Source organism: Pseudomonas sp. NBRC 111132, assembly GCF_001320565.1.
Classification (GTDB): Bacteria; Pseudomonadota; Gammaproteobacteria; order Pseudomonadales; family Pseudomonadaceae; genus Aquipseudomonas; species Aquipseudomonas putida_P.
The window spans coordinates 1-85,183 of the sequence record NZ_BCBI01000024.1 but is presented as its reverse complement, the minus strand read 5'-3'; the positions used below and the strand labels follow the sequence as shown (position 1 = coordinate 85,183).

General features: G+C 62.5%; 64 protein-coding genes and 2 pseudogenes. 32 read left to right on the top strand and 34 right to left on the bottom strand.

The genetic code is table 11. From position 1 onward, the window contains the following. Positions 1-46 precede the first annotated feature (46 nt). Entirely contained in the window at positions 47-4,147 is a 4,101-nt protein-coding gene (locus APH35_RS13860) for a DUF6543 domain-containing protein (RefSeq protein WP_256213765.1), read from the top strand. A 12-nt stretch (positions 4,148-4,159) separates the two neighbouring features. Here the strand turns inward: APH35_RS13860 and APH35_RS13855 are convergent, their stop codons facing one another. Next, positions 4,160-4,435, bottom strand: coding sequence for a polyhydroxyalkanoic acid system family protein (locus APH35_RS13855; RefSeq protein WP_012274567.1), 276 nt, complete (start codon positions 4,433-4,435; stop codon positions 4,160-4,162). A gap of 124 nt (positions 4,436-4,559) precedes the next feature. Here APH35_RS13855 and ubiE point away from each other — a divergent pair, with 124 nt between their 5' ends. The 13 genes and pseudogenes from ubiE (at position 4,560) to APH35_RS29735 (ending at position 14,666) form a co-directional block, all read left to right on the top strand. Then, the gene (ubiE, locus tag APH35_RS13850; protein ID WP_012274568.1) at positions 4,560-5,330 is read left to right on the top strand and encodes a bifunctional demethylmenaquinone methyltransferase/2-methoxy-6-polyprenyl-1,4-benzoquinol methylase UbiE; all 771 of its coding nucleotides are present in this window, start codon (positions 4,560-4,562) and stop codon (positions 5,328-5,330) included. Beyond that, positions 5,330-5,953: a ubiquinone biosynthesis accessory factor UbiJ gene (locus APH35_RS13845; protein WP_012274569.1), complete on the top strand. Its 624-nt coding sequence runs from the start codon at positions 5,330-5,332 to the stop codon at positions 5,951-5,953. The genes ubiE and APH35_RS13845 overlap by 1 nt, the downstream gene beginning before the upstream one ends. Continuing rightward, on the top strand, positions 5,950-7,572 hold the full coding sequence (gene ubiB, locus APH35_RS13840) for a ubiquinone biosynthesis regulatory protein kinase UbiB (protein ID WP_012274570.1): 1,623 nt from the start codon (positions 5,950-5,952) through the stop codon (positions 7,570-7,572). The genes APH35_RS13845 and ubiB overlap by 4 nt, the downstream gene beginning before the upstream one ends. A 72-nt stretch (positions 7,573-7,644) precedes the next feature. Beyond that, positions 7,645-8,037 carry a phosphoribosyl-AMP cyclohydrolase gene (gene hisI / locus APH35_RS13835; RefSeq protein ID WP_012274571.1) on the top strand — a complete coding sequence of 131 codons (393 nt, stop codon included), beginning with the start codon at positions 7,645-7,647 and terminating at the stop codon, positions 8,035-8,037. Position 8,038: 1 nt separating this feature from the next. Continuing rightward, complete coding sequence (locus APH35_RS13830) at positions 8,039-8,374, top strand: phosphoribosyl-ATP diphosphatase (RefSeq protein WP_012274572.1); 336 nt, start codon at positions 8,039-8,041, stop codon at positions 8,372-8,374. A 25-nt stretch (positions 8,375-8,399) separates the two neighbouring features. Next, entirely contained in the window at positions 8,400-8,672 is a 273-nt protein-coding gene (locus APH35_RS13825) for a twin-arginine translocase TatA/TatE family subunit (RefSeq protein ID WP_012274573.1), read from the top strand. Positions 8,673-8,675: 3 nt separating this feature from the next. Further along, the gene (tatB, locus tag APH35_RS13820; protein ID WP_012274574.1) at positions 8,676-9,053 is read left to right on the top strand and encodes a Sec-independent protein translocase protein TatB; all 378 of its coding nucleotides are present in this window, start codon (positions 8,676-8,678) and stop codon (positions 9,051-9,053) included. Then, complete coding sequence (tatC, locus tag APH35_RS13815; protein ID WP_012274575.1) at positions 9,050-9,838, top strand: twin-arginine translocase subunit TatC; 789 nt, start codon at positions 9,050-9,052, stop codon at positions 9,836-9,838. Before tatB ends, tatC begins: the two co-directional genes overlap by 4 nt. Further along, a complete protein-coding gene (locus APH35_RS13810) occupies positions 9,835-10,542 on the top strand; it encodes a 16S rRNA (uracil(1498)-N(3))-methyltransferase (RefSeq protein ID WP_012274576.1) in 708 nt (235 codons plus the stop codon). The genes tatC and APH35_RS13810 overlap by 4 nt, the downstream gene beginning before the upstream one ends. 101 nt (positions 10,543-10,643) lie before the next feature. Further along, positions 10,644-11,705 (top strand): annotated as a pseudogene (locus tag APH35_RS29750) (methyl-accepting chemotaxis protein); the annotation flags it as partial. Then, positions 11,688-12,560, top strand: coding sequence for a methyl-accepting chemotaxis protein (locus tag APH35_RS29745; RefSeq protein WP_371039675.1), 873 nt, complete (start codon positions 11,688-11,690; stop codon positions 12,558-12,560). The pseudogene APH35_RS29750 and the gene APH35_RS29745, both read left to right, overlap by 18 nt. Positions 12,561-12,722: 162 nt before the next feature. After that, a pseudogene (locus APH35_RS29740) lies at positions 12,723-13,811 on the top strand (methyl-accepting chemotaxis protein); the annotation flags it as partial. Further along, positions 13,794-14,666 (top strand): methyl-accepting chemotaxis protein, encoded by an 873-nt coding sequence (locus tag APH35_RS29735; protein ID WP_374701336.1) that lies wholly within the window; start codon positions 13,794-13,796, stop codon positions 14,664-14,666. The pseudogene APH35_RS29740 and the gene APH35_RS29735, both read left to right, overlap by 18 nt. Positions 14,667-14,700: 34 nt before the next feature. Here the strand turns inward: APH35_RS29735 and APH35_RS13795 are convergent, their stop codons facing one another. The 14 genes from APH35_RS13795 to hutC form a co-directional block, all read right to left on the bottom strand. Then, the gene (locus APH35_RS13795) at positions 14,701-15,435 is read right to left on the bottom strand and encodes an amino acid ABC transporter ATP-binding protein (RefSeq protein WP_003249271.1); all 735 of its coding nucleotides are present in this window, start codon (positions 15,433-15,435) and stop codon (positions 14,701-14,703) included. Continuing rightward, entirely contained in the window at positions 15,428-16,390 is a 963-nt protein-coding gene (locus APH35_RS13790; protein ID WP_012274579.1) for an amino acid ABC transporter permease, read from the bottom strand. Before APH35_RS13790 ends, APH35_RS13795 begins: the two co-directional genes overlap by 8 nt. Positions 16,391-16,469: 79 nt before the next feature. Then, positions 16,470-17,267, bottom strand: coding sequence for a transporter substrate-binding domain-containing protein (locus tag APH35_RS13785; RefSeq protein WP_025752328.1), 798 nt, complete (start codon positions 17,265-17,267; stop codon positions 16,470-16,472). Positions 17,268-17,519: 252 nt separating this feature from the next. Further along, positions 17,520-20,093: a glucans biosynthesis glucosyltransferase MdoH gene (mdoH, locus tag APH35_RS13780; RefSeq protein ID WP_012274581.1), complete on the bottom strand. Its 2,574-nt coding sequence runs from the start codon at positions 20,091-20,093 to the stop codon at positions 17,520-17,522. Next, positions 20,086-21,825 carry a glucan biosynthesis protein G gene (locus tag APH35_RS13775; protein ID WP_218187674.1) on the bottom strand — a complete coding sequence of 580 codons (1,740 nt, stop codon included), beginning with the start codon at positions 21,823-21,825 and terminating at the stop codon, positions 20,086-20,088. The genes mdoH and APH35_RS13775 overlap by 8 nt, the downstream gene beginning before the upstream one ends. 263 nt (positions 21,826-22,088) lie before the next feature. Further along, entirely contained in the window at positions 22,089-22,526 is a 438-nt protein-coding gene (dtd, locus tag APH35_RS13770; protein WP_012274583.1) for a D-aminoacyl-tRNA deacylase, read from the bottom strand. Then, complete coding sequence (gene pip, locus APH35_RS13765) at positions 22,523-23,494, bottom strand: prolyl aminopeptidase (RefSeq protein WP_060514977.1); 972 nt, start codon at positions 23,492-23,494, stop codon at positions 22,523-22,525. The genes dtd and pip overlap by 4 nt, the downstream gene beginning before the upstream one ends. 77 nt (positions 23,495-23,571) lie before the next feature. Next, the gene (gene hutG / locus APH35_RS13760) at positions 23,572-24,375 is read right to left on the bottom strand and encodes an N-formylglutamate deformylase (RefSeq protein WP_012274585.1); all 804 of its coding nucleotides are present in this window, start codon (positions 24,373-24,375) and stop codon (positions 23,572-23,574) included. Positions 24,376-24,385: 10 nt separating this feature from the next. Further along, positions 24,386-25,591, bottom strand: a complete 1,206-nt coding sequence (gene hutI / locus APH35_RS13755; protein ID WP_060514976.1) for an imidazolonepropionase — start codon at positions 25,589-25,591, stop codon at positions 24,386-24,388. A gap of 15 nt (positions 25,592-25,606) precedes the next feature. Further along, entirely contained in the window at positions 25,607-27,010 is a 1,404-nt protein-coding gene (locus APH35_RS13750) for an amino acid permease (protein WP_012274587.1), read from the bottom strand. Positions 27,011-27,168: 158 nt separating this feature from the next. Next, a complete protein-coding gene (gene hutH, locus APH35_RS13745) occupies positions 27,169-28,701 on the bottom strand; it encodes a histidine ammonia-lyase (protein WP_012274588.1) in 1,533 nt (510 codons plus the stop codon). A gap of 107 nt (positions 28,702-28,808) precedes the next feature. Next, positions 28,809-30,482 carry a urocanate hydratase gene (gene hutU / locus APH35_RS13740; protein WP_012274589.1) on the bottom strand — a complete coding sequence of 558 codons (1,674 nt, stop codon included), beginning with the start codon at positions 30,480-30,482 and terminating at the stop codon, positions 28,809-28,811. A gap of 202 nt (positions 30,483-30,684) precedes the next feature. Continuing rightward, positions 30,685-31,257 (bottom strand): HutD/Ves family protein, encoded by a 573-nt coding sequence (locus tag APH35_RS13735; RefSeq protein WP_012274590.1) that lies wholly within the window; start codon positions 31,255-31,257, stop codon positions 30,685-30,687. Continuing rightward, positions 31,254-31,964 carry a histidine utilization repressor gene (hutC, locus tag APH35_RS13730; protein WP_171577230.1) on the bottom strand — a complete coding sequence of 237 codons (711 nt, stop codon included), beginning with the start codon at positions 31,962-31,964 and terminating at the stop codon, positions 31,254-31,256. Before hutC ends, APH35_RS13735 begins: the two co-directional genes overlap by 4 nt. A gap of 145 nt (positions 31,965-32,109) precedes the next feature. On the opposite strand from hutC, the gene APH35_RS13725 reads away from it, so the two are divergent. Continuing rightward, positions 32,110-33,474 carry a formimidoylglutamate deiminase gene (locus APH35_RS13725; RefSeq protein ID WP_012274592.1) on the top strand — a complete coding sequence of 455 codons (1,365 nt, stop codon included), beginning with the start codon at positions 32,110-32,112 and terminating at the stop codon, positions 33,472-33,474. A gap of 31 nt (positions 33,475-33,505) precedes the next feature. Here the strand turns inward: APH35_RS13725 and APH35_RS13720 are convergent, their stop codons facing one another. The 5 genes from APH35_RS13720 to APH35_RS13700 form a co-directional block, all read right to left on the bottom strand. Next, a complete protein-coding gene (locus APH35_RS13720; RefSeq protein ID WP_012274593.1) occupies positions 33,506-34,078 on the bottom strand; it encodes a lipocalin family protein in 573 nt (190 codons plus the stop codon). Continuing rightward, the gene (gene bamE / locus APH35_RS13715) at positions 34,075-34,329 is read right to left on the bottom strand and encodes an outer membrane protein assembly factor BamE domain-containing protein (protein ID WP_003249234.1); all 255 of its coding nucleotides are present in this window, start codon (positions 34,327-34,329) and stop codon (positions 34,075-34,077) included. Before bamE ends, APH35_RS13720 begins: the two co-directional genes overlap by 4 nt. A 222-nt stretch (positions 34,330-34,551) precedes the next feature. Beyond that, positions 34,552-35,148: a DUF924 family protein gene (locus APH35_RS13710; RefSeq protein WP_012274594.1), complete on the bottom strand. Its 597-nt coding sequence runs from the start codon at positions 35,146-35,148 to the stop codon at positions 34,552-34,554. A 3-nt stretch (positions 35,149-35,151) separates the two neighbouring features. Beyond that, positions 35,152-36,162, bottom strand: coding sequence for a class 1 fructose-bisphosphatase (locus APH35_RS13705; RefSeq protein ID WP_012274595.1), 1,011 nt, complete (start codon positions 36,160-36,162; stop codon positions 35,152-35,154). A gap of 256 nt (positions 36,163-36,418) precedes the next feature. Then, entirely contained in the window at positions 36,419-38,869 is a 2,451-nt protein-coding gene (locus APH35_RS13700; protein WP_012274596.1) for a glycogen/starch/alpha-glucan phosphorylase, read from the bottom strand. 184 nt (positions 38,870-39,053) lie between these two features. On the opposite strand from APH35_RS13700, the gene APH35_RS13695 reads away from it, so the two are divergent. After that, positions 39,054-39,458, top strand: coding sequence for a YkgJ family cysteine cluster protein (locus APH35_RS13695; RefSeq protein WP_003249225.1), 405 nt, complete (start codon positions 39,054-39,056; stop codon positions 39,456-39,458). A 112-nt stretch (positions 39,459-39,570) separates the two neighbouring features. Here APH35_RS13695 and typA read toward each other — a convergent pair whose 3' ends face one another. Together typA and thiI are read right to left on the bottom strand one after the other, a co-directional pair. Continuing rightward, positions 39,571-41,391: a translational GTPase TypA gene (gene typA, locus APH35_RS13690; RefSeq protein WP_060514975.1), complete on the bottom strand. Its 1,821-nt coding sequence runs from the start codon at positions 41,389-41,391 to the stop codon at positions 39,571-39,573. Between the two features lie 128 nt (positions 41,392-41,519). After that, positions 41,520-42,974, bottom strand: coding sequence for a tRNA uracil 4-sulfurtransferase ThiI (gene thiI, locus APH35_RS13685; protein WP_012274601.1), 1,455 nt, complete (start codon positions 42,972-42,974; stop codon positions 41,520-41,522). A 427-nt stretch (positions 42,975-43,401) separates the two neighbouring features. Here thiI and glnA point away from each other — a divergent pair, with 427 nt between their 5' ends. The 3 genes from glnA to ntrC all read left to right on the top strand — a co-directional run bounded on the left by glnA (position 43,402) and on the right by ntrC (position 47,691). Further along, positions 43,402-44,808 carry a type I glutamate--ammonia ligase gene (gene glnA / locus APH35_RS13680; RefSeq protein WP_012274602.1) on the top strand — a complete coding sequence of 469 codons (1,407 nt, stop codon included), beginning with the start codon at positions 43,402-43,404 and terminating at the stop codon, positions 44,806-44,808. Positions 44,809-45,172: 364 nt separating this feature from the next. Continuing rightward, entirely contained in the window at positions 45,173-46,258 is a 1,086-nt protein-coding gene (glnL, locus tag APH35_RS13670; RefSeq protein ID WP_003249215.1) for a nitrogen regulation protein NR(II), read from the top strand. Next, positions 46,255-47,691: a nitrogen regulation protein NR(I) gene (gene ntrC, locus APH35_RS13665; RefSeq protein ID WP_012274604.1), complete on the top strand. Its 1,437-nt coding sequence runs from the start codon at positions 46,255-46,257 to the stop codon at positions 47,689-47,691. The genes glnL and ntrC overlap by 4 nt, the downstream gene beginning before the upstream one ends. A gap of 459 nt (positions 47,692-48,150) precedes the next feature. Here ntrC and APH35_RS13660 read toward each other — a convergent pair whose 3' ends face one another. Then, on the bottom strand, positions 48,151-48,588 hold the full coding sequence (locus APH35_RS13660) for a hypothetical protein (protein ID WP_041166611.1): 438 nt from the start codon (positions 48,586-48,588) through the stop codon (positions 48,151-48,153). On the opposite strand from APH35_RS13660, the gene trmL reads away from it, so the two are divergent. Continuing rightward, positions 48,587-49,048, top strand: a complete 462-nt coding sequence (gene trmL, locus APH35_RS13655; RefSeq protein ID WP_060514974.1) for a tRNA (uridine(34)/cytosine(34)/5-carboxymethylaminomethyluridine(34)-2'-O)-methyltransferase TrmL — start codon at positions 48,587-48,589, stop codon at positions 49,046-49,048. The two genes, APH35_RS13660 and trmL, sit on opposite strands and share 2 nt — an antisense overlap. Positions 49,049-49,106: 58 nt before the next feature. Here the strand turns inward: trmL and secB are convergent, their stop codons facing one another. The 3 genes from secB to APH35_RS13640 are packed head-to-tail and all read right to left on the bottom strand — an operon-like array spanning position 49,107 to position 50,301. Further along, on the bottom strand, positions 49,107-49,592 hold the full coding sequence (gene secB, locus APH35_RS13650) for a protein-export chaperone SecB (protein ID WP_012274607.1): 486 nt from the start codon (positions 49,590-49,592) through the stop codon (positions 49,107-49,109). 39 nt (positions 49,593-49,631) lie between these two features. Then, positions 49,632-49,886 (bottom strand): glutaredoxin 3, encoded by a 255-nt coding sequence (gene grxC / locus APH35_RS13645; RefSeq protein WP_003249204.1) that lies wholly within the window; start codon positions 49,884-49,886, stop codon positions 49,632-49,634. A gap of 1 nt (position 49,887) precedes the next feature. Beyond that, positions 49,888-50,301 (bottom strand): rhodanese-like domain-containing protein, encoded by a 414-nt coding sequence (locus APH35_RS13640; protein WP_012274609.1) that lies wholly within the window; start codon positions 50,299-50,301, stop codon positions 49,888-49,890. A 206-nt stretch (positions 50,302-50,507) separates the two neighbouring features. Between APH35_RS13640 and gpmI the strand changes: the two genes are divergently transcribed. The 4 genes from gpmI (at position 50,508) to APH35_RS13620 (ending at position 55,673) form a co-directional block, all read left to right on the top strand. Next, entirely contained in the window at positions 50,508-52,043 is a 1,536-nt protein-coding gene (gene gpmI / locus APH35_RS13635) for a 2,3-bisphosphoglycerate-independent phosphoglycerate mutase (RefSeq protein ID WP_012274610.1), read from the top strand. Positions 52,044-52,185: 142 nt separating this feature from the next. Beyond that, positions 52,186-53,502, top strand: a complete 1,317-nt coding sequence (locus tag APH35_RS13630; protein WP_060514973.1) for a murein hydrolase activator EnvC family protein — start codon at positions 52,186-52,188, stop codon at positions 53,500-53,502. A 78-nt stretch (positions 53,503-53,580) separates the two neighbouring features. After that, positions 53,581-54,897 carry a S41 family peptidase gene (locus APH35_RS13625; protein WP_012274612.1) on the top strand — a complete coding sequence of 439 codons (1,317 nt, stop codon included), beginning with the start codon at positions 53,581-53,583 and terminating at the stop codon, positions 54,895-54,897. An 8-nt stretch (positions 54,898-54,905) separates the two neighbouring features. Then, positions 54,906-55,673, top strand: a complete 768-nt coding sequence (locus APH35_RS13620) for a divergent polysaccharide deacetylase family protein (RefSeq protein WP_060514972.1) — start codon at positions 54,906-54,908, stop codon at positions 55,671-55,673. A gap of 47 nt (positions 55,674-55,720) precedes the next feature. On the opposite strand, the gene APH35_RS13615 is transcribed toward APH35_RS13620, so the two are convergent. Then, positions 55,721-60,400, bottom strand: a complete 4,680-nt coding sequence (locus APH35_RS13615; protein WP_060514971.1) for a dermonecrotic toxin domain-containing protein — start codon at positions 60,398-60,400, stop codon at positions 55,721-55,723. 168 nt (positions 60,401-60,568) lie between these two features. Further along, complete coding sequence (locus APH35_RS13610) at positions 60,569-62,515, bottom strand: BCCT family transporter (protein ID WP_223296422.1); 1,947 nt, start codon at positions 62,513-62,515, stop codon at positions 60,569-60,571. A 533-nt stretch (positions 62,516-63,048) separates the two neighbouring features. Here APH35_RS13610 and betI point away from each other — a divergent pair. From betI to trxC, 7 genes are all read left to right on the top strand, one after another. Then, complete coding sequence (betI, locus tag APH35_RS13605) at positions 63,049-63,705, top strand: transcriptional regulator BetI (protein WP_012274616.1); 657 nt, start codon at positions 63,049-63,051, stop codon at positions 63,703-63,705. Positions 63,706-63,744: 39 nt separating this feature from the next. Further along, positions 63,745-65,217 (top strand): betaine-aldehyde dehydrogenase, encoded by a 1,473-nt coding sequence (gene betB / locus APH35_RS13600; RefSeq protein ID WP_060514970.1) that lies wholly within the window; start codon positions 63,745-63,747, stop codon positions 65,215-65,217. Between the two features lie 77 nt (positions 65,218-65,294). After that, entirely contained in the window at positions 65,295-66,992 is a 1,698-nt protein-coding gene (gene betA, locus APH35_RS13595; protein WP_012274618.1) for a choline dehydrogenase, read from the top strand. Positions 66,993-67,258: 266 nt separating this feature from the next. Next, positions 67,259-69,001 (top strand): potassium/proton antiporter, encoded by a 1,743-nt coding sequence (locus tag APH35_RS13590; RefSeq protein WP_012274619.1) that lies wholly within the window; start codon positions 67,259-67,261, stop codon positions 68,999-69,001. A 35-nt stretch (positions 69,002-69,036) separates the two neighbouring features. After that, a complete protein-coding gene (gene mscK, locus APH35_RS13585; protein ID WP_012274620.1) occupies positions 69,037-72,345 on the top strand; it encodes a mechanosensitive channel MscK in 3,309 nt (1,102 codons plus the stop codon). 45 nt (positions 72,346-72,390) lie between these two features. After that, complete coding sequence (gene selO / locus APH35_RS13580) at positions 72,391-73,851, top strand: protein adenylyltransferase SelO (RefSeq protein WP_060514969.1); 1,461 nt, start codon at positions 72,391-72,393, stop codon at positions 73,849-73,851. A gap of 77 nt (positions 73,852-73,928) precedes the next feature. After that, positions 73,929-74,363, top strand: a complete 435-nt coding sequence (trxC, locus tag APH35_RS13575; protein WP_060514968.1) for a thioredoxin TrxC — start codon at positions 73,929-73,931, stop codon at positions 74,361-74,363. On the opposite strand, the gene APH35_RS13570 is transcribed toward trxC, so the two are convergent. Next, complete coding sequence (locus APH35_RS13570) at positions 74,360-75,133, bottom strand: ParA family protein (RefSeq protein WP_012274623.1); 774 nt, start codon at positions 75,131-75,133, stop codon at positions 74,360-74,362. The genes trxC and APH35_RS13570 overlap by 4 nt on opposite strands. A gap of 76 nt (positions 75,134-75,209) precedes the next feature. Further along, a complete protein-coding gene (locus tag APH35_RS13565; protein ID WP_060493006.1) occupies positions 75,210-76,109 on the bottom strand; it encodes a LysR family transcriptional regulator in 900 nt (299 codons plus the stop codon). 165 nt (positions 76,110-76,274) lie between these two features. Between APH35_RS13565 and APH35_RS13560 the strand changes: the two genes are divergently transcribed. Next, on the top strand, positions 76,275-77,462 hold the full coding sequence (locus APH35_RS13560) for an MFS transporter (RefSeq protein WP_223296423.1): 1,188 nt from the start codon (positions 76,275-76,277) through the stop codon (positions 77,460-77,462). Positions 77,463-77,497: 35 nt separating this feature from the next. Here the strand turns inward: APH35_RS13560 and APH35_RS13555 are convergent, their stop codons facing one another. From APH35_RS13555 to gltB, 4 genes are all read right to left on the bottom strand, one after another. Continuing rightward, the gene (locus tag APH35_RS13555) at positions 77,498-77,845 is read right to left on the bottom strand and encodes a YgiW/YdeI family stress tolerance OB fold protein (RefSeq protein ID WP_012274626.1); all 348 of its coding nucleotides are present in this window, start codon (positions 77,843-77,845) and stop codon (positions 77,498-77,500) included. Positions 77,846-77,961: 116 nt separating this feature from the next. Then, complete coding sequence (gene hemE, locus APH35_RS13550) at positions 77,962-79,026, bottom strand: uroporphyrinogen decarboxylase (RefSeq protein ID WP_060493005.1); 1,065 nt, start codon at positions 79,024-79,026, stop codon at positions 77,962-77,964. Between the two features lie 128 nt (positions 79,027-79,154). Then, positions 79,155-80,573, bottom strand: coding sequence for an FAD-dependent oxidoreductase (locus APH35_RS13545; RefSeq protein ID WP_003249156.1), 1,419 nt, complete (start codon positions 80,571-80,573; stop codon positions 79,155-79,157). 106 nt (positions 80,574-80,679) lie between these two features. Then, positions 80,680-85,125: a glutamate synthase large subunit gene (gene gltB, locus APH35_RS13540; protein ID WP_012274628.1), complete on the bottom strand. Its 4,446-nt coding sequence runs from the start codon at positions 85,123-85,125 to the stop codon at positions 80,680-80,682. Between the last annotated feature and the right edge of the window lie 58 nt (positions 85,126-85,183).

Here is an 85,183-nt window from a genome sequence, read left to right as displayed (position 1 = left end):
GTACACCCTGCTCGCTCGATCCCATACAACGGTAGACGTACAGGCTTTGCAGGTTTCGCTCGGCAACCCAGGCAACGTGGCCCATGAGGTGTTGCCGGACCTGCTCATCACGGGCAAAAAAGATGCACGCGATCTGGTTCTGTGGTGCAGCCCCTCCGGTACCGTGCGCGGTTTCAACGGGCTCAGCGCGTTCGCCGCCGCCCTGCGCGACGAGCTTTCCGAGCACCATGCGTTCGATACGATGACCTGGGCCTGCGCGGCATTGACCGAAGACCCGTTCGCCTATCAGGCCCGGCAATTGCTCAACGGCCTGCTGCAAAAGATTGACCGGGTGCAGCTTGGCACTATCGAACAGGTTGTTGATCTGGAGCGCGTATTCAGCAAGCTGAGCGACCCCTCATCGATATTCCCGGCGAGCTTTCGTATCGAACGGTCGGCACCCTCGATCACGCTGCCTGACTGGCTTGAAAAAGCCACGGCAACTGACCGCTTCCAATACCACATGGCACTGCTGGAGCTAACGGCAGGGCACATGCTGGCACGCGGTGAAACCTCTCTGGACGGGATCGAAGACTTGCAGCACTACACGGCTCGCCGCCTGCGCGAGCAAATGCGTCATGACTACCCGAACCAGCCGCTTTGCGACCCTGACCAGGTGCAGATCACGATTTCACAAGTCGTGCAGGTGTCCTCCATGGGGCCCGCGAAGCTTGAGTACCTGAAAACCATCAGCCTGACCGAGCTGGCCATCTCACGTTTGCCATTGGGTAGCGACCAGGTGGCTTCGGCGGTTCAACTGGCCGGGCAACAGCCACCCGGCAGTTGGATGGACCTTGATTATGTCGATGCACTGATCACTGCCGTGGATGTCGGAGGCCAGTACCCGAAGTATGTCCACGACCAGTTGCAGACGGGTTCTGACAACGACGAACGTCGCCAGCGCTTTGCTGAAGAATGGCGTGTTGCGCTACTGCTTAGCGCGCTACAGGCCAAGATCACGGGGCAGTTGAACGAGCGCACCTGGCAGGCCGTTGCGGATTTTTGCCGCCGTGAAGCCCATGCCAGTACATCGCTGAAGATGGGGCCACTGTCATTGTGCAGCGTGCCGGGTGGCCCAAAGAACAACCTGGTGCATGGCATGTTCGTCATCGAAGTACCCGCAACTGGGGCCTGGATACTCTACCGGCCCTTGTTTGCCAGGCAGGCCATCAGGCAGTTCGACAGCCGCAGCCAATTGATGACGAGCATTCGGACCGAACACACCCTGCAGCAAGAAGTCCTTGACTGGCTGGATGACGATGCCCGCCCCATTTATGCCAATGATGGTTTCACCCACCCACACTTGCATGCTGGTCTCGCTGAACTGGCCCACCTGTTGGGACCTGGCCCTGGGCTGGCCGCTGATGCCCTCGAGCGCTTGCGAGCACCTGCCACATTGGCTTTCACGCCATGGTCAGGCGATGTGGACAGTTCGATGTACCAGGCCAGGGCGAGCGTTCTCCTGCTACTGGCCTCACGGCAGAGCCTCTCCAATGCCCAGCAACGCTGGGCTTTGGTCGTGCGGCTCGCATGGCTGGCGTTCAACACGGTCACGCCACTGCTGCGTGGGCCGGCAGGTCTGCTGGCTTGGCTGGTGGAAGCCCTGCTCGCCATCAAGGATGACCTGACAGCCTTGACCCAGGGTAGCGACGAAGAAAAGTTGCTCGCCGGTGCCGACATCCTGCTGAACCTGGCCATGCTGCTGGCCCACGGGCCCGGTACTGCCGAGCACGAAGCTGAACTGCCGCTTCAGCCCGAACCGCGCCGTGCTCGCAGCGCAATTGCACAGCAGCCGTCCGAACAGGAAACCTGGCAAGCTCCTGCCGAGCAGTCCCGGCCCGCACCAATCCACATCAGCCAATGGGGCCACGACCAACGGCTCGGCAACCTGCCCCGCGAAGCCCGTGCGGCGCTCGCCACCTTACGCGCCAAGATCAGCCTTAACGAGCAGACTGCGCTGGCCAGCGGCCGTCTGCGGGGCCTGTACAAGGTTGACGACCGCTACTACGTGAAATTGCAGGATGTCGCCTACGAGGTCGAAGAAAGTTGGAGCGGCGTACGCATCATCGGACCGCAGGTCAGTCACAGCGAATGGTCGCAGTCATGGGGTGCAACCCCTGACGGCTACTACATTGTCGGCCGCGAACGCAGCCGCGGCCCTTGGCTGACGCGCTGGAACGGAGAATGGATGCTCGACCTGCACCTGTCGGGCGGTATGCCGAGAACAGCCAAGGCACTGATCGACGAAAAAAAACAAGCGCTGAAGAAAATGCAGGAAGACCGAGCGGCGAATGACAAAAAGCTCACCAACACAGAAATATTCCTCGACGGCTATCTGCAACGGGTAAAGCCATATGACGAGGCATACCTGGCATTTCAGCGATCCCTCGATGCCTACCCCGACACAGCCCTCGACGACCTGCCGGAGGAGCTGCAAGCAAGGCGGCGGGCCCTGCGCACGCTGCGCAACGAGTCACGTGCGAACTTTGATGTGCTCGCCCTCACCTACGAAAAACAGGCCGAGCTGATAAGGAATCAAGCGCAGCTCTTCGCCAGCATGAGTGACCCCAAATACGCCAGATTCGACCCCAACGCAGTGGCCTCCTTCGCCCGTGGGCAATGGTGGGAACAGTTGCTTACCGCCGACTTGCATCAGTTCCACCGACTGCTCGATATGAATGACTATGCCGCACTTAAAGACCAGTCACGTCGGCTCTTGCAGTTACCCTTCGGCCAGGAGCAGGCACAGCTGTACCTGGACTACAGCAAGAAGGTCGAAGCAGCACTGGCCACCCATAGACGCCTCTTCAACGTCAGCCAACGCCTTGACCACAACCTCAGCGAGGCACTGACAGATGGGCAGATCCAGTTCTCTGGCAAACGCAAGAAGCTCGATGTCATCATCAACAACCGGCGATATTCCACACTGATGGTCCGAGCTCAGATCCTGAGCGACCTGTATCAGTTGGTTGTGAGCAGAGATCAGCTAACTGCGGAGGACTTCGAAAGTGTCCTGCTCTCGCATAAAACCCTGCGTAACAAGCCACTGCACGAAGCGCTGCTTAGCCACGACAGCCTGGCTGCAGCCCAGCTGGCCCCAGAAGAACAGAAAGAGCCACTGGAAAGCGCGTTAGGCGAATACAAACTGTCACTGGGCAATGCCGAGTATTTGCTTTCACGCAACATTCCGGCGGTGAACAGCAGCAAACTCAACGAATACATCGCAGAGCTGAATGCACTGATAACCCTGACTGAGCGTGACTTGGCCGCCACTTCTGCCGCGGCCGATCTGCAGGAAACAGCGCTCGAACAGCCGCTGACCCACAAAGTGCGATCTGTGAAACGCAAGGTTATCCGCACCAGCCGGGGCAAATCAGTGGTGGTCGAAGAAACCAAGGACGGCGACGAAGCCGTGCAGGTCGACCCGTTGACCGAAAAAACGGTTGCGCGCTATCAGCAACAAGGTGATCACTGGGAAGCGGTGCCGCAAGCTGCGTCAGCACCCGACTACACGCGCTTGCGCCGCACCGGCGCCGACCTGCTGGCTCAGAAAGATACCAGGATCGCCCACGCCTCCCGCCACCTGGACGGGCCAAACAGCCTGGCGGACCAGCTTGATTTCTACATTCAGGACATGGCAGACATCGCCGACGCGTTGCGCGCCGGCCCGGACCAAGGGCATGCACTGGCCACCAGGCTGGACCTGGCAGTTACCGAAGTGCGGGCAGAAAAAAAGCGCCTCTTGACCACCGCCTACCTGGGCACTCAGCACCCGGACAGCAAGGCCCTGCATTTCCTCCTGGAGGCAAACGAAATCGAGGTCAAGCTCACCAGGGCCCGCAAAAGGCTCAAGGCCAATGACTTTCTGGATGTCTATGACGTTTATCGCCTGGAACCCAGGCAGAAGCTCTGGGAAGCGCATTTCCACTACACCAGCGCAAATGCCAACCCACGGCGCTTTGCCAAAGGCCATTTGAAGTTCCCGAACACCATGAGCCGCGAGGAGCGTTTGCAACGCGCACAGGCCCCGGCAGAGCGATACGAAATCTACCGGGGTGATCTGCGCCTCGAGCAGGTCGAGGACATCATCCCGTTCCCCGATAGCTGAAGGCCGCAGGCGTCAGGCCAGCGCCTTGTCCAGCGCCCGCTCGATTTCACCCTTGATGGTGGCGCTCATCATCGACAGCATCATGCCCAGCTTCAGTTCCACGCGGATGCTGTCATCAAAGATGTGCACACTGCCATTGGCGCCGCTGCGGGCCACATCGACCCGGTCACCGTTCCAGGTGGCCTTGAGGTCATATTCGCGGCTGAGCTTGTCGACCAGCGCTTCGGCCTTGGCGCGGGCGGCATCGCGGCCGAGGGAGTGTTTGCGTTCGACGCTGATCTGGGTCATGCGGGCATTCCTGAAGATGTAGACATAATTGGCATTATGCCCGCCCCTGCCCACTGGCACACCCCGCCAAGACAAATCCGCCCGTTCGCCCTAGAATGGCGGTAATTTTTTTCGGTGAAGCGATATGAACGACCAGCGCAAAGGCGACCACGCCGAACCCACCACTCATTTTGGCTACCAGGACGTGCCTGAAAGCCAGAAGGCGAAGAAAGTCGCCGAAGTGTTCCACTCGGTAGCCGCCAAGTACGACCTGATGAACGACGTGCTGTCCGGCGGCATGCACCGGCTGTGGAAGCGCTTTACCATCGAGCTGTCGGGTGTGCGCAGCGGCAACCGCGTACTGGACATTGCCGGCGGCACCGGTGACCTGGCGGCCAAGTTCTCGCGCCTGGTAGGCCCGACCGGGCAAGTGGTACTGGCCGACATCAACGATTCGATGCTCAAGGTTGGCCGTGACCGCCTGCTTGACCGTGGTGTGGCCGGCAACATCGAGTTCGTCCAGGCCGACGCCGAAAAGCTGCCGTTCCCGGACAACCACTTCGACTGCGTGACCATCGCCTTCGGCCTGCGCAACGTCACCCACAAAGACGAAGCCATCCGTTCGATGTTGCGCGTGCTCAAGCCCGGTGGCCGCCTGTTGATCCTGGAGTTCTCCAAGCCGACCAACAAGCTGATGTCCAGGGCCTACGACGCTTACTCGTTCGCCTTCATGCCGCTGGCCGGCAAGCTGATCACCAATGACGCCGAGAGCTACCGTTACCTCGCCGAGTCGATCCGCATGCACCCGGACCAGGAAACCCTCAAGAGCATGATGGTCGAGGCCGGCTTCGACCGCGTCACCTACCACAACATGACCAGCGGTATCGTTGCCGTACACCGGGGGATCAAGCCCTGATGCTGCTGGCCGGGCTGCTCGCCAGCGTCGAACATGGCCTGAACCGCGTCCTGCGCATGGACAGCACGGCCCTGCCGCGCCTGGCCGCGCTGGAAGGCAAGGTCATCGAGATCGACTGCCGCCAACCGGCCCTGCAGGTGTTCATCCTGCCCGATGAAGACGGCCTGATGCTCGCCGCCCACTGGGAGGGCGAAGTCGACTGCAGCCTGCGTGCCCCGGCTGGCAGCCTGGCGCAGCTGGCCCTGGCCAGGGACAAGACCGCTGTGCTGCACAGCCCGCAGGTCGAGCTGCATGGCGACAGTGCCGTACTGCTCGACCTGTTCGGCGTGCTGCAGGACCTGGAGCTGGACTGGGAGCACGAGCTGCAACGCTGGCTCGGCCCCGTCGCCACGGCCATGCTGGCCGGCCATATCCGCCTGCGTGCACGCTGGACCCGCCAAGGCCTGGCACGTTTCAGCCAGAACCTGTCCGAGTACCTGGCCGAAGAGTCCCGCACCCTGGTCGGCAAGCGCGAAGCCGAAGCCGCCTTCAGCGAACTCGATGCCCTGAAGCTCGATACAGAACGCCTCGAGGCGCGCCTCAAGCGCCTCTCCCGATCCCTTGATACCAGCGATAACGCATGAAGCTGCTCGCCGTCCGCCGTCTTTTTCGCATCCAGCGTGTGGTGATCCGCTACCGTCTCGATGACCTGTTGTTCGAACAGCCACTGCTGCCTTGGTGGCTGGCCAGCCTGCGCCTGCTGATGCCGTGGCGCTGGCTGCCACGCAAGCCCACCGAACTCAGCCGTGGCGCGCGCCTGCGCCTGGCGCTGCAGGACCTGGGGCCGATCTTCATCAAGTTCGGCCAACTGCTGTCCACCCGCCGCGACCTGCTGCCCACCGACATCGCCGACGAGTTGATGCTGCTGCAGGACCGTGTGCCACCGTTCGACCCGCAAAAAGCCGTGGCGTTGATCGAGGAACAGCTCGGTGCAAAAGTCGGCGAGGTGTTCAGCCGCTTTGACGTCGAGCCACTGGCCTCGGCCTCGGTGGCCCAGGTACATGCCGCCCGCCTGAAAACCGGTGAAGAGGTGGTGGTCAAGGTGGTACGCCCGGGCCTGAAGCCGGTCATCGCCCAGGACTTGGCCTGGCTGTTCCTGATCGCCAAGGCCGCCGAGCGAGCCTCGGCCGATGCCCGTCGCCTGCACCCGGTGGAAATCGTCGGCGACTACGAAAAGACCATCTACGACGAACTCGACCTGCTGCGCGAGGCGGCCAACGCCAGCCAGCTGCGACGCAACTTCGAAGGCTCCGAGCTGATGTACGTGCCCCAGGTGTACTGGGACCTGTGCCGCCCCAAGGTGCTGGTAATGGAGCGCATCTACGGCGTACCGGTAACCGACATGGTCACCCTGGCCGACCAGCGCACCGACATGAAGCTGCTGGCCGAGCGTGGCGTGGAGGTGTTCTTCACCCAGGTGTTCCGCGACAGCTTCTTCCACGCCGACATGCACCCCGGCAACATCTTCGTCAGCACGGTCAAACCGTGGAGCCCGCAGTACATCGCCATCGACTGCGGCATCGTCGGCAGCCTGACCGCCGAGGACCAGGACTACCTGGCGCGCAACCTGATTGCCTTCTTCAAGCGTGATTACCGCCGCGTCGCCCAGTTGCACATCGATTCGGGCTGGGTGCCGGCGCACACCAAGGTCAACGAGTTCGAAGCGGCGATCCGCACCGTGTGCGAGCCGATCTTCGAAAAACCGTTAAAGGATATTTCCTTCGGCCAGGTGCTGATGCGCCTGTTCCAGACCGCGCGGCGCTTCAACATGGAAGTACAACCGCAGCTGGTACTGCTGCAGAAGACCCTGCTCAACATCGAAGGGCTGGGCCGCCAGCTGTACCCTGACCTGGACCTGTGGAGCACCGCCAAACCGTTCCTTGAACGCTGGATGCGCGATCGCTACAGCCCAAAGGCCGTGTTCGGCAACATTCATGGGCAGGTCGAGCAGTTGCCGCACCTGGCCAACATGGCCCGCGACCTGCTCGAACGCCTGTCGCAGCCGCACCTGAACGACCCGCAACTGCCGGAGCGTCGCCGCCAGGGTGACCGCTGGGCACTGCGCCTGCTGGGTGCCGGCCTGCTCGGCGGTGGTGCGGTATTGGCCGCAGGCGCCGCCGAGGCCGCGAGCCTGGCCGCCCCTGCTGCCTGGCCGGCCTGGCTGATGCTGGCCGCCGGCCTTTACCTGATCGTGCGCCAATAGCCAGCCGCGCCCGTGGCTGGCACACTAGCGCAAAGGGCCCGGTACAGGAGCGGGCCCGCTTTGGAGTCGACGATGAAAGACTGGCTGGACGAGATCAAGTGGAACAGCGATGGCCTGGTACCGGCGATCGCCCAGGACCACAAGACCGGACGCGTGCTGATGATGGCCTGGATGAACCGTGAATCGCTGGCCCTGACCGCCACCGAGCAACGCGCCATCTACTGGTCGCGTTCGCGCGGCAAGCTGTGGCGCAAAGGCGAGGAATCCGGGCACGTGCAAAAACTGCATGAGCTGCGCCTGGACTGCGACGCCGACGTGATCATCCTGATGGTCGAGCAACTGGGCCATATCGCCTGCCATACCGGCCGTGAAAGCTGCTTCTACCGCGTGTATGAAGACGGCCAGTGGAAAATCGTCGACCCGGTCCTGAAGGACCCGGATGCCATCTACAGCGCAGGACACTGACATGAGCGACACCCTCAACCGCCTGGCCGAAGTGCTTGAAGAACGCAAGCACGCGGCGCCTGACAGCTCCTATGTGGCCAGCCTGTACCACAAGGGCCTGAACAAGATTCTCGAAAAGCTCGGCGAAGAGTCGGTCGAAACGATCATTGCTGCCAAGGATGCCGAGCACAGCAAGGATTACAGCGATGTCATCTACGAAACCGCCGACCTGTGGTTTCATAGCCTGGTGATGCTCAGCGCACTGGGCCAGCATCCACAAGCCGTACTCGATGAGCTGGAGCGCCGTTTCGGGCTTTCCGGGCACGATGAAAAGGCCGCGCGTCAGCCCTCGGCTTGAGCACAAAGCATTCTAGGAGAGCACCATGGGTATTTTTGACTGGAAACACTGGATCGTCCTGCTGGTCGTCGTGGTCCTGGTGTTCGGCACCAAGAAGCTGAAAAATTTCGGCAGCGACCTGGGCGAATCGATCAAGGGCTTCCGCAAGGCCATGAACGAAGAAGAGACCAAGCCGGCCGAGCAAACGCCGCCGCCTGCCCAGCCCGTGCCACCGGTGCAAAACACCGCGCAGCCGCAGCAAGGCCACACCATCGATGGCCAGGCCCAACCGGTCCAAGAGCCGCAGCGGAAAGACTGACCCATGTTCGGCATCAGTTTCAGCGAGCTGCTGCTCGTAGGCCTGGTCGCCCTGCTGGTGCTCGGCCCCGAGCGCTTGCCGGGTGCCGCACGCACGGCAGGGCTGTGGATCGGCCGGCTCAAGCGCAGCTTCAACAGCATCAAGATGGAAGTGGAGCGCGAGATCGGCGCTGACGACATCCGCCGGCAGCTGCACAACGAGCACATCCTGCAGATGGAAGAGGAAGCCAAGCGCATCCTCAACCCGCTGACGCCACCCGCGCAGCCGCCGGTAACCACGGCCAGCGTGCAGCCGCCTGCCGGGCTCGAAGCCAGGCCGGTCGAAGCACCTGCCGCCCCGGTCGCACCTTCTGAACCGCCTCAACCGCCGCGAGCCCCATGAGCGAGAATCCGGAACACGACCAGCCTATGCCGCTGGTTTCGCACCTGACCGAACTGCGCACCCGCCTGCTGCGCTGCGTTGCCGTCATTTTCCTGATCTTTGCCGGGCTGTTCTCCTTCGCCCAGCAGATCTACACCCTGGTCTCGGCGCCTCTGCGCGACCATTTGCCGGCCAACGCGACGATGATCGCCACCGACGTGGCCTCGCCGTTCCTCACGCCGTTCAAGCTGACCATGATCGTGTCGCTGTTCCTGGCCATCCCGTTCATTCTCCAGCAGATCTGGGGCTTTATCGCGCCAGGGCTGTACCGCCATGAAAAACGCATTGCCATTCCACTGCTGGTGTCGAGCATTCTGTTGTTCTACGCCGGTATGGCCTTTGCCTATTTCCTGGTGTTCCCGCTGATGTTCAAGTTCTTTGCCGCCGCCACCCCGGCAGGCGTGGCAATGATGACCGACATCGCCAACTACCTCGACTTCGTGATGACGCTGTTCTTCGCCTTTGGCGTTGCCTTCGAAATCCCGGTGGCGGTGGTGCTGCTGGTGTGGATCGGCGTGGTCGACGTGAAGTACCTGAAGAAGATCCGCCCCTACGTGATCATCGGCTGTTTCGTGGTCGGCATGGTCCTCACCCCGCCGGACATCTTCTCCCAGACTTTGCTGGCCGTGCCCATGTGGCTGCTGTTCGAGGTCGGTGTGCTGTGCGGCAGCCTGATCCGCAAGCGTAGTGCCCACGACGAAGAAGCCAACGACCACAACGACCAGCCACCTGCGACCCAACCGTGAACCTGTTGCTTCTTGAAGAGGCCGACTTCGTCTCGGCCGACCGCGTCGTTCTCGCCGACCGACGCTTCATCCACATGCAGGAAATCCATCGCGTGGCGGTGGGTGACAACCTGCGCGTGGGCCGCATCAACGGCCTGATGGGCAAAGCCACGGTGCTGCGCCTGGAAAAGCACGAAGCCGAACTTGAAGTAGCCTTCGACCAGCCACCACCGGCCAAGCTGCCATTAACCCTCATATTGGCGGTGCCGCGGCCCAAAATGCTGCGGCGGCTGTTCCAGACCGTGGCCACCCTCGGCGTATCACGGCTGATCCTGGTAAACAGCTACAAGGTCGAGAAAAGCTTCTGGCAAACGCCTTTCCTGCAGCCCGAGAGCATTCGCGAAAACCTGATCCTCGGCCTGGAACAGGCGCGGGACACGGTGCTGCCCGAGGTGATCATCGAGAAACGTTTCAAGCCTTTCGTCGAAGATCGGCTACCCGCCATCGCCACTGGCACCCTGGGCCTGGTCGGCCACCCCGGCCCCTACCCCGCCTGCCCGCGTGCCGTGGAGCAAGCCGTAACCCTGGCCATTGGCCCCGAGGGCGGCTGGATCCCCTACGAAATCGAGCTGCTGGGCAAGGCTGGGCTGGCACCGGTGCAACTGGGTGATCGTATCCTACGGGTAGAGACCGCCGTCACCGCGCTGCTTTCGCGTATTTTCTGACGTAAACGCCCCTTTTTCACCCATCAAGTTTCCCTCCCCGGGGCCGATGGCCTTGGCAACACAACAACTATTTGTGCTGCCAAGCCGCCGGGGAGTCGTACATGTATCAATGGTTAGCCCAATCGCTGGGCAATGTGAGCGTCAATCGCAAATTGGGGCTGGGCTTCGGCCTGGTGCTGCTGTTGACCTTGGCCATTACCCTGGCCGGCTGGCACGGCATGGACAGCATCATCGACCGTGGCGACAAGCTGGGTAACATCTCGGTCATCCAGCAGTACACCCAGGAACTGCGCATTGCCCGCCAGCATTACGAGCGCCGCAGTGATGATGCGTCGGTGGCCGAGCTGGAAAAAGCCCTGGCCAACCTCGACCGCCAGGTGCAGCTGATGCTCGGGCAGATCGAACACCCCGCCGACCGCCAGCGCCTGGAGCAGCAGCGTGAGGCTGTGCGCATCTACCAGCAGGCATTCAACGAGCTGAAGCAGGCCGGCCAGCGCCGCGAGGCCAGCCGTAGTGTGCTTGGCGACAGCGCCGACAAGGCCGCAGAGCTGATCGGCCGCGTGCAGCGGGGCCTGCTGCAAGGTGGAGATATCAACCAGTACCAGCACGCTGTGGAGGTGAACGCCCTGCTCCAGCAAGCCCGCTTCCAGGTGCGTGGCTACACCTACAGCGGCAATGCCGAGTTCCAGCAAACGGCGCTGAAGGCCATCGACCAGGCCCTGGCCGAGCTGCGCGCATTGCCGGCCAAAGTGTCGGCCGAACATGCCGCCGGCCTCGACGATGCTGCCACTGCCATGGGCGGCTACCGCGATGCGGTCACCCAGTTCGGCAATGCCCAGGCCGCCAGCGAGCAGGCCCTGCAGCACATGGCCGAGCAAGGTACGCTGCTGCTGCAGACCAGCCAGGCGATGACCACATCGCAGACCGAGGTACGTGACGCAGGCGCAGCCCAGGCCAAGACCCTGCTCGCCGTGGCCACGGTGCTGGCCCTAGCCCTCGGCCTGCTGGCCGCCTGGGCCATTACCCGGCAGATCATCATCCCCCTGCGCCAAACCTTGCGCGCCGCCGAGCGCGTGGCCAGTGGCGACCTGACCCAGAACCTGCAAGTGCAACGTCGCGACGAACTGGGCCAGTTGCAGGCCAGCATGCAGCGCATGACCCAAGGCTTGCGGGAACTGATCGGCGGCATTGGCGACGGCGTCACGCAGATCGCCAGCGCTGCCGAGCAACTGTCGGCCGTCACCGAGCAGACCAGCGCCGGGGTCAACAACCAGAAGGTCGAAACCGACCAAGTGGCGACTGCCATGAACCAGATGACGGCCACCGTGCACGAAGTAGCGCGCAATGCCGAACAGGCCTCGGAAGCCGCCTTGATGGCCGACCAGCAGGCCCGTGAAGGCGACCGGGTGGTGGGCGAAGCGGTGGCGCAGATCGAGCGCCTGGCGGGCGAAGTGATCAACTCCAGCGAAGCGATGAACCAGCTCAAGGCCGAAAGCGACAAAATCGGCAGCGTGCTCGACGTGATCAAGTCGGTGGCCCAGCAAACCAACCTGCTGGCCCTCAACGCGGCGATCGAAGCCGCCCGCGCCGGTGAGGCCGGGCGTGGCTTTGCCGTGGTGGCCGACGAAGTGCGCAGCCTGGCCCAACGCACCCAGCAGTCGACTGAAGAGATTGAAGAGCTGATTGCCGGCCTGCAAAGCGGCACCCAACGGGTGGCCAGCGTGATGGACAACAGCCGCCAACTGACCGACAGCAGCGTCGAGCTGACCCGCCGCGCCGGCAGCTCGCTGGAAACCATCACCCGTACCGTGTCGTCGATTCAGGCGATGAACCAGCAGATTGCCACGGCGGCAGAGGAACAGACAGCCGTGGCCGAGGAGATCAACCGCAGCGTGATGAATGTGCGGGATATTTCTGACCAGACCTCGGCGGCCAGCGAAGAGACGGCCAGCTCCAGCGTTGAGCTGGCGCGGCTGGGGACCCACCTGCAGGGGCTGGTGGGGCGGTTCAAGCTCTGAGCTGAGAGGTGGTTCGCCTGTACAGGCGAACCATCCTACATGCAGCAGTGAAATTTCCTACCTGATTATCAGGTCAAGTCCTACAACTCCGCTGCCGATTGGCAGGAATGTGATGCCGGCAATACGCCTGCATGCATTTTCCCAATCGCTCGGAGATTCCCCATGCTCGGCTACCTCAACCGCAAGCTCGGCAACATCAGTGTCGCTGCCAAGCTGGCCCTCGGCTTCGCCGTGGTCCTGTTACTCACCCTGGCCACCACACTCAGTGGCTGGCGCGCCCTGGATGGCGCGATCGTGCGCTCGCAGCAGCTCGGCGAAATAAACCTGATCAACGACCTGGGCAAAGACCTGCGCGCAGAACGCATCACCTACCGCGTGCTCAGCGACGACACCAGCAAAACGCGCATGACCGGCATCTTCGACCAGCTCGAAAACCTCCTGACCACGTTGCAGCATCGCAGCAGCATCGATGAATCACGGCAGTTGCTGGCTAAAGACCTGGCATTGTTGCAGCGCATGCGCAGCGACTTCAGCGAACTGCAGCAATACGTCGCCAAGCGTACTGGCTTGCGTAAGGCCATGCAGATACAGGAGCAGAAACTCAACGAGGCGATCGACGAACTGCAAACCCAGGCTTTACTGAAGATGCCTGCAGACAGCCAGCAAAACGGTGTACTGGGGCTGATGGACACCCTCACCCGGCATGTCGACGGGGCCAACCAGCAAAGCCTGGTGCCGGCCTATACCTTCGATCCGGTCGAGGATTTCGCCAAAGTCGGCGACAACGCCCTGGATGCCGCCAACAGTAGCCTCGGGCAACTGCTTGCAGGCCTCGCGCCGCTGGGCTTGCCACGCGCAGTCAGCGAGCAGCCTGGTGTCGAGCTGGCCAAGTACCGCGCCAGCCTTGAGCAGTACCGCCACGCCGCCGTACGTGTCGAGCAGTTGCAGAACAACCTGGACATCATGGGCACCGAGCTGCGCGCGACGAGCCTCGAACTGGGCAAACGCAAGGTCGAACAACGCGACAGTGAGGCCCTGGCCGCCCGCTCGCTGCTGACCAGCGTTGCGCTGATGGCACTGGTGGTAGGGGTATTGGCCGCCTGGCTGATCACCGTGCAGATCACCCAACCGTTGCGCCAGACACTCGCCGTGGCCGCGCGTATCGCCAAGGGTGACCTGAGCCAGGTTGACGCAGTGCACCGCCGCGACGAAATGGGCCAGCTGCAAACCAGCATGCGCCAGATGACCTTGAGCCTGCGCGAACTGATCGGTGGCATCGACCAGGGTGTCGGCCAACTGTCACAGGCCGCCACTCAGTTGGCGGCCAGTAGCGAGGACACCAAGCTGCGCATCAACCAACAGCGCGAAGAGACCGACCAAGTGGCCACCGCCATGAACCAGATGAGCGCCACCGTGCAGGAAGTGGCACAGAACGCCGAGCAGGCCTCGCTGGCCGCGAGCAACGCCGACCAGCAGGCACAACTGGGCGACCGAGTGGTGGCAGAGGCCATCGGCCGTATCGAACAACTGGCCGGGCAGATGGACCATTGCCTGGCGGCCATGCAACACCTGGCGGGCGAGAGCCAGCGCATTGGCAGCATCCTCGACGTGATCAAGTCGGTATCCGAACAGACCAACCTGCTGGCCCTGAACGCGGCGATCGAAGCTGCACGGGCGGGAGAAGCCGGGCGTGGCTTTGCCGTGGTGGCCGATGAAGTGCGGGGCCTGGCCCAGCGCACCTCGACGGCGACCGAGGAGATTGGCCAGTTGATCGACAGCCTGCACAACGGTACCGACGAAGTGACCCGCCTGCTGGACAGCAGCAAGAGCCTGACCGAGCAAAGCGTGGAGCTGAGCCGCAAGGCCGGGCAGGCGTTGGGCCAGATAACCGATACGGTGTCGAGCATTCAGGGCATGAACCAGCAAATCGCCACGGCCAGTGAAGAACAGAGCCTGGTGGCCGAGCAGATCAACCGCAGTGTGATCAACGTGCGGGATGTGTCGGATCAGACCAGTGCGGCCAGTGAACAGACGGCGGCTTCGAGCGGGGAGCTGGAGCAGCTGGGGCAGCAGTTGCGGGGGATGGTGGGGCGGTTCAACATCTGAAATTGCTGGGGGGCGCAAAGCGCCCCCCATGCGGTTACAGCACCTGGCGCAGGAAGGCCTGCGCACGCGGGTCTTTCGGGGCGGCGAAGAACGCGGCCGGGGCCGAATCCTCCAGCAGCTTGCCATGATCGAAGAACAGCACACGGTCGGCCACTTCGCGGGCAAAGCCCATTTCGTGGGTGACGCAGACCATGGTCATGCCTTCCTGGGCCAAGGTCTTCATCACGTCCAGTACCTCGCCGACCATTTCCGGGTCGAGCGCCGAGGTTGGTTCGTCGAACAGCATCACTTTCGGGTCCATCGCCAGCGCTCGGGCAATCGCTACGCGCTGCTGCTGCCCGCCAGAAAGCCGAGACGGGAACTCGTTGGCCTTTTGCGCAATGCCGACCTTTTCCAGCAGCGCCCGGGCCTTGGCTTCGCGGTCAGCCTTGTTGCGCTTGCGCACCACCTTCTGCGCCAGGCACAGGTTTTCCAGCACGGTCATGTGCGGGAACAGGTTGAAGTGCTGGAACACCATGCCGACTTCGCGGCGGTAGGCGTTGATGTCGGTCTTGGGGTCGGCCAGCTGCAGACCGTCGATGGCCACATGGCCCTGGTCGAAATGCTCCAGGCCGTTGAGGCAACGCAGGAAGGTCGACTTGCCCGACCCCGACGGGCCGAGCACTACCACCACTTCGCCCTTGGCGACCTGGGTGGTGACGTTATCCACAGCCCGTACCACCTGGCCACGGGTGTCGAAGACTTTCAGCAGGTCACGGACTTCAATCACTTTGCGCAAGCCTCCGCTCGAGCCGACTGGCAATGTGCGACAGCGGCAGGTTGATCAGCAGGTACAGGCCTGCCACGCAGAACCAGATTTCGAAGGTAGAGAACGAGGTGGTGATAGCCTCACGGCCACTCTTGGTCAGCTCGGTGATGGCGATTACCGACACCAGCGAAGTGTCCTTGACCAGGCTGATGAACTGGCCGGCCAGCGGTGGCAGCACACGTTTGAACGCCTGCGGCAAGATGACGTGGCGCATCGACTGCCCAGCGTTCAGGCCCAGGGAACGAGCTGCTTCATTCTGGCCCTTGGCGATCGACTGCACGCCGGCACGGACAATTTCGGCCACGTAGGCGCCAGTGAACAGCGCCAGCGCCGCCACCCCGGCAAATTCCCGGGACAGGTTGAGCACAGTGCCGATGAAGAAGTAGAAGATGAAGATCTGCACCAGCAGCGGCGTGCCGCGCACCAGTTCGACATAAACGGTCGACAGGTCGCGCAGGGTGGGGTTGTTGGACAACCGGCACAAGCCAGCGAACAGGCCGATCACCAGGCCCAGCGCCCCGGACACCACCGAGATCCACAAGGTGGTCCAAAGGCCCCAGGCCAGCGGGCCCGCTGCCCAATGCCGGGTTACACCAATCGGGTCGCCTTCGGCGACATCGTCGCCACGGCTCAGCTGCAGGCTGTCCTTGGCCACATCGAGCACTTGCTCGGCACCGCTCTCGTCCTTCAGCGTGACGCGAGCGTTATCGCCGGAGATGACGATTTCCTGCACGGTGCCGTAATTGGCAGCGCGCTGTGTTTCCTCGGCCTTGTAGGCAAAGTACTGCGGTACGCGGTTCCAGCGCCACTCGTAGGAAATCATCGAAGTGGCCATGTACAGGCTGAGCGCCAGGCCCACCAGGACCAGGGCGGTCAGCCCGTGCCAGGGCCACTGGGCTTTCTTGTGTTTGATCACGTGGGGTACTTCCGTAAATGCGAACGCGCAGGGTTTGCCTGCGCGTCGGGGTCATAAAGCCGGGCTTTTGGCCTGGGCCTTATTCCATTTCCTTCAGCCAGTCCTTGTTCTTGAACCACTTGTCGTGGATACGATCGTAGGTCCCGTCATGCTTGATCTGGTGCAGGAAGTTGTTGATGAAGTTGATGCTGTCGTAGTCGCCTTTCTTCAGGCCGAAGGCCAGCGGCTCGTAGGTGAAGGGCTCTTCGAGGAACAGCAGCTTGCCGGCGCCGGCTTTTTCCACGGCAACCACGTTGTATGGGGCGTCATAGACGAAGGCATCGGCCTTGCCGTTGACCACGTCCATCACCGCTTCCTGCTCGTTGTCGTAGCCGTGGTACTTGGCTTTGCCGATCAACTTCTTGGAAACCATTTCGCCGGTGGTGCCCAGCTTGGACGTCAGGCGGTACTTCTCGTTGTTCAGGTCCTTGTACGACTTGATCTCGCCAGCCAGCTCCTTGCGGATCAGCAGGGTCTGACCAACCACGATGAAGGGTTCGCTGAAGTTCAGGCGCAGGTTGCGCTCCTGAGTCAGGGTCATGCCGCTGCCGATCATGTCGAACTTGTCGGTCAGCAGGGCCGGGATGATGCCGTCATAGGCGGTGGACACTGCCTCGAACTTGACGCCCATCGACTTGGCCATGGCTTTGAGGATATCGACTTCGAAGCCGATGATCTCGCCACGCTTGTTGGTCATCTGGAACGGCATGTAGGTCGGGTCCATGCCCACCCGCAAGGTGCCGCGCTTGACCGCGTCATCGATGGCGCCCGCCTGGGCCGCTGTCACGGCGACCAGGGCGGTAACACCGACCAACAGTCGCGAAAGGTATTTCTTGATCATCACCAAGTCCCCTAGCAAGAAAAGTAGCGAATCTTATTGTTGGCACGGCCGTGCAGGCCGATGAGTCGTATCGGAGAGGGATGCTAACGCATGGCGGCCCGGGGACCTAGAGCTGGGGGGGACTTTGTTGGCCAAAATCGGTTATGCAGGGACATTGCTGGCGAGGGCTTCCGCTCCTACAGAGGAATGTATATCCCTGTAGGAGCGGCCTTGTGTCGCGAATGGGCCGCAAAGCGGCCCCAAGATCTATCAGGCGCCGGCGAGTACTGGTTGGCCTTCACTCTCCGGATGCAACGGCAACAGCGGCGAGTGCGGGTCGTTTTTGATGGAAGCACGCCACACATCGATCCACGCCGCATTGTGCTCGGCCCACACTTGCTCATGCAGGCGAGTCAGCGCCACCGGGTCGCTGAGCAGAGCCAGACGGGTATTGAGGTCCAGCCCTTTCGGCCCGACCTCCATCGCCTTGGCCACGCGCTCGGCACGCAGTGCTTCGATCGGCGCCGCCTGGCCGTGACGGGCAGTGGCCATGGCGCAGGCCAGGGCGTTCTGCCGCGGGTCGACCACTGCCCGCACGAAGCCATCATGCAGGGCATGCCAGCGGTTTTCGTGGGTGTACTGGTCGGTAGCCAGCAGCTCTTGCGGGGTGGCGTATTCCTCGGGGATGAGGAACAGCTTTTCGTCCTTGGCCGCCAGGCCCAGGCGGGTGCGGCTGGAAATTACCGACACCGGGATCGACAGCACCAGCGAACCGACGATAGGCGCCAGCCACCACAGGAAGCTTGGGTTCAACCACGCCACCAGCGCGGCCCAGGCAATACCCAGCAGGGTTTGTGGGCCGTGGCGACGCACCGCTTCGCTCCACGGCGTGGAGTCGTCGTCACGCTGCGGCGAGTTCCAGGTCGCGGCCCAGCCGAGGAACGCGGCCAGCACGAAGCGGGTGTGGAAGATCATGCGTACCGGTGCCAGCAGCATGGAGAACAGCATCTCCATCAGCATCGACAAGGTAACCTTGATCCGCCCGCCGAACTCGACGGCGCCCTTGGCCCAGATCAGGATGACACTGAGCAGCTTGGGCAGGAACAGCAGCACGATCGTGGTGGAGAATAGCGCCACGGCCTTTTCCGGGTGCCACTGCGGCCACAGCGGGTAAAGCTGGTACGGCTCGATGAAATACTGCGGCTCCATCAGCGTGTTGGTCGCCAGCAGCGCAGTCGACAGCACCAGGAACAGGAACCACAACGGTGCCGACAGGTACGACATGACCCCGGTGAGGAACACCGCACGGTGTACCGGGTGCATGCCCTTGACCAGGAACAGGCGGAAGTTCATCAGGTTGCCGTGGCACCAGCGGCGGTCGCGCTTGAGCTCGTCGAGCAGGTTCGGCGGCAGTTCTTCGTAGCTGCCCGGCAGGTCGTAGGCGATCCACACGCCCCAGCCGGCGCGGCGCATCAGCGCGGCTTCGACGAAGTCGTGGGAAAGGATGGCACCGGCGAACGCGCCCTTACCCGGCAACGGCGCCAGGGCGCAGTGCTCGATGAACGGCTTCATGCGGATGATCGCGTTGTGGCCCCAGTAGTGCGACTCGCCCAGCTGCCAGAAGTGCAGGCCAGCGGTGAACAGCGGGCCGTACACGCGGGTGGCGAACTGCTGCATGCGTGCATACAGGGTGTCCATGCCCGAGGCTTTTGGCCCGGTCTGGATGATGCCGGCGTCCGGGTTGGCCTCCATCAGGCGCACCAGGCTGCTCAGGCACTCGCCGCTCATGACGCTGTCGGCGTCGAGCACGACCATGTACTTGTACTCGCCACCCCAGCGACGGCAGAAGTCGTCGAGGTTGCCGCTCTTGCGCTTCACCCGGCGCCGACGGCGGCGGTAGAAGATGCGGCCAAAGCCTTTGGTTTCGCGGCACACGTCCAGCCAGGCCTGTTGCTCGGCCACGGCAATGTCGGTGTCGTTGGTGTCGCTGAGCACGAAGAAGTCGAAGCGGTCGAGGTTGCCGCTGGCGGCCACCGACTCGAACGTTGCGCGCAGGCCGGCGAACACGCGCGGCACGTCTTCGTTGCAGATCGGCATCACCAACGCGGTACGCGCCTCGGGTGCAATCGGCTCGTTGCCGGCGCTACTGCCCGAAATCTTGTATTTGTCGCGCCCGGTGAGCAGCTCGAGGAAGCCCATCAGTGCGGTCCAGAAGCCCGCCGATACCCAGCAGAACAGGATGCCGAAGAGGATCAGGATGGAGGTTTGCAAGGCATACGGCCACACCTGCACGACGGTGTCCCACAGCGACTGGCTGAGGATTTCGTCGAGGTCGACGAACGACCAGCCCTGGTACGGCAGGATGCCCTTCATGTACCAACCGGCGACGATGGTCTGGCCGATCATCAGGGCCAGCAGGATGTAACGGCGGATCGACCCGACCGTGCGCCAGCGTGCCGGCGGCAGCTCGCGCTTGGGTGGCTGCGGCGCGTTGGGACGGCCGGTCATGCGCCGCCACATGCGGATCAGCACGTTGGTGCGCCACGGCTCGGGCACGACCTTGGTGCGTTTGATCGGCGGGGCGATCTTCAGGCACAGGCGGCCGCTGCCATCGACACCGAGCATTTCGGCATCTTCCAACTCGGCAGCACTGCCCACGGTCAAACGTGGACCGACCGAGGCCTGTACGGCCTCGGCAGGGCCGGCGGCCGGGTCGGCCGCCAGACGTTGGTGCAGCTCACTGAACGACGAGCAACTGGCGAGTTCCGCCCGTTGCTCGTCACTCAGTGGCAGGTGAGCCAGGTACTCGCCAAGCGATACTGGCCTTGCGTTTGAGTTACTCATCGGCAGGCAACTGATAGCTCCAGGTCTCGGTCAGCACCTTCTCGGTGGTGGCCGGGACCCCGTTGGTGGGCGCCGCATCGGCGGCAGGTTGTTCGGCCTTGGCAGGTTGCTCGGCCTTCACGGCTTTCTCGGCCTTGGCATGTTTGGCTGCGGCCTTGTCCTGCTTGGCGTCCTGGGCAGGCTTGGCGGGCTCGACCGGCACATCACGCACCAGCGCGGCACGCATTTCGGTCGACTTGTTGGCTTCCTTGACCTTCAGACGCAGGGTCAGGCGCCAGCCCTTGGTCTCAGGGTTATAGCGCAGATTGTTTTCGACCACCTCGGCGTTGTCGTCAACGCTGATCTGGCTGCGCACGGCGGTATCTTCCGGCAAGGCGGCCAAGGCGGGGCCTGTGAAATCGACTAGGAAGGCCACGCTGCCGTCTGGCTGGCGGATCAGGTTGGACTGCTTGACGTCACCGGTGGAGCGCAGGGTCTGCTTGACCGAGCCCAGATCAGGCGCCTGGAATTTCGCCTCGTCGATGGTCCAGTGCAGGCGGTAGGCGTACTCGATCGGCTTGCCTGGCTCTGGCAGCTTCTCCGGGCTCCAGAAAGCTACGATGTTGTCGTTGGTTTCGTCGGCAGTCGGGATTTCGACCAGGTCGACGGTGCCCTTGCCCCAGTCACCCTTTGGCTCGATCCAGGCGCTTGGGCGCTTCTGGTAGTTGTCGTCGAGGTCTTCGAAGTCGCTGAAGGCACGCTGACGCTGCATCAAGCCGAAACCACGCGGGTTCTCGACGCTGAAGTTGCTCACGGCGAGGTGTTTCGGGTTGTTCAGCGGGCGCCACAGCCACTCGCCATTGCCGGCGTGAATCGACAGGCCTTCGGAGTCGTGCAGGGCCGGGCGGTAGTTGAGCACTTTGGACGGCTGGTTGGGGCCGAACAGGTACATGCTGGTCAGCGGGGCAATGCCCAGGCGGCTGACCTGGTCACGCAGGAACACGCGGGACTGCACGTCGACCACGGTATCGTTGCCTGGGCGCAGGGTCAGCTTGTAGGCACCGGTGGAGCGCGGCGAGTCCAGCAAGGCGTAGATCACCAGGTGCTTGTCGGCCGGCTTGGGTTTCTCGACCCAGAACTCGGTGAAGCGCGGGAACTCTTCGCCCGATGGCAGTGCAGTGTCGATGGCCAGGCCACGGGCCGACAGGCCGTACACATGGCCCTTGCCGACCACGCGGAAATAGCTGGCGCCAAGCAGGGTCATGATCTCGTCCTGCTTGTCGGCCTTGTTGATCGGGTACAGCACGCGGAAGCCGGCGTAACCAAGGTTCTTGGTGGTTTCCGGGTCGTGCGGCACGTCACCGAACTCGAAGCGGCTCGGGTCGTACTTGATTTCCTCGACCTTGGAGGCGGTGACTTCGTTGATTTTTACCGGGGTGTCGAAGTGCATGCCCTGGTGATAGAACGACAGTTTGAACGGGGTCTTGTCCTTGGCCCACTCGGCCTTTTCCTGCAGGAAATGGATTTTCTGGTAGTCCGCGAACTTCATGTCGCGGAACACCGCAGGCAGGTTGCTTTTCGGTGCGTCGTACTTCTGGCCGGCCAGATCCTTTGCCTTGGCTGCAACATCGTCAAGATTGAATGCCCACAGCTGGCCCGCGCTCATCAGGCCGACCAGTGCCACACTGGCCATCAGGGCCTTGCGTAGACGCACGCCGGGGATTCTTGATGCTTTTTGGGGACTAACAATCACGAGCAACCCTCGCCGAAAACAGATCATGAAACCAACGGCCAGCGACAAATGCCGGGTTGGCGAGCACTGTTCGGACCCCGTGAGGGCGTAATGATTCCCCAAACGGATCCAGACAATGCTCGAGTCAGAGTGAAACGAACCTGCGAACGCAGGTCCATGCAGCGCGCGATTATCCAGCAGGTCGCGTGACAACGCATCAGGCTGGAACAACTATTTATCGTACAAAACCCCTTGTTTTCCTATAAACAAAGGGTTTTTTGACCTCACATTTGTAACATAAATGTTACGGGGCCATCATTGACCAGGTGCACCTGCATATCCGCACCGAAGCGGCCGCTGGCCACGTCGGCGTGCTGAGCGTTTGCCTGCTGCAAAAGATAGTCGAACAATTCGGCGCCGAGGGCCGGTGGCGCTGCCGTCGAGAAGCTTGGGCGCATGCCATTGCGGGTGTCGGCCGCCAAGGTGAACTGCGACACCAGCAACAAGCCACCCCCGACATCCTTGAGCGACAGGTTCATCTTGCCTTGCTCGTCGCTGAACACACGGTAGTTCAGCAGCTTGTGCAACAGCTTATCGGCCTGTTCACGGGAATCTTCAGGCTCGACCGCCACCAGTACCAGCAGACCCTGGTCGATGGCGCCGACCACCTCCCCCGCTACTTCGACGCGTGCACCGCGCACGCGCTGCAGCAGGCCCCTCATGCTTCTTCCAGGGGCAGGTCGAGCAGGCGCCGGGCCATCTGGTCGGCGGCACGTACCAGGGCATCGGTGATGCCAGGCTCCGAAGCCGCGTGACCGGCGTCACGAATCACTTTCAACTCGCTGTTCGGCCAGGCCTGGTGCAGGGCCCAGGCGTTGTCCAGCGGGCAGATCACGTCGTAGCGGCCGTGCACGATCACCGCCGGCAGATGGGCGATTTTCGGCAAGTCGCGGATCAGCTGATCCGGCTCGAGGAAGGCATTGTTCATGAAGTAGTGGCATTCGATACGGGCGATCGACAGCGCACGCTGCGGTTCGGAGAACCGGTCGACGACCAGCGGGTTCGGACGCAGGGTGGCGGTACGGCCTTCCCAGGTGGACCAGGCCTTGGCCGCATGCATCTGGGCAATCTGGTCGTTGCCGGTCAGGCGCTTGTGGAAAGCCTTGACCAGATCGCCACGCTCTTCCGGCGGAATCGGTGCGATGTAGTCCTGCCAGTAGTCCGGGAACATACGGCTGGCGCCTTCCTGGTAGAACCATTCGATCTCCTGTGGCCGGCACAGGAAGATGCCGCGCAGGATCAGGCCATGCACACGCTCGGGGTGGGCCTGGGCGTACGCCAGGGCCAGGGTCGAGCCCCACGAGCCGCCGAAGAGCACCCACTTGTCGATACCCAGGTGCTCACGAATGCGCTCCAGGTCCTCGACCAGGTGCCAGGTGGTGTTGTGCTCCAGGCTCGCATGGGGCGTGGAGCGGCCACAGCCGCGCTGGTCGAAGGTGATGATGCGGTACAGCGTTGGGTCGAAGTAGCAACGGCTCTGGGCGTCGCAACCGGCGCCCGGCCCACCGTGGATGAACACCACCGGCAGACCTTCTGGCGAGCCGCTCTCGTCGACATACAGCACATGCGGCGCTTCCACGGCCAGATCGTGCCGGGCGTAGGGTTTGATCTGCGGGTAGAGGGTCTGCATTGCGCACTCCGTGTGAGGATTATTCGGCCGTGGGCCATCATAAACCTGAATTGCGCTTTGAGCACCGCCTCTTCCACTCAACGCGGGTAACGCGCTTCCCCCCAAGCCAGCAGCGCTTGCAAAAGCTGCTTCAATACCACTTGCGTCGGTTGCGCCAAGTCTTCCCGGTAGGCAAACGGCTCGGTTTCCTCCATGTACGTGCTTTGCGCCAGCTCCAACTGCACCGCATGGATATGGTTGGCCGGGTCGCCATAATGCCGGGTGATGTGCCCGCCCTTGAACCGGCCATTAAGCACATGGCTGTAACCTTGCGCCTCGGCGCACACGGCCTGCAGCCGCTCAGCCAGTGCCGGGTCGCAACTGGCACCGTTGAAAGTGCCCAGGTTGAAGTCCGGCAACTTGCCGTCGAACAGGTGCGGGATATGCGAACGGATCGAATGGGCATCCCACAGCAGCGCATAGCCAAACTGCTCGCGCAGCCGGTCCAGCTCGTGACGAAGGGTGTCGTGATAAGGGCGCCAGATTTGCTCCAGGTAACGTTTACGTTCTTCGCCGGACGGCACCAGCCCATCCTTGAACAGCGGCTCGCCTTCGAACAACGTGGCCGGGTACAGGCCCGTGGTGGCGCCGGCGTACAGCGGTTTGTCGTCATCCGGGCGATTCAGGTCGATGACGAAACGCGAATACTCCGCGGCCACCACGCTGGCACCCAGGTCACGGGCAAAGTCATACAGCCGCGGGATGTGCCAGTCGGTGTCCGGCAAGCTGCGCGCCTGGTCGACCAGGCCGTCGCGCACGGCGTCGCTCAGGCGCAGGCCGGCGTGCGGCATGCTGATCAGCAGCGGCAGGCGGCCTTGGTGAAAACTCAGTGCCTTGTCCATCATGTCTCGCTCAGTTGGAGATTTCGTGGCCCTTGCGCACCACGCGCTTGGGCAGGTCGCCACCCAGCCAGTAGGCCAGGTCGGCGGGACGTTCGATTTGCCAGGCGACGAAGTCGGCCACCTTGCCCACCTCCAGCGAGCCGTGGCTGTCGCCCAGGCCCAAAGCAGTGGCGGCATGCACGGTGACGCCGGCCAAGGCTTCTACCGGGGTCATGCGGAAACAGGTACAGCCCATGTTCAGCATCAAGCGCAGTGACAGCCCTGGCGAAGTGCCGGGGTTGAGGTCGCTGGCCAGGGCAATCTTCACTCCGTGGCGGCGCAAGGCGTCCATGGGCGGCAACTGGGTTTCGCGCAGGAAGTAGAAGGCGCCCGGCAGCAGCACGGCGACCGTGCCGGCTTTTGCCATGGCAATGGCGTCTTCCTCGGTCATGAACTCCAGGTGGTCGGCCGACAGTGCCTGGTAGCGTGCTGCCAGGCTGGAGCCATGCAACGACGACAGCTGTTCGGCGTGCAGTTTGACCGGCAGGCCCAGCTCGCGCGCCTTGATGAACAACCGCTCGACCTGGGCTGGGGAGAACGCCAGGTGTTCGCAGAAGGCATCCACCGCATCCACCAGGCCTTCGGCGGCCAGGGCTGGCAGCATCTCGTCACAGATGTGCGCGATGTAATCGTCGGCCCGGCCCGCGTACTCCGGCGGCAAGGCATGCGCCGCCAGGCAGGTGGCACGCACCGCCAACGGCAGCTCGTCGGCCAAGCGCCGGGCCACACGCAGCATCTTGCGCTCGTTGGCCAGGTCCAGGCCGTAGCCGGACTTGATCTCGATCGTGGTCACGCCATCGCGCATCAGCGCCTGGACCCGCTGGCGAGCACTGGCGAACAGCTCGTCTTCGCTGGCCGCGCGGGTGGCCCGCACGGTGCTGGCGATACCACCGCCTTGCGCTGCGATTTCGGCATAGCTCACGCCTTGCAGGCGCTGCTCGAACTCACCGCTGCGGTTGCCACCGAACACCGCGTGGGTGTGGCAGTCGATCAGCCCCGGGGTGACCCATGCGCCGCCCAGGTCCACCGTGCGGTCAGCCTCGACCGGTGCCAGCTCGGCGCGTGGGCCGATCCATTCGATCAGCCCGGCGCTGGTGACGATGGCCGCGTCTTCGATGGCCGAGTATCGGCCTTCGGCCATGGTTGCCACATGGCAATGCTGCCAGAGGGTTCTCATGCACAATCTCCTTTACTAGCGGTGCAGCTCGGCCGGTTCCACTGCCGGCTGGCCCTGCCCTGCGCGCGGCTTGCACCACAGCAGGTAGGACGCCACCAGGAACACCACCCAGATCACGCCGACGATCAATGCCGCCTGGGTGTCCGGGAAGTAGCCAAGCACGCCAAAGATGAACACCATGAACGCAATGGCCATGGCCGGGCCATAGGGCCAGAACGGTACCGGGAACTTGAGCTGGGCCACTTCCTCACGGCTCATGCTGCGGCGCATGGCCACCTGGGTAAGCAGGATCATCAGCCACACCCACACCGTGGCGAAGGTGGCGATCGAGGCAATCAGCAGGAACACGTTTTCCGGGATCAGGTAGTTGAGCAGCACGCCGATCAGCAATGCAGCGCCCATCACCACCACGGTCATCCACGGCACGCCATGTTTCGACAGCTTGCCGAAGCTGCGTGGCGCATGGCCTTGATGGGCCAGGCCGTACATCATGCGGCCGGCGCCGAAGATGTCGCTGTTGATGGCCGAGATGGCGGCGGAAATCACCACGACATTCAGCACGGCGGCGGCCGAGCCTATCCCCAGGTTGCTGAAGATCTGCACGAACGGGCTGCCCTGGCTGCCGATTTGCGGCCAGGGGTACAGGCACATCAGCACGAACAGGGTGAGCACGTAGAACAGCAGGATGCGCAGGGGCACCGCGTTGATCGCTTTGGGGATGACGCGTTGCGGGTCCTTGGCCTCACCGGCGGTGACGCCGATGATCTCGATACCGCCGAAAGCGAACATCACCACGGCAAACGACGCAATCAGCCCGCCGATGCCGTTAGGCATGAAGCCGCCGTGGTCGAACAGGTTGCTCATGCCCACGGCATGCCCGGTGCCCACCTGGCTGAAACCGAAGGCCATGATGCCGAGCCCGGCCAGGATCATCGCGACGATGGCGCCGACCTTGAGCAGCGACAGCCAGAACTCCATCTCGCCAAATACCTTGACGTTGCACAGGTTGAGGCCGCCGATGATGAAGACGATACCCAGCACCCAGATCCAGCGGGCGACCTCCGGGAACCAGAAGCCCATGTAGATCCCGAAGGCGGTGACGTCGGCGATGGCGACGATGACCATCTCGAAGGCGTAGGTCCAGCCGAGGATGAAGCCGGCCATGGGGCCGAGGTAGGTGCTGGCGTAGTGACCGAAGGAACCGGCCACCGGGTTGTGCACGGCCATTTCGCCGAGGGCGCGCATGACCATGAACACGGCGGCGCCGCCGATCAGGTAGGCCAGCAGCACGGCCGGGCCGGCCATCTGGATGGCCGAGGCGGAACCGTAGAACAGCCCGGTGCCGATGGCGGAACCGAGGGCCATGAAACGGATGTGGCGGGCACTTAGCCCGCGTTTGAGACCTTGAGCTTGTTGCATGTCACGTCCTTAAATTGTTTTTGTGGTCGTGAGATCAGAAGGGGCTGCTGCGTAGCCCATTCGCGGGCACGCCCGCTCCCACAGGAATACCGCAGCTTTGTGCCGTACCTATGAGAGCGGGCGCGCCCGCAAAGGGCCGCAATGCGGCCCCAGGGGCATTACAGGCTTGGCAGCACACCCGCCGGCAACAAACCGGTCAGGCTGCCCTTGGCCAACAGTTCCACAGCCTTTTCGATGTCTGGCGCGAAGAAACGGTCACGGTCGTAGTGCGCCACTTCGCTGCGCAGCGCCTGGCGTGCCTTCTCCAGCTTGGCCGAAGTCTTCAGGCCCTTGCGCAGGTCCAGACCCTGGCAGGCGCCCAGCCATTCGATGGCCAGTACGCCACGGGTGTTTTCGGCCATTTCCCACAGGCGCTTGCCGGCAGCCGGGGCCATCGACACATGGTCTTCCTGGTTGGCCGAGGTTGGCAGGCTGTCGACGCTGTGCGGGTGCGACAGGGCCTTGTTCTCGCTGGCCAGGGCGGCAGCGGTCACCTGGGCGATCATGAAGCCGGAGTTCACCCCACCGTTTTCCACCAGGAACGGCGGCAGCTGGGACATGTGCTTGTCCATCATCAGCGAGATGCGGCGCTCGCTGAGCGAGCCGATTTCGGCAATGGCCAGGGCCAGGTTGTCGGCAGCCATGGCCACGGGCTCTGCGTGGAAGTTACCACCGGAAATCACGTCACCCTCGGCAGCGAACACCAGCGGGTTGTCCGACACAGCGTTGGCTTCGACGCCCAGTACCTCGGCGGCCTGGCGCAGCTGGGTCAGGCACGCGCCCATGACCTGCGGCTGGCAACGCAGCGAGTACGGGTCCTGAACCTTGTCACAGTTCTTGTGCGACAGCGACACTTCGCTGGAATCGCCCAGCAGGTCGCGGAAGCAGGCGGCGGTGTCGATCTGGCCGCGCTGGCCACGCGCTTCGTGGATACGCGCATCGAACGGCGAACGCGAGCCCAATACGGCTTCGACGCTTAGGCCGCCGCAGGCGATGGCGGCGGCATACAGGTCTTCGGCCTGGAACAGGCCACGCAGGGCATAGGCGGTGGACGCCTGGGTGCCGTTGAGCAGGGCCAGGCCTTCTTTGGCAGCCAGGGTCAGCGGTTCGAGGCCGGCAACCGCCAGGGCTTCGGTAGCCGACAGCCATTGGCCCTTGTAGCGGGCTTTGCCTTCACCCAGCAGCACCAGCGACATGTGCGCCAGCGGTGCCAAGTCGCCGGAAGCACCCACGGAGCCTTTCAGCGGGATGTGCGGATAGACTTCGGCGTTTACCAGGGCAATCAGGGCGTCGATGACTTTGCGACGAATGCCTGAAAAACCACGGCTGAGGCTGTTGATTTTCAGCACCATGATCAACCGCACCAGGTCGTCATCCAGCGGCGCGCCGATACCGGCGGCGTGGGACAGCACCAGCGAGCGCTGCAGGTTTTCCAGGTCGTGGCTGGCAATGCGGGTCGAGGCCAACAGGCCGAAACCGGTGTTGATGCCGTAGGCGGTGCGGTCTTCGGCAATGATTTGCTCGACGCAGGCAACGCTGGCGTCGATGGCCGGCGCGGCGCTGGCATCCAGTTGCAGGCGCACGGGCGCGGCGTGGATCGCGCGCAGCTGGGCCAAGGTCAGGGTGCCAGGCTTGAGGGTGAGTTCGGTCACTTTGCTACTCCAATCGCGTGGAGCCGCAGGCCCGTCGTTGGGTGCCTGCGCGCTCCTTCTTGTTGTTCAGTATCACCCCTTGCGGGGTGCGATCCAAAGCGTGGCGATCAGCCAGTGATCATCGGCAGGTCCAGGCCCTGCTCTTTGGCGCAGTCGATGGCGATGTCATAACCGGCATCGGCGTGGCGCATGACGCCAGTCCCTGGATCGTTGGTCAGTACGCGGGCGATACGCTCGGCAGCTTCATCGGTACCGTCACAGACGATGACCATGCCCGAGTGCTGCGAGAAGCCCATGCCCACACCACCGCCGTGGTGCAGCGACACCCAGGTGGCGCCGCCTGCGGTGTTCAGCAGGGCGTTGAGCAGTGGCCAATCGGAAACGGCGTCCGAACCATCACGCATGGCTTCGGTTTCGCGGTTGGGGCTGGATACCGAACCCGAGTCCAGGTGGTCACGGCCGATCACCACCGGTGCCGACAGCTCGCCGCTGCGGACCATTTCGTTGAAGGCCAGGCCCAGCTTGGCGCGAAGGCCCAGGCCAACCCAGCAGATACGCGCCGGCAGGCCCTGGAAGCTGATGCGCTCGCGGGCCATGTCCAGCCAGCGGTGCAGGTGGGCGTCGTCGGGGATCAGTTCCTTGACCTTGGCGTCGGTCTTGTAGATGTCCTCTGCCTCGCCAGACAGCGCCGCCCAGCGGAACGGGCCGATACCACGGCAGAACAGCGGGCGGATGTAGGCAGGGACGAAGCCTGGGAAGTCGAAGGCATTGGCCACGCCTTCTTCCTTGGCCATCTGACGGATGTTGTTGCCGTAGTCGAAGGTCGGGATGCCCTGTTTCTGGAAGTCCAGCATGGCCTGTACGTGCACGGCCATCGACTGCTTGGCGGCCTTGACCACTGCAGCCGGTTCGGTCTGCGCACGGTCGCGGTACTGTTCCCAGGTCCAGCCGGCAGGCAGGTAGCCGTTCAGCGGGTCGTGGGCGCTGGTCTGGTCGGTGACCATGTCCGGGCGCACGCCACGCTTGACCAGCTCTGGCAGGATTTCGGCGGCGTTGCCGTGCAGGGCGATGGAAATGGCCTTGCCTTCGGCGGTGTACTTGGCGATGCGCGCCAGGGCGTCGTCAAGGTCAGTGGCCTGCTCGTCTACGTAGCGGGTTTCCAGACGGAAGTCGATGCGGCTCTGCTGGCACTCGATGTTCAGCGAGCAGGCACCGGCCAGGGTAGCGGCCAGTGGCTGCGCGCCACCCATGCCGCCGAGGCCTGCGGTGAGCACCCACTTGCCTTTCAGGCTGCCACCGTAGTGCTGGCGACCAGCTTCGACGAAGGTTTCATAGGTGCCCTGAACGATGCCTTGGCTGCCGATGTAGATCCAGCTGCCAGCGGTCATCTGGCCGTACATGGCCAGGCCCTTGGCGTCCAGTTCGTTGAAATGTTCCCAGTTGGCCCAGTGTGGCACCAGGTTGGAGTTGGCGATCAACACGCGCGGGGCGTTGCTGTGGGTCTTGAACACGCCGACCGGCTTGCCCGACTGCACCAGCAGGGTTTCGTCGTCTTCCAGGCGGGTCAGGGTTTCGACGATCTTGTCGTAGCATTCCCAGTTACGGGCGGCGCGGCCGATACCGCCGTACACCACCAGTTCTTTCGGGTTTTCCGCGACCTGCGGGTCGAGGTTGTTCATCAGCATGCGCAGTGGCGCTTCGGTCAGCCAGCTTTTGGCGGTCAGCTTGTTGCCACGTGGGGCACGGATTTCAACGTCACGGTATTTGTTGTTGTCGGTCACGGGAAAGGTCCTCTGCGGTCGTCCGCGGGCGGGTATGTCGTGGTGAATATACAAACACACCTTTACTTGTATGTACAAGCATGGACAACCAAAATAATTGGACCTGTGCGTTCCTGGCTTGGGTTTTGTGGTGGTGCATAGATCGAGCGCCGCGCGGGCGGCGCTCGATCTCACAGGCAATGAAAATGCATTGCCAAGCCCATCAGCGCAAAATGAGCTCGATCAAGCAAAACCGCCCCTGAACCTCCAGCCCAAGCAACTCGTCGTTGCCCTCCAGCCGCAGGCAGTCATACAACCCCAACCGCTGCGTCTCACGCCCGGCAACGCCAACCTCGACCTGGCTACCGGCCGCAAACAACAGCACCGTCGACGCCGAGCTGTACAACCGGCTGGTGCCATCGAACCACTGCAACCGCGCCCGATACCGCTGCGGCGCATAGATCAGGTTGAAATCGCGGATCGCCCCCCCCAGCAGCTTGCAACTGACCTGGCTTTCACCGCTGAAGGCAAAGGCATCGAACGGCAGCAACGGCCGGCTGGCCTGGCCGTCGACCATCAAGCGCATGCCGTCGCCCTGCAGCACGGTGATGATTCGCTGATAACCGGCGAAGGTGGAAAAACCACCCGACTCTTCGATATCGGCAATCGACAGGCGCCAGCCAAAGCCATCCAGGCCCTCGCCACTGTCGCGGGTAATTTCTTCGGTGAAACCGCCACCGTTCTTCCACGGCATGCGCGGGTAATCCTGCGCACGCAACAACTGCAGCTGGCTCATTTACTGAAACGTCCTTCCAGGCGATGACGGGAACCGGGGTGAATCAGCCGTGCAGCGGTCACCGGCTGGCGGCCGGACCAGGTACGGCGGCGAATCAGCAGGCACGGCTCGCCCCGCTCGATCTGCAGCAGGCGGCACTCTTCCGGCTCGGCCAGAATGGCCTCGACCACGTGCTCACCTTCGGTCAGCGGCGCCACCTGGGACAGGTAGGCGTAAGGCGTCTGCCGGGTGAAGTCCTGCTTGAGGTAGTCGGGGGCAATGGCCGCGTTGACGTAGCGGTCCTCGATCTGCACCGGCACGCCGTTCTCGAAATGCACGATCAGCGAGTGGAACACGCGCTGGCCTTCGCGCATGTCCAGGGCCAAGGCCCGCTCGGAGCCGGCGGCTTCCTCATTGAGGGTGATCACCTGGCAGCTATGCTGGTGGCCGCGCGCGGCAATTTCGTCGGCAATGTTGTTGACTTCGAACAGCGCCGAACGGCCCTTGGGCTCGGCCACGAAGGTGCCGACCCCTTGCATGCGCACCAGCAGCCCTTCGGCGGTGAGTTCACGCAGGGCACGGTTGATGGTCATGCGGCTGAAGCCCAGCTCGCTGACCAGTTCACTCTCCGAGGGGACCCGGTGATGGGGTGGCCAGCTGCCGTTGTCGATCTGCTGGATGATCATCTGTTTGACCCGGGCGTACAACGGCGCCGGGCCCTCGCCCATCTGGGCAACCAGCGCGGAGACAGGAGGTGTCGGCACGGCGTTGGATCCTTGTGCATATGGAGTGAGCGGTAGCTTGCCGCAGTTTACCCGGCAGGCAAACGGCTGTATATGTATATACAAGTTAACAATAACAGGATTTGCACAGATGTCCGCCTACTTCGCCGAACGCGCCCTGCTCCCCACGGGCTGGGCCAGCCATGTCCGTATCGAGGTCGCCAGCGATGGCCATGTGGCCCGCATCGAGCCCGGCGCTTCGGCCGAAGGCGCCGAGCGCCTGGCCGGCCCGCTGCTGCCCGGCATGCCCAATCTTCACTCGCATGCCTTCCAGCGCGCCATGGCGGGCCTGGCGGAAGTGGCCGGCAACCCCAACGACAGCTTCTGGACCTGGCGCGACCTGATGTACCGCCTGGTCGGGCAGATCACGCCGGACCAGTTGCAGATCATCGCCCGCCAGCTGTACATCGAAATGCTCAAGGCCGGCTACACCTCGGTGGCGGAATTCCACTACGTGCACCATGACCAGGCCGGCAAGCCCTACGCGGACCCGGCCGAACTGTCCTGCCGCATCAGCGCGGCCGCAGCCGACAGCGGCATAGGCCTGACCTTGCTGCCGGTACTGTACAGCCACGCAGGCTTCGGCGGCCAAGCACCGAACGACGGGCAGCGGCGCTTCATCAACTCCACCGAACAGTACCTGAAGCTGCAGGCACAACTGGCCCCGCTGCTGGCCGCGCAACCGGCGCAGCAACTGGGCTTGTGCTTCCATTCACTGCGGGCGGTAACGCCTGGGCAAATCGCCGATGTGCTGGCAGCCAGCGCCCCACAATGCCCGGTGCATATCCACATCGCCGAGCAGCAGAAGGAGGTGGACGATTGCCTGGCCTGGAGTGGCCTGCGTCCATTGCAGTGGCTGTACGAACATGTGGACGTGAACCCGCGCTGGTGCCTGGTGCACGCCACCCACGCCGAGCCGGACGAGGTCACCGCCATGGCCCGCAGTGGCGCGGTGGCTGGGCTGTGCCTGACTACCGAAGCCAACCTGGGCGACGGGATATTCCCGGCGGTGGACTTCCTGGCCCAGGGCGGGCGCATGGGCATTGGTTCGGACAGCCATGTGTCGCTGAGCGTGGTGGAAGAACTGCGCTGGCTGGAGTATGGCCAGCGGCTACGGGACCAGCGACGCAATCGCCTGTATCGTGGCGACCAGCCGATGGTCGGGCGCACGCTGTACGACGCTGCACTGGCAGGCGGCGCGCAGGCGCTGGGGCAGGCGGTCGGGGAGCTGGCCGTGGGCAAGCGCGCCGACTGGCTGGTGCTCGATGGGCAGGACCCTTACATCGCCATGGCGGATGGCGACGCCATTCTCAACCGCTGGCTGTTCGCCGGTGGGGATCGCCAGGTACGCGACGTGATGGTGAACGGACAGTGGGTGGTGCGCCAGGGTCGGCATGCGCAGGAAGCGGAAAGCGCGCAGGCATTTGCCGGCGTGCTGCGCCAGCTCTTGGGTTGAGCGTATTGGGGCTGCAAAGCAGCCCCAAACATCAGTGCATTTTCACGATTTGCTGATCGGACGCTCGCCAGATCAACCGACTGGTGTCATACCCCTGCTGCCGCGCCTTGGACAGCAGGTTCTCGCGCTCCCAGGCCGGCAACGTCGGCGTGCGCGACAGAATCCACAGGTGCTTGCGGTCCGGGCTGCCGACCACCGCCGTGCGGTAGCGATCATCCACGTACAGAATCCAGTACTCGCCCCGCGCCACGCCAGGCACCAGCTTGGTGAACCAGTTATCGAACTCTACCCACAGCTTGTCGGTATGCCCCGGCTCCTGGATGCTGGCATGCCCTTCGGCGCGCAGCCATTCATCACCCATGGTACGGCAGCGGTTGAGCACGCCAAAGGTGCCGTCCGGCTTGAGGTTGTAGTGTGCCTCGGACTGCTCGCAGCCGGTCTGGTAGCGCATGGGCAGGCGCGCCAGTTCGAACCATTTGCCCTGGTAGCGCTTGAGGTCGACATTGCCAGCGGTTTTCGGCGCCAGCGGGTCGTGCACGGAGCCTGCGCAACCACCCAGCAGCAACGCCAGGCATACCCCCATCAGCAGGTACAGGCGCCTCATTTGAGGCCCTGCCCGGAGTACATCAGTACCTTGTCAGCCGCGTACTGCACGCTGATGAAGCTCTTCTCGTCCCCCCAAGTGCAGCTGCTCATGCCCAGCGCGCCCGAACACTCGGTCGGCGTGCCGAGCAACTGCTCGACCTCGGCCTTGTTCATACCGGCCTTGATCTTGGAATAGTTTTCCTGATTGATCTTGCTGCAGGCAGTCAGAACGACGCACAGCGACAACAGGGCGAGGGAACGCAACGACATGAAGGACACTCCTGGAAGATGATACAGGCGAGTGGCCTGCAGTGATCTTCGACGGGAAAATCCCTCCCTGGTTCCCTGCCCCACCCCCTTTGCCCCTACACCATTGGTCGGATGGCCATTACTGTGCGATTAATCACAAAGAAATAGTCGTTCGCCCAATAAAAAGGCCGCCCTGAGGGCGGCCTTGCATCGCGATGGCCTGCGCAGCAGGCCCTTCGGGCATCAGAACCTGGAACCAGGCTCCAGCAAAAAGTCCATCTCTTCGCTGGTACTCGGTCGCTCCAGCACCAGGTTGCGGTGCGGGAAACGCCCGAACCGGGCAATGACTCGCTGGTGCTGCTCGGCATAGTCGAGGAAGCCTTCGAACAGCCGGCGGGTAGCCTCTGGCTGCTCATCCAGCAGCATCTGATAGCGCTCGACACACAAGTTCTGCCAGTCCAGCACCTCGGCATGCTCCAGCACCAGCAGTACGAACACCCGCTGGATGGGCAACAGTTGATAGTCCCAGCCCTTCTGCAGCCCCTGCATGGCCACCACCTGGGCACGCCGGTCGCCCTCGAAGGCGCGCGGCGTGTCGCGGTAAATCATGCGCGGCAGCTGGTCCAGCAAGATCAGCAGGCCCAGCCAGCCCTGCGGGCTTTGCTGCCACTCGTCGAGCCCGCCCGCCAGGGCCTGCTCGACCAGGTCGCCAAACAGCGCATGGGCGTCGGCATCATGATGCTTGCCGAACCACAGCGTGCTCTTCTCGTCAGCCACGGCCTGGGCACTGGTGCCCCAACCGAACCACCACTCCAGCAACGGCTGCCAAGGTGCGAGCATGACTTACTCCTTGTGGTAGGCGGTGACGCGCTCGACCTCTTCCTTCGAGCCAAGGATCACCGACACGCGCTGGTGCAGGCTTTCTGGCTTGATGTCGAGGATGCGATCGTAACCGTTGGTGGAAGCGCCGCCGGCCTGTTCGATGATGAACGACATCGGGTTGGCTTCGTACATCAGGCGCAGCTTGCCCGGTTTGCTTGGCTCGCGGGCATCACGTGGGTACATGAACAGGCCGCCACGGGTCAGGATGCGGTGCACGTCGGCGACCATCGAGGCAATCCAGCGCATGTTGTAGTTCTTCTTCAGCGGGCCGGTTTCACCTGCCAGCAGTTCGCCAACGTAGCGTTGTACCGGGGCTTCCCAGTGACGCTGGTTGGACATGTTGATAGCGAACTCGGCGGTGGTGGCCGGCACCTGGATGTTTTCGTGAGTCAGTACGAAGCTGCCCAGCTCACGGTCCAGGGTAAAGCCCTTGACGCCGTTGCCCAGGGTCAGGATCAGCATGGTCTGCGGGCCGTAGATGGCATAGCCGGCGGCAACCTGCTCGGTGCCTGGCTGCAGGAAGGCTTCTTCGTTGAGGCTTTCGTTCTGGCTCAGGTACTGGTTAGGGCAACGCAGCACCGAGAAGATGGTGCCGACCGATACGTTGACGTCGATGTTCGACGAGCCGTCCAGTGGGTCGAAGACCAGCAAGTAGGCGCCTTTCGGGTACTTGCCCGGGATCTGGTAGGCGTTGTCCATTTCTTCGGACGCCATGCCGGCCAGGTGGCCGCCCCACTCGTTGGCTTCCAGCAGGATGTCGTTGGAAATCACGTCCAGTTTCTTCTGGACTTCGCCCTGCACGTTTTCAGTGCCCATGCTGCCCAGCACGCCGCCAAGGGCGCCTTTGGAGACGTGATGGCTGATTTCCTTGCACGCACGCGCCACCACTTCGATCAGGAAGCGCAGATCGGCAGGGGTATTGTTGCTGCGGGTCTGCTCAATCAGATAGCGACTCAGGGTAACGCGGGACATGTATGGCTCCGAATGGATGGGGGAGATAAAAAACCCCCGCAGTTTACAGGGAGAGTGGCGGGCTAGCGAGTGATGAGACTCGCCACGGCTCTCAGACGGCACAATAGGTCGGTAGTTCAGCCTTCGCCAGGCCGGTGGTCGGAGTGAGGGCCATTCGCGGGTGAACCCGCTCCCACAAGGATCTACACAGGCCTTGCAGCTGTAGATTTCCCTGTGGGAGCGGGTTTACCCGCGAAGAGATCAGCACAGGCTTACATCAATCCAGAGCCTTCCAGATCTCGTTGGCATATTCGCGAATGGTCCGGTCCGACGAGAACCAACCCATCCGCGCGGTGTTCAGCACCGCCATGCGCCACCATTCCTGCGGCGTGTGCCACAGGTCTTCGACCCGTCGCTGGGCATCCCAGTAGGCATCGAAATCGGCGCATACGAGGAAACGATCGTAGGCCACCAGGCCATCGATCAACCCGGTGTAGCGTGACGGGTCGTCTGACGAGAACACGCCGCTGCGAATGGCCTGCAACACATCGCTCAAGCGGCTGGAGGCGGCTATGGCGGCATTGGCACCAAAATCACCGGCCCGCTTGCGTGCCTCGACCTGCTGCGCGGTCAGGCCGAAGATGAACATATTGTCGGCCCCTACCTGCTCGCACATCTCCACGTTGGCGCCATCCAGGGTGCCGATGGTCAGCGCGCCATTGAGGCCGAACTTCATGTTGCTGGTGCCAGAGGCCTCGTAACCGGCGGTGGAAATCTGTTCGGAAAGGTCCGCCGCCGGAATGATGCTTTCGGCGAGGCTGACGTTGTAGTTAGGCAGGAACACCACCTTCAGCAAGCCGCGCACGGTCGGGTCGTTGTTCACCACCCGGGCGATGTCGTTGGCCAGCTTTATGATCAGCTTGGCCTGATGGTAACTGGCCGCAGCCTTGCCAGCGAAGATCTTCACCCGCGGCACCCAATTGGTGCCTGGGTCATTGCGCATGGCCTGGTACAGCGCAACGGTGTGCAGGAGGTTCAGCAGCTGGCGCTTGTACTCGTGAATGCGTTTGACCTGCACGTCAAACAGCGCCTCGGGGTTGACCGTAACGCCAATGCGGTCCTGGATGATGCTGGCCAGGGCGCGTTTGCTGTGCAGGCGCTGGGCCGCGAACTGCTTGCGGAAACCGGCTTTGTCGGCGAACGGCACCAGGCCGGCCAGAAGCGCCTCCGGGTCGTCCTTGAGTTCCGGGCCAAGCGCCTCGACCAGCATCTCGGTCAGCTGAGGGTTGGACTGGTACAACCAGCGGCGGAAGGTAATGCCATTGGTCTTGTTGTTGATCCGTTGCGGGTAGAGCTTGTGCAGTTCGGAAAACACCGTGCTCTTCATCAGCTTGCTGTGCAGCGCCGACACGCCGTTGACGCTGTGCGAGCCAAGAAACGCCAGGTTGCCCATGCGCACCCGACGGCCGTTGTCTTCTTCGATCAACGACACCGCGCGCAGCACGTCGAAATCGTGCAGGCCTTTGGCCCGCAAGGCATCGATATGGAAGGCATTGATCAGGTAGATGATCTGCATGTGCCGCGGCAGCATGCGCTCCATCAACGCTACCGGCCAGGTTTCCAGGGCTTCGGGCAACAGGGTGTGGTTGGTGTAGGCGAGCGTACCGACGGTCAGCTCCCAGGCCTTTTCCCAAGGCACTTCGTGCTGATCCACCAGTAACCGCATCAACTCCGCCACGGCAATCGAGGGGTGGGTGTCGTTGAGCTGGATGGCCGCCGCATCGGGCAGGTTGAGCAGGTCCTTGTGCATGTTCAGGTGACGGCGCAGCAAGTCCTGCAGCGAAGCCGACACGAAGAAATACTCCTGGCGCAGGCGCAACTCCTGACCGGCCTCGGTACTGTCAGCCGGGTACAGCACACGCGAGATACTCTCGGCACGCGCCACTTCAGCCACAGCCCCCAGATGGTCACCGGCGTTGAATCGCTCCAGGTGCAGCTCTTCCAGCGCACGCGCACGCCACAAGCGCAGGGTGTTGACGCTGGCTCCGCGCCAGCCGACCACCGGCGTGTCGTACGCCACCGCCCGCACCGTTTCACCCGGCGACCATACCTGACGTGGGGTGCCGCTGGCATCGTGCACGGTTTCGACACTGCCGCCGAAGCTGATCGGGTAAATCACCTCGGCGCGTTCGAACTCCCAGGGGTTGCCGAAATCCAGCCAGTTTTCAGTCTGTTCCTGCTGCCAGCCATCGACCACCGCCTGCCGGAACAGCCCATGCTCGTAGCGGATGCCGTAGCCATGGGCAGCGATACCCAAGGTAGACATGCTCTCCATGAAGCATGCAGCCAATCGGCCCAAGCCACCATTGCCCAACGCAGCATCCGGCTCAAGCAGACGAATACGTTCAAGGTCCACATCCAGCCCTTCCAGCGCATCGCGCGCAATGTCCAACAAGCCCAGGTTGCTCAGGCTGTCGTACAGCAGGCGGCCGATGAGGAATTCCAGGGAAAGGTAGTAGACCCGTTTCTGGCTGCGCCGATAGGCCTGACGCGTGTGATCCATCCAGTGATCGACCATGTGATCGCGCGCAGCCAGGGCAATGGCTTCGAACCAGTCATGGTCGAAGGCGTGCTCCGGGTCCTTGCCGACCGCGTAGGTCAGCTTGTTCAGTACAGCAGCGCGAAAATCCGCGACTTCGGCGTCACGAGCTTTAGGTTCCTGGGACATGCGGCATCCTCGGGCAAGTTGACGAAAGCGGAGGGAGATTGATGAGACTAGACCCTTCGACCGGGAGTGACAGTTACGGTTCGCAGTTTTCATGCCGACGCTGCGATTCCGGCAAAAGGTTGTTCATAAATTGAACAATTCCGGTATCATCGCGCGCCCCAAGACCGTGATCCACCCTATAAAGATGAAAACGACCCTGATCGCCGCGGCCGAAGTCGACCGCCTGGAGACCTGGCAGCGCTATACCAGCAACATGTGCCATGGCTGCCATTCGACCTGCTGCACCCTGCCGGTGGAGGTGAAGATCAAGGATCTGATCCGAATCGGCGTGGTCGACGAGTTCGAAAAAGACGAACCGCCGAAGAACGTGGCTAAACGCTTGCAGAAGGAAGGCATCATCGAGCGCTTCAACCAGAAGTCGGGGATTTTCACCCTGACCCGGATGAGCAACGATGACTGCATGTACCTGGATCGTAAAAGCCGCCTGTGCACCATTTATGACAAGCGCCCGGATACCTGCCGCAACCACCCCAAGGTCGGGCCGCGGCCGGGGTACTGTGCGTACAAGCCCAAAGTGGTTGGGCGCTGATCCTGCGTTGCATTTGAGCCCCTGGGGCTGCTTTGCAGCCTCCAAAATCTCAAGGCAAAAAAAACGCCCCCGGCCTTTCGACCGGGGGCGTTTTCATTCAGCCTGAGCTAACTCAGTTCTTGGCTTTCTTGGCAGCGCGGGTACGCTCGCCTTCGTCCAGGATCTTTTTGCGCAGTCGGATCGACTTCGGCGTCACTTCGCACAGCTCGTCGTCCTGGATGAATTCCAGGGCCTGCTCGAGGGTGTGGCGAACTGGCGGTACCAGGGCGATGACTTCGTCTTTGCCCGAAGCACGCATGTTGTCGAGCTTCTTGCCTTTAGTCGGGTTCACGCCCAGGTCGTTGTCACGGCTGTTCAGGCCGATGATCTGACCGTTGTAGATCTCCTGGCCGTGTTCAACGAACAGCTTGCCACGCGCCTGCAGGGTTTCCAGCGAGTAGGTCAGCGCCTTGCCGGTCTCGACCGAAACCAGTACGCCGTTGAGGCGGCCGGACATCTGGCCCGACTTCATGGTGTCGTAGCGATCGAAGATCGAGGTCAGGATGCCTGCACCGTTGGTCAGGGTCAGGAACTGGTTACGGAAACCGATCAGACCACGGGCTGGAATGTTGTACTCCAGGCGAACACGGCCTTTGCCATCCGGAACCATGTTGGTCAGGTCGCCTTTACGCAGACCCATCTCTTCCATCACCTTGCCCTGGGATTCTTCAGGGATGTCGATGGCGACGTTCTCGAACGGCTCCTGCTTGACGCCGTCGACTTCGCGAATGATCACTTCAGGACGGCCCACGGCCATCTCGAAGCCTTCACGACGCATGGTTTCGATCAGTACCGACAGGTGCAGCTCACCACGGCCCGAAACCTTGAACTTGTCTGGGGAATCGGTTTCCTGAACGCGCAGAGCAACGTTGTACAGCAGCTCCTTGTCCAGACGGTCCTTGATGTTACGGCTGGTGACGAACTTGCCTTCTTTACCGCAGAACGGCGAGTCGTTGACCTGGAAGGTCATCGAAACGGTTGGCTCGTCAACGGTCAGCGGCTTCATCGCTTCTACCGCGTCCGGGGCGCACAGGGTGTCGGAGATGAACAGCTCGTCGAAACCGCTGATGCAGACGATGTCGCCAGCCTGGGCTTCTTCGACGTCGATGCGGTGCAGGCCATGGTGACCCATCAGCTTCAGGATACGGCCGTTACGCTTCTTGCCGTTGGTGTCGATGGCGACAACCGGGGTGTTCGGCTTGACGCGACCACGGGCGATACGGCCAACACCGATAACGCCGAGGAAGCTGTTGTAGTCCAGTGCCGAGATTTGCATCTGGAACGGGCCGTCACGGTCAACGGAAGGAGCCGGTACGTTGTCGATGATCGACTGGTACAGGGCGGTCATGTCTTCGCCCATTTCGGTGTGGTCCAGACCGGCAATGCCGTTCAGGGCCGAGGCGTAGACCACTTTGAAGTCCAGCTGCTCGTCGGTAGCGCCGAGGTTGTCGAACAGGTCGAAGATCTGGTCCAGAACCCAGTCAGGACGTGCGCCCGGACGGTCAACCTTGTTGATCACGACGATTGGCTTCAGGCCGGCTTCGAAGGCCTTCTTGGTCACGAAGCGGGTTTGCGGCATTGGGCCGTCCTGGGCGTCGACCAGCAGCAGCACGGAGTCGACCATCGACATTACACGCTCAACCTCGCCACCGAAGTCGGCGTGGCCGGGGGTGTCGACGATGTTGATGTGGTAGCCGTTCCAGTTGATGGCGGTGTTTTTCGCCAGAATGGTAATACCGCGCTCTTTTTCCTGGTCGTTGGAGTCCATGACGCGCTCGTCGTTGAGCTCGTTACGCTCCAGAGTGCCGGATTGACGCAGGAGTTTGTCGACCAGGGTGGTTTTACCATGGTCAACGTGGGCGATGATGGCGATGTTACGCAGATTTTCGATCACAAGTGTATCTCGATCAGAGGATTCGGTTGCCGCCCAGTGTAGGCGGCCAATATGTACTGTTTAAGGCTCAGCGGGCCCGGCGGTCGGGAGGGCGATGGCGGATACTGCCGCCATACAGCCCCGGCGTCTTATGTCGGACGATAAACACGCACATTGGCATGTCCCTCACTGAGCAGGTGGTGTGCGTGCAAACGGCTCATCACACCCTTGTCGCAATACAGCAAGTACTGGCGCGTGGGGTCCAGGTGCTTGAACTTGCTGTTGATGGCATAAAACGGCATGGCCTGGACTTCGATACCGTCCAGCACCAGAGGTTCGTCTTCCTGGGCATCAGGGTGACGAATGTCGATGACGATCTGCCCCGACAGAGCCTCGGTCACTTCTTCGATTTCGACGTCCTTGCCCAGCTCGTCGATCACATGGTCGATGGAGATGAGCTTGGCGCGTTCCAGGGCGCGCTCCAGCACCGCCATGTCGAACTGCTTCTCTTCATGCTCCATGCGGTGACGCTTGGCATGGGTGGTCGGGTTCACCGAAATCACGCCGCAGTATTCTGGCATGTGCTTGGCGAAGTCGGCGGTGCCGATTTCGTTGGCCTGGTCGATGATGTCCTGCTTGTGGCTCGCCAGCAGCGGGCGCAGCACCAGCTTGTCGGTGGCCGAGTCGATGATCGACAGGTTCGGCAAGGTCTGGCTGGATACCTGGGAGATCGCCTCGCCGGTCACCAGCGCGTCGATTTCCAGGCGGTCGGCCATGTGCGCGGCACCGCGCAGCATCATGCGCTTGAGGGTCACACCCATGTAGCTGTTGTCGACCTTGTTGAGGATCTCGCCAACCACCTCTTCGAACGGCACGCTGATGAACAGCACGCGCTGGCTGCTGCCGTACTTTTTCCACAGGTAGTGGGCCACTTCCATCACGCCCAGCTCGTGGGCACGGCCGCCGAGGTTGAAGAAGCAGAAGTGGGTCATCAGGCCACGGCGCATCATCTGGTAAGCCGCCACGGTGGAGTCGAAGCCACCGGACATCAGCACCAGGGTCTGCTCCAGGGCGCCCAGCGGGTAACCGCCGATGCCCTGGTGCTGGTTGTGGATGACGTACAGGCGCTGGTCGCGGATTTCGATGCGCACCAGCACTTCGGGCTTCTTCAGCTCGATGCCGGCGGCGCCACACTGCTGGCGCAGCTGGCTGCCGACGTAACGGTCGACGTCCATCGAGGTGAAGTCATGGTGGCCACCGCGCTTGCAGCGCACGGCGAAGTGCTTGCCGGCCAGCAGGTGACCGAAGTGGTGCTTGCACTTGGCGACGATGTCGTCGAAGTCACCCAGCGGGTATTCCTCTACCTGCAGGAAGTGGGTGATACCCGGCGTGCAGGTGAGGCGCTCGATCATCTCGCGCTGGACTTTTTCGTCCTCGATGCGGGTGACCACTTCGAGATTGTCCCAGACACCATCGACCGCGAGCTCAGGATCGAGGTCCTTGAGCACGTTGCGGATGTTCTTGGCGAGCTGGCGGATGAAACGCTTGCGCACCGGCCGGCTCTTGATGGTGATTTCTGGGAAGACTTTGACGATAAGTTTCATTGGTTAACAGCGCGCGCAGGGCCTGCCGAAAATGAGGGGCGCGAATTATATCGGAAATTGCTCAGGATTTGACCAACTTTTGATCAGAAGCTTTGAGATAAATGCATGAGGCGGGTTTTGTGCCGCCTGTTCCGGCCTTTTCGCGTGCAAACCCGCGGAAAGCCCTCAAAGAAAGCACAAAGCCCAGATCGCGCACTGTATTGGTGCGCTGACACCAAAACTCGCATCTAAAGGGTGCATTTTTACCCGCCACCCCTACGCCAAATGCCCACAAACGCCCCCTTTTATCCCGCCTTCGCCATTTTCGGGCACTGGCATGCAATTTGCTCCCTTGTGAGGCAGGTAAGCTTGGCCGACTATCCGCGCCCGGCAACACCCTTTTTCCAGGGCAGCGGCCCACCGCGCTCTAGACCATCCGGAGGACAACATGTCGAAGTCGGTTCAACTCATCAAAGATCATGACGTCAAGTGGATTGATCTGCGTTTCACGGACACCAAAGGCATTCAGCACCACGTGACCATGCCGTCGCGTGATGCGCTGGACGAAGACTTCTTCGAAGTCGGCAAGATGTTCGACGGTTCCTCCATCGCTGGCTGGAAAGGCATCGAAGCCTCCGACATGATCCTGATGCCGGTCGACGACACTGCCGTCCTGGACCCGTTCACCGAAGAGCCAACCCTGATCATCACCTGCGACATCGTCGACCCGTCGAGCATGCAGGGCTACGATCGCGACCCACGCGCCATCGCCAAGCGTGCCGAAGAGTACCTGAAGAGCACCGGCATCGGTGACACCGTCTTCGCCGGCCCAGAGCCTGAGTTCTTCATCTTCGACGAAGTGAAGTTCAAGTCGGACATTTCCGGCTCGATGTTCAAGATCTTCTCCGAGCAAGGCTCGTGGATGACCGACGCTGACGTGGAAGGCGGCAACAAAGGCCACCGTCCAGGCGTGAAAGGCGGCTACTTCCCGGTTCCGCCGTTCGACCACGACCACGAAATCCGTACTGCCATGTGCAACGCACTGGAAGAAATGGGCCAGACCGTTGAAGTTCACCACCACGAAGTGGCGACTGCCGGCCAGAACGAAATCGGCGTCAAGTTCAACACCCTGGTGAAAAAGGCTGACGAAGTACAGGCGCTGAAATACGTCGTGCACAACGTTGCCGACGCCTACGGCCGTACCGCCACCTTCATGCCTAAGCCTCTGTACGGCGACAACGGCTCGGGCATGCACGTACACATGTCGATCTGGAAAGACGGCAAGAACACCTTCTCGGGTGAAGGCTATGCCGGCCTGTCCGACACCGCCCTGTACTTCATCGGCGGTATCATCAAGCACGGTAAGGCCCTGAACGGCTTCACCAACCCGTCGACCAACTCCTACAAGCGTCTGGTCCCAGGCTTCGAAGCCCCGGTAATGCTGGCCTACTCGGCTCGTAACCGTTCCGCCTCGATCCGTATTCCTTACGTCGGCAGCCCGAAAGCCCGCCGTATCGAAGCCCGCTTCCCGGACCCATCGGCCAACCCGTACCTGGCCTTCGCGGCCCTGCTGATGGCTGGCCTGGATGGCATCCAGAACAAGATCCACCCAGGCGACGCGGCCGACAAGAACCTGTACGACCTGCCACCAGAAGAAGCCAAGAACATCCCGCAAGTGTGCGGCAGCCTGAAAGAGGCTCTGGAAGAGCTGGACAAAGGCCGCGCGTTCCTGACCAAGGGCGGCGTGTTCTCCGACGACTTCATCGATGCCTTCATCGAGCTGAAGAGCGAAGAAGAAATCAAGGTCCGCACCTTCGTACACCCGCTGGAATACGAGCTGTACTACAGCTGCTGATCTGATCGGCGCCTCGTGCCGGTGACGTGATCATAACGGCCTCCCTCGGGAGGCCGTTTTCGTTTCTGCACGCCCTGCAGAAGCACCGCCACCCCGCCATCACGCTATGCTCTATCTTGGTGCACAAATTGACACCGTGCCCTCATTTGCTCCCCAATCTGGGTCAAGTTAAACGTTTCATCCAGACTTTCTGGTCCGAAGTTGCGCAGATCCAGGCCTTTATCGGCAAATTCCGCTTCTTTTCGGAGCTTTGGTTTGTTTCTTGCATTTTCTTGCCGAGAGTCTCGCACCAGCGGAACCACCCCGCGTCCGGCCCAGGCCAAAGCAGTGCCGGGCAAGCGCCAAAAGAGGTCAACGACGCCTTATGACCATCAGCGATGCACAGCACCGTCTGCTTCTGGACAACCTGACTACCGCCACGTTGCTGCTCAACGCCGAGCTGCGCCTGGAGTACATGAACCCGGCAGCGGAAATGCTGCTGGCCGTCAGTGGCCAGCGTAGCCATGGGCAGTTCATCAGCGAGCTGTTCACCGAATCGACCGAGGCACTCAGCTCGCTGCGCCAGGCGGTCGAGCAGGCGCACCCATTCACCAAGCGTGAAGCACAGCTCACTTCGCTGACCGGGCAGACCATCACTGTCGACTACGCGGTAACGCCAATCCTGCATCAGGGCCAGACCCTGCTGTTGCTCGAGGTGCACCCACGCGACCGGCTGCTGCGCATCACCAAGGAAGAGGCTCAGCTGAGCAAGCAGGAAACCACCAAGATGCTGGTGCGCGGCCTGGCCCATGAAATCAAGAACCCCCTTGGCGGCATCCGTGGCGCGGCCCAGTTGCTGGCCCGCGAACTGCCCGAGGAAGGCCTGCGCGACTACACCAACGTGATCATCGAAGAGGCCGACCGCCTGCGTAACCTGGTCGACCGCATGCTCGGCTCGAACAAGCTGCCATCGCTGGCCATGACCAACATTCACGAAGTGCTCGAGCGGGTCTGCAGCCTGGTCGACGCCGAAAGCCAGGGCTGCATCACTTTGGTGCGCGATTACGACCCTAGCCTGCCGGACGTATTGATCGACCGCGAGCAGATGATCCAGGCCGTACTCAATATCGTACGCAATGCCATGCAGGCGATCAGCTCGCAGAATGAGCTGCGGCTGGGCCGCATTACCTTGCGCAGTCGCGCCTTGCGCCAGTTCACCATCGGCCACGTGCGCCACCGCCTGGTGGCGCGGGTCGAGATCATCGACAACGGCCCGGGCATCCCGCCGGAACTGCAGGACACTCTCTTCTATCCCATGGTCAGTGGCCGCCCGGACGGCACTGGGCTGGGCCTGGCCATTACCCAGAACATCATCAGCCAGCACCAGGGCCTGATCGAGTGTGAAAGCCACGCAGGCCACACCGCCTTCTCGATCTACCTGCCCCTGGAACAAGGAGCCACCGCCTCATGAGCCGAAGTGAAACCGTATGGATCGTCGACGATGATCGCTCCATCCGCTGGGTCCTGGAAAAAGCCCTGCAACAAGAAGGCATGACCACCCAGAGCTTCGACAGCGCAGACGGTGTGATGGGGCGCCTGGCGCGCCAGCAACCGGACGTGATCATCTCCGACATTCGCATGCCTGGCGCCAGCGGCCTCGACTTGCTGGCACAGATCCGCGAACAGCACCCGCGCCTGCCGGTGATCATCATGACCGCCCATTCCGACTTGGACAGCGCGGTGGCCTCGTACCAGGGGGGGGCCTTCGAGTACCTGCCCAAGCCATTCGACGTCGACGAAGCGGTCTCGCTGGTCAAGCGCGCCAACCAGCACGCTCAGGAACAGCAGGGCCTGGATGTGCCACAGAACCTGGCGCGTACCCCGGAAATCATCGGTGAAGCCCCGGCGATGCAGGAGGTGTTCCGCGCCATCGGCCGCCTCAGCCACTCCAACATCACCGTGCTGATCAACGGCGAGTCCGGCACCGGCAAAGAGCTGGTGGCCCACGCCCTGCACCGGCACAGCCCGCGCGCGGCGTCGCCGTTCATTGCCCTGAACATGGCCGCCATCCCCAAGGACTTGATGGAATCGGAGCTGTTCGGCCATGAAAAGGGGGCCTTCACCGGCGCTGCCAACCTGCGCCGGGGCCGTTTCGAGCAGGCCGATGGCGGTACGCTGTTCCTCGACGAAATCGGTGACATGCCTGCCGACACCCAGACCCGCCTGCTGCGCGTGCTGGCCGATGGCGAGTTCTATCGTGTGGGCGGCCATGTACCGGTCAAGGTCGACGTGCGCATCATCGCCGCCACCCACCAGAACCTGGAGTCACTGGTGCAAGCCGGCAAGTTCCGTGAGGACTTGTTCCACCGCCTGAACGTGATCCGTATCCATATCCCGCGCCTGGCCGACCGCCGCGAAGACATCCCCGCACTCGCCCGCCACTTCCTTGCCCGGGCCGCTCAGGAGCTGGCGGTCGAGCCGAAGGTCCTCAAGCCTGAGACCGAAGAGTTCATCCGCAACCTGCCCTGGCCGGGCAACGTGCGGCAGATGGAAAACACTTGCCGCTGGATCACCGTGATGGCTTCCAGCCGCGAAGTGCTGATCGGCGACCTGCCGCCCGAGCTTCTGAACCTGCCACAGGACGCCGCACCGGTGACCAACTGGGAGCAGGCCCTGCGCCAGTGGGCCGACCAGGCGTTGGCGCGCGGGCAGACCAACCTGCTGGACAGCGCGGTGCCGAGTTTTGAACGGATCATGATCGAGACGGCGCTCAAGCACACCGCCGGTCGGCGCCGGGATGCGGCGCTGTTGCTGGGTTGGGGGCGTAACACCCTGACGCGCAAGATCAAGGAGCTGGGGATGAATGTGGCGGGTGGGGATGATGAGGAAGGTGAAGACCACTGAGTTCTGAGTAAACCCTCAAGATCCCGGGGGCCGCTTTGCGGCCCTTTCGCGACACAAGGCCGCTCCCACAGGGATAGCGCCGCCTCTGAACGGAGCGGCGTCCTGTGGGAGCGGCCTTGTGTCGCGATAGGCCTGCGAAGCAGGCCCGGCTTTTTCAGCCCCGATGCACCGATCCTGTGCCCGATGCACCTCGCGAAGGCACAAATCCCCTCAAAACCCGGCCAATTCCCCCTCAAAGCCCAACATTCACGGGCTTTGCAAAACTGGCACGCCCCCTGCAATAGCTAATACATACCCAGTTTCGGGGGCCCTGGTACAGGCAGGCCGGGTGAACCCCTCTTTTATTCGCAGCATCGCCCGTTTTGGGGACCTCGGTACAGGCAGGCCGGGAAATCCCCCCTTTATACGCAGCACCCCTTTTGGGGACCCTGGTACAGGCAGGCCGGGAAATCCCCTCTTTTATTCGTGCAATTTCACCTGCACACGCCAGCGCCCGTCGTCCTCTGCACCGCTCCACTCGCCGTGCAGGGGGCGCGCGGCCACCACCGTCAGCAACAACCCTTCCTGGCTGTTCTGTACCCGCCAGCTCACCGGCTTGCCCTGCAGGCTCAGTTGCCCCTGCTGGGCCTTGCCCTGGGCCTGGAACAGCAATGCCACTGTACCTTCCACGTTCTCGCCGTGCAGCTTGGGCTCTTCGTTGAACCACAGCTGCAGGCCGTCCTGCACCACTTGCACCTGCTGCAGCTCACGCTCGTCGGGCGTAGTCAGGCGACCGATCATCAGCCCCACCATCAAGCCGACGATCGCCAACGACAGCATCACCCGCGGGAAGGCCTTCGAACGCACGTCCGGTTCAGGGGTAGAATGCCCGTCATCTTCACGCTTGGAGCCGTGCATGTTTCACGTCATCCTTTTTCAACCAGAAATTCCGCCGAATACCGGCAACATCATTCGCCTGTGCGCCAACAGCGGCTGCCACCTGCACCTGATCGAACCCATCAGTTTCGAACTGGATGACAAGCGCCTGCGCCGCGCGGGGCTGGACTACCACGAGTATGCCACGCTCAGGCGCCACGAGAGCCTGGCCGGATGCCTGGAAAGCCTGGGCAACCCACGGCTGTTCGCCTTCACCACCAAGGGCTCGCACCCCTTCCACGAAGTGGCTTACCAACCGGGCGATGCGTTCCTGTTCGGGCCAGAGAGCCGCGGGTTGCCGGCCGAGGTGTTGGACAGCCTGCCGGCCGAACAACGCCTGCGCCTGCCGATGCGGCCGGGGTGCCGTAGCTTGAACCTGTCCAATACCGTGGCGGTGACGGTGTACGAGGCATGGCGGCAGAACGGGTTCGCTGGTAGCTGATCGCCCTTGCAGGCAACAAAAAAGCGCCCCTAGAGGCGCTTTTTCGATACCGGCAGAATTACTGCACGGTCGGCACTTCGCCCGCTTCCTGCATGCGCTGCATTTCTTGCGCGTACAGGGCATCGAAGTTGACAGGCGACAGCATCAGCGCCGGGAACGAACCGCGGGTCACCAGGCTGTCCAGGGTTTCACGGGCGTAAGGGAACAGGATGTTCGGGCAGAACGCGCCCAGGGTGTGGCTCATCGAAGGCGCATCGAGGTTGGCGATCAGGAAGATACCGGCCTGCTGCACTTCAGCGATGAAGGCCACTTCGTCACCGTTCTTGACGGTTACCGACAGGGTCAGCACCACCTCGTGGAAGTCGCCTTCCAGGGCTTTCTGCTTGGTGTTCAGGTCCAGCGCAACGCTCGGCTCCCAAGTCTGGCGGAAGATCTGCGGGCTTTTCGGGGCTTCGAACGACAGGTCACGCACATAGATGCGTTGCAGGGAGAACTGAGGGCTGTTGTCTTCTGCAGCAGCGCCGTTGGTCTGTTGGTCAGTCATGGCAGATCCTTATCCTAATGTTTTTGAATGCAGTGCAAATCAGGCCGCCAGCAGCGCGTCGAGCTTGCCGGCGCGCTCCAGGGCATAGAGGTCATCGCATCCACCGACATGGGTGCTGCCGATCCAGATCTGCGGCACCGACGTACGGCCGGCCTTCTGGCTCATCTCGGCGCGAACTTGCGGCTTGCCGTCCACCTTGATTTCCTCGAAGGCCACGCCCTTGCTCTCGAGCAGGTACTTGGCGCGCATGCAGTAGGGGCAGTAGTCGCTGGAATAGACGATGACGGGCTTCATATCACTTCACCAGGGGCAGGTTATCGGCTTTCCAGCTGGAAACGCCACCGCTCAGTTTGGCGGCGGTGTAGCCAGCCTTGAGCAGTTCGCGGCAGTGGGTGCCGGACTGCTGGCCCATTGCGTCGACGACGATCAGGGTCTTTTCTTTGTGCTTCTCCAGCTCGCTCATGCGGGCGGCCAGTTTGTCCTGCGGAATGTTGATCGCACCGACGATGTGACCGGCCGAATATTCCTTGGCCGGGCGAATGTCGACCACCAGGCCCTTCTCGGCATTGACCAGGGCCGTCAGCTGGCCATTGCTCAGGCTCTGGCCGCCGCGACGGATTTCGTTGATCAGCAGCAGGACCAGCAGAATGAGGAAGATCGCAACCAGGATGTAGTGATCTGTCGCGAATTGAATCAGGTGAGCAACCATCAGCGGTGTTCCAGGCGATTGAAAATGCCGGCCAGTATACACAGCCCCCCAGTGCCACCAAAGCCCGACGGGCCGGCCGGAAAGGTACCTTCATGTTGCCGCATTGGCCGCGCTGGTCAGGGAACAGGACGAATATTCGCCGCAGGTGGCGTATTTGCCCTAAAATGCGTGTCTTTATCATCTTTGAACAACCGTGAGTTTGATTGATGACGAGTACGCCCAAACCCCTGGTCCTGATCATCCTGGATGGCTTCGGCCACAGCGAAGTCCCCGAACACAACGCCATCTTTGCCGCCAATACGCCGGTCTATGATCGCCTGCGCGCTACCTTGCCGCATGGCCTCATTTCCGGCTCGGGCATGGATGTCGGCCTGCCGGACGGGCAGATGGGCAACTCCGAAGTCGGTCACATGAACCTGGGGGCCGGCCGCGTCGTCTACCAGGACTTCACCCGCGTCACCAAAGCCATCCGCGATGGCGAGTTCTTCAAAAACCCGGTGCTCACCGGTGCCGTGGACAAGGCAGCCAGTGCCGGCAAGGCCGTGCACATCCTCGGCCTGCTGTCCGATGGTGGCGTACACAGCCACCAGGACCACCTGGTGGCCATGGCCGAACTGGCTGCGCAGCGCGGAGCGGAAAAGATCTACCTGCACGCTTTCCTCGATGGCCGCGACACCCCGCCACGCAGCGCACAGTCGTCGATCGAACTGCTCGACGCCACCTTCGCCAAACTGGGCAAGGGCCGCATCGCCAGCCTGATCGGCCGCTACTACGCCATGGACCGCGATAACCGCTGGGACCGCGTCAGCGCCGCCTACAACCTGATCGTCGACAGCGCAGCCGAATACACGGCCGACACCGCCCAGGCCGGCCTGGAAGCGGCCTACGCCCGTGACGAAAGCGACGAGTTCGTCAAAGCCACGCGCATCGGCGAAGCGGTCAAGGTTGAGGACGGCGACGCCGTGGTCTTCATGAACTTCCGCGCCGACCGTGCTCGCGAGCTGTCCCGTGCGTTTGTCGAGCCGGACTTCACTGAGTTCGCCCGCGCGCGCCTGCCGAAAATGGCGGCCTACATCGGCCTGACCCAGTACTCGGCAAAAATCCCGGCACCGGCAGCCTTTGCGCCCTCCAGCCTGAACAACGTGCTGGGCGAGTACCTGGCAAAAAACGGCAAGACCCAACTGCGCATCGCCGAAACCGAGAAGTACGCCCACGTCACCTTCTTCTTCTCCGGCGGCCGCGAAGAGCCGTTCGAGGGCGAAGAGCGCATTCTGATCCCGTCGCCGAAGGTCGCCACCTATGACCTGCAGCCGGAAATGAACGCACCGCAAGTGACCGATCGCATCGTCGAAGCCATCGAGCAGCAGCGCTTCGACGTGATCGTGGTCAACTACGCCAACGGCGACATGGTCGGCCATACCGGCGTGTTCGAAGCTGCGGTCAAGGCCGTCGAAGCACTCGATACCTGCGTCGGCCGCATCGTCGATGCACTGGAGAAAGTCGGCGGCGAAGCCCTGATCACCGCCGACCACGGCAACGTCGAGCAGATGGAAGACGAATGCACCGGCCAGGCGCACACCGCGCACACCACCGAGCCGGTACCGTTCATCTATGTGGGTAAGCGCAACCTGAAAGTGCGCGACGGTGGCGTACTGGCCGACGTGGCGCCGACCATGCTGCAACTGCTGGGGCTGGAAAAGCCGGTGGAAATGACCGGTACTTCGATTCTGGTCGACGCCTGATCCCAGGCGCTGGGGCTGCCATGCAGCCCCAATGGCACATGAATTCCGGACAAACGCCCCTCTGCACCCGCAGCGAGGCGTTTTTTTTGCCGGCCCAGGCGGGCATACTAGGCCAGTCTCCATCCTTGGTACGCCAAACCCCATGCTTCGCGCCCTGATTCTCCTAGCCCTGTCTTGCCTGCTCTGCCCGGCTTTTGCCGATGAGCGTGCGCAGACCCAGCAGCAACTGGACGCCACCCGCCAGGACATTGCCGAGCTCAAGAAGACGCTGGGCAAGCTCCAGGAAGAAAAGGCCGGTGTGCAAAAGGACCTCAAAGCCACCGAGACCGACATCGGCAACCTCGAAAAGCAGGTGGAGGCCCTGCAGCAAGAACTAAAAAAGACTGAAGGCGAGCTGGAGCGCCTTGATACCGAGAAAAAAAAACTCCAGAGCGCCCGCGTTGAACAACAGCGGCTGATCGCCATTCAGGCCCGTTCGGCCTACCAGAACAACGGTCGCGAGGAATACCTCAAACTGCTGCTCAACCAGCAGAACCCCGAGAAGTTCGCCCGCACCCTCACGTATTACGACTACCTGAGCAAGGCGCGCCTGGAGCAATTGCGCACCTTCAACGAGACCTTGCGCCAACTGGCCAACGTCGAGCAGGACATTGCCAGCCAGCAACAACAGCTGCTGGCCCAACGCGCTGACCTCGACAGCCGTCGCCAGGCCCTCGAAACCGAGCGCAGCAAGCGCCAGCAGGTACTGGCCAAGCTCAACAGCGATGTCAAGGACCGCGACCAGAAGCTGCAATCGCGCGAACAGGACCAGGCCGACCTGGCCAAGGTGCTTAAGACCATCGAGGAAACCCTCGCTCGCCAGGCCCGCGAAGCCGAAGAAGCACGCAAGAAGGCCCTGTTGGCGCAGCAAGAAGCGGAAAAGCGCCGCCAGCAGGAAGCGCTGGCCGCCGCCGCCGCACGCGACCGAGCCCGTGAGCCTGCAGAGCCTGTGGAGCCGCCGAAAAAAGCCCGCACCACCCTCGGCCCGCTGGTTTCCAGCGATGGCGCGAACTACGGCGGCGCTTTTTCTGCCGCGCGGGGCAAACTTCCATGGCCAGTCAATGGTCGACTGCTGGCACGCTTCGGTGATGCCCGTGGCAGCGATGCCCGTGCCAAGTGGGACGGGGTGATGATCAGCGCCAACCCAGGCACCCAGGTACGTGCGGTGCACGGCGGGCGCGTGGTATTCGCCGACTGGTTGCGCGGCGCCGGGCTTCTGGTCATTCTCGACCATGGCAACGGTTACCTGAGCCTGTACGGCCACAACCAGAGCCTGCTCAAGAGCGCCGGTGATATCGTCAAGGCTGGTGAAGCCATTTCCACCGTTGGCGACAGCGGTGGCCAGGACGCGGCAGGCTTGTACTTCGCCATTCGCCAGCAGGGTCGGCCTACCGACCCCTCGCAGTGGTGTCGGGGCTAGTCAAATTTCTACGGCGTAGCCTGAGTGCTGCGCCGATGCTCCCCAGGGAGCGCTTACAGGATCAGGAGTTCGTTCGACATGCTGCACTCGCCTCGTCTCACCCAGCTGGCCCTGTCCATCGCCCTGGCGGTCGGCGCGCCCCTGGCCACTGCCGCCGAGCCGGCCAAGGCTGCCGCAGTGCCCGCCACCGAGGTGACCGCCAAGGCACCACTGCCGTTGGAAGAACTGCGCACCTTCGCCGAGGTCATGGACCGTATCAAGGCCGCCTACGTCGAACCAGTAGACGACAAGACCCTGCTGGAAAACGCCATCAAGGGCATGCTCAGCAACCTGGACCCGCACTCGGCCTACCTTGGCCCCGAGGACTTCCAGGAGCTGCAGGAGAGCACCAGCGGCGAATTCGGCGGGCTGGGCATCGAAGTGGGCCAGGAAGATGGCTTCATCAAGGTGGTGTCGCCGATCGACGACACCCCGGCCTCACGTGCCGGCGTGCAGGCGGGTGACCTGATCGTCAAGATCAACGGTGCCCCGACACGCGGCCAGACCATGACCGAAGCGGTCGACAAGATGCGCGGCAAGGTCGGCGAAAAAATCACCCTGACCCTGGTGCGCGATGGCGGCAACCCGTTTGATGTGACCCTGGCCCGCGCGGTCATCCAGGTCAAGAGCGTGAAGAGCCAACTGCTGGAGAACGACTACGGTTACATCCGTATCACCCAGTTCCAGGTCAAGACCGGCGACGAAGTGGGCAAAGCCCTGGCCAAGCTGCGCAAGGACAACGGCAAGAAGCTGCGCGGGGTAGTGCTGGACCTGCGTAACAACCCAGGTGGCGTGCTGCAGTCGGCCGTGGAAGTGGCCGACCACTTCCTGACCAAGGGCCTGATCGTCTACACCAAGGGCCGTATCGCCAACTCCGAGCTGCGCTTCTCGGCCGACCCGGCCGACGCCAGCGAAGGCGTACCCCTGGTGGTGCTGATCAACGGTGGCAGTGCCTCGGCGTCGGAAATTGTCGCCGGCGCACTGCAGGACCAGAAGCGCGCCGTGCTGATGGGGACCGACAGCTTCGGCAAAGGCTCGGTGCAGACTGTGCTGCCGCTGGCCAACGACCGTGCCCTGAAACTCACCACCGCCTTGTACTACACCCCCAACGGCCGCTCGATCCAGGCCCAGGGCATCGTACCGGACATCGAGGTGCGCCCGGCCAAGCTCACCGCCGAAGTCGACACCGAAAACTTCAAGGAAGCCGACCTGCAGGGCCACTTGGGCAACGGCAACGGCGGCGCCGACCGCCCGACGGGCAGCAGCAAACGCAAGGAACGTCCGCAGGACGATGACTTCCAACTGAGCCAGGCGCTGAGCCTGCTCAAAGGGCTGAACATCACCTCGGGCAAATGATTCACGCGATGCGTTACCTGCTGTGTCTGTTGTTGTGCCTGTTGGCCGGAGTCGCGCAAGCGGCGCCGGCCGCCAAGGCCTACCTGAGCATCATCATCGACGACCTGGGCCAGAGCAGCGAGCGCGACAACCGCACCCTCGCCCTCCCCGGCCCAGTCACGATGGCGATCATGCCCGACACCCCCCACGCCAGCGATTTCGCCCGCCAGGCCCACAAGGCCGGCAAGACGGTGATCCTGCACATGCCCATGGACCCGGCCACCGGGCCCTACGCCTGGCACCCCGGCGCGCCATTGCCGGAACTTGCCAGCCGCTTGCAAGCCGCCCTGGCCAAAGTCCCCTACGCAGCGGGCATCAACAACCACATGGGCAGCCGCATGACGGCACAACGTGAACCCATGGCCTGGCTGATGGGCGAACTGCAGCAACGCCACCTGTTCTTCGTCGACAGCCGCACCAGCGCCGCCACCGTGGCGGCGGCCGAGGCCCAACGCATTGGCCTGGCGCACGTGTCGCGGGATGTATTCCTGGACGACGTGCGCACCCCGGAGGCCATCGCCGCCCAGTTGCAACAAGGCGTCGCGCTCGCCCGCAAGCAGGGCTCGGCTGTGCTGATCGGGCATCCCTACCCGCAGACGCTGCAAGTGCTGGAAAGCGCGATGCCTGGTCTCAAACACCAAGGCATCGAGCTGATCCCACTGCGCCAGATGATCGCCGAACGCAGTAACAAGGCGATGCCGGCACATGGCCGACAGGGCGTGTATCAGAACCGCTGAAGGCCGGTAGCACAAGCACTTGCCTGCAGTAAGTGCGCACCAGCTCTTCACTCGAAGGGAATCAGGCCCTCGACATCCGCCCAGCGCAGATTACCGCGATAAATGGCCAGCAGTTCACCGGCGCTGGCAGCAGCGCGCAGCTGTGCCTCCCGCCCCAGCGTGCGCTGCGCCCACAGTTTGAGATGTCCCTTGCTGAACTGCCGCACAGGCGTGTCGGCGGCCGGGTAGTGGAAGTGTGCTTCCCATAACCCCGCACCCTTGGCCTTGCCGGGCGCGGGCACGCGTCGAATCTCGAACACATCGAGAAAATCACCGGCGCCCAGTGGCTTGCGGGTCACGGTCCGAGTGATCCGGACCTGCTCCTGCTCCACCAGAAACCGGAGGCTGTTGGCCGAAGGATGGCTGGTCGAGGTGTAAGTGGAAATCAGGTAATCCCGCTGCACCGATTCCAGGCGCTCGATGTCGTCGGCCAGGCGACTGCCAAACTCGCTTTCGATGCCAGCCCGCTTCAGCAGCTTCCCAGCCTCCTCCAGCTGGCTCACATGATGGTCGATGATGGTACGGATACCAAACGGGTCTTCTGCCTTGGCATACTTGCGCACAAGACGAATCACACCATCGACCTGCTTCAGCGCGGCCCTGGCCTTACCCCTGGCGAGCCCTGCGTTGACGGCTGCTTCGGTGCCTTGCTCCTCCGCCACCGCAGGACGTTGCTCAACGAACCTATCGCCCTCCTGGCGGAACGTGCGCAGCACCTGACCCGTGACATCATGCTGCTGAACAACCCGCTCGCCAGAAACCTCGACTTCCTCGCCCACTACACTGCGCCCGTCATAGGTACGCGCTATGCGCAAGGTGCCAGGGCGCTGGGCATACAGACGCGTCTTGGGCTGCGCCGGAGTCGATAGCTCAAGCTCGCGCACCACCTGCGCAAGCAGCTGTTCGGCCTGGCTGGTCAGCCTGTGCAGCACGTCCTTGTATTGCGCGACCTTGGCCTCTACCAACAGCTCGGGAGATGTTTCGGCCAGATAATCCAAGCGTGCCCGGGTGCTCTGGTAGGTATCCAAGGTACTGCTCAGTACCTGCTGTTGAGTGGTCAATGGCAGGCCGTCGGCGGTGATCAACTCTTCATGGGCGGCGCCTGCACTCTTGAGCTCGTCACCAGCCAGATAATCCAGCGCCTGAATCAATTCCCGCTCGTCCACCGGGGCCTCACGCGTCAGGCTCAGTTCACCAAGGTCCAGCAAGCTCCGCAGGCGCAAGCCGATACCGCTGAGCTTGCGGCTATCCTGCAGAAACTTCAGGACGGCACGCTTCTCCACCCTCGTATCGAGCACCGCGTCCCATAGCACGAGACCGTCGCTCTGCAAGCTCTCAATCAGCACATCCAGCACCTCGGACACTTCGATCAGATCCAGCTGCCAGCTCAGCACCTTTTCCAACTTCGCCCTGGCAAACCGATAGTGATTGAGCTCTTCGGCACTCTCCGGCTTGGCGGCCATGCCATTGAGCACATCAGGCAGATCCGCCTCGTTCACCTGCATCACGGCTTCGTTGTAGAACCCCACGCCGTAATCGATCAACTCATGACGTATGATGCCCCGCTGACGGGGCAGCACAGCGAACAACGCCTGAGACGCAAAGCGCTGCTCACTCATTGAAGTCATCACGTCATCCAACCTTATGGTGCAGTCCACCATCTTCTTGAGGTCATCCAGGGAAAGCGCCTTCGCAATGGCAACTTCCCCCTGGACGCTGGCAATCCGCTCATCGAACTTCGCTGCCAGGCTCGAATCGGTGATCGACTGGGCATGCTGGCGCAGCCGATCGAGCTCTGCTTCCTTGGCCTTGACCTTGTCCTTGCTCGCCTCGAAGAAATTGCCCAGGGTGTTGCGCTCTGCAAGCAACTCGTTCTGGCGCTGGTTCAACTGCTCGAAATCGCTCTTGTTCTTCCTTTGCGCCAGCTCCAGGCGACTCTTCGGCCCGCCCCCCACCAGTCTCAGCGCGGTATCGATGCGCCAGTTTCCCTGGCCCCGGACAAGCCAGGGCCCATGCGCATCCTGCGGCCCAACGATGCGTGCAGCGCTTCCCTGCAATTCGACCTGGTAGGTATCACCGGCAAGGATGACGTATTGACGGCCCTGCACCTGATAGACCCCCAAGGCATCCGGCGACACCCCCGTCAGTTCCACGGCCGAAGCCAGACGGCGAAGCGATGTGCGCTGCTGGGAGGTCAGTACATTGACCCCCTGTGCACCTCGCCAGGAGAAATCCAGCACCTGACTGGTACGATTGGCCAGCTGAGACGCCTCGCCTTGTACGGGCATTACCGCCAGCGCGCTGTCCGTGCTGGCCATGGCAAGCCGTGGCAGTGGTTTTGTCATGCGCGTCGGCCCGACAGGGTCGACCGATGGCAAGCGTACATGCACCAACGCCATGCCCAGATTCAGCAGCGCATCCACCACCGCCGCGCTGCGCTCGAATGCGCTGCCCTCGGAGAATGCCTGCGCATCGCGCATAGCCCCCAGCACCGACTGCGCCAGCCAGGCGACCGTGGCAATCGGCCCGCGCAGCAACAGTGTGGCCACATCGAACAACAGCCAGGCGCCCTGCTGTAACAGGGCCCAACGGCTTTGGCGAGTAGAGACCGATTGCCGGCCGGCCAACTCGACCAGCAAGCGGCGATTGCCGTCGTACATCAGCCGGTCGACTTCCGCTACCCAGGGCAGTTGGATTAAGGTCGGTGGATCTGCCCGGCCCGGCAACAGCGAAGTATCGATGATCGGCGCCCCCAGGTGTGGCTCGAAGAATCCACCATGGTCGTATACCGCGCGAGCCTGGGGATCGAGCCATTGCAGGACACTTTCGCGCAGCGCCTTATTGTCGCGAACCGCCTCCATCAGCGCCTCAAAGCCCGAAAACTCGGTCAAGCCCCGCTGGCCGTACAGCGGCCGATAAAGTACCAACGAAAACGGCTCGACCGAGTGCAGCACGAACATGCCCATGACCAGATCCGGAGCCGGATGATCCACCGCACGCTGAAACGCCAGCGGCATGAGCGTGGTTCGGGGGCGCTGGGCATCCAACCGTCCGGCACAGTAGTCGACGATAGCTTGCAGACCTACCTCACTCAGCGTGCCGCCCAGCTTGGCGCTGAGGGCACTGAACAGCAGGGAGCAGCGCCATTCGCGGGCAAAGCGGGTGACCCGCTCTGGCTGCAGGGCGGGGTCGAGCTGTTCGGATACATAGGCGGGATAGCGACCGCCGATATCGACACGCTCGACCAGTGATCGTAGATAGTCGCCGGTCAACCAGGGGGCGATCAGTTGCTCGTCACGATGCTCGATCTTCGTGATCACCGCATCGCCCAGCACGCTCAGGTTGCCGATGGCAAATTCGGTCAGCGTGATGCTGCGGGATTCGATGACGCCATCTCCAGGCCCCACACCCGCCCCTCCGGGCACGCCCCGCGCTGTGGTCAGGGTCAGCAGCAAATCGGCGGCGTAGTAGTTCGCTTCATCGGGTTGATCCCGCAGCATCTGCTGCCTGAGCTGCGCATCAGTGTAGCTGTGCAGGTCCTCGACACCCTCGAGGGCAGAGCTGCCTAGCGACTCGGCCTGCGCCAAAGCCAGCTCGAACAGCCCGCGCTGGAACGCGAATTTATCCTGCGCCTGTGCGCGGTAGAGCCCCAAAGGGGTCGAAACGTCGGCCTCGTCCGCTGCGTGATAACCCGCGATGAACCACTGCGCGGGGTCGCTGGCGCTCGAATAGAAATGCTCAAGCGACGCCACATCATTGAACGTCGAAACCTGCCAGCGATCCACCTGGCCCAGCATGCGCTCAAGCAACAGGGTGCACTGCACGGAAAACACGTCGCCGGTGCATTCATGGCGGCGCCAAGTCAACGAGGTAAAACGCTGGGTCTCGGCCAACTCATCGCGCAATGCGGTGGCGAAGGCATCGTAGCCGGAAAACCCTTTGACCACCCCACTGGGGGCACACCACAGTACCTGCTCGCTTTCGTCCCACTCACCGCGCACAAGCAGTTGCGTCTGCAAAAGGTCGACGCTTTCAGCGCCATCATTCAGTTGCACCTCGACGCTGAACACCGAAGGTAGCTGCGCCCCACCCTTGAGCAGCCCCAATACGCAGTCACGTTGCTGGGCATCGAGGTCTTGCAGGGGCAGGCTTTGCAGCAGGGTCGACTTGATGACCTGCGCAAGCCAGCGATCCCGGCTAACGCCATGGAAGCCGACGGCCGCCCAATAGGCGACCTGGGCCTGGCGAAACCGCTCTGGCAGTGTCGACACCAGTCGGTTCAGCTCAGCCAGTACGCCGTCCGCAGCTACCGAGGTAAATTCCAACGGCTCGCCGGCGGTATTACGCATGACGTACGGCAGTGCAACCCGGACAGAGAAAGTTCCACCTGCCAGCCCCATCGCCTCCAACGTGCAGCCCTGGCGCAGGGCATCGAGCAAGGCATCGACCAGTGGCCGCGAAAACCAGGAATCATAAGGGCGGTACTGGCCAGTGACAGCCCCGTCGTAGGGGATATCCAGGATGACAGGGCCTGCATCCGGTAACTTGGCAGCGGCAATGCTACCTAGATGCGCAGCCAGCACTTGCAAGGCCTGCTGCGAGGCCAGCTGGCGCAGGGTCGGGCGATCAGCGAACGCCAGCGACACCGCGCGCTGGTAGTCCGGTGTGGTTCTGGTTTCGATTGGCATGCGAGGTCACCCTGGGTGATGAATGAATCACCCAGGGTGCGTTTTCGCGAAAGGCGGGAGGCACTAATTAATGCTGCACAAGTCATTCACCCGGCTCAACGATCACCTGCAAGAAACAAAAGAGGCCCGATTCCTTCGAACCGGGCCTCTGCCTCACAGCAACAGCAATCAGCTGTACACACGCCCCAGCAACTGGCGGTGGCTTTCGAACTGATCCAGCACATCACGCACGATTTGTTCGCGAGTGAAGCCCATCAGGTCGTATTCCTGGCTGCCGTCGTGCAGGTACACCTCGGCGCGGTAGAAGCGCTGCTGCACCTCCGGCTCGCCTTCGACCGGCGCCTCGCTCGGCGCGGCCAGGTAACCGTCCAGGCTGGCTTCGTAGACGAAGGGGTTGCCCTCTTCCATCATCACCCGCAGGCCCATCATGTTGCGCGACTGGCCAACCCGGGTTTCTACCTCGAAGCCCAGGGTCTGCAGCTGTGCGGCCGCTTCTTTCAGCGCCGGGCTGACCTGCTTGTCCATGAACCGCTGCACCACGGCCTGGGTCGGCTGCAGCTCCAGCTGGCTCAGGCGCTCGCTGAAGCCGCGGCGACCGCGGGCGGCCAGCTCGGCACGCTCCTGCTCGACTGCCACGTCCTGCTTCATGGCCTTGTACAACCCGAACATGAACAGTACCAGCACCACCGAGAACGGCAGGCCCGCCAGCACCACCATGGTCTGCATGGCCTCGAAGTTACCGGCGAACAGCAGGCCGATGGTGACCAGGGTGATAACCACCGACCAGAACACCACCATCCAGTGCGGGGCGTCTTCGTCGACCTTGCCGCCTTTGCACGACAGGTTGGCCATCATCACCGCACCGGAGTCGGCCGGGGTAAGGAACAGCACGAAGCCGACGAACACCGCCACACCAATCACGATCTTGGCTGCCGGGAAGTATTCCAGCAGTTGGTAGATCGACATCGACGGCTGTTCCAGCGCAGTCTTGCCCAGCTCCACGGCGCCCTGGTTGATCACCAAGTCCAGTGCGGTGTTGCCGAAGATCGACAGCCACGCCAAGGTGAAGCCCAGCGGGATCAACAGCACACCCATCACCAACTGGCGCACGGTGCGGCCCTTGGAGATACGGGCAATGAACATACCGACGAATGGGCCCCAGGAGATCCACCAGGCCCAATAGAACACGGTCCACAGGCCCAGCCAGCGCTCGGACTTGCCGGCTTCGCCTTCGTACACATACAGGTCGAAGGTTTTCAGCACGATGCCGTTCAGGTAGTCGCCGACGTTCTGCACGAAGCCGTTGAGCAGGTGCAGGGTTTCACCGCCCAGCAGCACGAAGATCAGCAGGCCGCTGAACAGCATGATGTTCAGGTTGGACAGGCGGCGAATGCCGTTTTCCACACCCGACACCGCAGCCACGGTGGCCACACCGGCCATGACCAGGATCACCACCAGCAGGTTGGTCTTGCTGTGGTCCATGCCGAACAGGTATTCCAGGCCCGAGGATACCTGCATCGAGCCGATACCTAGGTTGGTCACCAGGCCCAGCAGGGTGACGAACATGCCAAAGATGTCGACGGCGTTGCCGGCAGCACCCTTGACCCAACGCTCGCCGACCAGCGGGTACAGCGCCGAACGCAGGGCCAGCGGCTGGTTGTGGCGGTAGGCGAAGTAACCCACGGCCAGGCCGACCAGGGCATAGATCGCCCAGCCGTGCAGGCCCCAGTGCAGGAAGGTCAGCTGCAGGCCCTGGCGCGCGGCCTCGAGGCTGGCTGGGGTGCCTTCCGGTGGGTTGAAGTAGTGGTCCAGCGGCTCGGAAGCGCCGAAGTACAGCAGCGAAATACCGATACCGGACGAGAACAGCATGCCGGCCCAGGCGCCATAGCTGAAGTCAGGCTGGTCATCCTTGCCACCCAGCTTGAGGCTGCCGTAGTCGGAGAAGGCCAGGTAGACGACGAACAGCAAGTAGCCGCAGATGACCAGCATGTAGTACCAGCCAAAGGTACGCGTCAGCCATTTCTGGGCCACGCCCAGCACTTGGCCCGCGGTTTCGGGTACAGCGATCAGCAAGGCAGTCAGAACAAGGATCATCAGCGCGGAGGTGAAGAACACCACGCGGTTGACCCGTACCCTCTCGGCGGGGGGCTTGGTAAGTGAGGCAGAACTCATTGCACGAATGCTCCGGGCAGTACGGCTGTGGAGGCTAATCAGTCTTTCCCGAGCAATTGGTGGAATATCCCCACTGCGTCAGGTGTTATAAAAGCACCCTGGAAACCGTGATCCCGAATCGATACGTTGCAAAAAAACAGACAGGTGGCCTGCTGAAAATGCCACGCATCCGCAGAGGTGCGCGCATTCGTCACAGATCACCCCGCCCGCTCCAAGGGCCTGCCGCAGGGCCAAAAGCCGCGCGGCAGAATCTGCATTTCGCATCGCTCATGCCCGTCAACGCCTTGTATTCCGGGGGTTACGCGATTTCCTGGGGTGTCAATCCGTGCCTTCTCGACCGCCTGAAAAACTGTCAATGGCACAAATTGTCGCAGAGCTTATTCTTTATTGATTGAACGTTCAATCAAAACAAAATAGACTGGCCTTCGCCGAGTCAGCCGCCTGTCGTCTGCTCGCAGGCCTGAGGAGATAGCAAGATGCCCAAGGTCGGTATGCAACCCATCCGCCGCCAGCAGTTGATCGAAGCCACGTTGCAGGCGGTCGATCAGGTCGGTCTGGGGGACGCCAGCATTGCGCTGATTGCCCGTTTGGCCGGTGTGTCGAACGGCATCATCAGTCACTACTTTCGGGACAAGAATGGCCTGATCGCAGCGACGATGGGTTACATCATGAGCATGCTCAACGAAGGCGTTAGAGCACGTCGCCAGGCCCTGACGGACGACAGCCCGCGTGCCCACCTGAAAGTGATCATCGAGGGCAACTTCGATGCCAGCCAGGTGAACGGCCCGGCAATGAAAACCTGGTTGGCCTTTTGGGCTTCCAGCATGCACCAGCCCGATTTGCACAGGTTGCAGCGGATCAACGACCACCGCTTGTATTCCAACCTGTGCTGCCAGTTCCGCCGCACCCTGCCGCTCTACCATGCGCGCAAGGCAGCCCGCGGCCTGGCGGCCTTGATCGACGGCTTGTGGCTGCGTGGTGCCCTGTCGGGTGATGCATTCGACACCGACCAGGCAATACGGATTGCTTACGAATACATGGATCTACAACTGGCTAAACAGCACACCCTGGGCACAAACGACCAGGCCGCTGAACAAGCGCGCACGGCCCTTGCCAACCCGGCAGGAGCGTGACGCGCTAGCCAAACCACACACTGCACTTGCGAGGACACTATGGCCCGTTTCGGAACGCAAAAACTCTACATTGATGGCGCTTACGTCGACGCTGGCAGCGATGCCACTTTCGAAGCCATCAACCCGGCCACTGGCGAAGTCCTCGCCCACGTACAGCGTGCCACCGAGGCCGACGTCGAGAAGGCCGTGGAAAGCGCCGAGCGTGGCCAGAAGGTCTGGGCTGCGATGACCGCCATGCAGCGCTCGCGCATCCTGCGCCGCGCTGTCGACATCCTGCGCGAGCGCAACGATGAACTGGCTCAGCTGGAAACCCTGGACACCGGCAAGTCGTACTCCGAAACCCGCTACGTCGACATCGTTACCGGCGCCGATGTGCTGGAATACTACGCAGGCCTGGTACCGGCCATCGAAGGCGAGCAGATCCCGCTGCGCGAATCGTCCTTTGTCTACACCCGCCGCGAGCCGCTGGGCGTGACCGTGGGTATCGGCGCCTGGAACTACCCGATCCAGATCGCCCTGTGGAAATCCGCCCCGGCCCTGGCCGCTGGCAACGCGATGATCTTCAAGCCGTCGGAAGTCACCTCGCTGACCACCCTGAAACTGGCCGAGATCTACACCGAAGCCGGCCTGCCGAATGGCGTGTTCAACGTGCTGACCGGCAGTGGCCGCGAAGTCGGTACCTGGCTGACCGAGCACCCACGCATCGAAAAAGTGTCCTTCACCGGCGGCACCACCACCGGCAAGAAAGTCATGGCCAGCGCCTCCAGCTCCTCGCTGAAGGAAGTCACCATGGAACTGGGCGGCAAATCGCCACTGATCATCTGCGCCGACGCCGACCTGGACAAGGCCGCCGACATCGCCATGATGGCCAACTTCTACAGCTCGGGCCAGGTGTGCACCAACGGCACCCGCGTGTTCATCCCAGCTGAAATGAAGGCTGCCTTCGAAGCCAAGATCGCCGAGCGCGTTGCCCGCATTCGCGTTGGCAACCCGGAAGACGAAAACACCAACTTCGGCCCGCTGGTCAGCTTCGCGCACATGGAAAACGTGCTGAGCTACATCGCCAAGGGCAAAGAAGAAGGTGCCCGCGTCCTGTGCGGCGGCGAGCGTCTGACCGAAGGCGAATTCGCCAAGGGCGCCTTCGTGGCCCCGACCGTGTTCACCGATTGCAACGACGACATGACCATCGTCAAGGAAGAGATCTTCGGCCCGGTCATGAGCATTCTGTCCTACGAGACCGAAGAAGAAGTGATCCGTCGCGCCAACGACACCGAGTACGGCCTGGCTGCCGGTGTGTGCACCAACGACATCACCCGCGCCCACCGCATCATCCACAAGCTCGAAGCCGGTATCTGCTGGATCAACGCCTGGGGTGAATCGCCGGCCGAAATGCCGGTCGGTGGCTACAAGCAGTCGGGCGTTGGCCGTGAGAACGGCGTCAGCTCGCTGGCTCAATACACTCGCATCAAGTCGGTCCAGGTTGAGCTGGGCGGCTACAACTCGGTTTTCTAAACCCTGTCTAGCCACGCCCGTGCCGCTGTGCACGGGCGTTCCCGCTCCCTGATCACCGCCAACACGAGGGTACTTTCATGTCCCAAGAATTCGATTACATCATCGTCGGTGCCGGCTCGGCCGGTAACACCCTGGCTACCCGCCTGACCGAAGACGCCGGCGTCACCGTCCTGCTGCTTGAAGCCGGTGGCCCTGATTACCGCTTCGACTTCCGCACCCAGATGCCAGCTGCCCTGGCCTTCCCGCTGCAGGGCCGCCGCTACAACTGGGCCTACGAGACCGATCCCGAGCCGCACATGGACGGCCGCCGCATGGAATGTGGCCGTGGCAAAGGCCTGGGTGGCTCGTCGCTGATCAACGGCATGTGCTACATCCGTGGCAACGCCATGGACTTCGACGGCTGGGCAGAACTGCCAGGCCTGCAAGACTGGACCTACCTGGACTGCCTGCCCTACTTCCGCAAAGCCGAAACCCGCGACATCGGCCCGAACGACTACCACGGTGGCGAAGGCCCGGTCAGCGTCGCCACGCCGAAGGCTGGCAACAACCCGTTGTTCCACGCCATGGTTGAAGCCGGCGTACAAGCCGGTTACCCACGCACCGAAGACCTCAACGGCTACCAGCAGGAAGGCTTCGGCCCGATGGACCGTTCGGTCACCAAGAACGGCCGCCGTTCCAGCACCGCCCGTGGCTACCTGGACCAGGCCAAGAAGCGCCCGAACCTGACCATCGTCACCCACGCTCTGAGCGACCGCGTGCTGTTCGACGGCAAGCGCGCCGTAGGCGTGACCTACCTGGTCGGCGACAGTGAAGAGCGCGTTGAAGCCCGCGCCCGCAAGGAAGTGATCGTCAGCTCCGGCGCCATCGCCTCGCCGCAGCTGCTGCAGCGCTCCGGCGTTGGCCCGCGCGCCCTGCTGGAAAGCCTCGACATCCCGGTTGTGCACGATCTGCCGGGCGTTGGCGAAAACCTGCAGGACCACCTTGAGCTGTACCTGCAGTACGCCTGCACCCAACCGGTATCGCTGTACCCATCGCTGCTTTGGTGGAACCAGCCAGCCATCGGTGCAGAGTGGATGTTCAAAGGCACCGGTATCGGCGCCAGCAACCAGTTCGAGGCCGGTGGTTTCATCCGTACCCGCCCTGAGTTCAAGTGGCCGAACATTCAGTACCACTTCCTGCCAGTCGCCATTAACTACAACGGCTCCAATGGCGTGAAGGAACACGGCTTCCAGGCGCACATGGGCTCCATGCGCTCGCCTGCCCGCGGCCGCATCCAGGCCAAGTCGAAAGACCCGCGCCAGCACCCAAGCATCCTGTTCAACTACATGTCCACCGAGCAGGACTGGCAGGAGTTCCGCGATGGTATCCGCCTGACCCGCGAAATCATGGCCCAGCCGGCGCTGGACCCGTACCGTGGCCGCGAAATCAGCCCGGGCGCCGACGTGCAAACCGACGAGCAGCTGGACAAGTTCATCCGCGAGCACGCCGAAACCGCCTTCCACCCGTCCTGCTCGTGCAAGATGGGCACCGACGACATGGCGGTGGTCGATGGCGAAGGCCGCGTGCATGGCATGAAGGGCCTGCGTGTGGTCGATGCGTCGATCATGCCGCTGATCATCACCGGCAACCTCAACGCCACCACGATCATGATCGCCGAGAAAATTTCGGACAAGATCCGCGGCCGCAAGCCGTTGCCGCGCAGCACCGCCAAGTACTATGTGGCGGGTGATGCACCGGTGAAAGGCAAGCCGATGCGTGAAGTGAAGCAGGCGTAAACCTGCACCGGCCTTTTCGCGGGTAAACCCGCTCCCACACGGACATCACAAATCTCAAGTATTGTGAAAATCCTGTGGGAGCGGGCGTGCCCGCGAAGAGGCCCGCCCAGGCAACACACGGAAAGGCACCCACTGCGGTGCCTTTTGCACATCTGCAGAAACGCTTTACATGCTGCCAATTCATCAGGTTAGAATCGATTGGCACGCGACCTGCTAGCGACACGCTATCAAGCCTCCTCCCGCCCGTTGTCCCGGAGTACCTGCCTTTGGATGCAAGCACCATCAACAGCCTGTTCCTGATCGGCGCATTGCTGGTGGGCGCAAGTATCCTGGTCAGTTCGCTGTCGTCGCGCCTGGGTATCCCTATTCTGGTCATCATCCTCGCGGTCGGCATGGTCGCCGGTGTCGATGGTGGCGGCATCATCTTCAACAACTACCCAACCGCCTACCTGGTGGGCAACCTGGCACTGGCCGTGATCCTGCTTGACGGCGGCCTGCGCACGCGGGTGGCAAGCTTCCGCGTGGCACTGTGGCCGGCGCTGTCGCTGGCCACGGTCGGGGTGATGATCACCACCGCCCTCACCGGCCTGGTTGCCGCCTGGCTGTTCAACCTGAGCTTGATCCAAGGCCTGCTGATCGGCGCCATCGTTGGCTCCACCGACGCCGCTGCGGTGTTCTCGCTGCTGGGCGGCAAAGGCCTGAATGAGCGGGTTACCGCCACCCTGGAGATCGAGTCGGGCAGCAACGACCCGATGGCGGTGTTCCTCACCGTTACCCTGATCGACATGATCGCCAGCGGCCAGACCGGCCTGCACTGGAGCCTGCTGGGCCACTTGCTGCGCGAGTTCGGCATCGGCGGGCTGTTGGGCCTGGGCGGCGGCTGGCTGATGCTGCAACTGGTCAACCGCATCAACCTGGCCGGCGGCCTGTACCCGATTCTGGTCGTGGCCGGCGGCCTGGTGGTGTTCTCGCTGACCAACGCCTTGCACGGCAGCGGCTTCCTCGCCGTGTACCTGTGCGGCCTGGTGCTGGGCAACAAGCCAATTCGCAGCCGCCACGGCATTCTGCACATGCTCGACGGCATGGCCTGGCTGGCCCAGATCGGCATGTTCCTGGTGCTGGGGCTGCTGGTCACCCCGCACGACCTGCTGCCCATTGCCCTACCGGCATTGGGCCTGGCGCTGTGGATGATCCTGGTGGCGCGGCCACTGTCGGTGGTCGCTGCACTGCTGCCGTTCAAGGCCTTCCATGGCCGCGAAAAGGGCTTTATTTCCTGGGTTGGCCTGCGCGGCGCGGTGCCGATCATTCTGGCGGTGTTCCCGCTGATGGCCGGCCTGCCGGACGCCCAGCTGTTCTTCAACCTGGCATTCTTCATCGTGCTGGTGTCACTGCTGGTACAAGGCACCAGCCTGCCGTGGATGGCCAAGCTGCTGAAAGTGACCGTACCACCAGACCCGGCACCGATCTCCCGCTCCGCCCTGGAAGTGCACGTCACCAGCGAATGGGAGCTGTTCGTGTACCGTCTGGGCGCCGAAAAATGGTGTATCGGGGCCGCCCTGCGCGAGCTGAAAATGCCCGAGGGCACACGTATTGCCGCCCTGTTCCGCAACGAGCAATTGCTGCACCCGTCGGGCAGTACCGTGCTGGAAGTTGGCGACATGCTCTGCGTGATCGGCCACGAGCACAACCTGCCAGCCCTGGGCAAACTGTTCAGCCAGGCGCCACAGCGTGGCCTGGACCTGCGTTTCTTCGGCGACTTCGTGCTCGAAGGCGATGCCGAACTGGGTGCGGTGGCAGCGTTGTACGGCCTGAAACTCGATGGCCTGGACGCGAAAATGCCGCTGGCGCAGTTCATCCGACAGAAGGTCGGAGGCGCTCCAGTAGTAGGTGACCAGGTCGAATGGCATGGCACGATCTGGACCGTGGCGACCATGGACGGGAACAAGATCCAGAAAGTAGGCGTCAGATTCCCCGAAGGAACGCGACCCGGACCAGGATTGTTCCTCTAAACTTCGTTTCTGCCGGATCCACAAGTAGTCTGCCTATGTCCCTGCGCGCGTACCTTCGCACAGCCCTGCTCGGGCTGTGCCTGTCTCTTCCTTTTGCGGCCTACGCGGCAGAAGCCCCGACCACCGCCAGCATTCAGAACAGCCTCGACAAGATCGCCGAGCGCAAGCTGCCCGAGGCCGACCAGAAAGCCCTGCAGCAGGTGCTCGAACAAACGTTGAGCCTGCTCGCCAGCAAGGAAGACAACGAAAAGAAGCTTGCCGCGCTCAAGCAGCAACTGACCAGTGCGCCGAAAGAAACCAGCGACAACCAGAAAGAACTGGCCAGGCTCAAGGAAAGCAAAGCCCTGCCTGTCGCGCAGCGTTACGCAACGCTGACCGTGCCACAGCTCGAACAGATGCTCAGCGAGCGCAACACCCAGCAGGGCGAGCTGCAAAAGGCGCTGTCCGAAGCCAACAGCCTGATCATCAACTCGCAAACCCGCCCCGAGCGCGCCCAGGCCGAAATCAGCAGCAGCCAGACCCGCACCCAGCAAATCAACAACATCCTCAAAACCGGCAAGGACGGAGGCAAGTCCATCAATGCCGACCAGCGCAACCAACTCAATGCCGAGCTGGCCTCGCTCAACGCACTGACGCTGCTGCGCCGCCAGGAACTGGCTGGCAACAGCCTGCTGCAAGACCTCGGCAATGCGCGTCACGACCTGCTGATCGAGCGCGCCGCGCGCCTGGAGCAGGAGATCCAGGACTTGCAGACGCTGATCAACGACAAGCGCCTGGCTCAGTCCCAGGAGGCGGTCACCCAGCAGTCGATCGAGGCGCAGAAGGCCGGCGGCAGCAGCCTGTTGGCCACCGAAAGCGCGGTCAACCTCAAGCTCTCCGACTACCTGCTCAAGAGCACCGACCGCCTCAACGAGTTGACCCAGCAGAACCTGCGCACCAAGCAGCAGCTCGACAGCCTGACCCAGGCCGACCAGGCGCTGGACGAGCAGATCAACGTGCTCAAGGGCAGCCTTTTGCTGTCGAAGATCCTCTACAAACAGAAGCAGACCCTGCCGCACCTGAAGGTAGACCGCGACCTGGCCGACCAGATCGCCGACACCCGCTTGTACCAGTTCGAGGTCAACCAGCAACGCGAGCAGATGAGCAGCCCGGTCACCTACGTCGACAAGCTGCTGGCCGCGCAACCGCAGGAAGATGTGACTCCGCAGCTGCGCAAGGCCCTGCTGGAAGTGGCCATCACCCGCAGCGACCTGCTGGAGCGGCTGAACCGCGAGCTGTCGGCGTTGCTCAATGAATCGATCACCCTGCAGCTCAACCAGAAGCAGCTGCTGGGCACCGCGCAGAGCCTGCGCACCACCCTCGACGAACAGATGTTCTGGATCCCCAGCAACAAGCCGCTGGACTGGGACTGGCTGCGTTATGTGCCAGAGCGCCTGGCCGACCAAGTTGCCAACCTGCCGTGGGGCTCGGGCCTGAAGGAGCTGGCCGACGGCCTTAGCCAGCGCCCACTGTTGTTCCTGCCACTGCTGCTGGTGATCGGCGCCCTGCTGTGGCGGCGCAAGTACCTGTACCAACGGCTGGGCAAGGTGCACCAGGACATCGGCCACTTCCGCCGCGACAGCCAGTGGCACACGCCCCAGGCGATTCTCATCAACATCCTGCTGGCGATGCCGGTCAGCCTTGGCCTGGCACTGTGCAGCTACGCTTTGCAGATCGACGCCCGTGGGCAGAATGCCAACCTGGGCGCCGCGCTCTGGCAACTGGCCCAGGCCTGGCTGGTGTTCTACACCGCCTACCGCATTCTCGCCCCCGGTGGCGTGGCAGAAATTCACTTCCGCTGGCACAAGCCACAGGTCGAGTTCCTGCGCGGCTGGGTACGCCGCCTGGGCACCGTGGTGCTGGCGCTGGTTGGCGTGGTGGCAGTGGCCGAGCACCAGCCGTCGGCGCTGGCCGACGACGTGCTGGGCATCGGCGTGGTGCTGACCTGCTATGCGCTGATGGCCTGGCTGCTCAGCCGCCTGCTGCTCAGCAGCCCCGCGCACCGTGACACCTCGTTGTTCCGCAGGGCCGTGGGCGTAGCGTTCACCGCCCTGCCCATCGCCCTGTTCGTTGCCGTGTGCTTCGGCTACTACTACACCGCGCTGAAGCTCACCGACCGGTTGATCTACACCCTGTACCTGCTGCTGTTCTGGCTGGTGATCGAGGCCGCGTTCGTGCGTGGCCTGTCGGTAGCGGCACGGCGCCTGGCCTACCAGCGTGCGCTGAGCAAGCGTGCGGCGGCCAAGGAAGGGCTGGACGGCGAGGTCATCACCGAAGAGCCAACGCTGGACATCGAACAGGTCAACCAGCAGTCACTGCGCCTGATCCGCCTGGCCCTGCTCGGCGGCTTCATCGCCGGCCTGTACTGGGTGTGGTCAGACTTGATCTCGGTGTTCGCCTACCTCAACAACTTCGTACTGTATGAATACACCAGCGGCACCGGCGCGGCCGCCAGCATGGTGCCTATCAGCCTCGGCGACCTGCTGGGCGCGCTGGTGATCGTCGGCATCACCTTCGCCCTGGCCGGCAACTTGCCAGGCCTGCTGGAAGTACTGGTGCTGTCACGCCTGAACCTGGCCCAGGGCAGTGCCTACGCCACCACCACGCTGCTGTCGTACACCATCGTCGGTGTCGGGATCGTCAGCACCCTGTCGACCCTGGGGGTGAGCTGGGACAAGCTGCAGTGGCTGGTGGCCGCGCTGTCGGTGGGCCTGGGCTTCGGCATGCAGGAAATTTTCGCCAACTTCATCTCCGGCATCATGATCCTGTTCGAGCGCCCGGTGCGAATTGGCGACACCATCACCATCGGCAACCTGTCCGGCACGGTGAGCAAGATCCGCATCCGCGCCACCACCATCACCGACTTCGACCGCAAGGACATCATCGTCCCCAACAAGACCTTCATCACCGGCCAGCTGATCAACTGGTCGCTGACCGACACGGTCACCCGGGTGACGCTGAAGCTGGGCATCGACTACGGCTCCGACCTCGACCTGGTGCGCGAACTGCTGCTCAAGGGCGCACACGAGAACCCACGAGTGCTCAAGGACCCAGAGCCGATCGTGTACTTCCTCAACTTTGGCGAGAGCTCGCTGGACCACGAGTTGCGCATGCACGTACGTGACCTGGGCGATCGCAACCCGACGCTGGACGAAATCAACCGTTACATCAACCGCGAGTTCAAGGCACACAACATCAAGATCTCGGTGCGCCAGGTCGAGGTGTTCCTGATGGACCAGAAGGGCGGCAAACAGCAGCTTATTCCGCTGGAGCAACCTAAGCCAGATGGCACTGCACAGGCCTGAGTGGGCTCGAATGCTTTATTCTGTGCTGAACCCCAGGAGCAGCCCGTGAAAGCCCTCGACCAACTCAGCTTCGACAACCGCTTCGCCCGCCTGGGCGACGCGTTTTCCACCCAGGTGCTGCCTGAGCCCATCGCCGAGCCGCGGTTGGTCGTGGCAAGCGAATCGGCCATGGCGCTGCTCGACCTCGACCCCGCTCACGCCGAGCTTCCGGTGTTCGCCGAGTTGTTCAGCGGGCACAAGCTGTGGGAAGAGGCCGACCCTCGGGCGATGGTCTATTCCGGCCACCAGTTCGGCTCGTACAACCCGCGCCTGGGCGACGGCCGTGGCCTGCTGCTGGCCGAAGTACTGAACGATGCAGGTGAACACTGGGACCTGCACCTCAAAGGCGCCGGCCAAACGCCGTACTCGCGCATGGGTGACGGCCGTGCCGTGCTGCGCTCGTCGATCCGCGAATTTCTCGCCTCCGAAGCCCTGCACGCCCTCGGTATCCCCACCAGCCGGGCGCTGTGCGTGATCGGCTCCAGCACCCCGGTGTGGCGCGAAACCCGCGAAAGCGCCGCCATGCTCACGCGCCTGGCACAGAGCCATGTGCGCTTCGGTCATTTCGAATACTTCTACTACACCAAGCAACCCGAGCAGCAGCGTGTGCTGATCGACCATGTACTGGAGCAGCACTACCCCGAATGCCGTGATGCCGAGCAGCCCTACCTGGCCATGTTCAGCACCATTGTCGAGCGCAACGCCGAACTGATCGCCCGCTGGCAGGCCTACGGCTTTTGCCACGGGGTGATGAACACCGACAACATGTCGATCCTGGGCATCACCTTCGACTTCGGCCCGTATGCCTTCCTCGACGACTTCGATGCCAACTTCATCTGCAACCACTCCGACGACCGAGGCCGCTACAGCTACGCCAACCAGGTGCCCATCGCCCACTGGAACCTCAGCGCGCTGGCTCAGGCATTGACCACGGTGATCGAGGTTGAGCCACTGAAGGAAGCGTTGGGGCTGTTCCTGCCGCTGTACCAGGCCCATTACCTGGACCTGATGCGCCGACGCTTGGGCCTGACCACTGCCGAAGAAGACGACATGGCGCTGGTCGAGCGACTGCTGCAATGCATGCAGCGTGGTGGCGTGGACTACAGCCTGTTCTTCCGCAAGCTGGGCGAACAGCCGGCGGCAGACGCACTCAAGGTGGTGCGCGACGACTTTATCGACCTGGCCGCTTTCGATGCCTGGGGCGCGGACTACCTGGCCCGTTGTGATCGCGAACCCGGTAATGCCGAAGGCCGCCGCGAGCGGATGCATGCGGTGAACCCGCTGTACGTGTTGCGCAACTACCTGGCGCAGAAAGCCATCGAAGCGGCAGAAGCGGGTGATTACAGTGAAGTGCGTCGGCTGCATCAAGTGCTTAGCCACCCCTTCGAAGAACAACCCGGTATGCAGGCCTACGCCGAACGGCCACCAGAATGGGGCAAGCACCTGGAAATCAGCTGCTCCTCCTGATTAACGCCAAACCCTGTGGGAGCGGCCTTGTGTCGCGATGGGCTGCAAAGCAGCCCCTAAAATATCAAGGAAACAACATGTCCGAACCGCTGGTAGTCCCCTGCCCCCACTGTAACGGCCTCAACCGCCTGCCCGCCGAGCGCCTGGGCGATACACCAAAATGCGGCCGCTGCAAACAGGACATGCTGCTGAGCACCCCTTTCGAGCTGACCGAAGCCAGCTACGCCAGCCAGATCAAGGGCGACCTACCGCTACTGGTCGACATCTGGGCCGACTGGTGCGGCCCGTGCAAGTCCTTTGCCCCCACCTTCGAACAGGCCGCCCGCCAGCTGACCGGCCGCTGCCGCCTGGCCAAGCTCGACAGCGAAGCCAACCGCAACCTTGCGGGGCAACTGGGCATTCGTTCGATCCCCAGCCTGCTGCTGTTCAAGAACGGCCGCGAAGTCAGCCGCCAGGCCGGGGCGTTTCCACTCCAGACGTTGCTGGAGTGGGTGCGTAGCCAAGGGTTTTAAGCGTTCTCTTCGAGCAACGAGTGCAACTCGACAAACTGCTGGGTCAGCTTGTGCTTGGGCTCCAGGTGAATCAGCGGCAGGCTGGCGTGGTGCGATTCACGCATCTTCACCGAGCTGCCCAGGTACACCGGCAGCACCGGTAACCCTTCGGCCAGCAGTTCGTCGAGCATCTGCTGTGGCAGGCTGGCACGGGACTGGAACTGGTTGACCACGATGCCTTCGACCATCAGGTCTTCGTTGTGGTCTTCCTTGAGGTCTTCGATCTCGGCCAGCAGGCCATACAGGGCCTGGCGCGAGAAGCTGTCGCAGTCGAAGGGAATGAGCACGCGATCAGCGGCAATCAACGCGGAAACCGCGTAGAAGTTCAGCGCCGGTGGGGTATCGATGTAGATACGCTCGTAGTCCTCGTCCAACTCGTCGAGCAGCTTACGCAGCTTGTTGATCTTGTGCTTGGCCTCAAGCTTGGGCTGCAGGTCGGCCAGCTCGGCGGTGGCGGTGACCACGTGCAGGTTGTCGAACGGCGTTTCGTAGATATCGACCTTGTTCTTCTTGCTGAACGGCCCGCTGGACAGGCTTTGCTTGAAAAAGTCGGCGATACCCATGGGGATGTCCTCGCCGGTCAGGCCAGTGAGGTACTGGGTCGAGTTAGCCTGGGCATCCAGGTCGATCAGCAAGGTCCGGTAGCCTTCATTGGCACTGACCGCCGCAAGGTTGCAGGCGATGCTCGACTTGCCCACGCCACCTTTCTGATTGAATACCACGCGCCGCATGATTGACCTCCGTGTTTCAACGAATGCCCGAGTATGTGGTGACGCTGCGGCAATGGCCAGTGCCATTTGACCGGCATCAGCCCTGGCCGACCACTTGCCCCGTCAACAGCTCGGCAAACGCTTTGGCCATCACCGAATTGCCGCGCTCGCGTTGCACCAGCCACACCGCCGACATCGCCCCTTCATCCAGCAGCGTGCGGTACACCACGCCTTCAATGCGCATGCGCTGGAACGACGCCGGCAACACCGACACGCCCAACCCCGCCGACACCAGGCCAATGATGGTCATCGCCTCCCCCGCCTCTTGTGCGAAGTGCGGGCTGAAGCCCGCCTGTCGCGCCAGGCTCAGCAATTGCGCATGCAGGCCGCTGCCATAACTGCGCGGGAAGAACACGAACGGTTCATGGGCCAGTGCCGCCATGTAAACACCCTGCTCAGTGCCCTCGGCCAGCGGATGCGAGGCATTGATCACCGCCACCAGCGGCTCGCGGAACAACTCGGTGGCCACCAGCCCTTCCGGTAGCGGCATCGGCCGCATCAACCCCACTTCGATCGATTCATCGAACACCCCTTCGGCAACATCACGGCTGCTCATTTCCTTGAGGTTCAGGTGCACCGACGGGAAGCGCTGACGGAAGGCATGGATCGCCTTGGGAATTTTCGAGGTGAACGGAGCCGACGAGGTGAAGCCTATTTTCATCTCGCCCAGCTCTCCCAGTTGCGCACGCCGGGCCACATCTGCCGCCTTTTCTACCTGCGCCAGCACCTGCCTGGCCTCTTCAAGGAACAGCCGCCCCGCCTCGCTCAGCTCGACCCGACGATTGGTACGGTCGAACAGACGCGCCCCCAGCTCTTGTTCCAGCGCCTGGATCTGCTGGCTCAAGGGTGGCTGTGAAATACCCAGCTGCTGGGCGGCGCGGCCAAAGTGCAGCTCTTCGGCCACGGCGATGAAGTAACGCAGATGGCGCAGTTCCATGATGGGCTCCAAACAGGTCGTAAAACATCTTAAATAGGTCGAACAATATATTGGATCTAATCATTAGCCAGCTATATGCTTTTTTCATTGCGCCAGAGGTACCCGCCCGTGAAAACTGCTGTAGCCCCCCTTCCTGCCGAGCCCGAACCTGCCACCCTGAACGACATGTGGATCGAGAAAGGCACCCCCGCCTTCATGAAGACCGTGCTGGCCCTGTTCAGCGGCGGCTTCGCCACCTTCGCCCTGCTGTACTGCGTACAGCCGATGATGCCGCTGCTGTCCAAGGAATTTGCCATCAACGCGGCGCAAAGCAGCTTGGTGCTATCGGTGTCCACTGCCATGCTGGCGTTCGGCCTGCTGATCACCGGCCCCATTTCTGACCGCATCGGGCGCAAGCCGGTGATGGTGTTCGCCTTGGTCTGCGCCGCCCTGTCCACCCTGGCCAGCGCAGTGATGCCGAGCTGGGAGCTGGTACTGGCCACCCGTGCGTTGGTCGGCCTGTCGTTGAGCGGCCTGGCTGCGGTGGCAATGACCTACCTGAGCGAAGAGATCCACCCGCAACACATTGGCCTGGCAATGGGTCTGTACATCGGCGGCAACGCGATTGGCGGCATGAGTGGGCGGCTAATCACTGGCGTCCTGATCGACTTCGTCAGCTGGCACACGGCGATGCTGACCATCGGTGGCCTGGCCCTGGTAGCCGCACTGGTGTTCTGGAAGGTACTGCCCGAATCGCGCAACTTCCGCCCGCAGATGATGAGCCCGCGCAGCCTTCTGGATGGCTTTGTCATGCATTTCAAGGATGCCGGCCTGCCCTGGCTGTTCCTCGAAGCCTTCCTGCTGATGGGTGCGTTCGTCACCTTGTTCAACTATATCGGCTACCGGCTGCTGGCCGAGCCTTACCACATGAACCAGGCGCTGGTGGGCTTGCTGTCGGTGGTTTATCTGTCGGGCATCTACAGCTCGGCGCAAGTCGGTGCCCTGGCTGACAAGCTGGGCCGGCGCAAGGTGTTCTGGGCCAGTATCGTGGTGATGGCCGGCGGCTTGCTGATGACCCTGGCCAGCCCGCTGGCCATGGTGATCGTGGGTATGCTGGTGTTCACCTTCGGCTTCTTTGGCGCACACTCGGTGGCCAGCAGCTGGATCGGACGCAGAGCGCTGAAGGCCAAGGGACAGGCGTCGTCGCTGTACCTGTTCAGCTACTACGCAGGGTCCAGCGTGGCCGGTACGGCGGGCGGGGTGTTCTGGCACCAGTGGGGCTGGAATGGCATTGGGCTGTTCATTGGCAGCTTGCTGGCGGTGGCGTTGCTGGTGGCGTTGCACCTGAGCAAGTTACCCCCTAAATCGAGCTGACCCAGGGGGCCGCTTTGCGGCCCCAAAATCTCAGATCAGTTGATGATCTCGACAATATCCACATCCACTTCACGGCTCATCAGGTGCTTCTCCACCTCACCGGTCAGCTTGACCTTGGTCTTGTCGTTGAACGGCGTCGGCGGCAGGTCTTCGTCATCGATCTCGACGGTAATGGTGCCGGTGTTGTCCTTGAACTCGTACTTGTCGTCGTTGTTGATCTTCTTGGTCACGAAGCCCTGCAGCACCACTGGGGTGTCATCGGCAGCGTCGTTGGCAGCGGCGACGGTGGTGACCGACTGGGCACCGGGGCCGGTATAGCCAGCAGCAAGTGCGGCAGTGCTGAACAGCGGGGCGAGGATCAGGGCGAGATAACGGGTTTTCATGAGGATCGGGTCCTGTTTCGGTTTCGATGGGACCAGATTAACGACGTTCGCTGAATTAAAACTTAATGCGACAAAAAGCCCGGCACAGGGCCGGGCTTTGCTTTCCAGCAATCAACTCACTGGTGATACTGCGCCGACAGTTCATGCACGGCGTTGATGAACACGCCAGCATGCTCCGGGTCGACTTCCGGGGTAATGCCATGGCCCAGGTTGAATACGTGGCCGGTGCCTTGGCCATAGCTGGCCAGGATGCGCGCCACTTCCTGGCGGATGGCCTCGGGCTTGGCGTACAGCACGGTCGGGTCCATGTTGCCTTGCAGGGCAACCTTGTCACCTACGCGGCGGCGGGCGTCGCCGATCTCGCAGGTCCAGTCCAGGCCCAGTGCATCGGCACCGGCTTCGGCGATGCTTTCCAGCCACAGGCCGCCGTTCTTGGTGAACAGGATCACCGGCACCTTGCGCCCTTCGTGCTCGCGGATCAGGCCGCTGACGATCTTGCGCATGTAGGCCAGGGAGAATTCCTGGTAGGCCGCCGCCGACAGGTTGCCGCCCCAGGTATCGAAAATTTGCACAGCCTGAGCACCGGCCAGAATCTGGCCGTTCAGGTAGCTGGTGACCGACTGGGCCAGCTTGTCCAGCAGCAGGTGCAGGGCTTGCGGGTTGTCGTAGGCCATGGCCTTGGTCTTGCGGAAGTCCTTCGACGAGCCGCCTTCAACCATGTAGGTGGCCAGGGTCCAAGGGCTGCCGGAGAAGCCGATCAACGGCACGCGGCCGTTAAGCTCGCGACGGATGGTGCTGACCGCGTCCATCACGTAGCCCAGATCTTTTTGCGGGTCGGGGATGGGCAGTGCTTCGATGTCGGCCGGGGTGCTGATGACCTTCTTGAAACGCGGGCCTTCGCCGGTTTCGAAATACAGGCCCAGGCCCATGGCATCAGGGATGGTGAGGATGTCCGAGAACAGGATCGCTGCGTCCAGCGGGTAGCGGTCCAGCGGCTGCAGGGTGACCTCGCAGGCAAACTGCGGGTTCATGCACAGGCTCATGAAGTCACCGGCCTTGGCGCGGCTGGCGCGGTACTCCGGCAGGTAGCGGCCGGCCTGGCGCATCATCCACACCGGGGTAACGTCTACGGGTTGCTTGAGCAGAGCACGCAGGAAACGATCGTTCTTCAGGGCAGTCATGTCGGCATCCGGAAAAATAGTGCGGGCATTTTCTCAGACGCACAAAGAAAAGGCACGGCTGTTTGCCGTGCCTTTTCTCTATGGGTATGTCCTGGATCAATAGATTTTGTATACAAAATCTAAAACAGTCAGACCTCGAGGTAGTCCAGAATGCCTTCGGCAGCTGTACGCCCTTCGAAAATAGCCGTCACTACCAAGTCCGAACCACGCACCATGTCGCCACCGGCAAACACTTTCGGGTTGCTGGTCTGGTGCTTGAACTTGCCCTTCTCCGGTGCCACGACACGGCCCTGACTGTCCAGCTGAATGCCATGCTGCTCGAACCACGGCGCCGGGCTCGGGCGGAAGCCGAAGGCGATCACCACGGCATCGGCCGGCAGGATCTCTTCGGAGCCCGGGATCGGCTCGGGGCTGCGGCGGCCACGGGCATCCGGCTCACCCAGGCGGGTCTCGACCACTTTCACGCCTTCGACCTTGTCCTCGCCGACAATGGCGATTGGCTGACGGTTATAGAGGAACTTCACGCCCTCTTCCTTGGCGTTCTTCACCTCTTTGCGCGAACCCGGCATGTTGGCTTCGTCACGGCGATAGGCACAGGTCACTGCCTTGGCACCCTGGCGGATCGAGGTGCGGTTGCAGTCCATCGCGGTGTCACCACCGCCCAGCACCACGACCTTTTTGCCCTGCATGTCGACGAAGTCTTCCGGCGACTTCTCGAAGCCCAGGTTGCGGTTGACGTTGGCAATCAGGAAGTCCAGTGCGTCATGCACGCCCGGCAGGTCTTCGCCCGGGAAGCCGCCCTTCATGTAGGTGTAAGTACCCATGCCCATGAACACCGCGTCGTACTCGGCGAGCAGCTGCTCCATGGTCACGTCCTTGCCCACCTCGGTGTTCAGGCGGAACTCGATACCCATGCCGGTGAACACTTCGCGGCGGTTGCTGAGCACGGTCTTTTCCAGCTTGAACTCGGGGATGCCAAAGGTCAGCAAGCCGCCGATTTCCGGGTTCTTGTCGAACACCACCGGGGTTACGCCAGCGCGCACCAGCACGTCAGCACAACCCAGGCCGGCCGGGCCGGCGCCGATGATGGCGACGCGCTTGCCGGTTGGCTTGACCTTGGACATGTCCGGGCGCCAGCCCATGGCGAAAGCGGTGTCGGTGATGTACTTCTCCACAGAACCGATGGTCACTGCGCCGAAGCCATCGTTCAGGGTGCAGGCCCCCTCGCACAGGCGGTCTTGCGGGCACACGCGGCCGCACACTTCAGGCAGGGTGTTGGTCTGGTGCGACAGTTCCGCCGCAGCCAGGATGTTGCCTTCGGAAACCAGCTTCAACCAGTTGGGGATGAAGTTGTGCACCGGGCACTTCCACTCGCAATACGGGTTACCGCAGCCCAGGCAGCGGTGTGCCTGCTCCACGGACTGCTGCGGCTTGAACGGCTCGTAGATTTCCACGAACTCCTTCTTGCGCTGGCGCAGCAGCTTTTTCTTCGGGTCCTTGCGGCCCACTTCGATGAACTGGAAGTCGTTGTTCAGACGTTCAGCCATTTTTCAAAACCTCTTTACCGCAGTTGCCAGCCCTAGGCTGCAAGCTGCAAGACGATCACTTGAGCACGACGGACCCCGCGCACGGGGCCGTCACTTGCAGCTGTTCTTACTGCGGGTTGGCACGGGTGCTGGACAGCAGTTGCTTCAGGTTGGCTGCCTTCGGCTTCACCAGCCAGAAGCGCCGCACGTAGTCGTCCAGGTTCTCCGAGAGCTCACGCCCCCACTCGCTGCCGGTCTCTTCCACGTACTCGGCAAGGACGCGCGCCAAGTGGCTGCGGTAAGCCTCCATCGCTTCACCACTGATGCGCTGAATTTCCACCAGCTCATGGTTGAGTTTGTCGACGAAGGTGTTGTCCATGTCGAGCACGTAGGCGAAGCCGCCAGTCATGCCAGAACCGAAGTTGTAACCGGTCTTGCCCAAGACGCAGACAAAGCCACCGGTCATGTACTCACAGCAGTGATCGCCAGTGCCCTCGACAACAGCGTGGGCGCCGGAGTTACGCACAGCGAAGCGCTCGCCCGCGGTACCGGCGGCAAACAGCTTGCCGCCAGTGGCACCGTACAGGCAGGTGTTGCCGACGATGGCGCTGTGCTGGGTTTCGAACGGGCTGCCGGCTGGCGGCACGATGGTGACCTTGCCACCGGTCATGCCCTTGCCGACGTAGTCGTTGGCATCACCTTGCAGGTGCAGGTTCAGGCCGCCGGCGTTCCATACGCCGAAGCTCTGGCCCGCAGTACCCTTGAAGCGGAAGGTGATCGGGTTGGCGGCCATGCCCTGGTTGCCGTACAGCTTGGCGATTTCGCCAGAGATACGGGCACCGATGGAACGGTCGCAGTTGCAGATGTCGAGGTCGAACTCGCCACCGGCCTGGTCGCGAATCGCTGGCAGGGCCATTTCCACCATTTTCTCGGCCAACTCGCCCTTGTCGAACGGCGGGTTCTTGTCGACTTCGCAGAACTGCGGCTTGTCTGCCGGAATGTGCGAGCTGCCCAGCAGCGGCGACAGGTCCAGGTACTGCTGGCGCTCGGTGTCGCCTGGCAGTACGTCGAGCAGGTCGGTACGGCCGATCAGTTCGCCGAGGCTGCGCACGCCCAGCTTGGCCAGCCACTCACGGGTTTCTTCGGCAACGAAGGTGAAGAAGTTGATCACCATGTCGACGGTGCCGATGTAGTGGTCCTTGCGCAGCTTGTCGTTCTGGGTGGCTACGCCGGTGGCGCAGTTGTTCAGGTGGCAGATACGCAGGTACTTGCAGCCCAGGGCGATCATTGGTGCGGTGCCGAAGCCGAAGCTTTCGGCGCCGAGGATGGCTGCCTTGATCACGTCCAGGCCAGTTTTCAGGCCACCGTCGGTCTGTACCCGTACCTTGCCGCGCAGGTCGTTGCCGCGCAGGGTCTGGTGGGTTTCAGCCAGGCCCAGTTCCCATGGGGCGCCAGCGTACTTGATCGAGGTCAGCGGCGACGCACCAGTGCCACCGTCGTAACCGGAAATGGTGATCAGGTCTGCATAAGCCTTGGCCACACCAGCGGCAATCGTACCGACGCCAGCCTCGGCCACCAATTTGACCGACACCAGCGCCTGCGGGTTGACCTGCTTGAGGTCGTAGATCAGCTGGGCAAGGTCTTCGATCGAGTAGATATCGTGGTGCGGCGGCGGTGAGATCAGGGTCACGCCAGGTACCGCATAGCGCAGCTTGGCGATCAGGCCGTTGACCTTGCCGCCCGGCAGCTGGCCGCCCTCACCGGGCTTGGCGCCCTGGGCAACCTTGATCTGCAGCACCTCGGCGTTGACCAGGTATTCCGGGGTCACACCAAAGCGGCCGGTGGCCACCTGCTTGATCTTCGAGCTCTTGATGGTGCCGTAGCGCGACGGGTCTTCACCGCCCTCACCGGAGTTGGAACGCGCACCCAGGCGGTTCATGGCTTCGGCCAATGCTTCGTGGGCTTCCGGCGACAGTGCGCCCAGCGAGATACCGGCGGAATCGAAGCGCTTGAGGATAGCCTCCAGCGGTTCGATCTGCTCCAGCGCCAGTGGCTGGTCGGCCACTTTCACTTTCAGCAGGTCGCGGATCATCGATACCGGGCGCTGGTCGACCAGCGTGGTGTATTCCTTGAACTTGGCGTAGTCGCCCTGCTGCACAGCGGCTTGCAGGGTGTTGACCACATCCGGGTTGTAAGCGTGGTATTCGCCACCGTGGACGAACTTCAGCAGGCCACCTTGCTGAATCGGCTTGCGCGCGCTCCAGGCTTCGGCCGCCAGCAGCTTCTGGTCGCTTTCCAGGTCAACGAAACGCGCCCCCTTGATGCGGCTGGACACACCCTTGAAGCTCAGACCGACCACTTCTTCGGCCAAACCGATGGCTTCGAACAGCTGCGCACCACGGTACGAGGCGATGGTGGAGATACCCATCTTCGACAGGATCTTCAGCAGGCCTTTGGAGATGCCTTTGCGGTAGTACTTGAAGACTTCGTCCAGGTCGCCCAGCACTTCGCCGGTGCGGATCAGGTCGGCCAGTACTTCATACGCCAGGTACGGGTAAACGGCCGAGGCACCGAAGCCCAGCAGCACAGCGAAATGATGCGGGTCACGGGCGGTGGCGGTTTCCACCAGGATGTTGCTGTCGCAACGCAGGCCTTGCTCGGTCAGGCGGTGATGCACCGCACCAACGGCCAACGACGCATGCACAGGCAGCTTGCCTGGGGCGATATAACGGTCGCTCAGCACCAGCTGGGTCTTGCCCGCGCGCACAGCCTCTTCGGCCTGGTCGGCGATGTTGCGAATGGCCGCTTCCAGGCCGATGCCCTGCTCGTAATTGAGGTCGATCAGCTGGCGGTCGAAGCCTTCGCGCTCCAGGTTCATCAGCGAACGCCACTTGGCGGGCGAAATGACCGGCGAGCTGAGGATGACCCGCGATGCGTGCTCCGGGGACTCCTGGAAGATGTTGCGCTCGGCACCCAGGCAGATTTCCAGCGACATCACGATCGCTTCACGCAGCGGATCGATCGGTGGGTTGGTCACCTGAGCGAACTGCTGGCGGAAGAAATCGTACGGCGACCGCACACGCTGCGACAGCACGGCCATTGGCGTGTCGTCACCCATCGAGCCAACGGCTTCCTGGCCCTGCTCACCCAGCGGGCGCAGCACCTGGTCACGCTCTTCGAAGGTGACCTGGAACATCTTCATGTATTGCTTGAGCTGGTCAGCGTCGTAGCTGGCCACACCCTGGTCGTCGGTCAGCGTCGCCTGAATGCGGGTAGCGTGCTGACGCAGCCAGCGCTTGTACGGGTGACGCGACTTAAGGCGGTTGTCGATGGCGTCGGTGTCGAGGATCTGGCCGGTTTCGGTGTCCACGGCAAGGATTTGACCTGGGCCGACACGGCCCTTGGCCAGCACCTCCTCAGGCTGATAGCCCCAAACGCCGATTTCCGAGGCGATGGTGATGTAGCCGTTGGTGGTGGTTACCCAGCGCGCCGGGCGCAGGCCGTTGCGGTCGAGCAGGCACACCGCGTGGCGGCCTTCGGTCATGACGATACCGGCCGGGCCATCCCACGGCTCCATGTGCATGGAGTTGTATTCGTAGAAGGCGCGCAGGTCGGCGTCCATGGTCTCGACGTTCTGCCAGGCTGGCGGTACCAGCATGCGCACGCCGCGGAACAGGTCGATGCCACCGGTGACCATCAACTCCAGCATGTTGTCCATGCTCGACGAGTCGGAACCGACGCGGTTGACCAGCGGGCCAAGCTCTTCGAGGTCGGGGATCTGGTCGTTGGCGAACTTGGTGCGACGGGCCATTGCCCAGTTGCGGTTGCCGGTGATGGTGTTGATCTCGCCGTTGTGGGCGAGGAAGCGGAACGGTTGCGCCAGCGGCCATTTCGGCAGGGTGTTGGTGGAGAAGCGCTGGTGAAACACGCAGATCGCGGTTTGCAGGCGCTCGTCACCCAGGTCTGGATAGAACGCCGCGAGATCGCGCGGCATCATCAGGCCTTTGTAGATGATGGTCTTGTGCGAGAAGCTGCAGATGTAGTGGTCGCTATCGTGGGCGTTGGCCACCGACGAACGGCGACGGGCACTGAACAGCTTGATGGCGAATTCCTGGTCGCTCAGGCCTTCACCGCCGATGAACACCTGCTCGATCTGCGGCAGACGCTCCAGGGCCAGGCGGCCCAGCACGCTGGTGTCGATCGGCACCTTGCGCCATCCGACCAGCTTCAGGCCAGCGGCGAGGATTTCGCGGTCCATGTTAGCGCGAGCCGCTTCGGCTTTGACCGGGTCCTGGTTGAAGAACACCATGCCGACGGCGTATTGCTTGGGCAGCTCGACGGCGAAGTGTTCCTGGGCCACGGCACGCAGAAATTGATCGGGCTTCTGCATAAGCAGACCGCAACCGTCACCGGTCTTGCCGTCGGCGTTGATGCCGCCGCGGTGGGTCATGCAAGTCAGTGCCTGCATGGCGGTTTGCAGAAGGTGGTGGCTCGGTTCACCCGTCATATGGGCGATCAGGCCAAAACCACAGTTGTCCTTGAATTCTTCGGGATGGTACAGACCTGTTTTCATAGACACATTCTCACCAGGTTCACCTCTCAACGGAGGCAAATCTCTTTTTTAACAACCA

Coding starts and splice junctions, on each gene's coding strand:
- grxC (WP_003249204.1), bottom strand. CDS start 49,886: ATGAAGCCCGTCATCGTCTATTCCAGCGACTACTGCCCCTACTGCATG.
- APH35_RS13545 (WP_003249156.1), bottom strand. CDS start 80,573: ATGGCTGAACGTCTGAACAACGACTTCCAGTTCATCGAAGTGGGCCGC.
- APH35_RS13845 (WP_012274569.1), top strand. CDS start 5,330: ATGCTGCTGGCCGGGCTGCTCGCCAGCGTCGAACATGGCCTGAACCGC.
- trmL (WP_060514974.1), top strand. CDS start 48,587: ATGTTTCACGTCATCCTTTTTCAACCAGAAATTCCGCCGAATACCGGC.
- hisI (WP_012274571.1), top strand. CDS start 7,645: ATGAAAGACTGGCTGGACGAGATCAAGTGGAACAGCGATGGCCTGGTA.
- APH35_RS13695 (WP_003249225.1), top strand. CDS start 39,054: ATGAAAACGACCCTGATCGCCGCGGCCGAAGTCGACCGCCTGGAGACC.
- APH35_RS13720 (WP_012274593.1), bottom strand. CDS start 34,078: ATGAGGCGCCTGTACCTGCTGATGGGGGTATGCCTGGCGTTGCTGCTG.
- APH35_RS13555 (WP_012274626.1), bottom strand. CDS start 77,845: ATGAAAACCCGTTATCTCGCCCTGATCCTCGCCCCGCTGTTCAGCACT.
- hemE (WP_060493005.1), bottom strand. CDS start 79,026: ATGACTGCCCTGAAGAACGATCGTTTCCTGCGTGCTCTGCTCAAGCAA.
- ubiE (WP_012274568.1), top strand. CDS start 4,560: ATGAACGACCAGCGCAAAGGCGACCACGCCGAACCCACCACTCATTTT.
- tatB (WP_012274574.1), top strand. CDS start 8,676: ATGTTCGGCATCAGTTTCAGCGAGCTGCTGCTCGTAGGCCTGGTCGCC.
- APH35_RS13630 (WP_060514973.1), top strand. CDS start 52,186: ATGCTTCGCGCCCTGATTCTCCTAGCCCTGTCTTGCCTGCTCTGCCCG.
- glnA (WP_012274602.1), top strand. CDS start 43,402: ATGTCGAAGTCGGTTCAACTCATCAAAGATCATGACGTCAAGTGGATT.
- APH35_RS13705 (WP_012274595.1), bottom strand. CDS start 36,162: ATGTCCCGCGTTACCCTGAGTCGCTATCTGATTGAGCAGACCCGCAGC.
- betA (WP_012274618.1), top strand. CDS start 65,295: ATGTCCCAAGAATTCGATTACATCATCGTCGGTGCCGGCTCGGCCGGT.
- mscK (WP_012274620.1), top strand. CDS start 69,037: ATGTCCCTGCGCGCGTACCTTCGCACAGCCCTGCTCGGGCTGTGCCTG.
- betB (WP_060514970.1), top strand. CDS start 63,745: ATGGCCCGTTTCGGAACGCAAAAACTCTACATTGATGGCGCTTACGTC.
- APH35_RS13565 (WP_060493006.1), bottom strand. CDS start 76,109: ATGGAACTGCGCCATCTGCGTTACTTCATCGCCGTGGCCGAAGAGCTG.
- secB (WP_012274607.1), bottom strand. CDS start 49,592: ATGACTGACCAACAGACCAACGGCGCTGCTGCAGAAGACAACAGCCCT.
- APH35_RS13625 (WP_012274612.1), top strand. CDS start 53,581: ATGCTGCACTCGCCTCGTCTCACCCAGCTGGCCCTGTCCATCGCCCTG.
- APH35_RS13570 (WP_012274623.1), bottom strand. CDS start 75,133: ATGCGGCGCGTGGTATTCAATCAGAAAGGTGGCGTGGGCAAGTCGAGC.
- APH35_RS13560 (WP_223296423.1), top strand. CDS start 76,275: ATGTGGATCGAGAAAGGCACCCCCGCCTTCATGAAGACCGTGCTGGCC.
- APH35_RS29745 (WP_371039675.1), top strand. CDS start 11,688: ATGCAGCGCATGACCCAAGGCTTGCGGGAACTGATCGGCGGCATTGGC.
- pip (WP_060514977.1), bottom strand. CDS start 23,494: ATGCAGACCCTCTACCCGCAGATCAAACCCTACGCCCGGCACGATCTG.
- gpmI (WP_012274610.1), top strand. CDS start 50,508: ATGACGAGTACGCCCAAACCCCTGGTCCTGATCATCCTGGATGGCTTC.
- APH35_RS13830 (WP_012274572.1), top strand. CDS start 8,039: ATGAGCGACACCCTCAACCGCCTGGCCGAAGTGCTTGAAGAACGCAAG.
- mdoH (WP_012274581.1), bottom strand. CDS start 20,093: ATGAGTAACTCAAACGCAAGGCCAGTATCGCTTGGCGAGTACCTGGCT.
- bamE (WP_003249234.1), bottom strand. CDS start 34,329: ATGTCGTTGCGTTCCCTCGCCCTGTTGTCGCTGTGCGTCGTTCTGACT.
- hutC (WP_171577230.1), bottom strand. CDS start 31,964: ATGGGCGAGGGCCCGGCGCCGTTGTACGCCCGGGTCAAACAGATGATC.
- APH35_RS29735 (WP_374701336.1), top strand. CDS start 13,794: ATGCGCCAGATGACCTTGAGCCTGCGCGAACTGATCGGTGGCATCGAC.
- ubiB (WP_012274570.1), top strand. CDS start 5,950: ATGAAGCTGCTCGCCGTCCGCCGTCTTTTTCGCATCCAGCGTGTGGTG.
- APH35_RS13725 (WP_012274592.1), top strand. CDS start 32,110: ATGTCCGCCTACTTCGCCGAACGCGCCCTGCTCCCCACGGGCTGGGCC.
- hutG (WP_012274585.1), bottom strand. CDS start 24,375: ATGGACAAGGCACTGAGTTTTCACCAAGGCCGCCTGCCGCTGCTGATC.
- dtd (WP_012274583.1), bottom strand. CDS start 22,526: ATGAGGGGCCTGCTGCAGCGCGTGCGCGGTGCACGCGTCGAAGTAGCG.
- hutI (WP_060514976.1), bottom strand. CDS start 25,591: ATGAGAACCCTCTGGCAGCATTGCCATGTGGCAACCATGGCCGAAGGC.
- APH35_RS13735 (WP_012274590.1), bottom strand. CDS start 31,257: ATGAGCCAGCTGCAGTTGTTGCGTGCGCAGGATTACCCGCGCATGCCG.
- APH35_RS13750 (WP_012274587.1), bottom strand. CDS start 27,010: ATGCAACAAGCTCAAGGTCTCAAACGCGGGCTAAGTGCCCGCCACATC.
- APH35_RS13660 (WP_041166611.1), bottom strand. CDS start 48,588: ATGCACGGCTCCAAGCGTGAAGATGACGGGCATTCTACCCCTGAACCG.
- APH35_RS13640 (WP_012274609.1), bottom strand. CDS start 50,301: ATGGTTGCTCACCTGATTCAATTCGCGACAGATCACTACATCCTGGTT.
- glnL (WP_003249215.1), top strand. CDS start 45,173: ATGACCATCAGCGATGCACAGCACCGTCTGCTTCTGGACAACCTGACT.
- APH35_RS13855 (WP_012274567.1), bottom strand. CDS start 4,435: ATGACCCAGATCAGCGTCGAACGCAAACACTCCCTCGGCCGCGATGCC.
- gltB (WP_012274628.1), bottom strand. CDS start 85,125: ATGAAAACAGGTCTGTACCATCCCGAAGAATTCAAGGACAACTGTGGT.
- trxC (WP_060514968.1), top strand. CDS start 73,929: ATGTCCGAACCGCTGGTAGTCCCCTGCCCCCACTGTAACGGCCTCAAC.
- thiI (WP_012274601.1), bottom strand. CDS start 42,974: ATGAAACTTATCGTCAAAGTCTTCCCAGAAATCACCATCAAGAGCCGG.
- tatC (WP_012274575.1), top strand. CDS start 9,050: ATGAGCGAGAATCCGGAACACGACCAGCCTATGCCGCTGGTTTCGCAC.
- betI (WP_012274616.1), top strand. CDS start 63,049: ATGCCCAAGGTCGGTATGCAACCCATCCGCCGCCAGCAGTTGATCGAA.
- APH35_RS13825 (WP_012274573.1), top strand. CDS start 8,400: ATGGGTATTTTTGACTGGAAACACTGGATCGTCCTGCTGGTCGTCGTG.
- ntrC (WP_012274604.1), top strand. CDS start 46,255: ATGAGCCGAAGTGAAACCGTATGGATCGTCGACGATGATCGCTCCATC.
- APH35_RS13700 (WP_012274596.1), bottom strand. CDS start 38,869: ATGTCCCAGGAACCTAAAGCTCGTGACGCCGAAGTCGCGGATTTTCGC.
- APH35_RS13710 (WP_012274594.1), bottom strand. CDS start 35,148: ATGCTCGCACCTTGGCAGCCGTTGCTGGAGTGGTGGTTCGGTTGGGGC.
- APH35_RS13615 (WP_060514971.1), bottom strand. CDS start 60,400: ATGCCAATCGAAACCAGAACCACACCGGACTACCAGCGCGCGGTGTCG.
- APH35_RS13620 (WP_060514972.1), top strand. CDS start 54,906: ATGCGTTACCTGCTGTGTCTGTTGTTGTGCCTGTTGGCCGGAGTCGCG.